Source organism: Comamonas sp. UBA7528, assembly GCF_002479375.1.
Taxonomy (GTDB): Bacteria; Pseudomonadota; Gammaproteobacteria; order Burkholderiales; family Burkholderiaceae_C; genus Comamonas.
In genome coordinates, this window is the sequence record NZ_DLMU01000014.1 from 209,006 (window position 1) to 321,207 (window position 112,202).

Consider the following 112,202-nt stretch of genomic DNA (forward strand, 5'->3'; position numbering starts at 1 on the left):
CCCCCCCCGCCGCACCTCAGCCCGTGCACGCCAGCGCGGGCTTTCCTTCAGAGCGCGGGTGTTTAGGGGACGCCGCCGTCGCGGCTTTCGCGATTGGCGGACAATGAGCCCCCTGTCTTTCTGGACATACCAGACCCTGTGCAAGACGACGCCCCCTGGATCGCCCCTGCCGGACGGCATGGGTCCGGCGCTACGATCCGGCTTTACCCCGCCCCGCCGCCGATGGCATGACGCCGCGCAAGCGTGCCGCGTGGCAGCCGCCCGGTGCATGAAAAAGCACTGGCCGGCGGCCTGTATTCCCGATAGATTTCGCTGGCAGGCGCCGCCTGCCTTGTTCACCGATTTAACGACCAGATTCCTAGGTGCTACCCGGCCTTTTAGCTTTGCAGCAGCGTCTGCAACATACTTTTTCTGAACCCGCCTTGCTGCAACGTGCGCTGACGCACCGAAGCTTCTCCGCGGACAACAACGAACGCCTGGAGTTCCTGGGGGACTCCGTGCTCAGCCTGGCCGTCTCCACTCTGCTGTACCAAAGGCTGCAGTCGCTGCCCGAAGGCGATCTCTCCCGTGTGCGGGCCAACCTGGTCAAGGAAGGCACGCTGCACCAGATCGCACTCAAGCTGGAGCTGCCCGGCCTGCTGCGCCTGGGCGAGGGCGAAGCCAAATCGGGCGGCAAGCAGCGCCCCTCCATCCTGGCCGATGCCGTGGAAGCGCTGATCGGTGCCGTCTATCTGGACGCCGACTACCGCACGGCCGAACGCCTGGTGCACCACCTCTATGAGGGGGTGGACATCAACCCGCACATGCGTGCGGTGCAAAAAGACCCCAAGACCGCACTGCAGGAATGGCTGCAGGGCCGTCGCATGAAGCTGCCGCAGTACAAAGTGGCAGAGATCACCGGGGCCGCGCATTTGCAAACCTTCGAGGTGGCCTGCGAAATCGCAGAACTCCACCTCCATGCCAACGGCACAGGCGCTTCGCGCCGTGCTGCGGAGCAGGCAGCAGCCGCTGCCTTGCTCGATCAACTGAAAGCGAAACATCCATGACCGACGCTGCCAAGAAAAAACCAGCAGGCAAAACCAGCCCCGATCGCGCCAAGAGCCAGATCGACATCAACGATCCCAGCCTGGACTACATCAGCGCCATGCTGTCCGGGGCCAAGCCCGGGGCAGCCGCCACGCCCATCCGCACCGACGAGGACAGCGCCGCCGAGCCCGTGCGGGAAGTGCCGGTGGAAGAGCAGCGCTGCGGCCTGATCGCCATCGTTGGCAAGCCCAACGTGGGCAAGTCCACGCTGATGAACGCGCTGGTGGGACAGAAGATCTCCATCACCTCGCGCAAGGCACAGACCACGCGCCACCGCATCACTGGCATCCACACCAAGGACGATACGCAGTTCGTCTTTGTGGACACCCCGGGCTTCCAGACCAAGCACTCCACCGCGCTGAACAAATCGCTGAACAAGACGGTGATGGGCGCCATCGGTGATGTGGACCTGATTCTGTTCGTGGTCGAAGCCGGCAGCTTCACCCTGGCCGACGCCAAGGTGCTGAGCCTGTTCAAGCCCGGCATCCCCACACTGCTGATCGCCAACAAGCTGGATGCCGTGGGCCGCCGCCACGAAATCGCTCCCTGGCTGCAAAGCATGCAGGAGCGTCACCCCTTCGCCGAGTTCGTGCCCATGTCGGCCAAGAACAAGAAGGACATCGAGCGCATGTACGGCATCTGCGCCAAATACCTGCCGCAGCAGCCCTGGTTCTACAGCCAGAACGAGCTGACCGATCGCAGCGAGAAGTTCCTGGCCGCCGAAACCGTGCGTGAAAAGCTGTTCCGCTTCACCGGCGACGAGCTGCCCTACACCTCGACGGTGGTCATCGACAAGTTCGAGGAAGAGCCCAGCAAGACCCACAAGCGCTTCATGCGCGTGGCCGCCACCATCGTGGTGGAGCGCGACGGCCACAAGGCCATGGTGATCGGCCAGGGCGGTGAACGTCTCAAGCGCATCAGCACCGAAGCGCGCCAGGAACTGGAAAAGCAGTTCGACGCCAAGGTGTTCCTGGAAGTCTGGGTCAAGGTGAAGTCCGGCTGGGCGGACGACGAGGCCCGCGTCAAATCCTTCGGTTACGAGTGAGCGCCGGGTGCCGCAAGAGGCCTTCGCTGCGCCGTGCCAAGGGCTTGCGCCCGGCATCGACCGCTGCGCAGGCCGCTCTGCGACACTGTGAGGCTCTGTGACAGCCTTTCTTTTCAAGGCCCCTCGGGGCCTTTTGTCTTCACCGCACCATGGCCACCAAAAGGGTTAGCGAAGAGCCCGCCTTCATCCTGCACCAGTACGACTGGAGCGAATCCAGCCTGATCCTGGAATGCTTTACCCGCCACCGTGGGCGGGTGGCGCTGGTGGCCAAGGGCGTCAAACGCCACACCTCCAATTTCCGGCCGGTGCTGCTGGCGTTGCAGCCGCTGCGGCTGAACTGGACGCTGTCGGGCGACGGAGCGGCCGACATCCATGTGCTCAAGGGGGCGGAATGGGCCGGCGGCCATGTGCTGCCCATGGGCGACGGGCTGATGACCGGCATGTACCTGAACGAGCTGCTGCTGCGTCTGCTGGCCCGCGAGGACCCGTATGCGCTGCTGTTCGATGCCTATGCCGCGCTCGTGCGCCTGCTGGCTGCGGCCTCGGCGCCGCGCCGCAATGCCGGGGAGGGCGACGCCGCCGTGGAGCCCGCACTGCGCGCTTTTGAGCTGCTGCTGCTGCGCGAACTGGGGCTGCTGCCCGCGCTGGACAGCGAAACCCTTACGTTGCAAGCGCTGCAGCCCGAATCCCGGTATGCCCTGGCCGCCGAATCCGGCCTGCAGGCCACCAGCAGCCCGCGTGGCAGCCTGAACGGGGCGCAGTGGCTGGCGCTGGATACCGCGTTGCAACAGAAAGACCCGCTGGCCGCCCTGGCCCGCTGCTGCGAAGCCGTGGCCGCGCCGCTCAAGCCGCAGCTGCGGGCGCTGTTGCAATACCATTGCGGCAACCCCCCGCTGCGCACCCGCCAGCTGATGTTGGATCTTCAATCGCTATGACCGCTTCTCCCGTTTCGTCCGGTGCCGTGCGCACCGCGCTGTCCGTCAACGTCAACAAGGTCGCGCTGGTGCGCAACACGCGCCACCTCGGCATTCCCAGCGTCACGCGTGCGGCGCAGCTGTGTCTGGAAGCCGGTGCCCAGGGCATCACCATCCACCCGCGGCCGGACGAGCGGCATATTCGCGGCACGGATGTGTATGAACTGGCCGAGCTGATGCAGGCCTGGCCGCGGGCGGAGTTCAATATCGAAGGCAATCCCACGCAGAACCTGATGGACTTCATTCGGCAGGTGCGCCCCCATCAGGCCACCTTCGTGCCGGACAGCGAGGACCAGTTCACCAGCGACCATGGCTGGACCTTTCCGCAGGATGCCGAGCGCCTGCGTCCGCTGATTGCCGAATGCAAGGCCCTGGGGGTGCGTGTGAGCCTGTTCATGGACCCGGTGCCTGAGCAGATGGCCGCCGCCAAGGCCGTGGGCGCGGACCGCGTGGAGCTGTACACCGAACCCTATGCCGCCTCCTGGGGCACGCCCCAGCATGCCGAGCAGTTGCGCATCTACGCCGCCGCCGCCCAGGCTGCGCTGGATGTGGGCCTGGGCATCAACGCCGGGCACGATCTGAACCGCGACAACCTGCCGGCCTTTGTGGCCCAGGTGCCGGGGGTGGCCGAGGTGTCGATCGGCCATGCACTGATCGCCGATGCCCTGGAGCTGGGCTATGCCGAGACCGTACGCAGCTACCAGCGCGCCATCGATGCCGGCATGGCGGACCGGGCGTGAAGACGAGGGGCCACGCCGCCGCGCTGGCGGCCTGCGTGGCGGCCCCGGTGGCGAGGCATTGACTGTGCGGAGGGTTCTTTGATGATCTACGGCATTGGTACCGATATCTGTGACATCCGCCGCATCCGCGCCAGCCTGGAGCGGCACGGCGAGCGCTTTGCGCGCAAGGTGCTGAGCGACGCCGAAATCGCGACCTGGAAAAAGCGCAGCGAGCGCTGGCCGGACCGCGGCGTGCGTTACGTGGCCACGCGTTTTTCGGCCAAGGAGGCGTTCAGCAAGGCCATCGGCCTGGGCATGGTCATGCCCATGACCTGGCGCAGCTGCGAGATTGCCAACCTGCCCAGCGGCCAGCCCACGGTGGTACTGCATGGCGCGCTCAAGGCCTGGTGCGAGGCCCGGGGCCTGCAGGCCCACATCTCCATGTCCGACGAATCGGAATACGCCACCAGCTACTGTGTGGTCGAAAAAAAGCCCTGAATGGATGGCCGCCTGTGCACTGCAGCAGCGCGGGCCGTGACCAGCACCGAAGTCTCTGACACCTTCACCCGTTTCCAAGGTATCTCTATGCGCTTGCACGCTCCTTTGATCATCGACATCGCTGGCACCTCGCTCTCCGACGCGGACCGCGCCCGCCTTGCCCACCCGCTGGTGGGCGGCATCATTCTGTTCAAGCGCAACTGGGAAGACCGGGCGGCCCTGGTGCAGCTGTGTGCCGACATCAAGGCCGTGCAGCCGGACCTGCTGATCTGTGTGGACCATGAAGGCGGCCGCGTGCAGCGCTTTCGCACCGATGGATTCACCCACATTCCGCCCATGCGCGCCCTGGGTGCAATGTGGATGGATGACGGCAAGGGCAGCAAGCACCGCGAAGGCAGCGGCGCCATGCGGGCCCTGAATGCCGCCACGGCGGCCGGCTATGTGCTGGGCAGCGAGCTGCGTGCCTGCGGTGTGGATTTCAGCTTCACCCCCGTGCTGGACCTGGACTATGGCGAAAGCTCGGTCATCGGGGACCGCAGCTTCCACCGGGACCCGCGTGTGGTGTCGGCCCTGGCCAGGAGCCTGATGCACGGCCTGCTGCAGGCCGGTATGGGCAACTGCGGCAAACACTTCCCCGGTCACGGCTTTGTGAAGGCGGATTCGCATGTCGATATCCCCGTGGACCCGCGCAGCCTGAAAGCCATTCTGGACGAAGACGCTGCGCCGTACCCATGGCTTTCCAGCGTGCTGACGGCCGTGATGCCCGCCCATGTGATCTATCCCAAGGTGGACAAGCGTCCGGCGGGTTTCAGCGAAAAATGGCTCAAAGACATTCTGCGCAGCCGCCTGCGCTATGACGGCGCGATCTTCAGCGACGACCTGAGCATGGAAGGTGCCCGGCGCCTGCACGGGAGCAGCGGCCCGCTGATCAGCTACACCGAAGCTGCGCTGTCCGCGCTGCAGGCGGGCTGCGACATGGTGCTGCTGTGCAACCAGAGCCTGGGCTTTGGCGAGCACGTGGACCAGTTGCTGGATGGCATGGATGCCGCGCTGCGCAATGGCCGCTGGGTGCCGGATGGGGATTCCGAATCGCGCCGCGTGTCGCTGCTGCCGGACACCGAGCCCCAGGCCTGGGACGATTTGATGCGCCAGCCTGCCTATCTGCAGGCGCTGGACCAGCTGCCCTGAGCACCCGCCCCGGCAGGGGCCCTGCATCCGCTGATCCGCTGCAAACCCCGGTTTGCAGCGGATTTTTTTATGTCTGCGATGCCGCCATCGTCCCGGCCAAACGGGACCGCCAGCCGCCATGCCACCCAGGGGCGGCAGGCGTGTTTACAGGCGTGCGCGGGGCCGTGATCGACCGCGTGGCCGAGGAAGAAGACGTAAGCACAAGTCTTTGGTCTTATATCTAATGGAAAACCCCAGTATTTTTCTCCAATAAAAAACCACTGGTGGTTTGCAGTTGTGCGCGGCCTCTGAAACAAATGCTTGCCAGCGCTACTAGTATCGGAGCATTAAAACAACATGATCTCGCTCAAGAAGTGGGGGATCTGTGTGCGCGCGCACTTTCGAAAGTGCATTTTTTGTGATGTAGATCTAACTTCTGCATGGCAAGAAAACCACGTTCGATGCAACGAAACACCATCCACACACTGGCGTGTGGAGTGGTGTCGACACGATGTAGGAATAGAAAAATGTCTAACTTTTCCCCACCCAGCCGCCGATCTTTCCTGATGGCATCCGGTGCCGGTGTGGCACTGACGGGCGTCGCCATGACGTTCCATGCCAACTCCAAGGAAGCCCCTGTACAGCTGGACAAGTACCAGCCCGAGTACTTCAACGCAGAGGAGTGGGCCTTTGTGCTGGCTGCCACCGCACGCCTGATCCCCTCGGAAGGTGACGGCCCAGGTGCCATCGAAGCCCATGTGCCGGTGTTCATCGACCGCCAGCTGAAGGGCTACTACGGCAATGCCGACATCTGGTACATGGAAGGCCCGCACGACCCGGCCGCCACGCCCGACCGCGGCTGGCAATCGCCGCTGACGCCTGCGCAGCTGTACCGCCAGGCCATCCCTGCCTTCAACGCAGCGTGCCAGGAACGCTTTGGCAAGGAATTCAAAAGCCTGACGGTCGAGCAGCAGAACGAAGCCCTGACCGCACTGCAAAAGGGTGAGATCAAGCTGGCTCCCGAGCTGAGCTTCTTCTTCGCCACCCTGCTGGCCAACACCAAGGAAGGCTACTTCGCCGACCCCATGCACGGCGGCAACCATGGCATGCAGGCCTGGAAGTACATCGGTTTCCCCGGCGCGCGTGCCAGCTACGCGGAATGGGTGGATCAGCACAACAAGAAGTACCCACTGGGACCGGTATCCATCAAGGGCGAAAGGGCTTAAACCATGGCACGCATTGAAAAGAAAAAAGACGTGGTCATCGTTGGCCTGGGCTGGACCGGCTCCATCGCCGGGATGGAACTGGCCGCCGAAGGGCTGGAGATCGTGGCGCTGGAGCGCGGCGGCGACCAGAACACGGTGCCCGAGTTCAAGTACCCCAACCAGATCGATGAACTCACCTACGGCGTGCGCCTGAAGAACATGCAGCACCCCCGTCAGCAGACGGTGACGGTGCGCCGCGACGACAACGAAGTCGCCTTGCCTTACCGCGCGATGGGCTCCTTCCTGCCCGCCAACGGCGTGGGTGGTGCCGGCACGCACTGGAACGGTCTGCTGTGGCGTCCGCAGGCGGAAGAAATCAAGCTGCGCACCTATGTGAAGGAGCGCTGGGGCGAGTCCATCATTCCAGAAGGCATGAACCTGATGGACTATCCCGTCAGCTATGACGAGCTGGAACCCTTCTTCACCCAGTTTGACGAAGTGGCCGGTGTCTCTGGCAAGGCCGGCAACATCAAGGGGCAGATCCAGGCCGGCGGCAACCCGTTCGAGGGCTGGCGCTCCAAAGACTACCCCATGCCTGCGCTGCCATCGACCTACGATGCCAGCAAGTTCGAAGCCTGCGCCAAGAGCATGGGCCTGCACCCGTTCCCGGCACCTGCCGGCATCGCGTCCACGGCCTATGTGAACCCATACGGCATGCAGATGGCGCCTTGCAACTTCTGCGGCTTCTGCGAGCGTTTCGGCTGCTACCAGTACTCCAAGTCGTCGCCCCAGACGGCCGTGCTGGATGCCCTCAAGCGCAAGCCCAATTTCGAATACCGCACCCACTCCGAAGTGCTGCGCGTGGAAAGCTCGGCCGACGGCAAGACTGCCACCGGCGTGACGTACTTCGATGCGGTCAAGCAGGAAGAAGTGTTCCAGCCTGCGGACCTGGTGATCCTGTCGTCCTACCAGCTGAACAATGTGCATCTGCTGCTGGTTTCCGGCATCGGCAAGCCTTACGACCCCAAGACCAACACCGGTGTGACGGGCAAGAACTACGCCTACCAGATGAATGGTGGCGTGACCCTGTTCTTCAAGGACGAAAGCTTCAACCCCTTCATCGGTCATGGCTCCAACGGCATGTGCATCGATGACTACGGCATCAACCAGAACGACTTCGGCAAGCTGGGCTTCATCGGTGGCGCCTACTGGCGCGTCGGCACCATGAACGGTCAGCCGATCCGCTCCATGCCGCTGCCCAAGGGCACGCCGGGCTGGGGTGCGGGCTGGAAGAAGGGCATTGGCGAGTGGTACGGCCACTCCATGTCGATCGGCACGCACGGTTCGCACATGTCCTACCGCAACAACCACCTGGACCTGGATCCCACCTACAAGGATCCGCATGGCCGTCCGTTGATGCGCATGACCTTCAACTGGCAGGACAACGACATCAAGATGACCCAGTACCAGAAGGTCAAGGCCGAGGAGGTGGGCAACGCCTTGAAGCCGGATCTGATCCAGTCGGGCTTCAAGAGCATTGGCGCCAAGTTCGACGTGCGTCCTTACCAGACCACGCACAACACCGGCGGCCACGTGATGTCCGAAAAGCCCACCGAAGGGGTGGTCAACCGCTACTGCCAGGCCTGGGACAAGCACAACGTGTTCGTCTTCGGTGCCGGCAACTTTGTGCAGAACACCCAGTACAACCCCACCGGCATGGTCGGCGGCCTGGCCTACTGGACGCTGCATGCCATCCGTACCATGTACCTGAAGAACCCGCGTCCGTTGGTCTGAGGAAGTGTCATCCATGAAAAAAATCCTCAGCATTCTGATTGCACTGATCGTCCTGGGTATCGTCGCTGCGCTGGCCCTGGCCTACGCACCGTTCAAGCCCACTCCGGCCAACGAAACCCTGGCTGCCGACTGGAAGGCCGAGCCCGGCCGTGGTGAATATGTCATGCGTGCAGGCGACTGCATGGCCTGCCACACCGCCAATGGCGGCGAGTCCATGGCCGGTGGCCGTGGCATCGAAAGCCCGCTGGGCACCATCTGGTCGTCCAACATCACGCCCGACAAGGAAACCGGTATCGGTAACTGGACACTGGACCAGTTCCGCGCCGCCATGGTCGATGGCGTCGGTGGCCACGGCCAGCAGCTGTACCCGGCCATGCCGTACGAGAACTACCGTTTCATGGCGGAAAGCGATCTGCGCGCGCTGTACGACTACATCCAGACCGAAGTGAAGCCCGTGAAGAACGAAGTGCAGGCCACCAGCCTGACCTTCCCGTTCAACATGCGCTTTGGCCTGCGTGCCTGGAACTGGCTGGCCCTGTCGGGTGAAGCCAAGTTCAAGCCCATGGCCGGTGACGAGCAGCAGATCCGCGGCCAGTACCTGGTCGAAGGTGCAGGCCACTGCGCTGCCTGCCACAGCCCGCGCACGACCTTCATGGCCCAGGACGGCACACGCCTGAGCGATGCCAGCTTCCTGACTGGCGGCATGGTGGATGAGTGGACGGCGCCTGCACTGCGCGGCAAGGATGCCCGCGTGCAGAGGTGGACGGCCGAAGAGATCGCTGCCTATCTGGCAACGGGCCGCAATGCACACGCGGTGGCCAATGGCGAGATGGCGCTGGTGGTCGAGCACTCGATGCAGTACATGACCGATGCCGACCTGAACGCCATGGCGGTGTTCCTGAAGAGCATGGACGGCCAGCCGGTGGAAGCCGTGCCTGCCAAGGTGGCCGCTGCCGGTCCCCGCAGCATGCCCGCACTGCCTGCTGACGAAGCCGGCAAGGCCACGGCGACGCTGCTGACGTCTGCATCGCCGGACATGCCGGTGGGCGCCCGTCTGTATCTCGACAACTGCGCAGCCTGCCACTTTGTGAGCGGCAAGGGTGCGCCCGAGATCTTCCCCGAGCTGCAAGGCAATGCCATGGTGCTGGGCAAGGACGCCAACCCGTTCGTGTCGGTGATCCTGAACGGTACGTCGGTGCCTTCGACCAGCCGCCGCCCCATGCACCTGGCCATGCAAGGCTATGCTGATCGCCTGACCGACGAAGAAGTGGCCCAGCTGGCCAGCTTCATCCGCAACGGCTGGGGCAACAAGGCGTCCAACGTCAGCGCGAGCGACGTCAGCAAGGTGCGCAAGCACACCCAGGCTGCGGCTGCCCCCGAACGCGCCCAGTAAGCCGCAAGGCGCGCACCCCGGCCCTTCACGGACCGGGCATGCCTCCCATCGAACCCAGCCGGACAGAGCGTCCGGCTGGGTTTTTTTATGCCGCAAGCGCCTGCTGGCGTGGGATGATTCCGTTTTGCACCGCTGCGTTGTTATGAAGGCGCCCGGTGCGGTACAGAACAAGGAGTCTTTTCATGCGCGTTGGTGTGTTGACCGGTGGGGGCGATTGCCCGGGCCTGAATGCAGTGATCCGCTCGGTCACCAAGTCCCTGATCAACCATGGCCAGTGCGAGGTGCTGGGCATTGCCGACGGCTTTGAAGGCCTAATGGGCGAGGTGCCGCGCGTCAAGCCCCTGAGCTGGGATGAAGTCTCGGGCATTCTGCACATCGGCGGTACCATTCTGGGCACCAGCAACAGCGCCAACCCGCTGCGCGACGAAGCCACGCTGGCGCAGGTGGGGCGCAACGTCCAGACGCTGGGCCTGGACGTGGTGGTGGCCATCGGCGGCGACGGCACCATGAGCCTGGCCCACGGTCTGTCGCGCGTGGGCCTGCAGTGCGTGGGGGTGCCCAAGACCATCGACAACGATATTGCCCGCTGCGAACGCAGCTTCGGCTTTGACACGGCCGTGGCCACGGTGACCGAAAGCCTGCGCCGCATCGAAAGCACGGCCAACAGCCACCACCGCGTGATGATTGTGGAGACCATGGGGCGCCATGCCGGCTGGCTGGCGCTGGAATCCGGCATTGCCGGCGCTGCCGACGTCATCCTGCTGCCCGAGATCGACTACGACCTGCAAAGCATCATCCATGTCTGCCAGGAGCGCGAGCAACGCCAGCGCTACACCATCATCTGCATCGGCGAAGGTGCCAAGGAAAGCGGGCACAGCCTGACGGTGCGCGAACACATTGCCCACAGCCCCGACCCGGTGCGCCTGGGCGGCGTGGGCCATGTGCTGCGCGAACGCCTGCAGCCGCACCTCCAGAGCGAGGTGCGCACCACGGTGCTGGGCCATGTGCAGCGCGGTGGCGATCCCACCCCGTTCGACCGGGTGCTGGCCACCCAGTTCGGCCACCACGCCGCCCAGCTGGTGCTGCTGGGGCAGTTCGGCCGCATGGTCACGCTGGAGCACGGGGCGATTGGCAGCGTGGCGATTTCCGAGGTCGCCAATACCCAGCGCAAGGTGCCGCTGGACCATGGGCTGCTGCGCATGGCCCGGGATATCGGCATCTGCCTGGGCGAGCACTGCTGAGCGTCCGCCCGGTGCGCCGCCGCGCCGGGCTGATGCAGGCTTTTACACCGTGCGCAGCGGGCAGGGCGGCCAAAACGCGCTAAGGTGCGGGGCTGCTGAATTTGCAAGAAACACAAGCCATGGACCGACATCAAGAAGCCGTGATGCAACTGCTCACGGCCAACGGCGAAACCTTTGTGGCCCACCACTACGATGTGGCCGCTGGCTGGCAAAGCCCGGCCTTTGTGGCGCTGCGTCCCACCAAGCGCCAGCTGTATGTGGTGGAGGTCTCGGCCTCCGGATTCCCGCTGGGGCTGGTCAACAAGCTCAACGAACGCGTGGCCAAGTGGTACGCCCCGCTGCTGGAGCAGTTGCAGGGCCTGGGCGTGACCGATGCCGAATGGAGCATCAACACCCTTGTATTTGTGCGCAGCGACCAGATCGCCTGGCTGCAGGAACGTGTGCAGGACCTGGCCGGCGTGCATGTGCTGAGCCTGGAGCAGGCCAGCGCCAACTGGAACTGGGGCGATGCGGTGTGGTCCGGCGACTATGACTTTGCCAGTGGCGAAGTGCCCCAGCGCGGCAGCGGCAAAGCCGCGCTGACGCACTGAACCTTGCGCTGACGATACGCCCCCCATCACCTGGTGTTTCGCCGTTGCGGCGCACCCGGACAAGCATTTCCATCGAGAGCATGAGTACCCTTCCTACCGGCTTTGCCGAACAACTGCGCCAGTCCTGCATCGGTGACTGGACCGCCTGCGTACAGCACCGTTTTGTCGACGAGATCTTTGCCGGCACGCTGGACGATGCCGTGCTGCGCCGCTATCTGGTGCAGGACTACCAGTTCATCAATCGCTTTGTGGCCTTGCTGGGCGCCGCCATTGCCAGCGCCGACCGGTTTGCGCCGCGTGTCACGCTGTCGCAGTTTGCGGCCATGATCACCAGCGACGAGAACACCTATTTCCTGCGCAGCTTCGACGCGCTGGGAGTGCCCGAGCCCGAGCGTCTGGCGCCGTCGCTCACGCCCCAGACCCAGGCGTTCCAGCAACTGATGCATGAAGCGGCGCAGAGCCTGAACTACGCCAACTGCATCGCTGTGCTGGCCGTGGCCGAAGGCCTGTACCTGGACTGGGCAGACCAGCCCGCCAAGCAGCAGCTGCCGCTGCCCGTGCGCTTCGAGCATGCGGAGTGGATCACCTTGCACGCCAATGACTTCTTCCGCGGCTTCGTGGCCTGGCTGCGCAGTGAACTGGACCGTGTCGGTCCGGCGCTGAGCGATGCGGCCCGTGCCGAGGCCGCTGGCTACTTTCAGCGTGCCGTGCAGCTGGAGCGGCAATTCTTCGACCATGTGTATGCCTAGGCCCGGGGTCGCGGCGTCCACCCCATCGCCTGCGGACATGGGGCGCATGCACAAGCCCTGCGGCCCACTGCAGCAGCCTGCATGGAGAATGGATGTGCATTTCCCCAGGAGCACTTTCCCATGCAGATGAACGATATCCCCTTTGGCACCACCGACTGGTCGCAGGTGGAACCCACGGCCCATCCGGGCGAACAGGGCACGGCCTGGTGGCGCACCCGCCAGTTTGGGGCGCTGCGCGTGCGCATGGTGGAGTACACGCCGGGTTACCTGGCCGACCACTGGTGCAGCAAGGGCCATATCCTGCTGTGCCTGGAGGGGGAGTTGCACACTGAACTGGACGATGGCCGCCACGTGGTGCTGCGTCCGGGCATGAGCTACCAGGTCGCCGACCAGGCGGAAGCCCACCGTTCTTCCGCGCCCACCGGTGCCAAGCTGTTCATCGTGGACTGAGTGGCGAGAGGCTGGCGGGGCACAACCCGTTCGGCGGCGAGGGCCAGCCGCCAGCCACTATGATTCCGCCTGTGCGGCGGAGCCTTCCGCCATGTAAAACGATAGCGGGCTACGCCCGCTGGCTGGACGGAAAGCGCTTATGACCACCCTCGGAACCCCTCTCACCCCCCACGCCACCAAAGTCATGCTGCTGGGCAGCGGCGAGCTGGGCAAGGAAGTGCTGATTGCCTTGCAGCGCCTGGGCGTGGAGACCATTGCGGTCGACCGCTATGAGCACGCCCCCGGCCAGCAAGTGGCCCACCATGCGCGCACCATCACCATGAGCGATCCGGCGCAACTCAAGGCCTTGATCGAGGCCGAAAAGCCCGATCTGGTCGTGCCCGAGATCGAAGCCATTGCCACCCCCATGCTGGAAGAGCTGGAAGCCGCTGGCGTGGTCACCGTCATCCCCACGGCGCGCGCCACGCGCCTGACCATGGACCGCGAAGGCATCCGCCGCCTGGCGGCCGAAACCCTGGGCCTGCCCACCAGCCCCTACCGCTTCTGCGATTCCCAGGACGAGCTGCAGGCCGCTATCGAGGGCAGCGACGGCCAGCCCGCGATCGGTTACCCCTGCGTGGTCAAGCCGGTGATGAGCAGCTCGGGCAAGGGCCAGAGCAAGATCGACGGCCCCGCCGATGTGCAGAAAGCCTGGGACTACGCCATGGCCGGTGGCCGCGTGGCCAAGGGCCGTGTGATCGTCGAAGGCTTCATCGATTTCGACTACGAAATCACCCAGCTGACGGTGCGCGCCAAGGGCGCGGATGGCCAGGTCGAGACCCATTTCTGCGATCCGGTGGGCCATATCCAGCAGGCGGGCGACTACGTGGAAAGCTGGCAGCCCCATCCCATGTCCGCCACGGCCCAGGCGAAGTCGCAGCAGATTGCCAAGGCCGTGACCGACAACCTGGGCGGCCTGGGCCTGTTCGGCGTGGAACTGTTCGTCAAGGGCGAGCAGGTGTGGTTCAGCGAAGTCTCGCCGCGCCCGCACGATACGGGGCTGGTCACGCTGGCTACCCAGTGGCAGAGCGAGTTCGAGCTGCATGCCCGTGCCATCCTGGGCCTGCCGGTGGACACCAGCCTGCGCAACCCCGGTGCCAGCGCCGTGATCTACGGCGGCCAGGATGCCCAGGGCCTGGTGTTCGACGGCGTGGACGAAGCGCTGGCGATTCCCGGCACCGATCTGCGCCTGTTCGGCAAGCCTGAAAGCTTTGTGAAGCGCCGCATGGGCGTGGCCCTGGCGCGCGCTGCCGATGTGGAGCAGGCCCGTGTGACGGCCAAGCTGGCCGCCAGCAAGGTCAAGCCGCGCAAGCCCTGAGCGGCCTTGACGGCGGCCGCTTCGGCGCAGGAGAGCAGCGCTGAAGTACCCCACAAAAAAAGCCACGGCACCGCAAGGCACCGTGGCTTTTTTGACGCCGGCCGCCTTCAGCGGCGCTGGCTGGCCAGGCGCCGCACGATGGCGACCAGCTGGTCGATTTCCTCGAAGGTGTTGTAGAAGGCCAGCGACGGGCGCACCGCGGTTTCCACGCCGAAGCGGCGCAGAATCGGCTGGGCGCAGTGGTGGCCGGTGCGCACGGCGATGCCTTCGGCATTCAGCGCCTTGCCCACCTCGTCGGTCGTATAGCCTTCCAGCGTGAACGACAGCACGCTGGCCTTGCCGGGCACGGTGCCGATCAGGCGCAGGCCGGCAATCGTGGCCAGCTGCTGCATGCCGTAGTCCACCAGCGCGTGTTCGTAGCGGCTGATGTTCTCGATGCCGATGCGCTCCACATACTCCAGCGCCGCTCCCAGGCCCACGGCGTCGGCAATGTTGCCGGTACCCGCCTCGAAGGTGTTGGGCAGCGGCTGGAACACGGTCTTCTCGAAGCTCACGTCTGCAATCATGTTGCCGCCGCCCTGCCAGGGCGGCATGGCCTCCAGCACGGCGCGGCGACCCCAGAGTGCACCGATGCCGGTGGGGGCAAAGATCTTGTGGCCCGAGAAGACAAAGAAGTCGGCCCCGATGTCCTGCACATTGACCGGCGTGTGGGCGATGGACTGGGCGCCATCCACCAGCGTGGTGATGCCGCGTGCCCGGGCGCGGGCCACCACTTCCTTGACCGGCACTACGGTGCCCAGCACATTGGACACATGGCCGATGGCGACGATCTTGGTGCGGTCGTTCAGCAGCTTTTCGTATTCGTCGAGGCGGATCTGGCCCTGGTCATCGACCGGAATCACGCGCAGCCTGGCGCCCTTGGCCTGTGCCAGTTGCTGCCAGGGCACGATGTTGGCGTGGTGCTCCAGGTGGCTGACGATGATTTCATCGTCGGCCCCCACGTTCTGCCCGCCCCAGGCCTTGGCCACCAGGTTGATGGCTTCGGTCGTGCCGCGCACGAAGATGACTTCGTTCACATCGGGGGCATGGATGAAGCGGCGCACCACTTCACGGGCGTGTTCGTAGGCGTCCGTGGCGCGGGCCGCCAGCGTGTGGGCGGCGCGGTGGATGTTGGAGTTCTCGTGCGCGTAGAAGTGCGCAATGCGCTCGATTACCTGGCGCGGCTTGTGGGTGGTGGCGGCGTTGTCCAGCCAGACCAGCGGCTTGCCGTTGATGCGCTCGGCCAGGATGGGAAAGTCACGGCGTACCGCCTGCACATCGAAGCCGGGGTGGCGGTCGGCCTGCGACTGCGGCGTGCTGGCAGCCTGCCCGTGGGGATGGGGCTTGGCCGGGGTGACGAAGCCGCCGGGCAGGGCGACCGCATCGACAAAGTAGAACTGCGGGGCTGCGGCATCGGTGCTGCCGGGCAGCGTGGCCGCTGGCGCGGCGGACGTTGCCAGGAGGCCGGAGGGGATGCCGGGAACGAACGGCGTGCCCGGTGCCGTGCCCTGGCTGCCCAGTGCGGTCACGGCCTGCTGGCTCAGTGCATCCAGCCCGGGATGGGAGGGGTGCGTTGGCGCAACTGCCGCAGCGCCTCCTGCTGCAGGCCGCTGCGTGGCGGCGTCTGCGGCCGCGGCCTGGGGCACACCATCGGTGGCGCCGGCCAGGCGGGGTTCGTAGGCGGGCAGGGCGGTGAATGCCTGGTCGGGCACGCCGTTGCCGGCGGCCGCATGCGGACGTGCCGTCGCGGCGCGGTGGCCCAGGGCCAGCACGGTGCCGGGGTTGCTGGGCAGCACATTGGCCCCCGGGATCTGTCCTTGCGGGAAGGGCGTTCCGGGCACATTGGGCGCCAGGCCCGCCGGGCTGGCCAGGGGGGAGCCGCCTGGGGCCCAGGTGTTGGGGGGCTGGGCCCCCTGGGGGGCGGCGCTGCCGGGCAGGCTGCGGAACAAGGCCGTCGCCAGCTGCGCCAGCGCGCCGGTGTCCAGCGGCGCAGCCGGGGTGGAAGGAATCGGGGGCGCCAGCGGGGCGGCTTGTGCGGCGGCCGGGGTGGGCGCTTGCGCGGTGGTGGTGCTCAAAACCGCATCTCCTGTGGTGCGCGATGTCGAAAAGGGGCTGCTTGTGCTCTGGGGATGTGCGCTGCGTGGGGATGGTCAACCCCCCGACGCAGCGCAAAGCGGGACTTACTTGTAGGTGTCCAGCACCGAGTAGTCGTGGTACTTGTTGATTTCCACGTCGTCCAGCACGGCCACGGCGTCGGGAGTGAGTACGGCCAGCGAGCAGTACAGCGAGATCAGGTAGCTGGCGATGGCGTGGTTGTTGATGCCCATGAAGCGCACCGACAGGCCCGGGCTTTGTTCGCCGGGCAGGCCGGGCTGGAACAGGCCCACCACGCCCTGGCGGCGGTCGCCCACGCGCAGCAGCAGGATCTTGCTCTTGCCATCGGCCACCGGCACCTTGTCCGAAGGGATCAGCGGCACGCCGCGCCAGGTGATGAACTGGCTGCCGAACAGGCTGACAGTGGGCGGAGGCGTGCCACGGCGCGTGGCTTCACGGCCGAAGGCGGCAATGGTCAGCGGGTGGGCCAGGAAGAAGGCGGGTTCCTTCCAGACCTTGGTCAGCAGCTCGTCCAGGTCATCGGGGGTGGGCGCACCGGTCAGCGGGAAGATGCGCTGTTCGTCGCTCACCTGGGACAGCAGGCCGTAGTCGGGGTTGTTGATCAGCTCGCTTTCCTGGTTTTCCTTGATGGTCTCGATCGTCAGGCGCAGCTGTTCCTTGATCTGGTCGTGCGGGCTGCTGTAGAGGTCGGAGATGCGGGTGTGCACATCCAGCACGGTGGAGACCGCGTTCAGGAAGTATTCGCGCGGCTTGGCGTCGTAGTCCACATAGGTGCGCGGCAGCTGGTTCTCGTGCTGCTTGGCGGTGCAGGTGACCTTGATATCTTCCGGGTTCTGGACCTGGTTGACGCGGTAGATGCCGGCCTCCACCGGCACCCATTGCAGCAGATGGGTCAGCCAGCGCGGCGTGATCGTGGCCAGCTGCGGTGCGGTCTTGGTGGCATTGGCAAGCTGGCGGGCTGCGTTGTCGCCCAGGGCGGTGGTACCGCCGACGGTTGCTGTCATGGAAAAAGGCTCCTGGTGGAATCGGTGGTGGGAAATGCGGGAAAACAGTCTTCGCCAGTGTTCAATGCCGCCGATCGGGCTTCAACCGGCTATCGCCGCCAAGCGCGTTGCCAGGTGCTGGCGCTGGCTTTCACGCTGCTGGCGTATGCGTTCGGCATGCGCCAGCAGGTCGGCCGTGCCCAGGTGCAGGGCCTGGGCCAGTTTGTGCAGCGTGATCAGGGAGGGCGCCACCTGGCCGCGCTCGATCTCGCCCACGTAGGAGCGGTTCAGATCGGACTGTGCGGCCAGGTGCTCCTGCGACCAGCCGCGCCCTTCGCGCAGCTGGCGCACGGCCAGCCCGAAGTCCTGGACAAAGTGTTGCGCGGGCATGTTCAGGCGGCCACGCGGGCGGTGCGTTCCGGGGCCGGGGCAGACAGCACCGGGGGCGTGGCAGGCGGCACCGCCGCAGCCACGGGCAGCTCCGCCGGTTGCTCGGCCTGGCGCAGGCTGGCCTGGCTGACATGGGTGCCGGCGGGCACGTCGTCGGTGATCCAGACATTGCCGCCGATGACCGCACCTTTGCCGATGGTCACCCGCCCCAGGATAGTGGCGCCGGCGTAGATCACCACGTCGTCCTCCACGATGGGGTGGCGCGCCCAGCCTTTTTGCAGATGCCCCTGGGCATCCTTGGGGAAGCGCTTGGCGCCCAGCGTCACGGCCTGGTAGATGCGTACGTTCTGGCCGATGACGGCGGTCTCGCCAATCACGACACCGGTGCCGTGGTCGATGAAGAAGCCGGGGCCGATCTGTGCGCCGGGGTGGATGTCGATGCCCGTCTGCCCATGGGCCAGCTCGGCCATGATGCGGGCCAGCAGCGGCAGCTCCAGCCGGTAGAAGGCGTGGGCGATGCGGTGGTGGATCAGTGCCAGCACGCCGGGGTAGCTCAGCACCACCTCGTCCACGCTGCGCGCAGCGGGGTCGCCATGGAAGGCGGCCAGCACATCGATGTCCAGCAGCTGGCGCAACAGCGGCAACTGCTGGGCAACGGCCTGGACTGCGCGCAGGGCCTGGGCTGCCTGGCCGGAGGGATCCGGCACGCTCACTCCCGCACTGCGGTGGCGGTAGTGCAGCTCGATCTGGGCCTGGGTCTGCAGCAGCTGCAGCGCCGTGTTCAGGGTGTGGCCTACATAGAAGTCTTCGCTGGCGTGGCGCAGGTCGGACGGTCCCAGGCGCTGCGGGTAGAGCACGCCTTTGAGGCCTTCCACGGCCTGGGCAATGGCGTCCCGCGATGGAAATTCACGGTGGCCGGATTCCGTGCGGTTCTGCTGTTCGCGCCAATGGTCGCGGACCTGGCGCAGCTGCGTGACGATGGGGGCAATGTCGAAAGAGCTCATGGTGGCAATCGCAATCCGGTAAAGAGGGAGGGGTCAGTCCTGCACCCAGGGCAGGCCGTAAAAGCGCCAGCCATTGAAGTGGCCGCGTTGCTGCTGTGTGTCGTGGTCGCCTTCAAAGCCTTCGCTGACATTGAAGACATGGGGCAGGCCAGCCTTGGCGGCTTCCTGGGCGGCCAGTGCGGAGCGTTTGCCGCTGCGACACAACAGCAGCACGGGCAGCGGTTGTGGCTGTTTGGCGTGCAGCGCGGCCAGTTCGCGGGCAAAGCGGGGGTTGCGTGTCAGCGCCGTGCCGCTGGCCCAGGGCACATGGGCACTGCCCGGCACCTGGCCGACAAATTTGCGTTCTTCGGCGCTGCGCACGTCCACCAGCAGGGCCAGGCCTTGCTGCACCAGCTGCCAGGCTTGGAGCGGGGCCACGCTGCCGGCATAGGCCAGGCCTTGTTCCTGGGCCTGTACCAGGGCCTGCTGCAACACGGCAGGCAGCTGCGGGCGCTGGGCGGCGGCGGTGGTGGTGGTCTCGGCGGCGGTAGCGGTGTAAGTCATGGCGTGGTCTTTCGGTGCAATCCATCGCAGGAAGATGGCGATAGACAGCATCTTGCGAGCCGCCGGCGTGCCATCCAACGAACAAAAATGGATGTGCTTGTGCGCAAAACGATGAAGCGACACAGCGAGGCCGGCCTCCGGAGGTGGCCGACGGGCAGGCTGCACGCGGCTGTCATCAAACCGTCGCATGGGGCGCGTAGCCTGTGTGGCAGATGCCACAACCGGCAAAGCAAGAAGGTGTGCGATGAATTGGGACAACCGTGAAGAGCTGGTGCGCCGTATCGAGAGCGACCTGCTGGACAGCCTGGACGAAGAGCTGGAGCTGGAAATCGAAGACCGTACCGGGGTGCTCGGCGCCGTACCGGGCGCGGCCGAAGTTGCACCGGAAAGCCATGCCCAGCGCGTGGCGTATTTCAAGGAGCTGTTCCGGCTGCAGGCCGAGCTGGTCAAGCTGCAGGACTGGGTGGCGTCCACCAAACAGAAGGCCGTGATCCTGTTCGAAGGGCGGGATGCCGCTGGCAAGGGCGGCGTGATCAAGCGCATCACCCAGCGCCTGAATCCGCGCGTGTGCCGCGTGGTGGCGCTGCCTGCCCCGAACGACCGCGAACGCACGCAGTGGTACTTTCAGCGCTATGCCGCCCACCTGCCGGCCGCCGGGGAGATGGTGCTTTTTGACCGCAGCTGGTACAACCGCGCCGGGGTGGAGCGGGTGATGGGCTTTTGCTCGGACGAGGAGTACGACGAGTTCTTCCGCTCCGTGCCCGAGTTCGAGCGCATGCTGGCGCGCTCCGGCATCCGCGTGATCAAGTACTGGTTCTCCATCACCGACGAAGAGCAGCACCTGCGCTTTCTGGGGCGCATCCACGACCCGCTCAAGCAGTGGAAGCTCTCGCCCATGGACCTGGAGTCCCGCCGCCGCTGGGAGGACTACACCCGTGCCAAGGAAGTGATGATGGAACACACCCACATCCCCGAAGCCCCGTGGTGGGTGGTGCCGGCTGACAACAAGAAGCAGGCGCGGCTGAACTGCATACGGCATTTGCTGTCGCAGTTCCCCTATAGCGAGGTGCCCCGCCCCGAAGTGGAGCTGCCCGCGCGGGTGCGCCATGCGGACTACCTGCGCAGCCCGGTGCCGGAAAGCATGATCGTGCCCCAGCTGTACTGAGCGCTGACCGTACCGCGCCGCAGGGCCGTCAGGCGATCAGGCCATCGGGTCCGCGTTCCCCTGCGGATCAAAAAAAGCCCTGGTGCAGTGCAGCAGGGCTTTTTTGTTTGAAGGGCGTGGTGCTTACGGGAAGGTCGCGCTCTTGGGGGCGGGGGCGGGCTCCGAAGCGCCAGGGGCCGGCGGGGCCGGGTGCTGCAGCTTTTCGGGTGGCAGCTCGGTGCCGGCGCGCCAGCGGCGCACCACGCGCTGGAAGATCAGTGCATTCGGAATCTGCAGCAGTGTGCCGGCCACCGGGGCGGTGGCGTCTTCCAGCGTGGTGTAGAGCAGGTTGATGTCCACCACCTTGCCCAGGGCGCCGGGCTTTTCGGCCGTGTCCAGCAGCTCGATGTGATCGCCCACGCGAAACGGCCCCACGGTGAAGATCAGGAAGGCGCAGAACAGGTTGGACAGCACGCTCCACGCGGCAAAGAACGCCACGGCGCCCACGGTCGCAAAGCCGGTGAAGGCGGTCCACAGCACGCTGGCAGACACCCCCAGGCGCTCCAGCACCAGCAGCAGCGCGCTGATGATGATCAGCCAGCGCACCACGGTGTGGATGGGCATCAGCAGCTCGTGCGGGAACTGGTAGTGGTCGCTGGCGCGCACGATCAGCCGTTTGAGCAGGCGGTGCAGCAGCCAGGCGACCACGATGATCAGCACCATCTGGAGCAGGGGAACCACGACATCCAGCCAGTCCGTCACCCAGGCGGGCAAATGGGTCTGGAGGCTCTTCATGCGTTGCAGCAGGGTCACGGGAACAAAACTTTCTATCCAAAAAAACAGGGCACCGCCGTGGTGCCCTGGTCGGTGTGGCGCAGGCCGGGTTCAGCCCCGGCGTTGCTCAATGGTATCCATCTGCATCTCGAAACTGAAAAACCGGTCGCGGCCCTGGGCTTTGGCCGCGTACAGGGCTTCGTCGGCGCGCATCACCATGCTCTCGGCGCTGGTGCCTTCGTCGGGAATGCAGGTGGTGATGCCGCCGGACAGCGACAGCACGGCGCCGCTGGGCGAGTCCGGGTGGGGGATGGCGCGGCTGCGCAGCATGCTGCCCAGCGCACGGGCAAACGTCATGGCGCCGGAGCGCGGCGTGTTGGGCAGGATCATCGCAAACTCCTCCCCACCGTAGCGCGAGGCCACGTCGCGCGGGCGCACGCAGACCTCCTTGAGCAGCCGGCCCACGGCGCGCAGGCAGTCATCGCCCTGCACATGGCCTGCGGCGTCGTTGAAGCGCTTGAAATGGTCCAGGTCGCACAGCATCAGTGTCAGCGGTTGCTGCTCGCGGCGGGCGGCATCGATCTCGGAGTGCAGGATGCGGTCAAAGCCGCGGCGGTTGACCAGCCCGGTCAGGGCGTCGACCTCCACCATCTCGTTGAGGCGCTGGTTGGCCAGGTGCAGCTCGGCCGACAGGCTGACCAGGCGGCGGCGCATGTCCAGCAGGCGCCGCATGGCACGCAGCTTGGCGATCAGCACAATGGGCTTGACGGGCTTGATCAGGTAGTCGTCGCCACCGGATTCAATGCCGCGCCAGATGTCCAGGTCATTGTCCAGGCCTGACAGGAAAATGATGGGCGTCCAGTCGCCCACTTCGGCCTCGCGCAGCTGCTGGGCGACCCAGTAGCCGTCGTGCGTGGGCAGGCGGATGTCCAGCAGCACCAGGTCCGGGCGGCGCATCTTGAACATCTGCACGGCAGACGGTGCGTCCACGGCTTCCATCACCTCGGTGACGCCTGCGTGGCGCAGTTCGGTGATCAGGGAATGGCGCACCGAGGCCTGATCGTCCACCACCAGCACGGTGAAGCTGTTGGACAAGGGGGCCGAAGCGTCCGGATGGGGCGCTGCGGCATTCAATGCAGGGGATGCATGCATTCGGCAGTCCTGTCTCTCCAAAAAAGCGGCGCCACCACGCACAAAGGGCCGCGATGTGCGGCCCAGTGTAGTGGTTGGTTACGAAGGCAGCCATCGCGGGCCGCCGAACGTGGTTTTATCCGGCGTTCTGTTCGCGGCGCAGGGCAGGGAACAGAATGATGTCACGAATGCTGGCGCTGTCTGTGAGCAGCATCATGAAACGGTCAATCCCGATGCCGCAGCCGCCGGTGGGGGGCATGCCGTATTCCAGGGCGCGCACAAAGTCGTGGTCGAAGTACATGGCTTCGTCGTCACCGCCGTCCTTGGCATCCACCTGGGCGTTGAAGCGGGCGGCCTGGTCTTCGGCGTCGTTCAGCTCGGAGAAGCCGTTGCCGAATTCACGGCCGGTGATGTAGAGCTCGAAGCGCTCGGTCACCTCGGGGCGGTCGTCGTTGGCACGGGCCAGCGGCGAGATCTCGGTGGGGTGCTCCATGATGAAGGTGGGGTTCCACAGCTTTTCTTCGACCACTTCTTCGAAGTACAGCACCTGCAGGCTGGCCAGGGAGCGGGTGGACAGCTTGTCCTTGTCTTCCTTCATGCCCAGCTTCTTCAGGGCATTGGTCAGCCACTCGCGGTTGCCCACGTTCTCGCCGGCATCGGTGTACTTGACGATGGCTTCCGGGATTGTCAGGCGCTCGAACGGCGCGGCCAGGTCCACCGGCTTGCCGCCGTAGGTCAGCTGCAGCGTGCCCACGGCCTTGGTGGCGGTGTCGCGCACCAGGGCTTCGGTGTAGTCCATGATGTCGCGGTAGTTCCAGTAGGCCGCGTAGAACTCCATCATGGTGAACTCGGGGTTGTGGCGCACCGAGATGCCTTCGTTGCGGAAGTTGCGGTTGATCTCGAACACGCGCTCGAAACCACCGACCACCAGGCGCTTGAGGTAGAGCTCCGGCGCAATGCGCAGGTACATCTCCTGGTCGAGCGCGTTGTGGTGGGTGATGAACGGCTTGGCATTGGCACCACCGGGGATGGGGTGCAGCATGGGGGTTTCGACTTCCAGGAAGCCGTTTTGCACCATGAAGTCGCGCATGCCGGAGACGGCCTTGCTGCGGGCCACAAAACGCTTGCGGGCGTCTTCGTCCATCATCAGGTCGACGTAGCGCTGGCGGTACTTCTGTTCCTGGTCGGCCATGCCATGGAACTTGTCGGGCATGGGGCGCAGGCTCTTGGTCAGCAGGCGGATGCGGGTGGCCTTGATCGACAGTTCGCCGGTCTTGGTCTTCATCAGCACGCCTTCGGCACCGATGATGTCGCCCAGGTCCCACTTCTTGAAGTCGGCATAGACTTCTTCGCCCACGGCATCACGGGTCACATAGATCTGGATGCGGCCGGTGGCGTCCTGGATGGTGGCAAAGCTGGCCTTGCCCATCACACGCTTGAGCATCATGCGGCCGCCCACGCTGACGGTGGTGGCAGCGGCGTCCAGGGCTTCGGCTTCCTGGCCGGCATGCGCCGCAATCAGGTCGGCAGCGCGGTCGGCAGGCTTGAAGTCATTGGGGAATGCCACACCACCCTGGGCCTTGACCTGCTCGCGCAGGGCCTTGAGTTTTTCGCGGCGTTCGGCGATGAGCTTGTTTTCGTCCTGGGGTGTGGCAACTTCTGCCGCAGCGGTGTGGGTGGTGTCAGACATGGAGGTGCGCAGCCCGCAGGCCGTTGTTGCAAATACCAAAACCCTGCATTCTAGTTTTTTTGCCTCTGAATGTGGGTAAGTGCGGTAATGGCGCACCGCCAGGGCGGCTGCGGCGAGCTGGCGCGCGGTGGGCCGGGGCAACGACCGGTGAGCCCAGGGGGCTGGAAGAGGACGGCCCGCGGACCGCGGGCGCGGGAATGGACAGAGGGGGGGGGCGGACGGCGCTGCCGCTCAGAAGGCGATGCCAGTGCGCTCCAGCACATCGCCGACCAGCTCCAGCCGCACCAGCGGGCTCTCCAGCTCCAGCAGTTGCTGCTTGAGCGCGAGCGGAATGGGCAGCAGCTCGCACCAGCGGTTGGCGACCCAGCCGCAGTCGTCCAGTTGCAGGTCGGTGGGCAGGTCCACGGACGGGCCCTGCACCCGGTCTTCCTGGGCCAACTGGCGCTGGTGCAGCTTGTGCAGCACCTGGGACAGGGCCTGGCTGATGCTGCGCAGGTCCTCGGGGACGGCACAGCGCAGGTCCATGGCAATCAGGGAGACGTCGGCCACCCACAGACCGTGGGGCAGCTGGTGGGCACGGTCCAAGCGCATGCGGGCATGGCCCTGGCACAGGATGTGCAGCAGACCGGGCTGAACGCTGTCGAGTTGCTGGATCTGGGCCAGCGTGCCCACCGGGTGGAAGGATTCGGTGGGCTGCATCGGGCGGCGCACCTCTTCGCCACCGGTCAGGGCCACCACGCCAAATGGAGTGCCCGCCTGGTGGCACTTGCGCACCATATCCAGGTACCGCACCTCGAACACCCGCAAAGGCAACTGCCCGCCAGGAAACAGCACGGTGTTCAGCGGAAACAACGGCAGCGAGGTCAAGGTCAGCGGGTTTGGCATGGGCAGCAGCTTTCCATCGCTATCATCATCCCATGCGGCCCCGGAAGCGGGGCTGGTTGTCTCAACTTGTTTCCGCTGTTGCAGCATTCACTGTTTTGCGATTGCCGTCGCACCCCACCACTGGAGCGCTGACCCGTCCATGATCGAGCAAATCCTGTCTTTCCTTCTTGAAGTGGCCGCCGGCCTGATTTCGGGCGCCTGTCTGCTGCGCCTGTACATGCAGGTCCAGCGCGTGCCGTTTTCCAACCCCGTGGGGCAGCTGGTGTTTGCCTTGTCCGACTGGCTGGTGATGCCGCTGCGCAAGGTCATCAAGCCCACCGGCAAGTACGACATGTCCAGTCTGATCGGCGCCATCCTGATCCAGCTGGTGCACTATCTGCTGCTGTGGGGCCTGGCGGGCGCAGCGGGCTCGCTGGTGATGGTGCCGCTGCTGGCGCTGTTCGGCCTGGCGCGCATGGTGCTGACCGGGCTGATCGGTCTACTGATCGTCTACGCCATCCTGTCCTGGGTGTCGCCGCATTCGCCCATCTATGGCGTGATCGCCCGCCTGTGCCAACCCGTGCTGCGTCCCTTGCAGCGCATCATCCCGCTGGTGGGCGGGGTGGACCTGTCACCGCTGGCGGCGCTGATCGTGCTGCAGGTGCTGCTGATGGTGCTGGCCCACCTGCAGTTCAGCGTGCTGGGCAGCGTGGCGGCAGGCATGGCCATGATGTAGGCAATGCCCCGTGGCCAGGTGGAACATGCCCTGGCCTGCGGTGCAGACACAAAAAAAGCGGTCCGAGGACCGCTTTTTTTATGGCCTGGTGCCGGAGGGGCTGGGCTTACTCGGCGCCTTGCACCACGGCATCGGCCGGCAGGCGTTGCAGCATGGCCAGCGAGGTGGCCACGGTCTGGCGCAGTTCGCGGCGGTCCACGATCATGTCCACGGCACCCTTTTCCTTCAGGAACTCGGCACGCTGGAAGCCTTCGGGCAGCTTCACGCGCACGGTGGTTTCGATCACGCGGGGGCCGGCAAAGCCGATCAGGGCCTTGGGCTCGGCCATCACGACGTCGCCCACGAAGGCGAAGCCGGCAGACACGCCGCCCATGGTCGGGTCGGTCAGCACGCTGATGTAGGGCAGGCCCTTCTTGGCCAGGCGGGTCAGTGCGGCATTGGTCTTGGCCATCTGCATCAGGGACAGCAGGCCTTCCTGCATGCGTGCGCCACCGGTGGCGGTGAAGCACACAAAAGGCACTTTCTGCTCGATGGCCGTCTCGACACCGCGCACAAAGCGCTCGCCCACCACGGAGCCCATGGAGCCGCCCATGAAGTCGAACTCGAAGCAGGCCACGACCAGCTCGATGCCCTTCACCGCACCGCCCATGACGATCAGTGCATCGGTCTCACCCGTGTTTTCCAAGGCTTCTTTCAGGCGCTGGGGGTATTTGCGGCTGTCCTGGAACTTCAGCGCGTCGACGGGAATGACTTCCTGACCGATCTCATAGCGGCCTTCGGCGTCCAGAAAATGGTTCAGGCGCGCACGGGCACCGATGCGGTGGTGGTGACCGCAGGTCGGGCAGACGTTCTGGTTCTTTTCCAGATCGGCCTTGTACAACACGGATTCGCAGCTGGGGCACTTGATCCACAGGCCTTCGGGAATCTGCGTTTGGCGTTCCGAGGGGGTCGTTTGCTGGATTTTGGCAGGCAGGAGTTTTTCGAGCCAGGACATGGTGTCTTCCTTCTATCAGGCAGGATCACCGCATCCTCCCGGAGGGGATGCGGTGACGGTGCCGCATTATGCGTCCATCGCCTTGCGCACGCCGCGCAGGAAATCAATGGTCAGGGGAATGATTTTTTCGTGTGGCTGGTCTTCGAGCAGCTGAATGATCTTGCTGCCGATGATGACCGCGTCCGAAAACTGGGAAATGGTCTGGGCGGTCTGGGCATCGCGGATGCCAAAGCCGACGCCGACCGGGATGTGCACGTGCTGGCGGATGACGGACAGCATCTGCTGCACGCTGTCGGTGTCCAGCGCGCCGGAGCCGGTCACGCCCTTGAGCGACACGTAATACACATAGCCGCTGGCAATGCGTGCCACCTGCTGCATGCGTTCCACGGTGCTGGTGGGGGCCAGCAGGAAGATCTGGTCCATGCCGCGCGCCTGCAGCTTGGCGGCAAATTCCTCGGATTCCTCGGGTGGATAGTCCACCACCAGCACGCCGTCCACGCCGGCGGCGGCCGCATCGTTGATGAAGGCGTCCTGGCCGTGGACCTGGTCGTAGCGCTCCACCGGGTTGGCATAGCCCATCAGCACCACCGGGGTGGTGCTGTCTTTCTGGCGGAACTCGGCCACATAGGCCAGCACCTGGGCCAGGCCCACACCATTGGCAATGGCGCGGTCACCGGCTTTCTGGATCACCGGGCCATCGGCCATGGGGTCCGAAAACGGCACACCCAGCTCGATGATGTCGGCACCGGCGTCCACCATGCCGTGCATCAGCGACGGGGTGATGGCCGCAAAGGGATAGCCGGCAGTGATGAAGGGGATCAGCGCCTGGCGGCCTTCGGATTTCAGTTTTTCGAATGTGGTGGCGGTGCGGCTCATGCTGCAGGCCCTCCCTTGACAGTGTGGCCGCGCATGCTGGGGCGGTCGTAGTAGTCGCCGCCGGTCAGGTCGGCCACGGTGCCGATGTCCTTGTCACCCCGGCCGGACAGGCTGACCAGAATGGACTGGTCGGCGCGCATGGTCTTGGCCAGCTTCATGGCATAGGCCACGGCGTGGCTGGACTCCAGCGCGGGGATGATGCCTTCGGTGCGGCACAGGTAGTGGAAAGCTTCCAGTGCTTCCTGGTCGGTGATGCCCACGTACTGGGCGCGGCCCAGTTCCTGCAGCCAGGCGTGTTCGGGACCGACACCGGGGTAGTCCAGGCCGGCGCTGATGCTGTGCGTCTCGGTGATCTGGCCGTTTTCGTTCTGCAGGATGAAGGTGCGGTTGCCGTGCAGCACGCCGGAGCTGCCTTTTTGCAGCGAGGCGGAGTGCTTGCCGCTCTCCAGGCCTTCACCAGCCGCTTCGACCCCGATCAGCTTGGTCGTCTCGAAGGGGATGTAGGGGTAGAAGATGCCCATGGCATTGGAGCCGCCGCCCACGCAGGCGACCACGACGTCCGGTTGCTCGGCCGCAATGTGCTGCTGCTTCAGCAGCTCGGGCATCTGCGTCAGGCATTCGGTGCCGATCACGCTCTGGAAGTCGCGCACCATGGCCGGGTAGGGGGCGGGGCCGGCCACCGTGCCGATGATGTAGAAGGTGTTGTCCACATTGGCCACCCAGTCGCGCATGGCTTCGTTCAGCGCGTCCTTGAGGGTCTTGGAGCCGGACTCCACGGGCACCACGGTAGCGCCCAGCAGCTTCATGCGGTAGACATTGGGGCTTTGGCGCTTCACGTCCTCGGCACCCATATAGACCACGCATTCCAGGCCATAGCGGGCGCAGATGGTGGCCGTGGCCACGCCGTGCTGGCCGGCACCGGTTTCGGCAATGATGCGCGGCTTGCCCATGCGCTTGGCGAGCATGGCCTGGCCGATCACATTGTTGATCTTGTGGGCGCCGGTATGGTTGAGGTCTTCGCGCTTCAGATAGATCTGGGCGCCGCCCATTTCCTGCGACATGCGGGCCGCATGGTAGACCGGCGAGGGACGGCCGACGAAGTGGGCCAGCTCGTAGCGGAATTCGGCCAGGAAGTCCGGGTCGTTCTGGTACTGGGCGTAGGCCTGGCTCAGCTCTTCGAGGGCGTGGGTCAGCGTTTCGCTGGCAAAGCTGCCGCCGTAGGGGCCGAAGTGGCCGCGTGCATCGGGGTAGGAGTATTCAAACATCGGTGAAAGAGGCAAGTTGGGCGTCGGCGGCGCGCACGGCCGCAACGAAGCGTTGGATTTTTCCGGCGTCCTTGATGCCCTTCAGAGGCTTTCCATCAGGCCCTGTGGCCTCAACGCCGGAACTGACATCAACCGCCAGCGAGAGACCCCGCGGGCGTACTTGCAAGATGCCATCGGTCACGTTTGCAGGCGTGAGTCCACCAGACAAAACGAGGTGAGAGGCGACGTTTGGTGGAAGCAGTGACCAATTGAATGTTTGCCCGCCGCCGCCGTAGCCCTCCACGTGGGCGTCCAGCAAAATGGCCTGGGCCTGGGAATATCGTTGGGCATATTCTACGAGGTCGAGCCCCAGAGTGTCCCCGGTGAGGGGAATGCGCGCTGCACGCAGAAAGGGCCGGCGCCCGGCGTCGGTGGCGGCCAGGCAGTCCGCCGGCGACTCATCCCCATGAAACTGCACGGTGGCGCCTGGTATCTGGGTGCATGCAGCTATCACATTGGGAGCGGTCTCGTTCACGAACAGCAGCACAGGCGTGACAAAAGGCGGCAGGCGCCGGGCCAGCTCGGCCGCGCGCGCCACCGTCACCGCCCGGGTGCTGGGGGCGTAGAGCACAAAGCCGATGGCGTCCGCACCGGCTTGCACGGCGGCGTCCACATCGGCTTCACGGGTCAGGCCGCAGATCTTGATGCGGGTGCGGGGGGTAGATACAGACATGGCAAATCCCAGGCGTAGCAGCCGTCAAAAGCGCGCGGCTGCTCAGGGCAGCCAGGCAAACGGAGGCGTGTCGATCGGCAGGCCCCAGCGTGCATCGTAGATGGGACCGAGAAAATACAGTCCGTCGGGCGAAAACGTGGGTGCGGCCACCTCGCGCGAGCGGGCGTCCAGCACCTGCTGCATCCACTCTACCGGCTTGGTGCCCTGGCCCACATACAGCAGGCAGCCCATGATGTTGCGGATCATGTGGTGCAAGAAGGCATTGCCTTCGAATTCGAAGTGCCAGTAACCGCAGTCCATCTGCCCGTCGCGCATGGGCGCCTGTCCGGCCTGGCGGTAGTGGATGTCGATGCGGTGCAGGGTCTTGACCGGGGTCTTGGCCTGGCAACCGGCCGCACGAAAGGACGAAAAATCATGCTCGCCCAGCAGCAGCGCGGCCGCTGCCCGCATGCGCTCGGCGTCCAGCGGCTGAAAGATCCAGCCCACCCGGCCATGGTCTACGCTGGGGCGCACGGGCGACTGCAGCAGCACATAGGCATAGCGGCGGGCCATGGCGCAGGCGCGGGAATGGAAGCCATCCAGGCCCTCCGGGACCTCGGCAGCCCACTGCACGGCGATGTCCTTGGGCAGAAAGGTGTTGGTGCCGCGCACCCAGGAGTTGGGCGCACGCTGCAGCGCGGTGTCGAAATGCACCACCTGCATCAGGCCGTGCACACCGGCATCGGTGCGGCCCGCGCAGATGGTGGACACCTCCTGAGCAGTGAAGCGGCCCAGGGCCGCTTCGAGGTGGTCCTGCACGGTGTTGCCGGACGGTTGACTTTGCCAGCCGTTGTAGGCCTGGCCGTTGTAGGAGACCCCGAGTGCTATGCGCATGGCCGGCCCTCAGGCCCGGCGCCATGCGCCGGAGAAAAACACAGAAACAGCATCAATCGATTTCGGCAAGCAGGTTTTGGGCACGTTCCTTGAGGTCGCCGGAAGCTTCGGCAATCACTTCCTCGACCAGGGTGCGTGCGCCTTCGCTGTCGCCGATGGCGTGGAATTCGCGGGCCAGGTCCAGCTTGGTGGACAGGGGGTCATCGGCCACTGCAGGGGCGGCGGCAGTGTCCGGGGCCGGGGCGTCGCCCAGGTCCAGGTCCAGATCACCCAGGTTCAGCCCCAGGTCGATGTCGGCGGCAGAGACTGCGGCAGGGGTGGGCACGGTGGCGGGTTCGTCGTCCAGCGTGAAGTCCAGCGCTTCCAGCTCCGGTGGTTTCTGGAGCTCGGGGGTGGCGGCAGCGAGCGGCTCCATCACCTCCGCAGGGGCTGCCGGTTCTTCCGGTGTGTCCCAGTCGGGTTCCTGCGCCGCCAAGTCCGGCTCGGCCACGGGCGCCGCAGCAGCGGCTGCTTCGGCGGGGGACGCGGCACCGGGCAGGTCCAAGTTCAGATCCAAGTCGGGCGGCAGGTGCTGGCCCAGTGCCGAGCCAGCGGCTTGCGCCGCGGCCGCGGAGACCGCCGCCGCAGGCATGGCATGGCTCTTGGCCAGGGCGTCGGCAAAGGCACTGGTGCTGGGGGCGGTGGGCGCGGGGGCATCCTGGTACAAAGGATTGCCGGCGTCCACGGATTGGCCCAGTTCCACGATGCGGTCCCAGCTGGGGCCGACGCCGTGGGTGAGCGGCTGCACGGCCAGGGCCGTGGCCTCCAGGGCCTTGGCATCCTGGCGCTTGGCATGGATTTCCGCCAGCTTCATGTGCACACCCAGGTGTTCCGGCTGGGTGCGCAGCGCTTCCAGCAGGATTTCCTCGGCCTGGACATCGCGGCCATAGGCCAGATAGACCTCGGCTTCGGCCACCGGGTCGACCGTGTCGTCGCTGTCCAGCTGGCTGGGCACCTCATCCCGGGCGGTGCTGTCGGCTGCGGCGTCCTGGAGGGTGTCGACCTGCTGGCCGCCACTGTCGGCAAAGAAGGCATCGGGTGGCACGGGGCTGTCGGAAGCCGTGTCGGCTTCGGCATCCTGTGGGGCACGGCGGCGCTGTGCGATGCGCCAGCCCAGCAGGCCCAGCAGCAAGGCCAGTACGCCGCCTGCGGCGGGCAGTACCCACGGGTTGCCGCCGGTCAGCGCGTCCAGCGCACCGGGAGCAGGAGCGGGCGCTGGTGCCGGAGCGGCTGCAGCGGTGGGCTGGGGCGTTGCCGCAGCGGCAGCCGTTTCTGCAGCGGCGGGCGCAGTGCTGTCAGGCGCCCTACCTTCGGGGGGGGGCGCCGAGGCTTCGGCGGACGGGGTCTCGGCCGCGGCGGGTGACGGCGTGGTTGCGCTGGCGTCGGCTGTCGCAGCAGCGGCCACCGGGGCCTCCACGGGCAGCGTCACGCCGGGTGTGGCAGCGGCCGCAGGGGTGGCTGCGGCGCTGGCGGCGCCCGCGGGGGCTGCTGGCGCGGAAGCCGAAGCCACTTTCTGCAGCTCGGACAGATTGCGTTGCAGTTCGCCCACGCGATCGGCCTGGGCGCTGGCCTGCTTGTCCTTGGCCAGCTTTTCCTCGGCCGCGTGCTGGTTCAGCGCGCCCTTGCTCAGCGTCAGCTTGTCGGCAGCGGCTGCTGCGGCACTGTTGTCCTGCACCTGGGCCTGCACCTGGCCGGAAGAGGCGCGCTCGGCGGCGGCCACCTTGGCTTCCTGGGCCTTGCCGGCGAGGCGGCGGCGGAATTCGTTGAAGTCACGGCTCTGGGCCGCCACGATCTGGCGGGCTTCCTGGGCCGTGGTGGCGGCCGCCTGGTCCTTGCTGGGCATCTGCACCACGCTGCCGGCACGCAGGCGGTTGACGTTGCCGTTGACGAAGGCATTCGGGTTGGCGCGCAGCATGGCCACCAGCATCTGGTCCAGCGAGACGCCGGCGGGGCGCTGGGCATTGGCCAGTTGCCCGGCGGTGTCACCGGCCCGCACGGTCACACTGCCGTTGCCGGCAGCAGCCTTGGCGGGTGTGGATGCGGGCGCGGGCGCTGCAGCCACGGGGGCTGCACCATCGCTGCTGACGGTCCGTCCGGTGACGGACGCCGGTGCTGGGGCTGGGCGGCTGGCGCTGATCTGGGGGGCGGTGGTGGGCGCAGGCGTGGACGCTGCTGCCTGTGGAGGGGGGACAGGATCCAGCAGCAGGGTGTAGCTGCGCACCAGATGGCCCGCGGCCCAGTTGGCGTCGATCACCAGGTCGATGAAGGGATCGCTCACCGGGCTGCGGCTGCTGAGCTTGAGCTTGGCCGTGCCGTCAGGCTGGCGCACCACTTCCACCTGCACCTGGCGGGCGGAATTCGAGTATTCCATGCCATGGGCCTTGAACACATCCGGGTTGGCGATGCGGGCCTGCAGGGCATCCAGCTCGGCGGCCGTGGCCTGGGGCACGTCAATTTCGGCGCGCAGCGGTTCGCCGAGTGCGGACTGCACCGCGATGCGACCCAGGGTCAGAGCCGAAGCGTCGGTGGGGGTCAGTGCGGCAGAGGCAAAGGCCGCAGCGGCAAGGGCTGAGAGTTTCCAACGATGCATTGTGCGTGTGGTGTGGTTATGCCGCCGGGCGGCAGTCGTTGATCGCAAAGGGCTCCCGTGGATCCATCCAGTTGGGGCCCACCTGGGCAGCAACGTTGCCGGCAGCGGACCCCAAGGGCCAGGCCCAGATTATGACCAAGGCACGGCATCGCCTCACATCGGTGGGTCTTGTCGGCCTCCTCGGTGGGGATGCATCCAGGGCGTAGGCACCGGGGGACATGACACAGACGCTTTGCCATGGCCAGCCGACACAGTGTGCGGCAGCGCAGCGCGCGATGCATGCAGGCGCCACGGACCGTTGTTTCCGTGACACATGCCGCCAGGCCTTCCGTCGGTGAGCCCGGTGCAGCAGGTGCTATGAAAAATGGAGCAGAAACAAAAAAAGGGGCCTCAGGCCCCTTTGGTGTCCGTGCCCGGCGGGCCTCAGGCCGCCAGCAGGATGCGCAGCATGCGGCGCAGCGGCTCGGCAGCGCCCCACAGCAGCTGGTCGCCGATCACGAAGGCCGACAGGTACTCCGGGCCCATGTTCAGCTTGCGCACGCGGCCCACGGCCACTTCCAGGCCGCCGGTGGTGGCGGCGGGGGTCAGTTCCTTGACGGTCAGCGCGCGTTCATTGGCAACGAATTTCACCCAGGGGTTGCCGGCCTTGATGAGGGCTTCGATCTCCTCCAGGGGCAGGTCCTTCTTCAGCTTCAGGGTCAGCGCCAGACTGTGGCAGCGCATGGCGCCGATGCGCACGCACAGGCCATCGACCGGGATGGTGGCGTCGGTGCCGAGGATCTTGTTGACTTCGGCCTGGCCCTTCCACTCTTCCTTGGACTGGCCGTTGGGCAGCTGGGCATCGATCCAGGGGATCAGGCCGCCAGCCAGCGGGGCGCCGAAGAATTCGGTGGGCACGTCTTCGCGGATGGTCGCAGCCACCTTGCGGTCGATGTCCAGGATGGCGGAAGCCGGGGTGGCCAGCTCATCGGCCACGGCAGCGTGCACCACGCCCATGCCCTTGAGCAGTTCGCGCATGTGGTTGGCGCCGCCGCCCGAGGCTGCCTGGTAGGTCATGGACGACACCCATTCCACCAGGCCGGCCTTGAACAGACCGCCCAGGCCCATCAGCAGGATGGAGTTGGTGCAGTTTCCGCCGATCCAGTTCTTGCCGCCGGCCGCCAGTTTGGTCTTGATCAGGTCGTCGTTGACGGGGTCCAGCACGATGACGGCGTTGTCTTCCATGCGCAGCGAGGAGGCGGCATCGATCCAGTGGCCGTTCCAGCCGGCAGCGCGGATCTGGGGGAAGACTTCCTTGGTGTAGTCACCGCCCTGGCAGGTGATGATGATGTCGCACTTGGACAGCTCGGCGATGTCGTTGGCATCCTTGAGCTGGGTGTGCACCATGGCCATCGCAGGGGCCTTGCCGCCGGCATTGGAGGTGGAGAAGAACACTGGCTCGATCAGCGCGAAGTCGCCTTCGGCCTGCATGCGGTCCATCAGCACGGAGCCGACCATGCCGCGCCAGCCGACCAGACCTACCAATTGCTTGCTCATTTGAAATTGCCCTTTCAGTGGTGAAAACAGTGTGTGCAGACTGTCGTCGCCCGGCTCGTCGGGGCCGGATGAAGGGCGCAAGACGAACCGGGCTGGGTCAGCCTGTAATCGTCTTAATGGTGGTGGAGGTGTGTGCGCGCGCAGCCACGCCAGCCAGGGCGGCAGAGGCGATGTTCAGCGAGACGGTGAAGCGGTGGGCGCACATGAGAGTTGCCATTCTAGCCAAGGCACGGCCTTTGGCGACGGCGAAAGTGGAGAATGGATTCGTCGAAATGACGAAAACGGCTACTTATTTTTGACGAATTGCAGTTGATGTTCACGGCCTGTGGTGGTGCCATCCCTGAAAAGGCCTTTCCATCCACCCGCATGGCAGGGGTGGAAAGAAAGGCCTGGAGGCCCGCAGCGGTTGGCAGGCGCACGGGCTGCTATCAGGCTTGCAGTGCGGCGACCACGGCATCGCCCATCTCGCGGGTCGACACCTTGGTGGTGCCTTCGCTGTAGATGTCGGGCGTGCGCAGACCGTCGGCCAGCACCTTCTGCACGGCGGCTTCGATCTTCTGGGCCGCATCTTCCAGGCCCAGGCTGAAGCGCAGCAGCATGGCGGCGCTCAGGATGGTGGCCAGCGGGTTGGCAATGCCCTTGCCAGCGATGTCGGGGGCCGAGCCGTGGCTGGGCTCGTACAGGCCCTGCTTCTTGTCGTTCAGGCTGGCCGAAGGCAGCATGCCGATGGAGCCGGTCAGCATCGAGGCTTCGTCGGACAGGATGTCGCCGAACATATTGCCGGTCACCACCACGTCAAAGCGCTTGGGTTCCTTGACCAGCTGCATGGCGGCGTTGTCCACGTACATATGGTCCAGTGCCACATCGGGGTACTGCTGACCCACTTCGGTGACCACATCCTTCCAGAACTGGAAGGTTTCCAGCACATTGGCCTTGTCCACGCTGGTGACCTTCTTGCCGCGCTTGCGGGCAGCCTGGAACGCCACATGGGCGATGCGCTCGATCTCGGGCTTGGAGTAGCGCATGGTGTCGAACGCTTCCTCGGCGCCGGGGAAGTGGCCGTCGGTGGCCACGCGGCGGCCGCGCGGCTGGCCGAAGTAGATGTCGCCGGTCAGCTCGCGGATGATCAGAATGTCCAGACCAGCCACCAGCTCGGGCTTCAGGCTCGAGGCGTGGGTCAGTTCCTTGTAGCAGATGGCCGGACGGAAGTTGGCAAACAGGCCCATGTGCTTGCGCAGGCCCAGAATGGCCTGCTCGGGGCGCAGGTGGCGCTCCAGCGTGTCGTACTTCCAGTCGCCCACGGCGCCGAACAGCACGGCGTCGGATTCCATGGCCAGCTTCAGCGTGGCTTCGGGCAGAGGGTGGCCGTGGGCTGCGTAGGCGGCACCACCGACGGGGGCGGATTGCAGCTCCAGGTCCAGGTCCAGCGCGTTCAGTACCTTGACGGCTTCGGCAACGATTTCGGGGCCAATGCCGTCACCCGGCAGTACGGCGATCTTATGGGTCATATCTCTTCCTGATGGTGTGGCTGCGCACGCCGGGGCTCCCTGCGTGCGCGCCTGTTTTTTAATTGTGGTGGACGGAAACGGGCTCAGCCCTGCACCAGACGGTGGGACAGCCAGGGCTTTTGCGCCAGGCGCTCGGCTTCGAAAGCCTTGATCTTGTCGGCGTGGCGCAGGGTCAGACCGATGTCGTCAAAGCCATTGAGCAGGCAGTACCTGCGGAAGGCGATCACGTCGAACGGGATTTCCTCACCCTGGGGGCGCACGATGACCTGGCGCTCCAGATCGATCGTCAGCTCGTAGCCGGGGAAGGCCGCCACTTCATTGAACAGCAGGTCAATGGTGGCCGCCGGCAGCACGATGGGCAGCAGACCGTTCTTGAAGCAGTTGTTGAAGAAGATGTCGGCAAAGCTGGGGGCCAGGATGGCGCGGAAGCCGTACTGGTCCAGCGCCCAAGGGGCGTGCTCGCGGCTGGAGCCGCAGCCGAAGTTGGCGCGAGCCAGCAGGACGCTGGAGCCCTTGTAGCGCGGCTGGTTCAGCACGAAGTCGGGGTTGGGCTTGCGGGCCGATTCGGGGACGCCGGGCTGGCCGGGCTGGTCCAGGTAGCGCCATTCGTCAAAGGCGTTCACGCCAAAGCCGGTCTTCTTGATCGACTTGAGGAACTGCTTGGGGATGATGGCGTCGGTGTCGACGTTCTCGCGGTCCATGGGGGCCACCAGGCCCTTGTGCACGGTGAATTTTTGCATGGCGGTATCGGTGTGTCGGAGGTCAGCGCGCCGCGCGCTCGATGGCGTTGCCGGCTTTCTGCACGTCCTGGCCAAGGCCCTGGACGGTGTTGCAGGCGCCCAGGGTGAAGGCCAGGCCAATCAGAAGGATCGAGATAGAAGGCTTCATGGTGTGGCTCGCGGGGTCAGTGAAATCAGGCGAACTTGCGGATGTCGACAAAGTGGCCGTGGATGGCGGCTGCCGCAGCCATGGCCGGGCTGACCAGGTGGGTGCGGCCCCCGGCGCCCTGGCGGCCTTCGAAGTTGCGGTTGGACGTCGAGGCGCAGCGTTCACCGGGCTCCAGGCGGTCGGCATTCATCGCCAGGCACATGGAGCAACCGGGTTCACGCCATTCAAAGCCGGCGGCCTTAAAGATCTGGTCCAGACCTTCGCGTTCGGCCTGTTCCTTGACCAGACCCGAGCCGGGCACGACCATGGCCAGCTTGATGTTCTTGGCCACTTTTTGGCCCAGCTTCTTCACCACGGCAGCCGCTTCGCGCATGTCTTCGATGCGGCTGTTGGTGCAGGAGCCGATGAACACCTTGTCGACAAAGATGTCGTTCAGCGGCTTGCCGGGTTCCAGGTTCATATAGGTCAGCGCGCGTTCGATGGCGCCGCGCTTGTTGGCATCCTTTTCCTTGTCGGGATCGGGCACGCGGGCGTCGATGCCCAGCACCATTTCGGGCGAGGTGCCCCAGGTCACCTGCGGCACGATGTCGGGGCCATGCAGTTCCACCACGCAGTCGAACTTGGCGTCGGCGTCGGAGTGCAGCGTCTTCCAGTAGGTCACGGCGGCATCCCATTCGGCGCCGGTGGGCGCCAGAGGACGGCCTTTCACATAGGCAATGGTCTTGTCGTCCACCGCCACCAGACCGGCGCGTGCGCCGCCTTCGATGGCCATGTTGCAGACGGTCATGCGGCCTTCCACGCTCAGGTCGCGGATGGCTTCGCCGGCAAACTCAATGGTGTAGCCCGTGCCGCCGGCGGTGCCGATCTTGCCGATGATGGCCAGCACGATGTCCTTGGCGGTGATGCCGGGAGCGACCTTGCCAATGACCTGCACCAGCATGTTCTTGGCCTTCTTGGCCAGCAGGGTCTGGGTGGCCATCACGTGCTCGACCTCGGAGGTGCCGATGCCGTGGGCCAGCGCGCCGAATGCGCCGTGGGTAGAGGTGTGGCTGTCGCCGCAGACCACGGTCATGCCGGGCAGGGTGGCGCCTTGCTCGGGGCCCATCACGTGAACGATGCCCTGGCCCTTGTCCATGAAGGGGAAGAAGGCGGCAGCGCCGAATTCGGCGATGTTGCTGTTCAGGGTGACGATCTGCTCTTTGCTGATCGGGTCTTCGATGCCGTCGTAGCCCCGTTCCCAGCCCGTGGTCGGGGTGTTGTGGTCGGCCGTGGCCACCACCGAGCTGGTGCGCCACAGCGGACGACCGGCCACGCGCAGACCTTCGAAGGCCTGGGGGCTGGTCACTTCGTGGACCAGGTGGCGGTCGATGTAGAGGATGGAGGTGCCGTCTTCTTCGGTATGAATGACGTGCTCGTCAAAAATCTTGTCGTAGAGGGTGCGTCCCATGGTGTTCTCGTGGTCGTTGGGTTTTTTGAAATCGGTGGATTCTAGGGAGTTGCCTGCAAGGCCTGTGGCACTTGCGGGGCGGACCGGCTCAGGTGTTCCACCAGCAGGCGCGCCGTCACCGGCAAGGTGTCGAAGTCGCGGGCGACCAGGCTGAGCATGCGCTGCGCCCAGGCATCGGTCAGGGGCACGGCGCGCAGCTGGCCCACGCCGTGCATCAGCTCGAAGGCGCGGTCCGGAATCAGGCCCACGCCCAGGCCGTTGTCGATCATGCGGCACATGGCGTCCAGGCTGGTCACCTGGATGCGCTGGTGCAGCGGATGGCCCGCACGGGCCGCCGCGCCGCGCATGGCCAGGCTGATGGAGCTGCCGCCGTGCAGGCCGACCACGTCCCAGTCCAGCACCTCGTCAAAGGCCACGTTTTCACGTTCGGCCAAGGGGTGGTGGTCGGGGCAGACCAGCACCAGGCGGTCGTTGCGGTAGGGGCGGCTCTGCAATCCGCTATCGCTGCCGGAGGCCAGCGAGCAGATGCCGATGTCGGCCGTGCCTTCGGCCACGGCGCTGATCACGTCGGGGCTCAGGTGTTCCTGCAGATCGATCTTGATCTGGCTGTGTTCCTTGGCAAAAGCACCCAGGTCTTCCGGCAGGAACTGCACGATGGCCGAGATGTTGGCGTGCATGCGCACATGGCCGCGCACGCCTTCGGCGTATTCGCTGAGCTCGCCCTGCATGCGTTCCAGCCCGTACAGCACGTTGCGGGCATGGTGCAGCAGGCTTTCGCCGGCGGGGGTGAGGGTGACGCCACGGCTGTGGCGGTAGAGCAGGGCGGTGTCGACCGCGGCTTCCAGGTCGGACAGGCGTTTGCTGACGGCGGAGGCGGCGATGTATTCGCGCTCGGCCGCGCGGCCGATGCTGCCCAGCTCACAGACTGCGACAAACAGCTGCAGCGATGTCAGGTCGATGCGTCGCGCAAAACTGCGCTCGGAATTTCTCATGGTGGGGGGAGAGTCGTTTTATCTTCTCGTTTGGAGAAGTGTTGGGGATTTTCCATGGTAAATCACCGCTCAGTCATCGTCAAATGCGATGTCTTGCGTGACCGGCGGTGCAGGCCGCCTTCGCGGTTGGCGCGGGCTGGATACCGCGCAGGCGTGCGTCCGATGCTGCCGGTGCGTGGATGGCAGCGGGTTGCGCGGCTTTTCCCTGTGAAATCAAGGCGGTAGGCGCAGGAGGGTGCGGTATGGGCGCGTGCGCAAGGCGGGGGCGCACCGTCGTACCGGGGCAGAAGTGTCAGCAGACGGCGCCCATGCAGCGCCACATAGCGCGTCGAGAGAGCGGTCGAAGAGGTGTCCGGGAAATGGGCGTGTGGCGTGCATACCACCGGGGGCGCGTTGGTGCCAGTGTCGCCGCCGGGGAATCGCTTAGAGGCATAAAAAAACGCAGCCCGAAGGCTGCGTTTTCCATGGTGCGCGCGTTGCGCCGCAATCGCGCAATGTGGCGCAATCAGCTGAAGAAGCTCTTGAGCTTGTCGGTCCAGCTGCTGCCGCTGGGCGAATGGCGTGAGCCGCCTTTCTTGAGCGAGTCTTCCAGCTCGCGCAGCAGCTTGCGCTGGTGCTCGGTCAGCTTGACGGGAGTTTCCACCACGATGTGGCAGTACAGATCGCCGGGGTAGCTGGAGCGCACGCCCTTGATGCCCTTGCCGCGCAGACGGAACTGCTTGCCGGCCTGGGTGCCTTCGGGGATGTCGATCGCGGCCTTGCCTTGCAGCGTGGGCACCTCGATTTCGCCACCCAGGGCCGCGGTGATGAAGCTCACCGGCACCTGGCAGTGCAGATCGTCACCGTCGCGCTCGAAGATGTCGTGCTTCTTGATGCGGATTTCGATGTACAGATCGCCTGCCGGGCCGCCATTGGTGCCGGGCTCGCCATTGCCGACGCTGCGGATACGCATGCCGTCGTCGATGCCGGCGGGAATCTTGACTTCCAGCGTCTTCTGCTTCTTGAGCTTCCCCTGGCCGTGGCAGCTGGTGCAGGGCTCGGGAATGATCTTGCCCGTGCCGCGGCAGTGCGGGCAGGTCTGCTGCACGCTGAAGAAGCCCTGGCGCATCTGCACCGAGCCCTGGCCACCGCAGGTGGTACAGGTCTTGGGCTGGGTGCCGGGCTTGGCGCCGCTGCCGTGGCAGGTGTCGCAGCTCTCCCAGCTGGGGATGCGGATCTGGGCATCCTTGCCCTTGGCCGCTTCTTCCAGCGTGATTTCCATGCCGTAGCTCAGGTCGTTGCCACGGTAGACCTGGCGTCCGCCGCGACCCTGGCCGCCACGGCTCTGGCCGAACATGTCGCCAAAGATGTCGCCAAACGCTTCGGCGAAACCGCCAAAGCCTTCCGCACCGCCGCCCATGCCGCGGTTGGGGTCCACGCCGGCGTGGCCGTACTGGTCGTAGGCTGCGCGCTTCTGGCCGTCGGAAAGCATCTCGTAGGCCTCTTTGACCTCCTTGAACTTTTCTTCGGCTTCCTTGGCCTGGTCTCCCTGGTTGCGGTCAGGGTGGAATTTCATGGCCAGCTTGCGGTAGGCCTTCTTGATTTCGTCGTCCGAGGCGGTCTTGGCAACGCCCAGAACCTCGTAATAGTCGCGTTTGGACATGAGTGGTGGGGTCCTTCAGAACAGGAACGCCGCGCAAGCCCTGAAGCCAGGGTCCGGCGCGGCGGCAGGCGGGCCGTGCGGCCGCTCTACTGCATCAAATTACTTTTTGACTTCCTTGACTTCGGCGTCAACGATGTCGTCGTCGCTGGCATTCGCGGAAGCCTGCTGTGCGCCGGCAGCCGATTCGCCGCCGGTGGCGCCTGCGGCACCGGCCGCTGCGGCTTGGGCCGCCTGGGCGTCAGCGTACATCTTCTCGCCCAGCTTCTGGCTGGCGGTCATCAGGGCGTTGGTCTTGTCGTCGATCGCGGCCTTGTCGTCACCCTTGAGGGCTTCTTCCAGGTCCTTGATGGCGGCTTCGATCTTGTCCTTTTCGCCGGCATCCAGTGCGTCGCCATGCTCGGTCAGGCTCTTCTTGACGCTGTGGATGGTGGCTTCACCCTGGTTGCGGGCCTGGATGATTTCCAGCTTCTTCTTGTCTTCGGCTGCGTTCAGTTCCGCATCCTTGACCATCTGCTGGATCTCGTCTTCGGACAGACCGGAGTTGGCCTTGATGGTGATCTTGTTTTCCTTGCCGGACGCCTTGTCCTTGGCCGAGACGTTCAAGATGCCGTTGGCGTCGATGTCGAACGCCACTTCGATCTGGGGAACACCACGGGCTGCGGGCGGGATGCCTTCCAGGTTGAATTCACCCAGCAGCTTGTTGCCCGAGGCCATCTCGCGCTCGCCTTGGTAGACCTTGATGGTCACGGCCGGCTGGTTGTCGTCGGCGGTGGAGAAGGTCTGGGCGAACTTGGTCGGGATGGTGGTGTTCTTGGTGATCATCTTGGTCATGACACCGCCCAGGGTTTCGATACCCAGGGACAGGGGGGTCACGTCCAGCAGTAGCACGTCGGAACGCTCGCCGCCCAGCACCTGGCCTTGCACGGCAGCGCCCACGGCCACGGCTTCGTCAGGGTTCACGTCCTTGCGGGGATCCTTGCCGAAGAATTCCTTGACCTTTTCCTGCACCTTGGGCATGCGGCTCATGCCGCCGACCAGGATGATGTCGTCGATGTCGGACACGGCAATGCCTGCATCCTTGATGGCGGTGCGGCAAGGGGCGATGGTGCGCTCGATCAGCTCTTCCACCAGGCTTTCCAGCTTGGCGCGGGTCAGCTTGATGTTCAGGTGCTTGGGACCCGAAGCGTCCGCAGTGATGTAGGGCAGGTTGATGTCGGTGGCGGCCGAGCTGGACAGCTCGATCTTGGCCTTTTCGGCAGCTTCCTTCAGGCGCTGCAGGGCCAGCACGTCCTTGGACAGGTCCACGCCCTGTTCCTTCTTGAACTCGCCGATGATGTAGTCGATGATGCGCTGGTCGAAGTCTTCGCCGCCCAGGAAGGTGTCGCCGTTGGTCGACAGCACTTCGAACTGCTTTTCGCCGTCCACGTCGGCGATTTCGATGATAGACACGTCGAACGTGCCGCCGCCCAGGTCATACACGGCGATCTTGCGGTCGCCCTTGCCGGTCTTGTCCAGGCCGAAGGCCAGGGCTGCGGCAGTGGGTTCGTTGATGATGCGCTTGACTTCCAGGCCGGCGATGCGGCCAGCGTCCTTGGTGGCCTGGCGTTGTGCGTCGTTGAAGTAGGCCGGCACGGTGATCACGGCTTCGGTCACGGCTTCGCCCAGGTAGTCCTCGGCGGTCTTCTTCATCTTGCGCAGCACTTCTGCGGAGATCTGGGGCGGGGCCAGCTTCTGGTCGCGCACTTGCACCCAGGCGTCGCCGTTGTCGGCCTTGACGATTTCAAAAGGCATCAGGTTGATGTCCTTTTGCACTTCCTTCTCGTCGAACTTGCGGCCGATCAGGCGCTTGGCGGCGTAGATCGTGTTCTTGGGGTTGGTGACGGCCTGGCGCTTGGCCGAAGCACCTACCAGGATTTCGCCGTCTTCTTGGTAGGCGATGATGGACGGCGTGGTGCGGGCACCTTCGCTGTTTTCGATGACCTTGGTGGTGTTGCCTTCCATGATGGCAACGCAGCTGTTGGTCGTGCCCAGGTCAATACCGATGATTTTTCCCATTTTTGAGGCTCCGAATTGGTGAAATATTTGATGGACTGGTTGGTAGCTAGGGATGTAATCCCGGTCTTCAAGCCAGTAGGGTCTTTTTTTGCTTACTTGGGGGCGGCCACGGTGACCAGGGCCGGGCGCAGCACGCGATCGGCAATCAGGTAGCCTTTTTGCAGCACGCCCACAATGGTGTTGGCTTCCTGCTCGGCAGGCACCATGGAGATGGCCTGGTGCTGGTGCGGGTCGAACTTGGCACCGGCTTCCGGATTGATGGTGACAACCTTGTTGCGCTCCAGGGCGTGGACCAGCTGGCGCAGGGTGGCGTCCGAGCCCTCGCGCAGTTGCTCGGGCGTGGCGTTCTGGATGGCCAGGGCCGCGTCCAGGCTGTCGATCACGGGCAGCAGGCTTTCGGCAAAGCTTTCGATGCCGAACTTGCGGGCCTTGGCGACTTCCTCTTCGGCGCGGCGGCGGGCGTTCTCGGCCTCGGCCTTGGCGCGCAGGAACTGGTCAGCCAGTTCTGCACTCTTGGCTTTCAGCTCGGCCAGCTCCGCCTGCAGACGGTCCATTTCGCCGGCGGCATGGGCGGCCAGCGCGGCCTCCATTTCCTCAGGGGAAGCGTCGGCCGGTAAGGTGTTGGTATTCTGATCGGACATGGGTGCAGTGGTCAGTGAATGGTGAAGATACCTTCTACCGTGGGGGCGGTGTGCCGGATTTCAAGGGAAAGTTCCCTGAAAAACCAATGTCCCCATTGCAGCAGACGGTTTTTTGCCAGCCGCCACTGTACAGGGAAAACGCCTAAGTCTATAATTGCACGCTTTGCCTTGCCACACCGCTTCAGGACGCAGCGGGGGGCCTAACCCAAAAGGGAGTTTTCATGCGTCATTACGAAATCATTTTGTTGATCCACCCGGATCAAAGCGAACAAGTTCCAGCCATGCTGGAGCGCTACAAGGGCATGATTGCCGCCGGCGGCGGTAAGGTGCACCGTGAAGAAGACTGGGGCCGTCGTCAGCTGGCCTACATGATCAACAAGCTCGCCAAGGCCCACTACCTGTGCCTGAACATCGAAGCCGACCAGGCTGTGATGGCTGAGCTGGAGCATGCCTTCAAGTTCAACGACGCCGTGCTGCGTCACCTGACGGTTCAAAAGAAGAACGCCGATACGGCTCCTTCTTCGATGATGAAGACCGTCGAGCGTGAAGAAGCCCGCAAGGCCAGCCAAGCTGAACAAGCCTAAGCTGCCCGGTAGTCACTGATCCCTTGGGAGTGGAAAACCACGTTGCCTTGACCGCCTGTATCGCCGAGGTTCAGCCCCTGCGCTACACGCCCGCCGGATTGCCCGCTTTGGACATGCGCCTCGAACACGAGTCGCAGCAACAAGAAGCCGGCAATGCCCGCAAGGTTCAGGCGATGGTGAAGGCGGTGGCCTTCGGTGCGCTGGCAGAGCGTCTCGCCCGCCAGGCACTGGGAAGCAGCTGGAAGTTCCAGGGCTTTCTGGCCACGCCGCGCAACAGCAAGACTGTGGTGCTTCACATCCAAGACATTCAACAAAATTAATTTTCAAGAGGTCCAGCAATGGCCACGTTCAAGAAATTCAACAAAGACAAGCGCCCCAAGCGCAACAACCAGTCGCTGCTGTTCAAGCGCAAGCGCTTCTGCCGCTTCACCGTGGCTGGTGTGGTCGAAATCGACTACAAGGATGTCGACACCCTGCGTGACTTCATCGCCGAAAACGGCAAGATCATCCCCGCACGCCTGACCGGCACGCGCGCCATCTACCAACGTCAGCTGAACACTGCCATCAAGCGCGCCCGCTTCCTGGCTATGCTGCCGTACAGCGACCAGCACAAGATCTAAGGAGCACGAACCATGCAAATCATTCTGCTCGACAAGGTTGTGAACCTGGGTAATCTGGGTGAAATCGTCAAGGTCAAGGACGGTTACGCACGTAACTTCCTGATCCCCGCTGGCCGCGCTCGTCGCGCTACCGAAGCAGCCAAGGCTGAATTCGAAGCCAAGCGCGCTGAACTGGAAAAGGCTGCTGCTGAAAAGCTGGCTGCTGCCCAGGCTTCCGGCGAAAAGCTGAACGGCACGACCGTGAAGCTGTCGCAAAAGGCCGGCGTGGATGGCCGTCTGTTTGGTTCCGTGACCAACGCCGACATCGCTGAAGCCCTGAAGGCCCAAGGCTTTGACGTGGTCAAGTCCCAAGTGCGCATGCCCAACGGTCCCATCAAGACCGTGTCTGCTTCCACCGTGGAAGTGGCTCTGCACACCGACGTGGTCGTGGAAGTGAGCGTGGAAGTGGCCGGCGACCACGCCTAAGCTTTCGCGGATCTTTTCGATCTGTCACCAAAAGCCGCCTTTGGGCGGCTTTTGTGTTTTCTGCGGCCCAGCCGGGTCGCCTGGAAACTTCCTGCACCAAGGCCGGCGATGCCGGGCCTGTTGTGCGCAGGCAGCGCCTGATTCCGGGGCTGCTGCGGTGTGCCACGCTGCTGCGCCTAGGGCGAGCAGTGTGGTACGCATGACCCTTGTCACCCGCCTGCGCGGGATGACTCTCCGTGACGCGGCGCCACCATGGCGCTACGATCAAGGGCTTGATTGTTTGGGAACCCCATGTCTTCTGTGATGCCCCCTCTGGATACCGATGATGTTTTTGGCGCCCCTGCCGGTTCGGGCGTGCCGGACCAGCAGGTGGCGCAGCTGCGGGTGCCACCGCATTCGCTGGAGTCCGAATCCTCGGTGCTGGGCGGCCTGCTGCTGGACAACAACGCCTGGGACCGCGTGGGTGACCTGCTCAAGGACAATGACTTCTACCGCCACGAGCACCAGCTGATCTTCGAAGCCATCGGCAAGATGATCAACGCCTCCAAGCCGGCGGACGTGATCACGGTGTACGAGCACCTGCAGGGCATGGGCAAGGCCGAGGAAATCGGCGGTCTGCTGTATCTGAACCAGCTGGCCCAGTATGTGCCCAGTGCCACCAACATCCGCCGCTATGCGGAAATCGTGCGCGAGCGCGCCATCCTGCGCAAGCTGGTGACGGCCAGCGACGAGATTGCCACCAATGCCTTCAACCCCCAGGGCAAGCCCGTGGAACGGGTGCTGGATGAGGCCGAGCAGAAGATCTTTGCCATTGGCGAAGAAGGCTCGCGCATGAAGCAGGGTTTCCAGTCGCTGGACACCTTGGTGGTGAACCTGCTGGACCAGGTGCAGGAGATGGCCGACAACCCCATGGACGTGACCGGCGTGCCCACGGGCTTCGCCGATCTGGACCGTATGACATCGGGCCTGCAGGCCGGCGACATGGTGGTGCTGGCGGCGCGTCCTTCCATGGGCAAGACCTCGTTCGCGGTGAACATCGCCGAGCATGTGGCACTGAACGAAGGCCTGCCGGTCGCCATCTTCTCCATGGAAATGGGGGCCGCCCAGCTGGCGGTGCGTATCGTGGGCTCCATCGGCAAGGTCAACCAGGGCAATCTGCGTACCGGCAAGCTGACCGATGAAGAGTGGCCGCGCCTGACCGAAGCCATCGAACGCCTGCGCACGGTGAGCCTGCACATTGATGAAACCCCGGGTCTGACCCCGTCCGAGCTGCGTGCCAACGCCCGCCGCCTGGCGCGCCAGTGCGGCAAGCTGGGCCTGATCGTGGTGGACTACTTGCAGCTGATGAGCGGCTCCGGAGCGGGCAGTGCCGACAACCGCGCCACCGAGCTGGGGGAAATCTCCCGGGGCCTGAAGATGCTGGCCAAGGAGTTGCAATGTCCGGTGATTGCACTGTCGCAGCTGAACCGTTCGGTGGAGCAGCGCACCGACAAGCGTCCTATGATGTCCGACCTGCGTGAATCGGGCGCCATCGAGCAGGACGCGGACATCATCATGTTCATCTACCGTGACGACTACTACAACAAGGACAGCAAGGAGCCGAACATTGCCGAGGTCATCATCGGCAAGCAGCGTAACGGTCCCACGGGCACGGTGAAACTCTTCTTCCAGAAGAACCAGACCCGCTTCGAAAATCTGGCCATGGACTACAGCACCAGCAGCGACTACTGAGGCTGCGCGCTGCGGCCTGGGGGCGCAGCCGTCCGTACCCGGACCCTGTCCATGAAAAAAGGCCTTGCCGGTGGGCAAGGCCTTTTTGTTGCGGTCGGTGCAGGAGTGTTTGCCCCTGCTTCTATGAATAATACCGACAGACTGCCTGCGGGAGGTATTTATAGATGTGGGGCGGCTGGCTTCTGCCTTGGCCGTTTTGTGCGCAGCCCTAGCTGCGCAGCACCTGGACCAGCAGGCCGATCACCACCACGCCGAGCACGCCGCAGGCCCAGGCCAGGCGGGTGGCGCCGGTGCGCAGCAGGCCCACGGTCTGCACGATCTGGGACTGCTGCTCGGCCATCTGCTGGATCAGCTGGGCGGAGGCGTGCTGGGCCTGCTCCAGCTGGGCCACGCGGGCTTCTAGCTGGGCCACATGCTGCAGTGCCAACTCGGCCGCATTCTGCGCGGGCAGGGCGATGCCGGCCGGTGCACTGGGTGCCACAACGGCATCACCGCCGCCTTCGGCCGGCGACTTGTTCAGCAGCCCCTTGGCCGCCTTGAGCACATGGGGCGCTGCCTGGATGACATCGCCCCAGGGCACCAGCTTCAGCGCGGAAACCCAACCGATGGCCATGGCTTACAGCACCTCGCTGGCAAAGTCCGCCAGGCGCGAGCGTTCGCCGCGCGCCAGCTGGATGTGGCCGCTGTGCGGCCAGCCCTTGAAGCGGTCCACAGCAAACGTCAGGCCGGACGAGCCTTCCGTCAGGTATGGCGTGTCGATCTGTGCCAGATTGCCCATGCAGATGATCTTGGTGCCGGGGCCGGCACGGGTGATCAGGGTCTTCATCTGCTTGGGCGTCAGGTTCTGCGCCTCGTCGATGATGACGTACTTGTTCAGGAAGGTGCGGCCACGCATGAAGTTCATGCTCTTGATCTTGATGCGGCTGCGGATCAGCTCGTTGGTGGCCGCGCGGCCCCATTCGCCGGGGTTGCCGCCGTCGCCCTTGGCCAGGAACTCCAGGTTGTCGTCCAGAGCGCCCATCCAGGGGCCCATCTTCTCTTCCTCGGTGCCGGGCAGGAAGCCGATGTCCTCGCCCACGCTCACCGTGGCGCGGGTCATGATGATCTCGGTGTAGCGGCGCTCGTCCAGCACCTGCGTAAGGCCGGCGGCCAGGGCCATCAGCGTCTTGCCGGTGCCGGCGGTGCCGGTGAGGGTCACAAAGTCCACCTCGGGGTCCATCAGCAGGTTCATCGCGAAGTTCTGCTCACGGTTGCGGGTGTTCACGCCCCAGACGGCGTGCTTGCTGCTGCCGTAGTCCTTGAGCGTCTCCAGCACGGCCGTCTTGTCGCGGATCTCGACCACGCGCGCATACAGGCTGGGTGCGCCCGGGGCTTCGTAGTAGACGAACTGGTTGATCATCAGTTGCTGCGCAAAGCTGCCGGTGATGCGGTAGAAGCTGCGGCCGCTTTCCTGCCAGCTCTCCACCTGCTTGCCACCCTTGTCCCAGAAATCGGCGGGCAGGGCCAGGGCGCCGGAGTACAGCAGATCGCCGTCGTCCAGGGCCTTGTCGTTCTGGTAATCCTCGGCCGGCAGGCCCAGGGCGCGCGCCTTGACGCGCATATTGATGTCCTTGGACACCAGCACCACTTCCTGCTGGCCTTTTTTGTGGCTGCGCAGGGCTTCGACCACGCCCAGGATCTGGTTGTCGGCCTTGCCCTGCGGCAGGCTGGTGGGCAGCTGGTAGTCCAGCGCCACGGTCTGGAAGTACAGGTGGCCGGTGCTGCCCTTGTTGCCGGTGGCATCCAGGCGCAGGCCGCTGCCCAGGTCGGCGTTTTCCTGTGCTGCGACCAAGGCATCCAGGGTGCGGCTGACCTGGCGGCCATTGCGGGCGACTTCGGTCATGCCCTTTTTGTGGGCGTCCAGCTCTTCCAGCACCACCATGGGCAGGAAGATGTCGTGTTCCTGGAAGCGGAACAGGCTGCTGGGGTCGTGCAACAGCACATTGGTGTCCAGCACAAACAGCGTGCTCTGGCCCACGCGCTGCTTCTTGCTGGTGCGGGCGGGGGTGTCGGTCGTGGCGCTCGCTGCGGTGCTGGTCGCTGCCTTGCGCGTACCGCGCCTGGCCTCCGGGGCTGCGGCCGGTTCGGCGGTTGCCCGGACGGGGCTGGAGGGGGCTGCAGGCTTGGATGCGGGGGCGGCCGGCGCGCTGGGTGCCGGGCTCAGCAGGGCGGCGCGCTGGCGGGCCAGGCTTTGGGCGGCTGCAGCGGTCGCGTTGCTGACCTGGGGATTGTGGTTCTGAGGGCTGGCCTTGGCGCTGGTCTTGCGCGCCCGGGCGGGTGCGACAGGGGCTGCCTGGATAGGCGCGGCCGGTTGGATGGCGTCGTCATCGGCCACTTCTGCGAGGGCGGCTGCCGCACGCTTTGTGGTGCGCAGCGGCGCATCAAAGGCTTCCTTGGCGAGCCGGGAGGCGCGGCGAGTCGGTGCGGGAGGCAGGGGCATGGTGTTCAGGCCTTGTTCTCAGGGCTAGAAAAGCACAAAGCCGCCGGATCGCTGACCCAAGCGGCTTTGGTAGGGAGGAAAGAAATGCAGGGCACACAGCTCAAACGCATGGGCCCATTATGCACATCTGGCGGCCCAGATCAGGCCGCCGGAATGCCAGTGGATCAAGCGGCCTTTTTGATGGCAGCTTTGAGGCCCTTGACGGCCTTGAGGACTTCGTCCACGTGGCCGGGGACCTTCAGGCCGCGCCACTCCTGCACCAGCAGACCGTCGGGGCCGACCAGGAAGGTGGAGCGCTCGATGCCCTTGACCTTTTTGCCGTACATGATCTTGTTTTTGACCACGCCGAACATGTGGCACATTTTTTCTTCGGTATCGGCGATCAGCTCGAACGGCAACTCGAGCTTTTCCTTGAAGTCGTCATGGGACTTCATGTTGTCGCGCGACACACCAAAGACAGCGGCGCCGGCCTTTTCGAAATCCTTGTACTTATCGCGGAACTGCATTGCTTCCGTGGTACAACCGGGCGTATTGTCCTTCGGGTAGAAATACAGGATCAGAATCTGGCCCGTATGGGAAGTGTTGGATACCTTGATCCCACCGGTTGCGTTGGCTTCAAATTCAGGAAGGGGTTTGTTGACAACGATCGCCATGCGCTTCTATCTCTCGGATGTGGACGTTAAAAAGCCGAGGGTGTGGGTGTGCTGCTTGAACTCTGTAAGCCCCCGACCGCAACCTGCGATTTTACCCTGATTCCCTTCAAAAAGGGAATCCACTCAGGAGCCTACTCCACGAGTAGGGCTGCGAGCACCGGCCGGCCTTCTTGTGACAAAACGTTATAGGTGCGGCAGGCGGCCGGCGTGCCCATGGTTTCCACGCCAATGCGCTTGGCCGTCAGCGGAGCCAGCCAGGCGGGCGGTACAAAACGCAGCTTGGCGCCGCTGCCAAAGATCACCACTTCCACCGGCTGTTCGGCCAGCAGCGCAAAGTGCTCGGCCGTCAGATCTTCAAAGCGGGTGCAGTTCCAGGCCTGCAGCAGGCCGTTGGAGCCCACCAGCATGCTGCTGGTGAACTGCACCTGGTCTACGGCCAGCCAGCCGCTGCCGTGGCCGGTGAGTGTCAGGGTGTCGGATTTGTCGGGCTGGAATTTCATGGGTCGGGGCTCCTTCTGCGTTCAAGATGCCACACCGTCCCAACGGGCGCAGCCACATTCCGCACCCGCATGGGGCATACGCGCGGAACTGTGGTCAAATTATAGGTTTCACCGAGGCGCGGGCGCGCCTTGGCGCCAACCAGCCCTTCGGAATCCTCCCCATGAAGACCGTCCAGAAATCTGCCAAGTTAGCCAACGTCTGCTATGACATCCGCGGGCCGATCATGGACGCGGCGAAGAAGATGGAGGAAGACGGCCAGAAGATCATCAAGCTCAACATCGGCAATCTGGCGGTGTTCGGCTTCGATGCGCCGGAAGAGGTCCAGCAGGACATGATCCGCAACCTGCCCAATTCGGCCGGCTATTCGGACAGCAAAGGCATCTTCGCCGCCCGCAAGGCCGTGATGCACGAAACCCAGCGCCAGGGCATCAAGGGTGTCACGCTGGATGACATCTACCTGGGCAACGGCGCCTCCGAGCTGATCAGCATGGCCACCAATGCCTTGCTGGACAACGGCGACGAGATGCTGCTGCCGGCCCCCGACTATCCGCTGTGGACCGCTGCGACCAGCCTGTCGGGCGGTACGCCGGTGCACTACATGTGCGACGAGGGCAATGGCTGGATGCCCGACATGGCTGACATCCGCGCCAAGATCACGCCGCGCACCAAGGGCATCGTGGTCATCAACCCCAACAACCCCACGGGCGCGCTGTACTCCAAGGAGTTGCTGCTCGAGATCGTGGCGCTGGCCCGCGAGCACGGCCTGGTGATCTTTGCTGACGAGGTCTACGACAAGGTGCTGTACGACGATGCCGTGCACACCCCCCTGGCCGCCTTGTCCACCGATGTGTTGACGCTGACCTTCAACTCCCTGTCCAAGGCCTACCGCAGCTGCGGCTACCGCGCAGGCTGGATGGTGGTCTCGGGCGACAAGAAGCCCGCCAAGGACTACATCGAAGGCCTGAACATGCTCTCCAACATGCGCTTGTGCGCCAACGTGCCAGGCCAGTGGGCCGTGCAGACGGCGCTGGGCGGTCACCAGAGCATCGACGCACTGGTGCAGGAGGGCGGCCGCCTGCGTGTGCAGCGCGATCTGGCCTGGGAGCTGATCAATGCGATTCCGGGTGTGAGCTGTGTCAAACCCCAGGGCGCGCTGTACATGTTCCCGCGCCTGGACCCGGCGGTCTACCCCATCCAGGACGACCAGGAGTTCTTCCTCGAAGCGCTGCAGGAAACCAAGGTCATGCTGGTGCAGGGCACAGGCTTCAACTGGCCCCATCCCGACCATTTCCGCATCGTCTTTTTGCCGCACGACGCCGACCTGCGCGAAGCCATCAACCGCCTGGCCGCCTTCCTGGCGAAGTACCGCCAGCGCCATGGCACCGACAAGCTCGCGCTGGTCAAGCCGGGCAAGCCCAGCAAGGCCGCGGCATAAAACCTTTTTATAGCTGTATGCGTAGTTCCAGTAAGCGCTGCAGTCCCTTTTGACTGGTAATCGTTAGACCTTATGAAACCGATCCAAGTAGGCCTGTTGGGCATTGGCACCGTGGGCAGCGGCACTTTCAACGTGCTGCAGCGCAACCAGGAAGAGATCCGCCGCCGCGCGGGTCGTGGCATTGAAATTGCCATGGTGGCCGACTTGGATACCACACGCGCCAAGGCGGTGGTGGGCGATGCTGCCAAGGTGGTGGCCGATGCGCGCGAAGTCATCGCCAACCCCGACATCGACGTGGTGGTGGAGCTGATCGGCGGCTACGGCATTGCCAAGGCCCTGGTGCTGGAAGCGATTGCGGCCGGCAAGCATGTGGTCACTGCCAACAAGGCGTTGCTGGCCGTGCACGGCACGGAAATCTTCAAGGCCGCAGCCGAAAAGGGCGTGATGGTGGCCTATGAAGCGGCCGTGGCCGGTGGCATTCCCATCATCAAGGCGCTGCGCGAAGGCCTGACCGCCAACTCCATCCAGTGGGTGGCGGGCATCATCAATGGCACGACCAACTTCATCCTGTCCGAAATGCGTGACAAGGGCCTGGACTTCGACGTGGTGCTGAAGGAAGCACAACGCCTGGGCTACGCCGAAGCTGACCCCACCTTCGACATCGAAGGTGTGGACGCGGCCCACAAGGCCACCCTGATGAGTGCGATTGCCTTCGGCATCCCCGTGCAGTTCGACAAGGCCTATGTGGAAGGCATCACCAAGCTGTCTTCGGCCGACATCAAGTACGCCGAGCAACTGGGCTACCGCATCAAGCTGCTGGGCATCACCAAGCGCACGGACAAGGGCATCGAGCTGCGCGTGCACCCCAGCCTGATCCCGGCCAAGCGCCTGATCGCCAACGTGGAAGGCCCCATGAACGCCGTGGTGGTGAACGGCGATGCCGTCGGCACCACGCTGTACTACGGCAAGGGCGCAGGCTCCGAGCCCACGGCTTCCGCCGTGGTGGCCGATCTCGTGGACATCGCCCGCATGGACGGTTCCGACCCCGCCCACCGCGTGCCGGCCCTGGCCTTCCAGAGCAGCACGCTGGCCGCCGCCGGCAGCGAACTGCCGGTGCTGCCCATGGCCGACGTGGTCACCAGCTACTACCTGCGCATCCGCGTGGCCGACGAAGCCGGAGTCCTCGCCAAGATCACCACGCTGCTGGCCAATGCCGGCATCAGCATCGACGCCGTGCTGCAGCGCGAAGCCGATGAAGTGGGCGGCGAAGGTTCGACCCAGACCGATCTGATCATCCTGACGCACGACACGCGCGAAGGCGATATGGACAAGGCGCTGGCCGAAATCCAGGGCCTGCCCACCGTGCTGGCCCCGATCACCCGCATCCGCAAGGAAGAGTTGAACTGATTCACCCCGTGAGCGGCTGTGCCGCCGCCCCCGCGCTGGCTATGCCGCAGGGGGCTGGCGCTTTCGCTGCGGGGCGCCCCGGCCCGGTGCTCCTGGGCCGGGTCCAGCCTGTTTTCCGGTGGTGCACGGCGCTACCGACCTCTGACAAGGAAGCACCATGCTTTATCTGTCCACCCGCGGTCACGCCGACCGCAAACGCTTTTGCGACATCCTGCTGGAAGGCCTGGCTCCCGATGGCGGCCTGTACCTGCCGGTGCAGTACCCCCAGATCGACGATGCCAAGCTGACCCAGCTGCGCACCACGCTGGCCACCCAGGGCTATGCCGCGCTGGCGTTCGAGATTCTGTCGCTGTACATCGACGACATTCCGGCCGACGATCTGCGTGCCCTGTGCGCCAGGACCTATACCAAGGAAGTCTTCGGTACCGACGCCATCGTGCCGGTGCGCCTGCTGGACGGTGTGCTGCACATCGAAGCCCTGTCCAACGGCCCCACGCTGGCCTTCAAGGACATGGCCATGCAACTGCTGGGCAATCTGTTCGAGTACGAACTGGCCCGCCGCGGTGAAGAGCTGAACATTCTGGGCGCCACCAGCGGCGACACCGGCAGCGCGGCCGAATACGCCATGCGCGGCAAGCAGGGCGTGCGCGTCTTCATGACCAGCCCCCATGGCCGCATGAGCCCCTTCCAGCAGGCGCAGATGTTCAGCCTGCAGGATGCCAACATCCACAACATCGCCATCGAAGGCGTGTTCGATGACTGCCAGGACATCGTCAAGGCGGTCTCCAACGACCACGCGTTCAAGGCCAAATACAAGATCGGCACCGTGAACTCCATCAACTGGGCACGTCTGCTGGCCCAGGTGGTGTACTACTTCGCGGGCTATCTGCAAGCCACGCGCAGCAACAGCGAGCAGGTGAGCTTCACGGTGCCCAGCGGCAACTTCGGCAATATCTGCGCCGGCCATGTGGCCCGCCAGATGGGCCTGCCGATCGCCAAGCTGGTGGTGGCCACGAACGAGAACGACGTGCTGGATGAGTTCTTCCGCACCGGCGTCTACCAGGTGCGTGGCGCGGCCAACACCTACGAAACGTCCAGCCCTTCCATGGACATCTCCAAGGCCAGCAACTTCGAGCGCTTTGTGTTCGACCTGGTCGGCCGGGATGGCGCGCGTACCAAACAGCTGTTCGCCGAGGGCGTGGCCAAGGCGGGCAAGTTCGACCTGAGCGCGGATGCGGCCTTCAAGGACCTCAAGGCCACATATGGCTTCGAGAGCGGCAAGAGCTCCCATGCCGACCGTCTGGCCACCATCAAGGACACCTTCGAGCGTTTTGGTCAGATGATCGACACCCACACCGCCGACGGCGTGAAGGTGGCGCGTGAACACCTGGGTGCCGAGCCCATGATCGTGCTGGAAACCGCCTTGCCCATCAAGTTTGCGGAAACCATCGAAGAAGCGCTGGGCCGCCTGCCTGACCGTCCTGCCAAGTTCGACGGCATCGAAGAGCTGCCCAAGCGGGTGGTGGTGATGGCTGCCGATGTCGATCAGGTCAAGGCTTTTATCACCGAACACTGCAAGTAACAGCGTGCAGCGTTAAGCTTGAAAAGCACCTGGAGCCTGGCTGCAGGTGCTTTTTCCTTTTGGATTCAGGATGCGATCCAGCGCAAGCCCATATTGCGCAGGTAGCTATCAAAACCGATACTCACCACCATGAAGGCCCTTGGCTTTGTCGCCTACTCCGGCGCCGGCAAGACCACGCTGCTGGAACGCATCATTGCCGAGCTGCGCGCGCGTGGGCAGACCGTGTCCAGCGTCAAGCATGCCCACCATGATGTGGACATCGATATCCCTGGCAAGGACAGCTGGCGCCACCGCCAGGCGGGTGCCCAGGAGGTGCTGCTGGTCTGCGACCGGCGCATGGCCCTGGTGCGCGAATTCGGCGAGACACGGGACCTGGATGTGCACGCCATGCTGGCCGAGCTGGACCCGCGCGTGGACTGGGTGCTGGTGGAAGGCTTCAAGCAGGGCGACCTGCCCAAGATCGAGCTGTGGCGCCAACCAGAGCCGGACAGCAAAGCGCGTGCGCTGCGCTTTCCGCAGGACCCGCAGGTGCTGGCGCTGGCCACGGACGACCCGGCCGCCTTGCCCCAGCAACCACCAGCCAGAGTGGCGCTGCTGGACCTGAATCAGCCCACGGCCATCGTGGATTGGATGCTGGCGCATGCCGGCCGTTTGGAATACCGGGCTGCGGCCCAAGAAAGCACTGCATGCAGTCCCCGACTTTGACCTCCCTCGACGATGCACTGGCCGCCGTGCTGGCCCAGGCCCAGCGCCTGGACGGCCCGGAATCGGTCGATCTGTTCAGTGCCGACGGCCGGGTGCTGTGGTCGGATTGCGTATCCGCCCTGCAGGTGCCGCCGCAGGACAACTCGGCCATGGATGGCTACGCCGTGCGCCTGGCCGATGTGCCTGCGCCCGGGACGGTGCTGCCGGTGAGCCAGCGCATTCCCGCCGGCCAGGTGGGCACCGATCTGCTGTCCGGTACGGCCGCACGCATCTTCACCGGGGCCCCCGTGCCGCCGGGAGCGGACTGCGTGCTGATGCAGGAAGACTGCGAAGCCCTGGAGCAGGCCGATGGCAGTGTCAGCGTGCGCATCCAGGCCGTGCCCAAGCCGGGTCAGCACATTCGCCGTGCGGGTGAAGACATTGCGCTGGGCGGCACCATCCTGGCCGCAGGTACGCGGCTGACGCCACCGGCCCTGGGTCTGGCCGCCAGCATCGGTCTGGCCCGGCTGCCCGTGGCCCGCAGACCGCGCGTGGCCCTGTTCTCCACCGGCGATGAACTGGTGCTGCCTGGGACCGTGGCGCCCCAGGACATGCCGCCCGGCAGCATCTACAACAGCAACCGCTACTTTCTGCGCGCGCTGCTGCAGCGCCTGGGCTGCGAGGTGGTGGACGGCGGCATCCTGCCGGACGACCGGGCCCAGACCGTGCATGCGCTGCGCAGTGCCGCCCAGGATTGCGACCTGATCCTGACCAGCGCCGGGGTCTCCGTGGGCGAGGAAGACCATGTGAAGCCGGCCGTGGAGCAACTGGGTGCACTGGGCCTGTGGAAAATCGCCATGAAGCCCGGCAAGCCGTTTGCCTATGGCCAGGTCGGTCGGGCCGATGGCGGGTTCGCCCACTTCATGGGACTGCCGGGCAATCCGGTCTCCAGTTTCATGACCTTTCTGGTACTGGTGCGGCCGTTTGTGCTGCGCCTGCAGGGCATGCAGGAGGTGGCACCGCGTGCGGTAGAGGCCGTGGCCCATTTCGATCTGCCCAAGGCCGACAAGCGCCGCGAATTCCTGCGCGTGCGGCACGACGGCCAGGGCGGGCTGGAGATCTTCCGCAACCAAGGCTCGGGCGTGCTGACCAGCGCCGTCTGGGGCGATGGCGTGGTGGACAACCCGCCGCAGACCACGATTGCACGCGGTGACCGCGTGCGCTTCATTCCGTTTGCGGAATGGTTCTGAGGACAATTCCATGAATATCACCGTGCGCTACTTTGCCTCCATCCGCGAAGCCATGGGCAGCGGCAGCGAAGCGCTGGACACCACAGCCGCCACCGTGGGCGCGCTGCGCGACGAACTGATGGCGCGCAGCCCAGCCGCCGCCCTGGCACTGGCCCACGGCAAGGCCGTGCGCATGGCCTTGAACCAGGACATGTGCAGCGCCGATGCGCCATTGAAAGCCGGCGATGAAGTGGCTTTCTTCCCGCCGGTGACCGGCGGCTGAGAGGCGGAACATGAGCGAGACCCCCAAGGACGTGGACGCCGCCATCAGCGCCCGCACGCGGCTGGCCCTGAGCGAAGCCAAGGCTCGCGGCGTGCAGCTGGGCAAGGCCGGTGCGGACAACATCCGCGCCACGGTGGAAAAGCGCAAAAGTGCGGCCGATGCCTTTGCCCGGCAGCATGCCGCCCTGTTTGCCGAGCTGGTGGCCCAGGGCCTGACCCACCGCAAGATGGCCGAGGTGCTGAACGAGCGCGGCATTGCCGCCGCCAAGGGCGGCCCCTGGACCCATGGGCAGGTGCAGCGCATTCTGAATCGCTATGCCGATGGGGCGGCGGCGGAGTCCAGCGCGACCTGATGCTCGCGGGGAGGGCTGCGGGAGCCGCTGCCTGCTGCTGCTGCTTTCGTGGCGGGGCTCTACAATCTGCGTTCCAGGTGCCAAGGGGGCGCCTGCCCGCACAAGAGGCTCTCACCCCTGTTTTGACGCATTGCATGTTCTGACAGACATGGTTGCCGTACGGGCCCAGCGCGGGGGGCTGTGCATGCAACCTGGAGCCCTGTCATGACCATTTCCCTTCTGCTTTCCTCCCAGGCGCGGCGCGCGCGGGTGCAGGATTACAAGCAAACCTTTCCCCCTTTGGGCATTTATGCCGTGCGCTGCGAGGCCGCAGGTTTGCTGCGTCTGGGCGCCAGCCGCCATGTGGATGGCACGCTCAACCGCCTGCGGTTTGAGCTGGCCCATGGCAGCCCGCGCGATGCCGCCTTGGCCCAGGCCTGGGCCCGCCATGGCGCCGAAGCGTTTTCCTTTGCGGTGCTGGAACGAGTGACAGAGCGTGCCGCCCCGGACTTTGATTACGAGGCCGAGCTGCAGACCTTGCTGGCGCTGTGGCAGGCCGAGCTGCAGGCGGCACCGTTCGCCCCCGGAGGCCAGCCATGAGCGCCGGTGCGCTGCACTTCGGTGCCACATTGCACCGTGCCCAGTCCGTGCTGCAGCAGCGTCTGGACGAACGCCTGGGCGACTGGCACGGGCTGAGCCTGGACGGCTACCATCTGCTGCAGGCCTTGGAGGCGCCTCCAGGCCTGACCTTGCCGGCCTTGGCCCGAGCGCTGCTGCAACCTGCTGCGGCCACGCTGCGCCAGGTGCTGCCCATGGAGAAAACCGGCCTGCTGGAACGTGCGGATGGCATGGTGCGGCTGCGCCCGGCGGGCCGCCAGCTGCTGGTGGAGGCGCGGCAGACGGTGGAGGCGACCTATGCCCGGGCCTTGCAGGCCCCGGGCGTGGAAGCCGACCGTTTCGCGGCCTGCCTGCCGCTGCTGGAGCAACTGTCCCTTTCGGTGCGGGGTATGCGATGACGGCCCCGGGAACCATGCCGTGTGCGCTGACCGGTCAGGCCCTGGTGGACGAACTCAAAGTGCGTGCCCGTGTGCGGCTGAACCGGGCGCGCCGCGAAGGTCGGGCCGGCGCGGACCGCTTGCGCGATGCCCTGCACGAGGTGGCCCGCGGGGAGGGCTTTGCCGACTGGGAGCATGCGCGCCGCGTGCTGTCCGGCCTGGCCTTGCCCGGTGATGACATGGGCAGCTTCTGGCACGCGCCGCGTACGGGGATACTGCTGAACCTCTGGTTCAGCACCTACGCACAGGCACAGGCCGTGCTGCAGCAGCAGGGCGAAGGCTTTTTGCTGCCTTACCGGCGCCAGTGCTTCATCGTGCAGGCACCTTTCATCGAGGCATTGGGTGTGAGTCCGACCGATCCCGGTTGGGCTGCAGCCGGGCATGATCTGGTGGCCGCCTATGGCACGCCGGCCTGGCGGGCGTTGGCGTGGCAGCGTCTGTGGGCTCCCATGGGGGAGGGCTGAGCCGCTCCAGGGCAGCCTTTGGCTGTCCCCGGGCCGCTGCCGCCGGCCCGTGCCGGGTAGCTCAGGCGGCGGCCGCCGGTGGAGGCAGCTGCGGGGTGCGCCACTCCAGCAGCTCGGCCAGGCGCTGGACCACCCAGCCGGCCTCTGCGCTGCTGACCACCGAGCCCGCATCGCTCAGACCGGCATGAAAGCCCAGCAGCACGCCTTCCTCGCTGGAATTGCCGCTGTAGTACAGCGTCTGCGCCTGCTCCACCAGGTGGCAGGCCAGGTCTTCGCACAGCTCGTAGCGGGCCACCACCTCGGCGATGGGCGTTCTGAGCACGCCGGCGCGGCTTCGGAACAGTGCGGCGAAGCTCTCGGGCGGCTGGATTTGGCTGGTGTCGTCCATGGCGGTCTGAATCCAGGGCTCAATCGGGCTCGAACAGGCGCTCAAAACGCACCAGATCCTCGGCCAGCTCGCAGGTGACCAGCTGGCCCTGCTTGCCGTCGCTCTTGCGCTGGGCCGAAAACAGCGTGGCCTTGCCGCGGAAGCTGTAGTCGGGCAGGTGGATCAGTGTGTACATGTGCGGCACAAAGCTCTGGTGCTCGAAGATGATGCGGTGCTCATTGCGCGGCGAGGGGTAGAGCATGTACTCCAGCGTGTGGATGGTTTCGGTGGCCATACGGATCAACTCAATGAGGGCAACGGAGCAGCGCCCCGGGGCGGCAATGCTACCGCGTGCCGCTGGGGCATGCAGCCGGGGTGGAATTGGGGCGGGGGCTGCTGCGACAATCGGGGCCATGTCCTCTGCCCGCACCGCACCCCTGACCGCGCATCCGCCTGCTGCGCGCGTGGTCATCCAGACCCAGGATTTCGACCTGGGCACCGAAGTCGCCGCCCTGCGGGCGGGCGACGCTGGCGTGGGGGCGGTCTGCAGCTTCGTGGGCACGGTGCGCGACCGCAATGCAGGCGACGCCGTCTCGGCCATGGAGCTGGAGCACTACCCGGGCATGACCGAGAAAAGCATCGAAGCCATCATCGACCGTGCAGTGGCGCGCTTCGGTGTCCATGCGGCCAAGGTCATCCACCGTGTCGGGCCGCTCGCGCCCATGGACCAGATCGTGCTGGTGGCCGTCACCTCGGCCCACCGGGGCATGGCTTTTCAGGCCTGCGAATTCATCATGGACTACCTCAAGTCCGAAGCGCCGTTCTGGAAGAAAGAGCAGACCGCCGACGGCGCCCGCTGGGTGGATGCACGGGTCAGCGACGAGCAGGCATTGGCCCGCTGGGCCTGATGGCCGAACCGGCAGCCGGGGTGTCTGCCTGCAGTATGCGCGCCATGCTCCCGGGTCGATAGCTGTGGCAGTCCATGCTGCCTGGTTCTGGCACATAAAAATGCGTCAAACCCAGGGTGCAGGCATGCAGGCAGCTCCCGCATCGGGAGCGGTGTGCGCGGCACGGGCTATCTCATTGGATGGGTTTGACTGGGTGGCGGGCCGGCAGACCGCTCTTTTGGCTGACAGACAATGGCGCACAGGCCCGGCACAGTGCAGTCCGGTGGGGGTGGACGCTGGTGCGGCGAACTTGATCCAGGTCAAATGCTTGCCGGGCCATGCGGGACAGGCGCCTTGAAGGCGGCTGAAATGTCCCCACGTGGAATGCAGTTCAATTCATTGCTGTTGAGAAAGCTTTGCAACCATGCGTATCGACAAGCTCACCACCAAATTCCAAGAAGCCCTGGCCGATGCCCAAACCCTGGCGCTCGGCAACGACCACAACCGTATCGACCCTCTGCACTTGCTGGCGGCCATGCTGCGCCAGCAGGATGGCCCCAAGGCGCTGCTCGAGCGTTCCGGCGCCAAAGTCGGCGCCATGCAGACGGCCGTGGAAAACGCCATCAAGGCGTTGCCCACCGGCGACAGCGGTGCGGAAGTGCAACCCAATTCCGACCTGATCAAGCTGCTGCAGGCCACGGAGAAAGAATCCATCAAGCGCGGTGATCAGTTCATCGCCAGCGAACTGTTCCTGCTGGCGCTGGCCGACAGCGATGTGCAGGCGGCCAAGCTGGCCAAGGAAAACGGCCTGTCGCGCCGGAGCATGGAAACCGCCATCGAGGCCGTGCGCGGCGGACAGAAGGTGGACAGCCCCGAAGCCGAAGGCCAGCGCGAAGCGCTGAAGAAATACACCCTGGACCTGACCGAGCGCGCCCGCCTGGGCAAGCTGGATCCGGTGATCGGCCGCGACGACGAGATCCGCCGTGCCATACAGGTGCTGCAGCGCCGCAGCAAGAACAACCCGGTGCTGATCGGCGAGCCTGGCGTGGGCAAGACCGCCATCGTGGAAGGCCTGGCACAGCGCATCGTCGAAGGCGAAGTGCCCGAGACGCTGAAAGAAAAACGCGTGTTGGTGCTGGACATGGCCGGTCTGCTGGCCGGTGCCAAGTACCGCGGCGAGTTTGAAGAGCGCCTGAAATCCGTGCTGAATGAAGTGGCCAAGGAAGAGGGGCGCATCATTCTGTTCATCGACGAAATCCACACCATGGTGGGTGCCGGCAAGGCCGAAGGCGCGATGGACGCCGGCAACATGCTCAAGCCCGCACTGGCGCGTGGCGAGCTGCACTGCATCGGCGCCACCACGCTGGACGAATACCGCAAGTACATCGAAAAGGACGCTGCGCTGGAGCGCCGCTTCCAGAAGGTGCTGGTGGAAGAACCCTCGGTGGAAGACACCATCGCCATCCTGCGCGGTCTGCAGGTGCGCTATGAGGCCCACCATGGTGTGGACATCACCGACCCCGCGATCGTAGCGGCGGCCGAGCTGAGCAACCGCTACATCACCGACCGTTTCCTGCCCGACAAGGCCATCGACCTGATCGACGAGGCTGCGGCCAAGATCAAGATCGAGATCGACTCCAAACCCGAGGAGATGGACAAGCTCGAGCGCCGCATGATCCAGCTCAAGATCGAGCGCGAGGCCATGAAAAAGGAAAAGGATGAGGCTTCGCAAAAGCGCCTGGCCCTGATCGAGGAAGAGCTCGAGAGCCTGGAGCGCGAGTACGCCGATCTGGAAGAAGTCTGGAAGAGCGAAAAGGCCAGCGCCCAGGGTTCCGAGCAGTTGCGCAAGGAAGTGGACCAGATCCGCATCCAGATCGACGAGCTCAAGCGCAAGGGCGACTTCAACAAGGTGGCCGAGCTTCAATACGGCAAGCTCCCCGAGCTGGAGAAGAAGCTCAAGGAAGTCCAGGCCAGCGAGGCCGATGGCGGTGCCGGCGCTGCGCCCAAGCACCGTCTGCTGCGCACCCAGGTCGGTGCGGAAGAGATTGCCGAAGTCGTCAGCCGCGCCACCGGCATCCCGGTGGCCAAAATGATGCAGGGCGAAAAAGACAAACTGTTGCACATGGAAGCCAAGCTGCACGAGCGCGTGGTGGGCCAGGACGAGGCGATCTCGGCCGTGTCCAATGCCATCCGCCGTTCCCGCTCGGGCCTGTCGGACCCGAACCGGCCGCTGGGCAGCTTCCTGTTCCTGGGCCCCACCGGTGTCGGCAAGACCGAGCTGTGCAAGGCGCTGGCAGGTTTCCTGTTTGACAGCCAGGACCACCTGATTCGCATCGACATGAGCGAATTCATGGAAAAGCACAGCGTGGCACGTCTGATCGGCGCGCCCCCTGGCTATGTGGGCTATGAGGAAGGCGGCTACCTGACGGAAGCCGTGCGCCGCAAACCCTATAGCGTGGTGCTGCTCGATGAGGTGGAGAAAGCCCACCCCGACGTGTTCAACGTGCTGCTGCAGGTGCTGGACGACGGTCGTCTCACGGACGGCCAGGGACGCACGGTGGACTTCAAGAACACGGTGATCGTGATGACCAGCAACATCGGTTCAATGCTGATCCAGAGCATGGTTGGCCAGGACGCCGAGGACATCAAGGAAGCGGTGTGGGGGGAACTTAAAACCAATTTCCGACCCGAATTCCTGAACCGCATCGACGAAACCGTGGTCTTCCACGGACTGGATGCCAGGAACATCGAAGCCATTGCCCGGATCCAGCTGCGCCTGCTCGAAGGCCGTCTGGAGAAGATGGAACTGCAAATGCAGGTCTCGGAGCAGGCTTTGGCGGAACTGGCTAAAGTGGGCTTTGACCCGGTCTTCGGTGCCCGTCCGCTCAAGCGGGCCATCCAGCAGCGCATCGAGAACCCGCTGTCCAAGCTGCTGCTCGAGGGCAAGTTTCCGCCCAAGAGCGTCATCGAAGTGGCGGTGGACCCGGTGCAGGCGCCCGGCGTGTTCCAGTTCACGCAAGCTGTCCCCATGGGCAGCTGAGCTGAAGCCCGCCGGCACACATGAAAGGTGATGTTTTGAACGATTTCGTACACACGGCGGTCCGCTGGGTTGTCCGCATCTTCCTCCTTGCGGCAGGTGCGGTGTTCTTTCTGTGTCTGCTTGCCGTCGCCAGCCTGCTGGCGCTGGTCTGGGGCGCCCGCGCGCTGTGGGCCAGGCTCACCGGTCGCCCGGTGATGCCCTGGGTCATGCCCACGATGCGCCCTGGTGCCTCCTGGGGCATGTACCGCAGCAGCGGCTGGGCCAGCACCATGGCCGGTGCGGCCGGCGGCGCAGCCCATGATGCCGCTGACAGCACCGACGGTGCCGACAGCAAGCGCAGTGGCGTGCTGGCCAGTGCGGCACGCGACATCACCGATGTGCAGCCGCGCGAAGTGCGCTGATATCCTGTAGCTTCCACCAGTGCCATGGCGCTGGTGGGCTTTGGCAACAGAGAGGGCCAGCATGGCTGGCCGCGACAGGGACTCCCACCGGCAAGCGGTGGTTTCACAGGATGCACGGCCACGCATGAACCCAGTTTCCCCCCTGCAACAGGCTTTCGACCTGCAATACTTGGCCAGTCGCCAGCACCTGGAAGTGCCGGCCATGTTGCGCAAGGAGCGTTTGCTGCGCGTGCAGCGCATGCTGGACGAGCATGGCCCCGTGCTCACCGCAGCCGTGCAGGCCGACTTTGGCATCCGTTCGCCGCAGCTGACCGAGTTTGCCGACCTGCTGGTGCTGCGATCCCAGCTCAAGCAGGCACTGCGCCGGCTGGAGCGCTGGATGCGCCCGCGCCATGTCTGGACACCGCTGCACCTGCTCCCGGCGCGTGCGCGCATCGAGCGCCAGCCGCTGGGCGTGGTGGGCATCATTTCCCCCTGGAACTACCCCTTGCAGCTGTCGCTGGGCCCGGCCATCACCGCGCTGGCTGCGGGCAACCGCGTGATGCTCAAACCCAGTGAACTGGCGCCGCATACTGCGGCCCAGCTGGCGGCGGCGGTGGAGCAGTACTTTGCCCCGGACGAGTTCTGCGTGGTCCAGGGCGACAGCTATCTGTCCAGCCAGTTTGCCGGCCTGCATTTCGACCATTTGATGTTCACCGGCTCCACCGCAGTGGGCCGGCGCGTTGCCCAGGCCGCGGCCGTGCACCTGACGCCGACGACCCTGGAGCTGGGAGGCAAGTCGCCCTGCATCCTGGGGTCCGACTGCGACATGGCACAGGCGGCGCTGCGCGTGGCCCATGGCAAGCTGCTCAATGCCGGCCAGACCTGCATTGCGCCCGACTACGTGCTGCTGCCCCGGGGACAGGAGGCGGCTTTCGAGCAGGCCTACCGCCAGGCGGTGGCGCAGCTGTTCCCGCGCATCGTGGGCAACCCGGATTACGCCTCCATCATCCACCAGCGCCACCTGGTGCGGCTGCGCAATCTGCTGCAGCAGGCCCAGAGCCTGGGGGCGCAGGTGCAGGTGATCGACCCTGCACAGGGGCGGCAGGCGGCGGCCCCCGGCTGGGGGGATGCCGCGCAGCGCCAGATGCTGCCCACCCTGGTGTGGAATGTGCAGCCCACGATGACGCTGATGCAGGAGGAGATCTTCGGTCCCATCCTGCCGGTGGTGCCCTATGACCGGCTGGACGATGCCATTGCCGCCATCAATGCCGGACCGCGCCCGCTGGCGCTGTACTGGTTCGGCAAGGACGAGAAGGCGCGGGACACCGTGCTGCGCCGCACGGTGAGCGGCGGTGTCACGGTGAATGACACCCTGCTGCATGTGGCCCATGACAACCTGCCTTTTGGCGGCGTGGGAGACAGCGGCTGGGGCGCCTACCATGGCGAGCAGGGATTCCTGCGCTTTTCGCACCAGAAGCCGGTGTGCCTGCAAGGGCGCTGGTCGGCCGTGCAGTGGCTGTACCCGCCCTATGGTGCACGCTTCGACAAGATCATGGCCTTGCTGCGCCGCTGGGTGTGAGCCCCGCGCCCTCGCAGTGGTGCGGGGTGCCTTGCCCTTTCGCTGACCCGGTGCGCCAGACCGCCTGCACAGGGCTTGGCCTGCGCTTGCTTCCAAGGGTTCGCACCGTGATCCGGCGACCCGAAGACCCATGGCAGGCAAGCGGGCTGTGGGTCTGAAACAGGCGCTATCACATCCGCTATACCACGGCAAGAAGGGCTCTACAGCCGTACTGGTGCAAATGGCTACAACATTAGGGCGTGCGTCTGCGGAGCGTTTCACAGACAATTGCGACCTTTCGTTTTTCAACTGCTGTTTTCGTTTCGCTTTCCATGTCCAGTTACCAGGTCCGTCCCGCTACGCTTCGCGATGCGAAGGCCATCGCACAGATCCACACTTCGTCCGCCCAGGAGGTTTACCGAGGTATCGTGCCAGACGACCAATTGAAGGCCATGTCGTCGGTAGAGAAGCGCCAAGCCTATTGGCGCGAAGCCATTGAATATTGTGAGCCCCAGGTGCAGGTTGCCATTGATGGCGACAAGATCGTGGGCTTTGTCGGTTTTGACCGCTCCCGTGACGAGAAGTCGCGCCAGACCACCGGTGAGATCTGGGCCATCTATGCGGCCCCGACCCATTGGGACCAAGGCGTGGGTGTGGCCCTGTGGGATGCCGCCCGTGACGGTCTGGTCGAAGAAGGCTGCACCAACGTCACCTGCTGGGTGCCGCTGCGCAATGAACGCGCTCTGCGCTTTCATGAGTCCGCCGGCTTCAAGCGCGAGATGACCACGGCCAAGACCGCCGTCGTCGGTGGCGTCAAGATCGAGGAAGTGCGCCTCAAGCGCCCCTTGAACTAAATTTTCGTTTGCGGGCTGTTCAGCCCAGAAAGTGCACCCCATGCTGCAATGGCAACACCAGGGCAAGGATTTCCAGGCAGCATGGCACAGCGAAAGCGGTGCCCCGGCACCGCGCCGGCTGCAAGTGGTGGACGACAGTCTGCCCGCTGACACCGCCTACCGCCTGGCCTGTGAAGGCACGTCCTTGCTGTGGCAGGGCGACTTCCAGAACGCCCGCCACCTGCTGGACGCGCTCAAGCGCCGTCTGGACAAGCCGGTGCGTGCCGAGTCTGCCAAGGCCCGGCACCAGCGGCGCCAGGCCGGAGCCCAGGCCGATGCGCCCACCTTTCCCCATGCCTTTCACCTGTATCGCCAGTCCCAGGCCCAGCGCGCCCGCGTGCTGAACAGCCTGCTGGTAGTGGTGCAGCCCGACTACGTCATCTCGCTGCGCCGTGCGCCCGATTGGCGGCTGGCGTTCAACGAAGCCTGGGGGGCGGCTGCTGTCCTCAAGGGCCCCCGCGTGGTGGCCTTGCGTGAATTGCTGGGGGTGGTCGCCGCGCACGAGTGGCGCAAGAAAGGCGTGCCCATGCCTTTGCTGGGGGACGATGTCCGTGTGCATGCGCACTACGGAGTGTTCTCTCCGGTGCGGGGCGAGTATCTGGATCTAGTGGCCGAAGCTCCGTTGCCGGAAGCCGGCGAAGCCCTGGCTTTTGACATTGGCGTAGGAACCGGCGTGCTGTCGGCGCTGCTGCTGCAGCGTGGCGTGCAGCGCGTGGTCGCCACCGATCTGTCGCCCCGGGCCATCTCCTGTGCGAAAGACAACTTCCGCCGCATGGGGCTGAGCGACCAGGTGGATTTGCAGACCTGCGACTTGTTCCCCGAGGGGCAAGCCGGTCTGATTGTCTGCAACCCGCCGTGGCTGCCGGGCAAGGCTACGACCACGCTGGAGCAGTCGGTCTACGACCCCGACAGCCGCATGCTGCGCGGTTTTCTGCAAGGCCTGCGCGCCCATCTGGCACCGCAGGGCGAAGGCTGGCTGATCCTGTCCGATCTGGCCGAACATCTGGGCCTGCGCAGCCGCGCACAACTCGAAACCTGGATTGCCGAGGCCGGCCTCGCCGTCGCCGGCAAGCTGGACACCCGCCCCCACCATGGCAAGGTCCAGGATGCCCACGATGCGCTGCACAGCGCCCGGGCCCAGGAAGTCACCTCGCTGTGGCGTCTGGTGGCTAAGTAAGGCCGCAGCGCTGCCTGTGCGGATGCACGGCGGCGCACCCGTCTGTACCTCTCCCGTCGCTGTAGGGGGCCGAGAGCCGGTATTCCGGCACCTGGTCGCTAGGCAAGCTGGAGCGACGGCGGCAGCCCCAGGCATGTGGCGCCTTCGTCCGCACTTTCCATCCCCTCCATGCCTTCTGCCATCGGCGGCGGCGCCAGCAGCACCGCCAGCTGGGTGCGCAGGCAGTGGATACGGCGTGCGCCCCCCTGGCGCACCAGGGTCTGCATCCAGCGTTCGCAGGCCAGGCGCAGGCTGGGCAGATCGGGGGCTTGCAGCAGCAACTGGCGCAGCTGTGGCGCCAGATCGCATTCCTGCTCGTGCAGCAGGCGCTCGCACAGTTCCAGCAACTGGGCCCGCAAGCGGGCCAGGCGCACGGGGGCGCTCAGCACCGGGCCGTCGGGGGCGGGCTGGGTTTCGGTCAGGTAGCCGGCGGCCAGCAGCTCCTGCACCAGGGCCGCGCCCTGGCCGTGGAACAGGGCTTCCAGCACCGGGCGGGGCGTGCCTTCGGCCATCAGCAGCACCGAGCGCTGGCGCAGCGTGAACGCGGCCCGGCCGGCCAGTGCCTGGGCCGCCAGCGGGGTGCGCAGTACCAGACAAGTTGGGCAGTGGGGCATGGCGCGATTGCAGCACCGCCGCATGACAAAGCCATGAACCCTGCAGCCACCAGGGAGGTTGGGGACAATAGCGGGATCCGAGCGGCTGTGTTTTTCAGAAAACATAGCAATCTGCACCCCTGTGCGTAGCTCAATATGCCGATTTGACTTGATTTTTTGACCAGGTTGCAGACCCGCCTGGGTGACCCCATGAAACTGTTGCTGGCCCCGATGGAAGGGCTGCTGGACTTTGTGCTGCGCGATGTGCTGACCCAGGTGGGCGGCGTGGACCGCTGTGTGTCGGAATTCATCCGCGTCAGCGGTTCGCTGCTGCCCGACCGGGTGTTCCTGGGCTATATGCCCGAGCTGCTCAACGGCAGCCGCACGCTGGCGGGCGTACCGGTGCGGGCGCAGCTGCTGGGTTCGGATCCGGTCAGCATGGCCGAAAACGCGGCCAATCTGTGCCGCCTGAACCCCGAGGGCATTGACCTGAATTTCGGTTGCCCGGCCAAGACCGTGAACCGCCATGGGGGCGGTGCCTCCATGCTGCAGGACCCGGAAGCCATTGCCCGGCTGGTGGCCGCCGTGCGCCATGCCGTGCCGGCGGCACTGCCGGTGTCGGCGAAGATGCGCCTGGGCTTCCATGACCGGGGGCTGATGCGCGAGTGCGCCCAGGCCATGGCCGAGAGCGGGGCCTGCGAGATCGTGGTCCATGCCCGTACCAAGCTGGACGGCTACCGCCCGCCGGCCTACTGGGAGCTGATTCCGCAGATCCAGCAGGCAGTGCAGGTGCCGGTGATTGCCAACGGCGAGATCTGGACCGTGCAGGACGCGCTGCGCTGCCGCGAACAATCGGGCTGCAGCGATCTGATGCTGGGGCGTGGCAGCGTGGCCGACCCCGGGCTGGCCTGGGCGCTGCGCGCCGCCGTGGCCGGCGGTGTGGCCCAGGCCGATGCCGTTCCCTCCGCGCAGCCGCCCGTTGTGTCCTGGGCGCAGATGCTTCCGCGCCTGCAGCGCTTCTGGGATCTGGTGTGCCGTGACCTGAACCCCGGCCAGCGCGCCGGTCGCCTGAAGCAGTGGCTGAACCTGATGCGCCGCCGCTACCCCGAGGCCGAAGAGGCCTTCCAGACCGTGCGCGTCATGACCAACCAGCAGGTGGTGGGCGACTGGATCCGCGCGCAGCATGCGCGCCACGGGGTGGACTGGGCCCTCAGCGACCCTGCCAGCCTGCCGCACGTCGTCGACCGGTAAGAGGGCTGCAGGCAGCTCCACTTGCACCGCTGCGGCCCGTGGGGGCGTGGCTTACAGCAGGTGGTCCGGGGCCAGCGGGCCAATCAGGCGGATCAGCATGCGCAGCGGCAGACTGGCATCGGGCTCGCTGGTCTGGTCGCCCCAGTCGCTGCCGCTGGGTGCACGCCACAGCAGGCGCTTGCCGTCCTCCAGGGTGACATGCCAGGCCGATTCGTCCAGGCTTTCCTCGATGTTGCGCGCGGCCTCGGCCGACAGCTTGCGTGAGGCCACCAGCAACGCGATTTCGGTGTTCTGCAGCTGGGAACGCATGTCCAGGTTCATCGAGCCCACCACGGTCAATTGCCCGTCCATCACCATCAGCTTGGTGTGCAGCATGGCGCGTGACTGACCGCTGGAGCCGCTGATCTGCCCGGCCGAGCTGCGCAGCGTGCTGCGGCTGCCGGGCTGGACGCTGCGCAGCTCATAAAGCTGCACGCCCATGTCCAGCAATTCCTGGCGGTGGCGGGCATAGCCGGCATGGGCCAGCGGGGCATCGTTGGAGGCCAGCGAATTGGTCAGGATGCGCACCTGCACGCCGCGCTGCACGGCACGGCGGAAAGCTGCCTTCATGTCCGCTCCGGGGACGAAATAGGGCGAGACAATCAGCAACTGGCTGCGCGCCCTGTCCACCAGGGCCAGCAGACCGTCGACCACGCTGTCCTGGGCATCGACTGGGGCCAGCACCCGCCCCAGGGCCTTCTGGTTGGCGGTGGGTGCACGGGGGAGGGCGGGGCGTGTGCCGCTGGCGGCCGAAGGCAGGCCTGCCAGCAGGGAGCTGTCATCCCCGTCCTCAGGCGGCGCGGTGCTGTCTTCGTCCGGGGGCGGCACACTTTCATCGGGCAGGGCCACTTTGGTGGGCCGATCGGCCAGCACCACGCCGGGAGCCCAGATCCAGGCCATGGTGGCCAGATCCATGGGCGGCAGCCGCAGCAACTGCTGCTGGGTGAAGGCCTGGGCTTCGTCGACCGGGCTGGGCGGGGTGGTGCGGTGCTGCTGCCGGGCGTGTTGCGCGGGACTGAGCATGGCATCGAGCTCGGCCAGGCTCAGCAGCGATTCCACCGGGTAGGCACGGGAATCGTTCCAGTAGGTATCAAAGCTGCGCGAGAGCAGACGGACCACGGCACCGCCGGCCATGATGTCCAGGTCGATGAAGTTGTCGCTGTCCAGTCCGTCAAAGTAGGCATCACCCAGGTTGCGCCCGCCGGCAATGCCCACCATGTTGTCGGCCAGGAACAGCTTGTTGTGCATGCGTTGCTGGGCACGGCTGAAATCGGTCAGCGTGCTCAGGGCGCGCAGCGGCGGCGAGCTGCGTGCGCCCATCACGGGGTTGAACATGCGCATTTCCACGCCAGGGACAAAGGCCATGCGCATGACCTGGGCGTCCTTGCCGGCGCTGTGGAAATCGTCCAGCAGCATGCGCACACGCACGCCGCGGGCGGCGGCACGGGCCACTTCCTCCAGCAGCCGGGCGGTACTGGCGTCGGCATGGATGGCGTAGTACTGGATGTCCAGCGTCTTCTGTGCCGCCTGCACCAGGGCCAGTCGGCTGGTGTAGGCGGCTTCGGCACCGCCCAGCAGCGCAAAAGCCGAATGGTAGGGGGTGCCGGCCTGCTGGCGCTGCCGGGCCAGCAACTGGCCCAGGGCGGTGGATTGCGGCTGTGCCAGCGCGGAGGAAGGGGTGCGCTGTACCTGCTGGGGCAGCTGGGCGCAGCCCGTCAGCCACAGGACAGCCAGGCACAGCAGCAGGGCGCAGGCCCTGTGGTGCCAGGACAGGAGGGGCCGGCGCATGCCAGAGCCGGGCAGAGCAGTCCAAACGGTCATGCCCCAGATTACCAGTTCTGCAGGCCGGCAGGCTGTCGGACGCGGGACGAATCACGGTGGCCCATGTGCATGCCAGGCGCATGAAAAGCCGCACCCTGGAGGATGCGGCGTGCCCGAGCCTGCGGTGCTTAGTCCTGCGGGAAGATGCGCACGGCGCGCACCACGGTGGGGATGCGGCGCAGATTGCGCAGCGCGCTGTCCAGCTGGTCCAGGTTGTGGACCGAGATGATGAAGCGCAGGTCGGTGGTCTCCATCGCCGCTTCGTCGTCCATGTCCACATGGCGGATGTCCACGTTCAGCGCGGACAGCTCGCCCGCCACCCGGGCCAGCACCCCCTTGCTGTTCTTGATGGTGACGACGATGCCGCTCTCGAACAGATGCTGCTGGCTTTCCTCACCCCATTCCACGGCAATGAAGCGTTCGGCATCCTTGGCCTGCAGGCGCTTGGCATTGGCGCAGCCGGCATGGTGCACCACCAGGCCGTCGCCATGGCCCAGGTAGCCCACGATGGGGTCGCCGGGCACCGGACGGCAGCAGGGCGCATAGCGTATGGACGCGGTGCTGGGGCTGTCCAGCACCACCGTACCCTGGCTGAGCTTGTCCTCCTTGGCGGTGAAGCGCGACTGGGTCAGCAGCAGCGCATCGGGGCGCTGGCCATGGTTGGAGAGCTGGGCCAGGATGTGCGAGGCGACCAGGCTGGAGATGCGCCGGCCCATGCCGATGTCGGCCATCAGCTCCGCCCGGCTGCGGCTGCCGGTCTTGCGCAGCACCTCGTCCCACAGCGCCTGGTTGGCTTCGGAGCCATCGGGCGTGGTGGCAATGCCGGCCTGGCGCAGCGACTGGTTCAGCAGCTTTTCGCCCAGTTCCACCGATTCGGACTGGGCGGTGTTCTTCAGGTGGTGGCGGATCTTGGAGCGGGCGCGCCCGGTCTTGACAAAGCCCAGCCAAGCCGGGTTGGGCGTGGCATCGTCCGAGGTGATGACTTCCACCACGTCGCCGCTCTTGAGTTCGGTGCGCAGTGCCACGTATTCGCCGTTGACCAGGGCCGCCGTCACATGGTTGCCGATGTTGCTGTGGATGGCATAGGCAAAGTCGACCACGGTGGCGCCGCGTGGCATGGCCAGGATCTTGCTCTTCGGCGTGAACACATAGATGGAGTCGGGGAACAGGTCCACCTTGACGTGGTCCCAGAACTCGGTGGCATCGCTGTTCTCGTTCTGGATGTCCAGCAGCGACTGCAGCCACTTGGTGTTCAGGTGGGCATCCTCGCCGGCCTGGGCCTTGTACAGCCAGTGCGCAGCCACACCGGCCTCGGCCACGATGTGCATCTGCTCGGTGCGGATCTGGAATTCCACGCTCACGCCCGAGGGGCCGACCAGCGTGGTGTGCAGTGACTGGTAGCCATTGTTCTTGGCAATCGCGATATGGTCCTTGAATTTGCTGGGAACCGGCTTGTAGAGCTGGTGCAGCACGCCCAGCGCGGTGTAGCAGTCGATGACCGTGGGCACGACGATGCGAAAACCATAGATGTCCGTGACCTGCGCAAACGTCAGGTTATGGCGGATCATCTTCTGGTAGAGCGAATACAGCGTACTTTCGCGTCCCATCAGCCGGGCATGGATGCCCATGCGCGCAAAGGCGCTGTCGATTTCGCCCTGGACCCGCTGGACCAGATCACGGCGGCGGGCGCGGGATTTGGCAATCGCCTTGTCCAGCGTGTCATAGCGCCAGGGATGCAGGTGGCGAAAGGCCAGGTCCTGCAGCTCGCGGTAGGTCTGGTTCAGCCCCAGCCGGTGGGCGATGGGGGCGTAGATTTCCAGCGTTTCCGACGAGATGCGGCCCCACTTGCTGCGCGGCATGTCGCCCATGGTGCGCATATTGTGGGTACGGTCGGCCAGCTTGATCAGGATCACGCGCACATCGCGCGCCATCGCCAGCAGCATCTTGCGGAAGGACTCGGCCTGGTTCTCTTCGCGGGTGTTGAACTGCAGCTTGTCCAGCTTGGTCAGCCCATCGACCAGTTCCGCCACCGCTTCGCCAAAGCGCTCGGTGAGATCGTCCTTGGTGATGCCGCAGTCTTCCATGGAGTCGTGCAGCAGCGCAGCCATCAGGGCGGGCGCATCGAGCTTCCAGTTGGCGCAGATGCCGGTGACGGCAATCGGGTGGGTGATGTAGGGGTCGCCGCTGCTGCGCCACTGGCCGGTGTGGGCCATGTCGGCATACCGCCAAGCCTCGGTGACCTGGGCGATGCTGGCCGGGTCCAGGTACTGCAACTGGCTCAGCAACTGGTCGAAATGGGCAGCCGAGACCTCCGCAGCAGTGCGCTTGCCGCCGTCCGGGAGTGCGGAGCGGGCAATGGCAGGATCAGTAGCATCAGACGTAGGTAGGGCCGCGTTCATGTCTCAAATGTATCGCGGTCGGAGTATTCCGCGGATAGAAATAAAAAAGCACCGGGATACGGTGCTTCTATTGTCTAGCGGAAATGCTGCAGTGCCAAATCAACCCGGCACTTTCTTCAGCATCTCGAGGCCGACCTTGCCTTCTGCGATTTCACGCAGAGCGGTCACGCCGGGCTTGTTCTGGCACTCCACCTTGGGGGTGTGGCCTTGGCTGAGCATGCGGGCGCGGTAGGTCGCGGCCAGCACGAGCTGGAAGCGGTTGGGGATCTGCTCCAGGCAGTCTTCAACGGTGATGCGTGCCATCGGGGTTCTCCAAGGAATTCAATTCAGGAAAGATTGAGCGACTCGAAGACGTCGGACCGCAGGCGAAGCTGGGAGGCGTATTTGAGGCGCTGTGAGTGGATGATCGCTTTCAGGTCAAAAAGCGCACTCTCGAACAATTCGTTGATTATAACGAAGTCGAACTTTCCGACCTGGGCCATCTCCTCTTCGGCATTTTTCATGCGCAGTTCGATGACTTCGGGAGCGTCCTCGCCCCGGTTTTCCAGGCGCGAGCGCAGCTCTTCCCAGCTGGGGGGCAGGATGAAGATCAGTATCGCCTGCGGAAAGGCGGTGCGCACCTGCAGTGCGCCCTGGTAGTCGATCTCCAGCAGCACGTCTTCGCCCTTGGCCAGACGGTCCTGGATGCCTTTCTTGGACGTGCCGTAGCGCTTGCCGTGGACATTGGCCCATTCGACAAAAGCGTCGTTGCCGACCATGGAGTCGAATTCGGCGTCGGAGGCGAAGTAGTACTCGCGACCGTGTTTTTCCTGGCCGCGAGGTGCGCGGGTGGTGTGCGACACCGAGGGATAGACCCGCGCATCGAAGGAGCGCAGGGCCTTGACGAGGCTGGATTTGCCGGCGCCACTGGGCGCTGCGACGACGAAGAGGTTTCCGGGAGTTTCCATAGTTCTATGGGTGCCTGGGGAAGGCTTGCAAAAAGGGCGCTTGCGCGCCCTGGTGGTGTGGTGTGGTCACTCGATGTTCTGGACCTGCTCGCGCATCTGCTCGATCAGGACCTTCATGTCCACGCTGATGCGGGTCAGCTCCAGCGCGGCGGATTTGGAGCCCAGGGTGTTGGCTTCGCGGTGCATTTCCTGGATCAGGAAGTCCAGGCGCTTGCCGATCTCGCCACCCTTCTTGATCAGGCGGTCGACTTCGTCCAGGTGGGAGCTCAGGCGGGTGATTTCCTCGGCCACATCGATGCGGATCGCAAACGCCGTGGCTTCGCTCAGGGCGCGGTCCTGGGCGGCTTCCGGCGTGACCTGGCCTTCGGTCAGGCCCATGGCTTCCTGCCAGCGCTCCAGGAAACGCTGGCGCTGCTGCTCGACCAGCTGAGGCACCAGCGGGCCGGCCTGTCCGGCCAGGACACGCAGTTGCTTGGTGCGGTCCACCAGCATCTGGGCCAGGCGCTTGCCTTCGCGTTCACGGGCGGCAATCAGCTCGCCCACGGCCTGCTCGGCCAGCGCGGGGGCAATTTCGGACCAGTCCACGGCGCTGCTCTGGCCCTGGCCGCACAGGCGCAGGGCATCGGCCACGGACAGGCCCTTGGCGTCGGGCAGCCAGGCCTGGACCTGGTCCTGCAGCGACACCATGCGCTGCAGCAGCGCGGGCGAAGGCTGGGGCAGGGAGGCGGCGGCATCCTGGTCAATGGCGGCACGCACCTCGACCTTGCCGCGTTTCAGACGGGCGGTCAGCAGGGTGCGCAGCGCGGGCTCCTGGGCGCGCAGCTCGTCAGGCAGGCGGAAGGTCAGGTCCAGGAAACGGCTGTTGACCGAGCGGATTTCCAGCCCCAGCCGTACGTTGCGCGAAGACGCCTCACCGGCCTCGGCACTGCTGCCGTGCTGGGCGCTGGCGTAACCGGTCATGCTGTAAACTGCCATTGGACTTTCGATGGTTGCTTGCGAATTCGCTGATTATCCGGCTTCCGCCCTGACCTTGAGGTTTACCAGCACAAAATGTCGACTGCACGGCCCAAACCGGCCCCTCTGCCGCCTGACTCCATCATCGGGGAATACCGCGTGCTTGGCCGCTTGGCGGCCGGGGGCTTCGGGGTCGTCTACCTGGCGGTCGACGCCATGGGTCAGCAAGTGGCGATCAAAGAATACATCCCCGCCGCCCTCAGCACCCGCGCGCCCGGCGCGCTGGTGCCCCAGGTGGATCCGCGCCACACCGCGCTCTACCGTCTGGGCCTGAAAAGCTTCTTCGAGGAGGGCCGGGCGCTGGCGCAGATCTCCCACCCCTCGGTGGTGAACGTGCTCAACTTCTTTCGCGAAAACGACACGGTCTACATGGTGATGAACCACCTCAAGGGGGCCACCTTGCAGGACTTCGTCATCACCGCCCGGACCCGCAGGCAGGGCAAGGTGCTGCGCGAATCCACCATCCGTTCGCTGTTCGACGAGGTGCTGCATGGCCTGCGCGCTGTGCACCAGCACCGCATGCTGCACCTCGATATCAAGCCGGCCAACCTCTTCATCACCGACGACGACCGGGCGGTGATGATCGACTTCGGTGCCGCGCGCGAGGCGCTCAACAAGGAAGCGCCGTTTGTGCGGCCCATGTACACCCCGGGCTTTGCTGCGCCCGAGATGTACCTGCGGGATGCCCGCCTGGGCCCCTGGACGGATCTCTACGGGGTGGGGGCCTGCATCTACGCCTGCATGACCGGACTGCCACCCAGCGATGTGCTGCAGCGCCAGAAGAAGGACCGCCTGCCCATGGCGCTGGGCCGGCTGCGCGGCATTTATTCCGACAACCTGCTGGACGTGGTGCGCTGGTGCATGGCCATGGACCCGCTGGCTAGGCCGCAGTCGGTGTTTGCGCTGCACAAGGCGCTGAGCCACGGTGCGTGCCGCCGCTACACGCCCTTGTCGATGGCCGAAAAAGTGCGGCTGCAGCTGGAAGCGCTGCTGACCGACCCGCCGCGTCCCACCGCCACCCGCTATCGCCCCACGCGGGCACTGGCGCCATGAAGTTCGCGGTCTTCCAGCTCAGCCGCCAGGGAGGGCGCGCTGTCAACGAAGACCGCATGGGCTACAGCTACACCCGGGAAGCCGGGCTGTTCCTGCTGGCCGACGGCATGGGCGGTCACGCCGACGGCGAGGTGGCAGCGCAGATGGCGCTGCAGTCCATTGCCGCCCGCTTCCTGCGTGAGGCCACGCCCGCGCTGGCCGATGTGAAGGGGTTTCTGGAAGCCTCGCTGCTGTCCGCCCACCACCAGATCCTGCGCTATGCGCGAACGCGCTACCAGTCCGACACCCCCCGCACCACGCTGGTGGCGGCCGTGGTGCAGCAGGGCCAGGTCTGCTGGGTGCATTGCGGCGATTCGCGCCTGTACTGGGTGCGCGCGGGCCGGCTGCTCCTGCGCACGCGCGACCATTCCTTTGCCGAAATGGCCCGCAGAGGCGCCCTGCTGCCCGGCGATGCGGTGCAGAACCGCAACGTGTTGTTCACCTGCCTGGGCGCCAGCCAGCGCCCGGTGTTCGATCTGGAGGGGCCGCACCCTCTGCAGCCGGGCGACCGGCTGCTGCTGTGCTCCGACGGTTTGTGGGATGCGCTGCCCGATGCCGCACTGCTGCGCGGCCTGTGCGCCGCGCCGCTGGATGCCGCGGTGCCCGCGCTGGTGGTTGCCGCACTGCAGGCCGCCGGGGCCCACAGTGACAATGTGACGGCCCTGGCCGTGGAATGGCAGCCGGACATGGATCTGCCCGGTGGCGTGGGGGCCCCGGCCGGGGGCTTCGGCCTGCGCGCCCCCAACGTGCCTGGCGGCTAGGGCCGGAATCCATGCAGCCCCTCGCCATGCGCAGGGCTGCGCCCAGGGGATGCAGACTCCCCGATCAGTCTGCAAGGCCTTGCGGCTTGGGCGACACTCGGCGGAATGGCCGCCCAAGCCGGGTGGCTGCTGTATCAAAAACAATAGCTGTTTACGCCCTTTTTGCCTGCGTAAAAGCCCCATCTGACCATGAAAATCGTTCTCGCCTCCAACAACCGCGGCAAGCTGGCCGAGTTGCAATCCATGTTCGCTCCCCTGGGTGTGGAGCTGATCTGCCAAGGCGATCTGTTTGAAGGCGAAGCGCCCGAGCCGTTTGGCACCTTTGTTGAAAACTCGCTGTCCAAAGCCCGTTTCGCGGCCGAGAAGACCGGTTTGCCCGCGATTGCCGACGATGCCGGCCTGTGTGTGGACGCGTTCGGCGGCCTGCCGGGTGTGGATACGGCCTACTATTGCACCCAGTTCGGCATGGAAAAAAGCGATGCCAACAATGTGACGGCGCTGCTGAACAACCTTGAAGGCCAGCCCAACCGCCGCGCCGCCATGGTCAGCACCCTGGTGGGGGTGCGTTCGCCCAAGGATCCGGAGCCGCTGATTGCCGTGGGCCGCGTGCGTGTGGAGATCGCCACCGAGCGCCGCGGCAGCAACGGCTTTGGTTTTGACCCGGTGCTGGTCATTCCCGAACTGGGCAAGACCTTTGCCGAAATGGATCCTGCCGTCAAGAATGACCACAGCCACCGTGGCCGCAGCACGCGCGCGATGATGGAACTGTTGCGCCAGAGCTGGCTGGCCGCCTGAGGTACCACGCACGCACTGGCATCGCCTGTGCCGCGCTGCGGCGCGGCTGCACGGGCACGGTGCTGGCGCCTGCACAGCGCCTGCTGGGTGCTTGCTGGTACACGGTCACAGGCTGGAGCATGGTGCACTGCTGAGAGTTTTATGAATATTCCCATCCATCCCGCTGTATCGCAGGACACACAGGCCGCTTTGGGCCAGGCTCCCAAGGATGTGCAGCATTACATGCGCGCCGGCACGCTGGGCCTGCCGGCGCTGCCGCCGCTGTCGCTGTACATCCACCTGCCCTGGTGCCTCAAGAAATGCCCGTACTGCGACTTCAACTCGCATGAACACCGCGAAGGCGGTGGCGTGCGTGACATCCCCGAGCAGCGCTATATCGATGCGCTGATGGCCGACCTGGAAGCCAGCCTGCCGCTGATCTGGGGCCGCACCGTGCACAGCGTGTTCATTGGCGGCGGCACGCCCAGCCTGTTCAGCCCGGAGTCCATCGACCAGCTGATCAGCGGCCTGCGTGCGCGCCTGCGCATGGAGCCGGACTGTGAAATCACCATGGAAGCCAACCCCGGCACCTTCGAGAAAGACCGCTTCCGGGCCTTTCGCCATGCCGGCATCAACCGCCTGTCGATCGGGGTGCAGAGTTTCGATGACCGCTTCCTGAGCGCCATCGGCCGTGTGCACAGCGGCGACCAGGCGCGCGCGGCGGTGGAGGAGGCGGCCGGCGCCTTCGAGACCTTCAACCTGGACATCATGTATGCGTTGCCCGGCCAGACCGAGCTGGATCTGGTGCGCGATCTGGAAGCGGCAATGTCCTTCAAGCCGCCGCACATCTCCATCTACCACCTGACCATCGAGCCCAACACCTACTTCGCCAAGTACCCGCCGCAGGTGCCCGAGGACGATGCCGCCTACGACATGCTGGACCGCATTACCGCCATGACCGGTGCAGCGGGCATGCAGCGTTACGAAATCTCCGCCTATGCGCGCGACGGCCACCAGTGTTTCCACAACACCAACTACTGGCAGTTCGGCGACTACCTGGGAATTGGCGCGGGCGCGCACGGCAAGCTCAGCTTTGCCCACCGCATCGTGCGCCAGGTGAAGATCCGGGACCCGCAGCGCTATATGGACGCCGCGCTGGCCGGCCATGCACTGGCCAGCGACACCGATGTGCGGCGCAAAGACCTGCCGTTCGAGTACATGCTCAACGCCCTGCGCCTGCGCAGCGGCTTTGCCGTGCAGGACTATCTGGACCGCACCGGTCTGCCCATCAGCACCATCCGCAGCGCACTGGACGAGGCCGAGCGCAAAGGCCTGATCACCCAGTCCCTGGGCCGTGTGACACCCACCGAGCGCGGGTTCGACTTCCTGAGCGACCTCCAGGAGCTGTTCCTGGCGCCAGAGTGAAGGGCAGCCCTGCAGGCTTCTGGCCTGCGGGCTGGCACCGCAGAAGGTTCGTCGGCTTTGGGCGAAGGCGCTGTTGCAGCATCCGCCGTGCAGCACGGGGCGTGGCATACCCGCCGCGGGAGCCGACGGCGGCCGCAAAAAAACTGGCCAGGAGGTCGGTGTGCGCGGCAACGACCGTGCGGTCCGGGGCGGTCAGCCCTTACTTGGAGGCCTTGCGCGCATCGTCCACGGCTTCTTTCACATCGCCCACTTTTTTCTGGGCGGCACCTTCCACCTGCTTGGCCAGCCCCTTGGCCTGTTGCTCGGGGCTGTCGATCAGCTCGCCGGCTTTTTGCTGTACCTTGCCTGCAGCTTCCTTCAGCGCACCTTTGACTTGGTCGGTATTCATACGGGGATTCCTCTCGTGAACATGCGGTCAGGTGGCGACGGACGGCTTCCGTGCCTGAGGCTACCTTAGGTCACAGGGGGAAACCCGAGGGCCGGTCTGTGTCGCAGCGGGCCGTGGGGCTGCGCCTACGGCTGTAGGCCGGTCGGCAGCGGGAACAGGCGGGAGGTCCTGTCAGACAGGCATGTGATCTGATCGGCTGTGCGCCTCAGCCGCAACTGGCGGTGGTGAAACGACCGGTGGCATCCACCAGCAGGTTCAGGCGTTCGGCATTGAATTCCAGCGTGGTGGCTTGACCGGGGCGCAGCACACGGGCCATCAGTGCGCCGGAGCGGCGGCGCGCTTCTTCCACATGCTGCACGGTGTTGGTCTTGCCCACGGCCCATTGGGCAGCGGCGGCATCACAGCGTTGCAGCGGCTGGGCCGGCGCGCCCGGGTTGCCGTGACCGGGGCCGCCTGAGCCCATGCCTGCGCAACCGGCCAATGCGGCCACCAGCGGAATACCCATCCAAAGCACAGTACGCATACATCAACCTCTCTCAAAACAATAGCATGCACCATACCAGCAGCCCCCGGGAGGCGGAAGGCTACACATGCAAGTAATTGTCACGAAAGGCGACTGTGTGTCCACGTCCGTCGGTGCTTGCATGGCAAAGCGGAATCAGTCGGGCAGGTGGCGGAAGACCTGGGCTTCCAGCTTCATGCCCTGGATCTTGCTGGCTGCGGCTTCGGCCTGTGCGCGGCTGTCGAACGGGCCCACGCGGATGCGGGTGACTTCGCCCTGGCGTGATTCCAGCAACTGGGTGAAGACCGGCTGGCCGGCTTCACGCAAACGGCGGGTCACGCGCTGGGCGTTGTCCGCCTGGGCGTAGAGGCCGCTGTTCAGGTAGTACTTGCGGGGTTGCAACACGGTCTTGCCGGCGGCGGCGTGCTTGCTGTCGGGCTTTTCTGCCTTGTCCGCTTTGTCCACTTTGCTGGGCGCCTTGTCGGTCTTGCTGCCGGCCTTGTCCTTGGTGCGCTCGTTCGGGGGGACGGGGCTGCCGTGGTCGGCCTTGTCCGTGGAGGCGGCCTTGGCGGAACCCGGTGCTTCGGGGGGCGGCGCCGGTTTTGCGCTCTCGGGCAATGCCGCCGGTGCTGGCGCTGCGGAAGCAGTCACGGCCGCAACGGTGGAGGCCGCCAGGGCCGAGGTGGCAACCGCAGCAGCGGGAGCGCCGGGTGTGGTGGCGCCGGTCTGGCCGGGCTGCTCCAGCGGCGACAGCGCAGCGGGGCTGTCGGGCGCAGCGGGCGCGGCCTCTGCCGCGGCAGGGGGCGCCGGAGTCGTGTCAGCGGTCGGGGTGGGAGCCAGTGCCGCCAGGGCGCGGGCCGTGTCCTGCTGGGTGGGGCCGGTGTGGACAGGGCCCGTCGGCGTGGACAGGGTGCTCAGCCCCCAGACCAGGCCGGCCACCAGCAGTGCGCTCAGCGCATGGCCGGTGGTCGCCCATTGCAAACGGGTCGGGGTGGGGGCCTGGGTCTCCAGCAGGGCCATGGCTTCGCCCAGGGTGCGCGACCGGGTCAATGCCTGCATGGTGCGCTCGCGCACCGCGCGGTGGTAGAGGGCATTGCCTCCCAGACCGGGCAGCAGTACGGCCAGCAGCACCAGCAGCAGGGCCAGTGCGAGGGCCGCAGGGCGGGGCAGCAACTGGTTCAGGCCCAGCGTCCACCACAGCGCCACCACCGCCAGCAGCACGCCGGCGTACACGGCGGCATAGCGCCAAAGGCCGCGCAAGGCCATCCAGCCCAGGGTGCAGCAGCCCGCGGCCCAGTTCCAGCTGGGCAGAGGTTTGCCGAGTGCGTCAAAGCGTTCGAACTGTCGCTGATAGTAGGCCGTCTGCAGCGGGCCGATGGCCGCCTGGTAGAGGCGTGGCATCAGCGGGTTGTCGGCAGACAGGACTGGGGGTGCGTGGTGCTCCGAAGACATGCGTCGAATTGTGTCATGCAGGAACCGTTTCCCACGCATCTCTGGTGCAGCGTGGCATGGCAGCATCGCTCGCGGGGCCGCTCCAGTCCGAAAAAGGGGATGGGGCAGGACGGAGCAGAGGCGAAAAAAGTGCAGGACAAGACGACACGTTTGCAAACAAATGTTGCGCAGACCGGTGGCAACGCAGCGCCGTCCCGCAGGCGGCCAGCCACCACGCGGGCGGCCTGTGCGGCGCCGATCCAGTGTGGGCGCGGGTTGGCGCCCAATGTATCCAAGTTGCTATTTATTGCGGAGCGCCTGATGCAGGCAAGGCATACGGCCATGGCACCACGGCTATTTGCTGCATGGCAGCATGCGACGCGCCTACACTGGCGCCTTTCGCATGCGGGCCGGGCTTTTGCGCGGTGCGCCGTGGCAGGCCGTGGGGCCTGGAATTTTGTACCGTCAGACCGTTTTCATGCAGCAGCAAGCAACAGGGTACGCATGGCAGTTCTTCCGCGCAGGCGGGGTAGAGCAGGTGGCCATCCGTACCGGCCAAGATATCGCGAACATCGCTTCGCTGGACCAGAAACTGTGGGTGGCCCTGGCCTGCCCTACCCGGGGGATCGAGTTCGACCCCGCCACCCTGGACTTGATCGACAAGGACCACGATGGCCGCATCCGCGCGCCCGAACTGATCGAAGCCTGCCAGTGGGCCGTGGCCCAGGTGCGCCACCCCGATGTATTGACCAGCGGCAGCGACGTGCTGCAGCTGAGCAACCTGGACACCGACAGCGCATCCGGCGCAGCCCTGCACGCCGAGGCCCTGCGCATCCTGCGCCTGCTGGGACGCGAAGGCGCCTCCACCGTGACCCTGGCCGACGTGCGGGAACGCCTGACCATGCTCAACGCGCTGGCCTTCAATGGCGACGGGCTGCTGAATCCGGTCAAGCTGCCCGAGAACGATGCCCGCAAGGCCCTGGTGCAGCGCATCATGGACCTGTATGGCAGCGCCATGGGGGTGGACGGCGAACCCGGCATGGGCCGGGCCCAGCTGGATGCCTTCTTTGCCGATGTGCGTGCCATCCACGCCTGGCACGCCCAGGCCGGGCAGCACCACTGCGTGCTGGCGTCGCAGGCGCAGGCGGTGGCTGCCGCACAGGCACTGACGGCCATCCAGGCCAAGGTGGAAGACTTCTTCGCTCGCAGCCAGCTGGCCGCCTTCGATGCCCGGGCCCTGGCACCGCTCAGCCCCAGCGTGGAAGGCTATGCCCTGCTGGGGGCGCAGCAGCTGTCACTGGCGTCCCAGGCCATTGCCGATCTGCCGCTGGCCCCCATCAGCGCCGACTGTGTGCTGCCGCTGGCCGAGGGCGTGAACCCCGCCTGGGCCGACGCGCTGCACGCGCTGCGCACCCATGCGGTGGTGCCGGTGCTGGGCGGCGATGTGCAGGCGCTGACGGCAGCCCAGTGGACTGCGCTGAAGACCCAGCTGGCGCCGTGCCAGGCCTGGCTGGCAGCGTTTCCGGCCTCCCCGCTGGGCGCCATGGACGCAGCAGAGGCTCAGGCCTTGCTGGACAGCGGCGAGGAAGCCGCGCTGCAGGCCCTGATTGCTCACGATACCGAAGAAAAAAGCCATGGCGAACAGGCCACGGCACTGGAAAAGCTGATCCGCCTGCAGCGCGACCTGCTGCGCCTGCTGAACAACTTTGTCTCGTTCGCCGACTTCTACAACCGGGGAGAAGCGGCCGCTTTCCAGGCCGGCACGCTGTTCCTGGATGGCCGCAGCTGCGACCTGACGGTGGATGTGGCCGATCCGGGCGCCCATGCCACGCTGGCCGGGCTGGCCAAAGTCTATCTGGCCTACTGCGAATGCCGCCGGGGCACGGAAAAACGCCACATCGTGGCCGCGTTCACGGCCGGGGACGTGGACTATCTGATGGTGGGCCGCAACGGCGTGTTCTATGACCGCACCGGCCAGGACTGGGATGCCACCATCACCAAGATCATCGAGAACCCCACCAGCATCGGCCAGGCTTTCTTCTCGCCGTACAAGAAGTTTCTGCGCATGGTCGAAGAACAGGTCGCCAAGCGCGCTGCCGCCAAGCAGGAGACCGTGACCTCGGGGATGGACAGCACGGCGGGCAAGCTGGTCGACATGGCCAAGCCGCCAGCGGCAGCCGCCGTGCCAGCGGCCACCGCGCGCAAGACCGATGTCGGCACCGTGGCGGCCATCGGCGTGGCGCTGGGCTCCATCAGCGCTGTCATGGTGGGCATCTTCGGCAAATTCATCGAACTGGGCCCGTGGATTCCCGTGGCACTGCTGGGTATCATCCTGGCGATTTCCGGCCCCAGCATGCTGATTGCCTGGCTCAAGCTGCGCCAGCGCAGCCTGGGACCGATCCTGGACGCCAGCGGCTGGGCCATCAATGGCCGCATGAACATCAACCTGCGCCTGGGAGGCATGCTGTCGCAGACCGCCAAGCGCCCGGCTTCCGCCACGCTGCGCGTGGGCGACCCCTATGCCGACGGCCACAGGGGGCGTTGGGCCGCTGGTGGTGCGCTGGTGGTGGTACTGGTGCTGGCGCTGTGCTGGCGTATGCAGTGGCTGGATGCGGTGCTGCCGGCCGACTGGCAGCACGGCGCTCCGGCCGCGATCGCCCAGGGGTCTGTGGCGAATGCAGCGGATGCGACGAACGCGGGGGATACGGTCCGCGACCAGTGACCACGTCCCCGGGCCCCCGCAACGTGACCCAGCCCCTTCGTGCGCAGCGAAGGGGCTTTTTTGTGGCCGCATGGGCCGGGGGAGTGCTGCGCCAGACCACGGCTGGGTGATCCGGCAGCGTGGGGTGCCCAGGACGCGATCTTCAGCGGGGAAAAGAGGGGTTAGCGGTGCGCAACTGCCTGGGCGTAGAGGTGCAAAAAGGCCTCCACCCCCCGGTCGGCACAGGCATCCAGCTCGGCGGTGGCGGGCAGCGGCAGGTGCTGGAACAGGAAGCGCTCCAGCAGCTCGGCCTCCAGCAAGGCCAGCAGATGGCGCGTGGCCAGCTCGGCCGGGGCGCTGCGCAATGCGCCGCGGTCCATGGCCTGCTGCAGAAAGCCGCTGATCAGGGCATGGCCCCGGCGCGGGCCCTGGTCGTAGCAGCGGGCCCCCACCTGGGAGCGCTCGCCCTCGGCCACCAGCAGGCGGCGCACGGCCGTGACCTCGGGGGCATAGAGCAGTGCCAGAAAGCGCCGGCCAAAGGTGCGAAAGGCGGCCGGCAGGTCCTGGCTGTCGGCCTGCAGGGCCAGCATGGTGTTCTGAAAGTCGGCCTCCGAGGCCTGGAACATCACTTCCACAAACAGCGCTTCCTTGGACGGGAAGTAGTTGTAGATGGTGGCTTTGGAGCCACCCAGCCGGGCGCAGATCTCGGACATGGAGGTGCGCTCGAAGCCCAGTTCGCCAAAGGTGGCAGCAGCCACATCCAGGATGGCTTGCCGCTTTTCTTCCGTTTTCGTCCGCATGTGCGCGCAATGTCCTTGGGTTGGTGTGTTGTCTTTCAGTGTAGCGCTTGGATGGGAGGTGGTTCAGAATCTATACTGTACCGTACAGTTCATTAATAAAGTATTCCATGAGAACATGCAAAGCTTGTGTGCCCGGGGCAGCCCGTCCCGTGCGCACCGCCTGGCTGGCACTGGGCCTGCCGGTGCTGCTGACCGCCTGCGCCCAGCTGCCGGACTGGCAGGGCAAGGCGGTGCTGCAACAGCCCGTCCCGCAGACGCTGCAGGCGGCGGCCGGTGCCCCGCAGGTGGCCTGGCCCCAAGACCAGTGGTGGCTGCGTTACGGCGACAGCCAGCTGAGCAGCCTGATCGCCGAAGCACTGGAGCACGCGCCGGACATGGCCGCCGCTGCCGCCCGCGTGCGCCAGGCCCAGGCCCTGCTGGGCGTGAGCGAAGCGGCCACGGCACCACAGCTGTCGGCCAACGCCAGTGCCAGCGGTGACAAGTTCAGCTACCACTACCTGACCCCTTCTTCCATGGTGCCGCGCGGTCTGAACGATGTCGGTCGCGCCACGCTGGACCTGGGCTGGTCGCTGGACCTGTGGGGTCGACACCGTGCCGCCATGGCCGCCGCCTTGGGTGAGCTGCAGGCGCGCCAGGCCGATGCCGCCCAGGCCCGTCTGGTGCTGGCCAGCAGCGTGGCGGCGGCCTACGCCGATCTGGTGCGCGTGACCGTGACCGAGCAGACGCTGGCGCAATCGCTGCAGGTGCGTACCACCACGGCCCGGCTGTTTGCCGAGCGTTTTGCCCATGGTCTGGAAAACCAGGGCGGTGTGCACAGTGCCAACGCAAGGCAGGCGGCGGCACGTGCCGAGTGGCTGCAGGCCCAGGAGCAAGTGGCCCTGCAGCGCCACCGCATTGCCGCCCTGATGGGGGCCGCACCCGACCGGGGTGCCGCCATCACCATTCCCGCGGCCACCTTGCAGCAGCCCTGGCAGCAGCAGTGGGCGCTGCCGGACCAACTGCCGGCCAGCCTGCTGGGCCGCCGCCCCGATGTGGTGGCGGCGCGCCTGCAAGCCCAGGCTCTGGAAGCGCGCGTGGCATCCAAGCAGGCCGAGTTCTATCCGGACGTGAACCTGAGTGCCTTCATCGGGGTGCAGTCCCTGGGCCTGGACATGCTGGCCAAGGGCGGCTCCAGCGTGGCCAGCGTGGGCCCGGCCATCAGCCTGCCCATCTTCAACGGCGGGCGTCTGCGGTCCGAGCTGGGCGCCGCGCGTGCCCAGTACGACGAGGCGGTGGCCCTGTACCAGAACACGCTCACCCACGCGCTGCAGGAAGTGGCGGACAACGCCGTGAGCCAGCGGGCGCTGCAGCAACAGCTGCAGGCCATGGAGCAGGCCGTGCACGCCGCCACCGAAGCCCACCGCGTGGCGCGAAACCGCTACGAAGGAGGGTTGGCCACGCACCTGGATGTGCTGTCGGCCGAAGACCAGTTGCTGACCAGCGTGCGCCAGCTGGTGGATGTGCAGGCCCGTGCGCTGTCGCTGGACATTGCACTGCACCGCGCGCTGGGGGGCGGCTGGCAGGAAGCCCCGTCGCCAGGGACTGCACAGTCCTCTGCAGCCCCGGTCACCCCCCGCATTCCCCGGGCGTGATGTGCGCCTGCGGCACCCGAATTTCCTGAATTTCCTGAATTGATTCTGCGAGAGCTTTTATGACTGACAACGCTTCTTCCGTGAGCGCGAATCCCGTGGTGCGCGAGCAGCGCCGCAACAAACTGCTGGCCGGTCTGGCCGGTGCGGTCGTGGTCGCCAGCGTGGCGGGCGGTGGCTACTGGTGGCTGCATGCGTCCCACTTCGTCTCCACCGACAATGCCTATGCGGCGGTGGAGGTGGCCCAGGTCACTCCGTCCGTGGGTGGCACCGTGCTGGAGGTGCTGGTGAAGGACACCCAGGCCGTGCAGCAGGGAGAGGTGCTGGTGCGCATCGACCCGACGGATGCCCGCCTGGCGCTGGCCCAGGCCGAAGCCGAACTGGCGCGCGCCGTGCGCCGCGTCAAAGGCTATGTGGCCAATGACGGCGGCCTGAAGGCCCAGGTGGCCGCCCGCGAGGCGGACCAGAAGAGCGCCGCCGCCCAGCTGACGGCGGCCCAGGCCGATATGGCCCGCGCCACCATCGATCTGCAGCGCCGTGAAGCCCTGGCCCACAGCGGCTCGGTCTCGGGCGACGAGCTGACCAATGCCCAGAACGCCTTTGCCGCTGCCAAGGCCCGCCTGGCATCGGCAAAGGCGGCGCAAGCCCAGGCCGAAGCCAACCGCGAAGCTGCCGTCGGCGCCAAGCAGGTGAATGCCACGCTGATCGAAGGCACGACCGCCGAGACCAACCCCGAGGTGTTGCTGGCGCTGGCCCGCCGCGACCAGGCCCAGGTGGACCTGGACCGTACCACGGTGCGGGCGCCGGTGACCGGTGTGGTCGCCAAGCGCAGCGTGCAACTGGGCCAGCGCGTGGCCGCGGGCGCGCCGCTGATGTCGGTGGTGCCGGTGCAGCAGATGTATGTGGATGCCAACTTCAAGGAAGGCCAGCTGGGCAAGGTGCGCGTGGGCCAGAGCGTGGCGCTGCAGGCCGACCTGTACGGCAGCCAGGTGGTTTATCACGGCACCGTGGCCGGCTTGAGCGGCGGATCGGGGGCGGCGTTTGCCGCCATTCCGGCCCAGAACGCCACCGGCAACTGGATCAAGGTGGTGCAGCGCCTGCCTGTGCGCGTACAGCTGGATCCGGCCGAGCTGGCCGCCCACCCGCTGCGTGTGGGCCTGTCCATGAACGTGACGGTGGACACCCGCAGTGGCGGTGACCCGGCAGCCCGCGTGGCGTCCACCACGGCCGCGCAGTGAGCTGCCGATGGCTGAAGCAAACTCTGCGCCGCTGACCATCGGCGGCAAGCCGCTCACCGGCGGCATGCTGTGGCTGGCGGCCCTGGTGCTGGCTGCCGCCAACTTTGTGGCTGTGCTGGACATGACGATCGCCAACGTCTCGGTGCCCAGCATTGCCGGCAACCTGGGCGCCACCACCAGCCAGGGGACCTGGGTGATCACCAGCTACGCCGTGGCCGAGGCTATCAGCGTGCCCCTGACCGGCTGGCTGGCAGCGCGCTTTGGCGCGGTGCGCGTGTTCTCCGTGGCCATGGGCCTGTTCGGCCTGGCTTCGCTGCTGTGTGGCCTGGCCAATTCGCTGGGCTTTCTGGTGTTCGCGCGCATCCTGCAAGGCTTTGCCGGCGGCCCGCTGATGCCGCTGTCGCAGACGCTGCTGCTGCGCATCTTTCCGCCGCGCATGGCGCCGGCCGCCATCGGCCTGTGGTCCATGACCACCTTGATTGCACCGGTGCTGGGACCGATTGTGGGCGGCTGGATCTGCGACAACTACAGCTGGCACTGGATCTTTCTGATCAACATCCCCGTGGCCATTGGCTGTGCGTTTGCGGCCTGGAACCTGCTGCGGCGCTACGAGCTGGCGCTGCGCCGCAACCCGATCGACACCGTGGGCCTGGGCCTGCTGATCGTCTGGGTGGGCGCATTGCAGCTGATGCTGGACGAAGGCAAGAACCTGGACTGGTTTGCCTCGCCCACCATCGTGGTGCTGGCCGTGGTGGCGGCGGTGGGCTTTGCGGCCTTTCTGATCTGGGAGCTGCATGAAGAGCATCCCATCGTGGACCTGCGCGTGTTCCGCCACCGGGGCTTCACCATGAGTGTGCTGACCATCAGCCTGACGTTTGCGGCCTTTTTTGCCGCGAATGTGTTGACCCCGCTGTGGCTGCAGAGCTTCATGGGCTACACGGCGACGGATTCAGGCATGGTCACGGCGTGGACCGGTCTGTTTGCGCTGTGTGTGGCGCCCATGGCGGCCGGCCTCTCGGCCAAGGTGGACCCGCGCCGGCTGATCTTTGCCGGCGTGCTGTGGCTGGGCCTGATGACCTTCTGGCGCACGGTGGCCACCACCGACATGGGCTACTGGGACATTGCGCTGCCCCTGATGTTCATGGGCTTTGGTCTGCCGTTCTTCTTCATCCCCACCACCGGACTGGCGCTGGCCAGCGTGGAGGCTCAGGAGATGGACAACGCCGCCGGGCTGATGAACTTTCTGCGCACGCTCTCGGGCGCCGCTGCCGTGTCGCTGGTGAACACCGCCTGGGAAGATGGCACGACGCGCCAGCACGCCGAGCTGGTCGGGCTGACCGACCGCAGCGGCGAGGTGCTGCAGGGGCTCAAGGCTTCGGGCATGTCGCCCGATGCGGCCCTGGCAGCGCTGGACCAGCTGCTGACCAGCCAGAGCGTGATGCTGGCCACCAACCAGATCATGTTCACCATCGCCATCTGCTTTGTGGTGGGCGCCTGTGTGATCTGGCTGGCCCCCAAGCCCACACGGGTGGTGGAGCCGGGGGCCGGCGGGCATTGAGCCGCGTGTCCCGGCCCGTGTCCCCCTGCACGCCGCAACGGGCCAGGGGGCACGGGTGTCGAATGCGGAGGCAAGGAAAGCGCCCGGCGTGGCCGCAGGCTGGCGGCAACCGCCGGGGCGTGCCAACGATCGGGGGCTGCCTTGGTCGGCGCCTAGCCGCGCGTGCGCAAGGCCTTCTCGATCTTGTTGCGCGGCACGGTGGGCTTGGGCACCTTGAACGGGAACCAGCTGCGCACATCCTCTTCCACGCCAATACCGTGCATGAAGTTGTAGATGGCTTTCTTCAGTACCGCGCCCAGGGCATCGTGGTCCACGCCGGTGGGGTCGATGAAGGCGATGTCGTTCTTGGCAAACGTCACCTCGGGCAGCGGCACCAGCTGTACGCCATATTCCGCCGGATTCAGGCCCACGGGCGAGTGCACCGTGCAGGCAAAGCGGTGGAAGAAACCACTCTGGATGCAGCCGTTCTCGAACAGCTGGCGCACATATTCCAGCGCATCCACCGTGTCCTGGACGGTCTGCATGGGGAAGCCGTACATCAGGTAGGCGTGCACCAGAATCCCGGCCTCGCTGAAAGCCTTGGTCACGCGCGCCACCTGCTCCACGGAGACGCCTTTTTTCATCAGGTCCAGCAGCCGGTCGGACGCTACTTCCAGACCGCCCGAGACCGCAATGCAGCCGCTGTCGGCCAGCAATTGCGTCAGCTCGGGGCTGAAGGTTTTCTCGAAGCGGATATTGCCCCACCAACTGATGTCGCTGCCGCGCTCGATCAGCTCGGTGGCCAGGGCCTTGAGCGCCTTGGGCGGCGCCGCTTCGTCCACAAAGTGAAAGCCGGTCTGCCCGGTCTCGGCCACGATGGCCTCGATGCGGTTCGCCAGCTCCACGGCACTGGCGCCTTCGTAGCGGCCGATGTAGTCCAGGCTCACATCGCAGAAGCTGCACTTCTTCCAGTAGCAGCCATGGGCAATGGTCAGCTTGTTCCAGCGCCCGTCGCTCCACAGCCGGTGCATGGGGTTGAGCATGTCCAGCAGCGACAGGTAGTCGTGGATGGGCAGGCCGTCCCAGGTGGGCGTACCCACTTCGGCGAAAGCGATGTCGGCTTCCATCATGTTGATGTACTGCACGGCCCCGGCATCGTTGCGCACATAGGTGCGCACCAGGCGCGAGCGGCCGCGCTCGCCGCGCAGGTGTTCCAGCAGGGCCAGCAGCGGGCGCTCGCCCGCATCCAGCGTGACAAAGTCGAAGTGGTCGAACACACGCGGCTCGGTCAGTTCGCGCAGCTCTGTGTTCACAAAACCGCCGCCCAGCACCGTGGTGATGTGGGGGAACTCGGCCTTGATGGTCTGGGCAATGCGAAACGCCGCGTACACCGAGCCGGGAAAGGGCACGGACAGCAGCACCACCGTGGGCCGCTGGCGCCAGATGGCCTTGCGCGTCAGCTCGGCCAGGGTCTCGTCCACCAGCGTCAGCGGTGCGGCCAGCGCTTCGGCCAGCGGCTCGAAGGTGGGCTGGCTGCCGGCCAGCGATTCGGCATAGCGCACGAATTCGAACCGCTCGTCGGCCGCGTCGCGCAGCACATCGGCCAGGTCGTTCAGGTACAGCGTGGCCAGGTGCTTGGCGCGGTCGGCCTGGCCCAGGGCGCCAAAGGCCCAGCCCAGCGGGTCGCCGCTGCCGTCATCGAGGTAATGCTCCAGCGCCGCAAAGCGCGGCCCTTCGGGCAGCCAGCCGCGGCCGACGATGCGGTGGCTGAGCGTGCTGTCCTTGCCCTGCAGATAGGCAATCACCTTGTTGATGGTGGCCAGGTACTGGTCGCGCTGGCCCATGAAGCTTTGCACGGCGGGGCTGAAGGCGCGGTCGGGGTCGGCGTCGTACCGGGCCTGTACCAGATCGATCACCTGCTGCAGCCCCTCCCTGGACAGCAGCTGCAGCACCAGGGCCAGTGCCAGGTCTTCCTGCACCGCATCCACGCCGCGCGAACGCAGAAAGCCCGTCAGGTAGGCGGTGGACGGGTAGGGCGTGTTGAGCTGCGTCATCGGCGGGATGAGCGACAGCACACGGACAGGAACGGGCGTGGTCATGGGGCAGAAACGGGCAAGAAAGAGGGCTGGGCAGTGCCCGGGCCAAGCTTGCATTGTCCCAGCATGGGGCCGGGGCTGCAGGGGCGGGGGCTTGGCGCCGTGGCCGGCGGCGACGGTTGCCATCGCCACACGCGGGATCAGCGAGGTGGATGGGGCACACCACGCGGCGGCATGCTGCTCCTAAAATGCAAGTTGCCTGTGCGCATGGTGCGCCGGCCTGACCTGCCTGTGCAGCACTGCCCGGCCGGAGCCCCTGGCCTCCGACCCGCGCGCGACAGGGCTGCACACCGCCGGTGGGGCGGCTTTTATTTGTGAAAGAGGGTGGACGCCGATGTCCTCCTTGCCCGGGGGCGCGGCCCCCGTTTCGGCCGGTACTGCCGGTATGGCTTCGCGTTCGGCCTTGCTGGGCATTGCCCTCACGCTGTCGGCCTGTGCGCTGTTCGCTCTGCTGGACAGTGCCACCAAATATGCGGGCCTGCTGTTGCCCATGCTGCTGGTGCTGTGGCTGCGCTTTCTGGCCCAGGCGCTGGTGACCACGGCCCTGGTGCTGCCCCGGCACGGTCTGGCGGCGCTGCGCACGGCACACCCCAGGTTTCAGGCCAGTCGTGCGCTGTTTGGCATTTCCACGTCGATCTGTGCCTTCTTCTGCATCCAGAGCATGCCGCTGGGCAACTTCACGGCCATCTGGTCGGCCTGCCCCTTGCTGGTGGTGGTGGCCTCGGCCTGGCTGTACCAGGAGAAGGTCAGTCCCGTGCGCTGGCTGCTGCTGGCAGCGGGCCTGGCCTGCGTGATCGTCATCGTGCGGCCGGAACGCAGCGACCAGGCCCTGGGCTGGCAGGCATTGCTGCCGGTGGGCTTGCTGGTCAGCGGCTCCGGCTACCTGCTGCTGGGCAGCCGTCTGGCGCGCCTGGATGCACCGCACACCACGCAGCTGTATTCCACCTGGCTGCCCATGCTGCTGACCACTCCGTTTCTGCCCTGGTTCTGGCAGGCGGTGGAAGGCTGGCAGCTGTGGCTGGCGGTGGCGGCCATGGGGCTGTGCAGCGGCGTGGGGCACTTGATGCTGCTGCAGGCCTATACGCATGCCACGCCGTCGGTGATCTCGCCCTTTCTGTACAGCCAGATCGGTTTTGCCATGGGCGTGGGCTGGTTGCTGTTTGGCCAGGTGCCCGATGCGCAGTCGCTGCTGGGCATGGCCGGCGTGGTGCTGTGCGGCATCTGCAGCATGTGGTTGAGTGTGCGCGGGCGGGCGTGAGTCGCCCGTCTGCGCATGTGGCTGTCCTGTGGGCAGCTGCACAGGAACAGCGGGCGCAGTAAGGTGCGCCCTGTAAGGAATGAGAGAGCAGCGAGTGCGTCAAGACGATTTTTCCCCTTCCCATCCTCCCCGCAGCACAGCGGCCCCCGTGGTGGCCGATGGCCTGCCGTTGCCGCAGCGGCACATCGCCATGGCCGTGATCCTGCTGGGCCTGGTGCTGTGCGTGATGGACAGCACGATGATGAACATGGCCTTGCCCCAGGTGGCGCGCCAGTGGCAGGTGGATCCGGCGCAGACGCTGTGGGTGGTGAATGCCAACCAGATCGCTTCCCTGGTGCTGCTGTTGCCGCTGGCCGCGCTGGGCGACCGCATGGGCTATCGCCGCGTCTACCTGTGGGGCATGGTGATCTTTGGCCTGGCCAGCGTGGGCGCGCTGCTGGCGCCTTCGCTGCCCTGGCTGATCGTGGCGCGTGCGCTGCAGGGCCTGGGAGCGGCCGGGGTGTTGAGTGTCAACGCCTCGCTGGTGCGGCTGATCTACCCGCGCGCCCAGCTGGGCAAGGGCATGGCGCTCAACTCCTTGACGGTGGCCTTGTCGTTTGTGGCCGGGCCGGCCGTGGCGGCGGCGGTGATTTCGCTGGGGGACTGGCGCTGGCTGTTTGCCCTGCACCTGCCGCTGGCCCTGGCCATCAGCTGGCTGGGCACGCGTGCGCTGCCGCAACCGGTGCCGCAGGCCGCCGCGCAACAGCAACCGCTGTCTTGGCTGGACGGCGTGCTGAACATCGTGATGTTTGCCAGCCTGTTCCTGGGCGTGGACCGGCTCAGCCACCTGCAGCCCGGCGGCAGCCTGTGGCCGGCGGCACTGTGGCTGGGACTGGGTGTGGGTGTGGGTGCCTGGTATCTGCGACGCCAGCGCCGCTTGAGTGCGCCGATGTTTCCGCTGGATCTGCTGCGCATTCCGGTGTTTGCGCTGTCCATGTGTGCCTCCATCACGGCGTTCTGCGCCCAGACCATGGCATTTCTGGCCCTGCCGTTCCTGTTGATCGAGGCGCGTGGTCTGCCCACGGGACAGGCCGGGCTGCTGATCAGCGCCTGGCCGCTGGCCCTGGCCATCTCTGCACCGTGGGTGGGGCGGATGATTGGCCGCTGGCCGGCGGGTCGCCTGGGCGCCGTGGGCATGGCGCTGTTTGCCCTGGGACTGTGGGCGCTGGCGCTGCTGCCGCAGGATGCGTCGAACTGGAACGTGGTGTGGCGCATGGCGCTGTGCGGCATGGGCTTTGCCTTTTTCCAGTCGCCGAACAATTTCACCATCGTCACATCGGCGCCCCTGCACCGCAGCGGCGCGGCCAGCGGCATGCTGGGCGCCGCCCGCCATGTAGGCCAGGGCCTGGGCGCGGTGCTGCTGGCGGCGGCTTTCCTGGTGTGGAACCGTGAGCCCGGCCAGGCCGAACAGTACGCGCTGCTGCTGTCCGGTTGCTGTGCCGTGGTGGCCGGCTGCTTCAGTGTGCTGCGCAAGGCACCGACCAAGGCGTGAGCACCCGGAGGGCCGCTGGTGGCCGTGCAAGGTCCGGCAGCATCCGGACCGGGTATTGCAAAGAATTTGTCGTGAATTTTCTGGAGCGTTAAAAAATGCTGCTAGAATTGCAGCTTCTCTAGGGGAGTCGCCAAGCTGGTTAAGGCACCGGATTTTGATTCCGGCATGCGAAGGTTCGAATCCTTCTTCCCCTGCCAAGATCTGCAAACCCCGACTGCTCAAGCGGTCGGGGTTTTGCTTTTTCTGCCTGGCAATCGGTTGCCGTTTCTGCGCGTCCTGTTTGCACCGTCTTGCAGAATCGACGGCACCGACAGCAACGCCCCTGCAGGGCAAGGGCGTTGCTGCGCAGGGATGCCGGTGCGGACGCCGTCAGTGGCCGTGTGCGGCGTTCGGGTCCGAGACGCCGGAGTACACGCCGGGTTCCGCCTGGCCGGTCACTTCCAGGATGCCAACCAGGCCCTTGCCGGTGCGTGACAGCGCATGGTCCACCAGCAGGTAGTTGCCTGGCACCTGCGGGGTCAGCTCCACGATCGCGGCGCCACCCGGAGGAACCACCGTGGTCTGCACGTTGTGCTTGATGGCGGTGAGCGAGGCTTCGTCATACACCTTGTCGAACACTTCTCCGATGACGTGGAAGGACGAGATCTTGTTGGGGCCGCCCACGCCAAAGTAGATGCGCACGTTCTCGCCCACCTTGGCCTTGAGCTTGTGCTCCTTGGTCAGCGCTCCCACAGCGCCGTTGAACACGTAGTACTGCGGCAGTTCGGCGGCCATCTTGTCGAAGTCCACCTCCTGGTGGGTTTTGGACCCGATGGGGCGGGTGGTGTACATCTCACCCTGCATCACATAGAACTCCTTGTCCACCTGGGGCAGTCCGCCTTCGGGCTCCACCAGGATCATGCCGTACATGCCCGCCATGATGTGGTGGGGCACCAGCGGCGTGGCGCAGTGGTACACGTACAGGCCCGGGTTCAGCGCCTTGAAGGTGATGGTCTTTTCCTGGCCGGGCGGCACCTGGGTGTGTTCGCCGCCGCCCAGGCCGCCGTTGACGGCATGCAGGTCGATGGAGTGGATCATCTTGCTGCTCTTGGCGTTGGCCAGCGTCAGCTCCATGGTGTCGCCTTGCTTCATGCGCAGCATGGGGCCGGGCACCTGCTTGTCGAACGTCCAGTAGGTGAAGGTGGTGCCGTCATCCAGCTTGCCCACCAGCTCCACGGTCTCGATGCGTTTCTGGTGCTTCTGCGGGCCTGCGGCCTTGACGGCGGGCGGCACGGCACTGGGGTCAGCGGCAATGCTGATGGCACCGGCCAGGGCCGGCGCCATCGTGGCGGCAGGGGTGTACAGGGCTTCGGGACCGGAGGTGTTCTTCTGCACGGCCTTTTCGGCTTCGACCGTGGTGCCCTTGACCTCCAGCTTGCCTTCCATGCCGATCTGGCGGTGGCCGGGGATGGTGCAGTAGTAGCTGAAGGTGCCGGCCTTCGTCACCTGGAAGCGCAGCGTGGTCGGGCCCGTGTCGGCATTCACCTTCTTGGAAACCACATCCAGGCCTTCGACGGCCAGATCATGCTCGGCACCTTCACCGCTCTTGAGCACGATCTCTACCGTGTCGCCCACTTCGGCCACGATGGTGGGGTTCACCTGGCCCTTGGCATTCACATAGACCATCTTGCCGTCGACGATGTTGGTCGTCAGTGCCACTTTGCGCACCTGGGCGGTGGCGGCTTTCTTGGCGGCTGCGGCGGTGGGTGCCGCCTGTGCACTGCCGAGGCTGGGGGCCAGATTCAGTGCCAAGGCAATGGCGAAAGCAACGGGGGTCAGGCAACGTGTCGAGGTCATACGCTTCTCCTTGTAATCCCGGCAATCGGACTGCGGTGCCCAGAAATTTGGGCGTCGCATCTGCTGCCGTTGAAGGGAATTCTTCGGAGATTCGGAGGGCGTCGATTTGCGTTGGATCAAGCGTCAAATGGCGTGGCGCAGGCCAACCACACAAACCGCGTAGGGCCAATAAAAGGAGTGCAATCAGCCTTTTATGCCCAGACGACGGGCCAGTTTGTGCAGATTGCTGCTATCGATCTGCAAGCTCTTGGCGGCGGCACTCCACACACCCTGGTGCTGTCCCAGCGCCTGTTCGATCGCGCTGCGCTGCACATGGTCCACCTGCTCGCGCAGGGAGCTGAAGGTGCTGGTCACCTGGCCTGCCGCACCGCCCGGCAGGGCAGCACCGGGAGCGAGTGCCGGCGCAGACAATGGCGCGGCCTCCAGGTCCAGCGAGGCCGCATCCAGGCTGACGATCTCGGTGCGGCGAGCCCCGTAGCTGACGGCCTTGAGTGCGGCGCGGCTGATGACATGCTCCAGCTCGCGCACATTCCCTGGCCATACATAGCGGCGCATGGCAAGCTGGGCATCGCTGGTCAGGCGCAGGCTGCGCAGGCCCAGGCGGCTGCGGTTGAGCTCCAGGAAACGTCCGGCCAGCAGCAGCACATCATCGCCACGTTCGCGCAGCGGCGGCACATGCAAGGGATAGACCGACAGGCGATGGAACAGATCGGCGCGAAAGCCGCCGTCGCGCACCTGTTCGTTCAGGGCGCGGTTGGTGGCGGCAATGATGCGCACATCCACCTTGCGCGGCTGGTCGGCACCCAGGCGCTGGATCTCTCCGTTCTGCAAGGCGCGCAGCAGCTTGGCCTGCACCGGCAGCGTGAGTTCGCCCACTTCGTCCAGAAACAAGGTGCCCTGGTCCGCGCTTTCGAACCGTCCGGCTCGGGCGGCCACCGCCCCGGAGAACGCCCCGCGGGCATGGCCGAACAGCTCGCTCTCGGCCAGGGTGTCGGGCAAGGCAGCGCAGTTGACATGCACCATGGGCTGCTGGCGGCGGCGTGACAGCTGGTGCAGCCGGCGTGCAAACAGCTCCTTGCCTACACCGGTTTCACCCAGCAGCAGCACGGGCATATCGGTTTCGGCCACCACGGCCAGCTCCTGTTGCAGTTGCAGGAGGGCAGGGCTTTGGCCCACGATTTCCTGCAGTGCCGCAGGCGTGGCATCGGAGGGCTGGGCGCTGCGCGACAGGCGCAGTGCCCGCACCTCGGACTCCAGATGCGCCATGCGCACCGTGGCTTCGATCAGCGGCACCCGTGCCTGCAGGCGCTCCTGGGCCTGGGCGTCAAACGTGCCGACGTCCAGGGCATCCAGCGTGATCACGCCCCAGTGCCAGCCTTCGATGGAAATGCCCAGCCCCATGCAGTCGTGCACGGGCAGCGCCTGGCCGGCGCGTTCATTGAGCAGACCGTCATAGGGATCGGGCAGGTGGCTGTCGTGGTGAAAGCGTGTGAGTTCGCCACTGCGGGACAGGATGGTGGCCAGGCGCGGGTGCTGGCTCACGGTGAAGCGTCGGCCCAGGGCTTCCTGCACCAGGCCTGCTGCGGCCACCGGGCGCAGGCATTCGCCTTCCAGCCGCAGCAAGGCCACCGCGCCGCAGTGAAATTCGGCTTGCAGGCTTTCGACCAGCCGTTGCAGGCGCACGGCCTGCGGCAATTCGGTGGAAAGATCGGAAAGAACCAGGGAGTCGAGCATGGTGAAAACGACCTGACAGGGTATTTGTGACCGGGTGGGTTGAGGTAAATCCTACCCATGAATCCGCTAACTGATTGATTTTCAAGGAGGTGAAAGCGGGCATGGTTTGCGCTAGCGCAAAGGCATCACCTGTTACCCCAAAGGTTTGCCATGTCTCTCATCGACCAGTCCGTCGGCAGCATTGCCAAAAAAATTCCCGGTGCCACCGCGGTGTTCCACAAATACGACCTGGATTTCTGCTGCGGCGGCAAGCACAGCCTGGCCCAGGCGGCGCAAGCCAAGCAGGTGGATCCTGCTGCCGTCGAAGCCGAGCTGATGCGCTTGCCGGCCGTGGCGGCACAAGCCGATGCGGAATCGGCAGCGGTGGCGGCGTGCGATGCCGGCCACGGCGATGTACTGATCCAGCACATCCTGCAGCGCTACCATGAAGTGCACCGCCAGCAACTGCCGGAGCTGATCCGCCTGGCCCACCGCGTGGAGCAGGTGCACGGGGACCGCGACGATTGCCCGGTCGGCCTGGCAGACCATCTGGAAGCCATGTTCCAGGCGCTGCAAAGCCATATGCTGAAGGAAGAAAGAATCCTGTTCCCGCTGCTGCTCGCCCAGCGCAATGCCCAGGCCCGGATGCCGATCGCGGTGATGCGCCATGAGCACGACCAGCATGGCGGCGAATTGCAGAAACTGCTGGATCTGACCGACAACATCACGCCGCCGCGTGCCGCCTGCACCACCTGGCGTGCGCTGTACGGCGGGCTGCGCGAGTTCAAGGAAGACCTGATGCAGCACATCCACCTGGAAAACAATGTGCTGTTCCTGCACACGGAGCAGGCAGTGGCTGCGGTGTGACCGCCGCTGCCGTCTTGAGACAGCCCCCGAAGTGGGCGTGCTCAGCCCATGAAAAAGCGCCTTGGGGCCGCTTTTTCGTGGATGTGGGGGAGGCCATGTCTGCCAGCCAGGGGACGGGCCACATGCATCAGGCGATGCGGTAGATGGACGAGCCTGGCAGTTGAAGGGGCGTGAACAAGGCGCAGACCTGCGGGTCGTGCCCAGGAATGATGTGGTCCGGGCCGTCCGCCAGTTGCCGGATCAGCGCGTACCCGGCCAGCATGCTGTCCAGGCTGTGGATGGCGGGAAACGGGTTCTGTTTCTCCAGGTTTTCGTAGTAATGCGCGGCGTCGGAGGCCAGAACCACCCAGCCCCTGGCCGTCATCACGCGCACCACCTGCAGGCCGTCGGTGTGACCGCCGACACGGTGAAACTCGATGCCGGGTGCAAACCGGTGCATGCCATCAATCAGGCGGACATCGCCCGCGTACAGGCGCTTGAGCACCACGGAAATATCGTCCAGTGCGAAGAAGTGGTTCTGCTTCGCATCGCACATGCACCTGCCCGTGGCGTAGGCCATCTCGCGCTGCTGCAGCCAGATGCGGGCGTTGCGGAACTGGTTCACATTGCCGGCATGGTCGTAGTGCAAATGGGTGATGGCGACATCGCGGATGTCGTCGGCCGCAATGCCCAGTGCGCCGAGCGCCTGGACCGGCTCCTGCAGGAATGCACGCTGGCGGGCGAGGGCGGAGACCTGGCTGAAGCCGGTGTCGACCAGCAGCAACTGGTCGCCCCCTCGCACCAGCCAGACAAAGAAGTCCAGGGGCATCAAGGCATCCGGGTCACCGTCGACGGGGTGCAGAAAATTGCTCTGCCGCACCCGCGCGACGCTGGCGTACCTGATGGCGAGGACCTCATAACGGGGCAGATCGTCTGGCCGCATCCTGCTTGCCGCTTACTTCTTCACCAGAGGGCATTTGCTCTGGTCCAGGCTTTCGAACGCTTCCTTGCCCGGCACGGTTTCCTGCACGCTGTAGTAGTCCCAGGGCTTCTTGGATTCCGACGGTGTCTTCACCTTCACCAGCAGCATGTCGTGCACCATCTTGCCATCGTCGCGCAGCGTGCCGTTCTTGGCAAAGGCGTCCTGGATGCGCATGCTTTTCATGGCCTTGATGACGTCGGTGACATCGTCGCTTCTGGCCTGCTCGACCGCCTTCAGGTAGGTGCGGACCGCCGAATACTGGCCTGCCTGCAGCGCGGTGGGCATGCGCTTCATCTTCTTCATGAACTTGTCGGCGAACTTGCGCGATTCGTCGTCATAGTCCCAGTAGAAGGATTCGGCAAACATCATATTGCCCGCGTTCTTGAGCCCCAGGCCATGCACGTCCATGATGCTCATCAGCATGGCCACCGTCGCCTGGCCGCCGGTCCCCAGGCCGAATTCACGGCCCTGCTTGATGGCGTTCTGCAGGTCCAGGCCTGCCGTGGCAATGGCCACCGCATTGGCCTTGCTGCCGTTGGCCTTGACGATGTAGGAGGCAAAGTCGTTGCCGGGGAAGGGGTAGCGTGACGAGCCCACGACGCTGCCGCCCGCCGCTTCGATGAACTTCCTGCCATCGTTTTCCAGCGAGTGCCCGAACGCGTAGTCGGCCGTCACGTAGTACCAGGTCTTGAAGCCCTTCTTCACCAGCGATTTGGTGCCCACATTGGCCAAGGCATACGAGTCGTAGACCCAGTGCACATTGTTGGGCGTGCAGTCCTCGTTGCTGATGCGCTGTGCGCCAGCCCCGGTGACGATGGACATGCGCCCCTTTTCCTGGGCGATCTTCATTGCGGCCAGGGCCACGGCGCTGTTGCCCAGTTCGGTCACCGCGTCCACCTTGTCTCGGTCCAGCCATTCACGGGTCTTGGTCGAGGCGATGTCGGCCTTGTTTTGGTGGTCGGCGGTCACGATCTCGATGGGCATGCCCAGCACCTTGCCACCGAATTCCTCGACCGCAATCTCGGTGGCAACGATCGAGCCTTTGCCGACGTTGTCCATGAACGGGCCGTTGATGTCGGTGAGCACGCCGATCTTGACCACACCGTCCGAGATCTTCGCGCCTCCGGCTTGCGCGTAGGCTGCGCCGTTGAGCAGTGCGATGGCGGAAAAAGCGAGGGCCGATGGGGGAATGAACTTCATGGTGTGTCTCCTGCGTGATCTGGCTTGGCGGTGCGGGGCTTCAGGGTTGAATCTGCCGGAGCACCGGCATCAGGTGCGCGATGAAATCGGCGGGGGCCTCGCTCATCGGGAAATGGCCGAGGCCGGGCATGATCGACAGCTGCGCCCCGGCGATGCTCTGGGCAAGGGCCTGGGAGTCATCAGGCGTGCAGGAATAGTCGTACTCGCCTGTCAGCAGATAGAGCGGGCATTGCGCCGTGTCGATGCGGCCCGCCAGCGCGCGTAGATCACCTTCGGCCTTGTAGAAGTGGAGATCGCCCTTGAACACCCCGGGTCCGCTTTGCATGTAGTGCCACAGGGTTTCCCAGCGATCCACCTCCTTGGCGTGCGGGCCGATCAGGCCGGACACAATGCCGGCACAGACTTCGCCGCCGTGCACATCCGGGCGGTGCAGCCATTCCAGGTTGTAGTAGGGCGCGACATGGGCACCCGATTGCAGGCCGATCAGGGCCTTGAACCGCTCCGGATGCTGCAGCGCCAGGTGCAGCACCACACGGCCGCCGATGGAGCACCCCATGGCGACGGGGCGGCGGATGTCCAGCGCATCCATCACGCCGAGGATGGAGTCCACATAGAGCTGTGAGGTGAGCTGGTACTCGTGCAGCTCCCAACCCTCGGGGGGCGAAGACTTGCCGTGGTAGGGCAGATCGAAACAGATCACTTGAAAGCGCTCGGTGATCTCCGGGCAATTCATCAGGCCGCGGTACTGGCGCGAGTCGCTGCCAGCGGTGTGCAGGCACAGCAAGGGTTGGCCCTGGCCCGCCGTTTCCACGTAGATGCGGTTGTCGCGGTCCTGGATGGTGACGTGGACGTAGCCGCCCGAGATGGGTTCCATGTGTTGGCGGTTCATTGCACGACCCCTCCGAGTGACTTGACCACATCCTTGAAGTACAGGAGATTGCTCATGAACGGATGCTGGTCGCCTTCCAGCCGCAGGTGCTTGAACTTGATCATCGCCATCAAATCGTGAAAGCCCGGTGTGGGCGTGCTGGCGAAGTACCTGCGCCAGGCCTGCGCCTCGGCCGCCAGCCGGAACGTCCAGCGGGGCATCACGAACGGGCCGCTCTGGATGCTTTCTATGCGTCCCTCGTGGATGTGGACCAGCCATTCCTTCTCGCCGCTTTGCAGCAGAAACGTCACATGGACGAATCTGCCGCGGTGGACGAGCCAGTCATTCAGGTGAACAGGGGTGGTGCTCATGGTTAGCCTTTCGTGTGGGCAATCACGCGGTACATCACGGGGTAGTAGTGGTCGGCGAAGCCCGCGTCGATGGATTTCTGCAGCTGCTGCGCGGTCAGCGCGGTGATGGCGTTGTCCAGCTGCACGGTGCTGGACAGCTCCAGTGCCAGCTTCAGGTCCTTGAGGGCATAGGCCGTGGAGAACATCTTTTCCGGGAAGACATCCTGGGCCAGGTAGTTGGCCCCGGTGAGCTTGAGGGCAAACGAGGCCGCCGACCCCAGACCCAGCGCATGGGCGAGCAGGTCCTTGTACACGCCCGACTGCTCGGCCATGGCAAAGGCTTGGGCCAGGGTGTGCACGGTGTTGAGCAGCACCATGTTGTTGAGGATCTTCACGACCTGCCCGGCGCCGGTCGGGCCGCAGTGCAGCACGTCGCTGCCCATGCAGTCGAGGTAGGGTTGTATGGCGGCAAACTGCGATTCGCTGGCGCCCACGGTGATCAGCAAGGTGCCGTTGTTGGCGGCTTCGCGACTGCGGGCCACGGGCGCATCCACCAGGTCGATGCCGGCGTTCCCCAGGGTGGTCGCCAGCTGGCGCGTGCGCTCCACATCGCTGGTGCTCATGTCGACAATGGTTTGCAGGGCACGGGCGTTGGCCACCAGCCCGTCCGGGCCGTTGCAGACCGCCTCGACATGCTGGATGGCCGGCAGCGAAAGGAACACGATGCTGGCGGTTTCGGCGATCTGCTGCACGCTGCTGGCAATCACGCCGTCGCCGGCCAGCGCACGCACGTTGTCGGTGTTGAGGTCGGTAGCCAGCACCGTGCAGCCGGACTTCTGCGCCAGATTGCGGCACATGCCCATGCCCATCACGCCCACGCCGATGAAACCGAGGATGGGTTTGCCGCTCATGCCAGACCTCCCTGGCGCACGCACTTGACCTTGAGGAACTCACGCAGCCCCTCGATGCCGCCTTCGGAGCCCAGACCGCTGTCCTTGTAGCCCCCGAACGGGGTCTCGGGCAGCGAGGCCTGCAGTTCGTTGATGCAGACCACGCCGCTTTCGATCTCGTTGGCAAACCGGTGTGCCAGCTGCATATCGTTGGTGAAGGCATAGGCCGCCAGACCAAAAGGCAGGCTGTTGGCCTCGTGCAATGCCTCGTCCGCATCCTGTACGGGAATCAGCAGCGCAACGGGACCGAAGGGTTCGATGCGCGAGACATCGGATTGCTTGTCGCGCACGGCCAGTACCGTGGGCGCGTAGAAGAAGCCCGGCTGGTCCAGGCTCTTGCCGCCGGCCAGCAGCGTGGCCCCCGACTGCACGGCGTTCGCCACCAGCTGGGCAATGGCGCTGCGGCGGCGCTGGTTCTTGAGCGGCCCCATCTGCGCCTTGGCATCAAAGGGATCGAGCACCTGCAGTTTCTGGACATGCTCCACAAACCTGGTACAGAACGCGTCGTAGATGCTGGCGTGGATCAGAAAGCGCGTGGGCGAGGTACAGACCTGGCCCGCATTGCGGTACTTGGTGGCCACCGTGGCGGCCGCCACCTTGTCGATGTCCACATCGCTCCAGACGATCACCGGGGCGTGGCCGCCCAGCTCCAGCGTGGCCTTCTTCATCTGCGCGGCGGCCTTTGCCCCCAGTTGCCTGCCCACTTCGGTGCCGCCGGTGAAGGTGATCATGGCGATGTCGGGGGCGCTGCAGAGCTGGTCCGCAATCTGCGCCGGGTTGCCGAACACCATGTTGACCAGCCCCGCAGGGGTGCCGGCGCGCTGGCAGGCGTGGGCGATCAGCAGCGCCACGCCGGCAGTCTCTTCCGAGGGTTTGATGACGATGGCGCAGCCTGCCGCCAGGGCGGCGCTGATCTTGCGCGACGGTGTGATCGCGGGCGCGTTCCAGCCCGAAAAGCCGCCGACCACCCCCACCGGCTCTAGCTGCGCAATCTGCTGAATGCCGGGGGCGCGCGCGGGAATCACGCGGCCATACAGACGGCGGGCTTCTTCGGCGGCCCACTCGAACATTTCGGCAGCGACATCGACTTCCTTCTGTGCTTCGCTGTAGGGCTTGCCGAGTTCGCTGGTGATCTGTGTGGCGAACCGGTCGCGGTCTGCACGCATCTCCATCGCGATCTTGCGCAGCAGGTCGGAGCGCTGGACTGCGCCGCTTTTCTTCCACACGGCCTGGGCCTTGCGGGCGCTGTCGATGGCGCGCGCCACATCGTCGGACGAGGCCATGGCGTAGCTGCCAATCACTTGGCCGGTCGAGGGCGAAACCACCTCGAAGAGGTTGGTCGACGCGCCTGCGACGAAGCTTCCCTGGATGAACTGTGAATATTGCATGTGTCGGTTCTCGCAGCCCATCAATCGAGCGTGATATGGGATGTCTTGATCACGCCCGCCCAGTGCGCCGATTGCTTCTGGATGAAGTCCTTGAACTGCGCAGGCGTCCCGGTGAGCGGGTACTGGTCCAAGGTCAGCAGCCTGGCCTTGACCTCCGGGCTGGACATGATCTCGTTGACGGCGCTGTTGAGCTTGGTGACGACATCGGCGGGCAGCCCTGCCGGGCCCATCAGGCCGTTCCAGGGTTCTGCGGCGAAGCCGGGCAGCTTGGTCTGACCGATCACCGGCGTGCCCTTGAGGCCTTTTTCCGGCGCCGAACTGGCCGAGGCCAGAATGCGCAGCTTGCCGGCCTGCACCTGCGGAATGGCCACCACGCCGGCCAAGAAGGCCAGGTCCACACGGCCGGCCGCCAGGTCGATCACGGCAGCGGAATCGCCCTTGTAGGGCACGTGCAGCGCATTGATGCCGGTGTCGCTCTTGAACCATTCGCCTGCCAGATGGTTGATGGCGCCGTTGCCGGCCGATGCGTAGGTCAGTTGATTGCCCTTCTGGCGCGCGAAACCGACCAGATCGTCATAGGTCTTGAACTTGGAATCTGGCGGAACCGTCAGGTAGTAGGGGTAGCTGGCCACCAGGCCGATGGGAGTGAAGTCCTTGATGGGGTCGAACTGCACGCCTTTTTGCACGTACGGGATGATGGACAGCGTGCTGCTGCTGCCGATCATCAGCGTGTAGCCGTCGGGGGCCGCCTTCTTCACCTGGTTGGCGGCCACGGCGCCGCTGGCACCTGCCTTGTTGTCGATGATGAAGCTCTGGCCGAACTTCTGCGTGAGCCTTTCGGCCAGGATGCGGGCCACGATGTCGGTGGGCCCGCCCGCAGAGAAGCCGACCGTGATGGTGACCGGCTTTTCCGGGTAGCCCGCCGCCGATGCGAGGGTGGAGAAAGCAAGGCCTGTGGCCGTTGCCGTAGCGAGCACGGTGCGTCGGGTGAAATTCATTTTTTGTCTCCTGAATGCTGTCGTTGTTGTTGTCGCTGCCGTGGTTGCGGTCGGGTCCGTTCAGAGCCGGATCTTCTCCACCCCGTTGACCTCGGCCCAGTAGTCGGTCAGGCAGGAGGTGTCCTGTCCGGCCTTGCCTGCGGCCAGCGCCATGCGGAACACGTTCTTGGCGGTATCGCAGACGGGCAGGGCCACCTGCGTGGAAGCCCCGGCACTGGAGGCGAGCGAGATGTCCTTGTAGCCCAGCGCCAGATCAAAGCCCGGGCTCAGGTCCCCGGCCAGCACCTTCTTGGGCCACTTTTCCTTCAGCTGCCCATTGCTGGCGGTGGTGTTGACCAGTACGTCGAAGGTCTTGGCGGTATCGAGTCCGAGCGACCGGGCCAGCACCAGGGCTTCGGAGTTGATCTGGCAGTAGCACAGAACCATCATGTTGTTGATGATCTTGGTGCGCGTGCCGCTGCCGGCATGGCCGCAGTGGTGGATGGTGGTGCCCATCTGGTAGAGCACCGGCTCCACGGTGGGCAGGTGCTGGGCATCGATGCCCAGCATGAACAGCGACTCGCCGCGGTCGGCATGCATGGCAAGGCGGCCCACGGGGGCGTCACCGAAGGCAAAGCCGGCCTGGGTGAAGGCGTCGTTCAGCAGGTCGACCGTGTCCACATCGATGGTGCTCATGTCGATGTAGATGGCGCCGGGCTGGAGGTTCTGGAGGACGCCGTTCTCGCCCAGCGCCACCTGCTTGACCTGCTTGGGCCCGGGCAGCATGGTGAAGACGATATCCGCGCTGCGGCACAGGCTGGCCACATCGGGGGCCACGACCGCACCTTCCGCCCCCAGTTGTTGCGCAGCGTCGGCGTTGATATCGAACACCGTCACGCGTTGCTGGTGCTTCAGCAGGGAACGGGCGAGCGAGCATCCCATCCGGCCAAGGCCGATGAATCCAATGTCCATTGTTTTTGTCTCCTGGTTGTTTGGTAAAAATTTATCGGTCTGGCGCTGTTAAAAGGAAGAGAAATCATCTTGGTGATATGAGTTTTTGGTATTTCTAGGAAGAGGCTGGTGTCTCCCTGGAAACAGCGTTGAAGGCACCAAGCCGTTGTTCCCTGAAGGGCTGTCCACCGTATGGCATGGCCGCGCCCGCATGCCACCGTCAACACGCTGTGTTCTGGCGCTTGTGCGGGGCGAGAAGTGGTCGGGCGGACATCCCGCTGCTGCCTGGCGCTGTAGGTGTTGGATGTGGGGCAATGCAGGGAGGGGCTCTCGCAGGCGCTGCCGTGCAGGGGCGCCATATGCCAGGCACCCGCAGCCCATGGGGGGTGACTGCCCGCCGTTTTGCCTGCGGCGGGCAGGACGCACTGGCCGGTCACCGCAGTTCGGTACAACGGGCCGTGGTGCGCCGGGATACCGGCCATGGGGGGAACCCCTGCGGATGGGGTTCGTTGATGGAGACCCGTGGGCTGCCGGTCAGGACGCGGCCATCAGCGACGGGCGCCACGGGCCGAGAGATTGAGCAGGAGCTGCAGATTGGTGCATCTTGCGAGACGGATGCAGCAATTTGGCAGATCAGGCGGCTTGCACACCGCGCAGCGCCAGTGTCTGAAGCAAGCCCTGCCGCTGTACCTCAAACGCCCGGGCTTGCGCCAGCAGCCACTGCTCGATGGCATCCAGCACCCGCGATGGCTGGCGCGTGCGCACGAACATATAGGATGCCTGCGCGGGCACGCGGCACCCGAACAAGGGCACCAGCCGGCCTGCCGCCAGATCGTCCATGACCAGGGCGGTGCGGCCCAGCGCCACCCCCTGCCCGGCGCAGGCCGCACTTTGCGCCAGCATCGCCAGGTTGTAGGTGCGGCCCAAGGTCCAGTCGGGGGGCGGCAGCGCCATGTGCGCAAACCAATGCGCCCATTCGGCGTGGGTGCTGGCGCCTTCCCAGGGGCTGAAATCGTGCAGCAACATATTCCCCGTCAGGCCCTGGGGCGTTGCCAGTGCCGGGTGTGCGGCCAGGAAGGCCGGGCTGGCCACAGGAACCAGCCATTCGCTCAGCAGTTTGCAGGCGTGCAGATCGGGATAGTTCCCAAGGTCAAAGCGCAGCGCCGCGTCCACGCCGTCGCGCAGCATGCGCCCGCGGTCCAGTGCGTGGAACTCGGCCTGTACGCGCAGATCGATCTGCGGGTGTTTTTGGAAGAAGGTACCCAGCCGGGGCGTGAGCCAGGCCATCGCAAAAGAGGGCGCACAGCTCATCGTCACCGGTTGCCCCTCGCTCTCCTGTCGCAGATCGGCCAGCGTGTTTTCAATGGATTGCAGCGATTCGCGCAGCACCCGGCCCAGCAAGAGCCCCTCGGGCGTCAGCGTCAGCCCGCGCGGTGAGCGCAGCAGCAGCGGGCGCCCCAGCCATTGCTCCAGCTGCTTGACCTGCTGGCTGACGGCGCCCTGGCTCACGCACAGGTCTTCGGCGGCGCGGGTGAAGCTGCCATGTCGTGCTGCCGCGTCAAAGCAGCGCAGCCAGGACAGCAGCGACGGTGAGAGCAGGCGTGTGGAGGTGCTCATTATTAGTATCGTTGAGGTTGCCCTGACTATAAGTGACTTGCATCCGGTCTGTGGCGAGCCAAGAATGGGCGCCTCCCTGTGAAAGACTGCCACGCGATGCCCACTTCCGACCCAACCCTGATGCGCCTGAAACAATCTCTCCCCTTGCTGTGGCTCAACCCGGCGCGCACTACTGCGGTGGCCGCGCAGGAAGTCGGTCAGGCCCTCGCCGCCACAGGATCCTATAGCCCGGCAGAGCGCCAATACATTAGTCTGGCTGATATTGAAGCTGCCCGGTCGCGCTTCAAGCGCTTTGCGCCGCTGCTGGCCAAGTTGTTTCCCGAGCTGGCCGCGTCGGGCGGTGTGATCGAGTCCGCACTGTCCCCCGCACCCGCCGTGGCGTCGCTGGTGGGCGTGGGCGCCGGGCAGGGGCGTGTTCTGATCAAGCAGGACCATGCATTGCCTGTCGCCGGGTCGATCAAGGCACGCGGCGGGCTGCACGAAGTGCTGGAATTTGCCGAGCGTGTGGCCACTGCCAACGGCCTGCTGCCCAGCCAGCCCGGCGCGGCCGACTATGTCGCACTCCTGAGCGAGCGCGCACGTGAGGTGTTCGCCCGCCACAGCGTGGCCGTGGGCTCCACCGGCAACCTGGGATTGAGCATTGGCGTGATCGCATCGGCCCTGGGCTTCAAGGCCAGCGTGCACATGTCGGCGGATGCCAAGGCCTGGAAGAAGGACCGCTTGCGCCAGCGGGGTGTCGAGGTCGTCGAACACGCCGGCGACTACGCCCAGGCCGTGGCCCAGGGTCGCGCACAGGCCGCAACCGATCCCCTGGCACATTTTGTCGACGACGAGCGCTCGCTCTCGCTGTTCCTGGGCTATGCGGCCGCCGTCTTCGGTGTGCGCCGCCAGCTGGCGGAGCAGGGCATTGTGGTGGACGCCCAGCACCCGCTGTTCGTGTACCTGCCGTGCGGTGTGGGCGGGGCTCCGGCGGGCATTGCCTTCGGTGTCCGACAGATTCTGGGCCCCCATGCGCATTGCTTCTTTGCCGAGCCGGTGCAGTCGCCCTGTGTGCTGGTGCAGATGATGGACGGAGCGGACGGCCCGCAAGGCCCACACCCCACGGTGTATGACTACGGGCTGCACAACCGGACCGAGGCCGATGGCCTGGCCGTGCCGCAGGCCTCGCGCCTGGCCAGCGCCGCCATGCGCGAGGTGCTGGGCGGTATCTACACGGTCGAGGATGCGCAGCTCATGCGCTTTGTCTACCAGCTTGAACAGGCCGAAGGCCTGCGCGTGGAGCCTTCGGCGACCGCCGGTATGGCCGGTCCGTCGATGCTGTTGGGCACGCCCGAAGGGCAACGCTATCTGCAGGAGAGTGGGCTGCAGGCGCATCTGGCACAGTCCACACATGTGGTCTGGACCACGGGGGGGCTGTTCGTTCCGCCCGCGCAGTACCAGCAGTTCTGGGAGACCGGGCGCGATCTGCTGGCCCAGCAGCCATAAGGACGCTGCGCTGCGTCCTGCTGCGTGCACCTCCCTGCCATTTTTTGCCCGTTTCCATTGCCATCGCCATCGCTGACATGTCCATTTTCACTGTGCCTCCTGCAGCCGCCATCGGCGCACCGATTTCCGATATCGACACGCCGGCGTTGCTGCTGGACCTCGACGCCTTCGAGCGCAACCTCGACAATCTGCAGGCCTGTGCCAATGCCGCAGGCATGGCCTTGCGCCCGCATGGCAAGGCACACAAATGCCCGGTCGTGGCCCTGGCCCAGATCGCACGTGGTGCGGTCGGCATCTGCTGCCAGAAAGTGTCCGAGGCGATTCCCTTCATTGAAGCCGGGGTGCGCGACATCCACATCAGCAACGAAATCGCTACGCCCGGCAAGGCGCGCCTGCTGGCGCAGCTGGCCTGCCATGCACGCATGAGCGTGTGCGTGGACGATCTGCAGCAGGTCGAATGGCTGGCGGCTGCAGCGCAAGAAGCCGGGGCCGAACTGACCGTGCTGGTTGAGATCGACATCGGCCATGGCCGCTGCGGTGTGGCGGATCTGGATCTGATGGCCCGTATCGCGGGCCGTATCCAGTCACTGCCCCGGCTGTCTTTCGGTGGCTTGCAGGCCTACCACGGTACGGTGCAGCATGTCCGCCTGCCGGGGGAACGCCAACAGATCATAGATGCTGCGAACGCGCGCATCCGCCAGGCCAGGGCGCGGCTGGAAAGCGAGGGACTGCCCTGCGCGGTCGTGACCGGCGGAGGCACCGGGAGTGCCGACATCGACTTTGCCAGCGGCGTCTATACCGAGCTGCAGGCCGGCAGCTACGCCTTCATGGATGTGGACTACAGCCACAACCAGCCATCCGGAGCGGGCGTGCCTTCCTTTGCGCACAGCCTGTTTCTGGCGACCCGCGTGATGAGCCGTGCCGCAGGCACGCATGCCGTGCTGGATGCAGGCTTGAAATCCATGAGCCTGGAAAGCGGTCTGCCCCAGGTGTGGAATGCGGCCCAGGCCCGGCCCGATGCCGTGCTGGCCTGTACCGGTGTCAGTGACGAGCACTGTACGGTGGGGTTGGCAGCGGACGCGGCCAGCACGGCAGGAACCACTGCCTTGCCAGCGTTGCCGGCTCTGGGGGAACTGGTGCTGCTGGTGCCGGGGCACGTGGACCCCACGATCAACCTGCACGACAGCCTGATTGGCTACCGGCATGGCGTGGTCGAATCTATCTGGCCCGTTGCGGCGCGCGGTCTGAGCCGCTGAACCTTCTGCCGACAGGGTGCTCCTGCAGCATGCTCTTTTGACGAGCCTGCCGGCTCCCCGTGAGCGGGCCGGCACCATCTGCGGCGGGCCGCGCCTGGTGTTCAGCCAAAGCGCGATGGATCGTAGGGCGCAGGGTCTACATACGGGGTCTGGCCGCACATGCGTTCGGCCAGAAGCCGGGCGGATGCCGGGCCCAGGGTGAAACCCTGGTGGCCATGGCCAAAATGGAACCACAGGCCGCGGTGGCGCGGTGCCGGGCCGATGACGGGCAGCATGTCCGCAGAACACGGGCGGGCACCCAGCCAGGGCTGTGCTTCGACCGGCTGGCCCAGGCCCAGAAGCCGCTCGGCGGCACGTTCGGCCGCGTGCAGCTGCACCGGTGTCGCCGGTGCGCCGGCACGGGCAAATTCGGCCCCGGTGGTCAGGCGCAGGCCGCGTTGCATCGGCGCCAGCACCACACCATGGTCAGTGTCGAGCACGGGCCGGCGCAGCGTTCCTCCACCCTGGTAATGGCGGTGGTATCCCCGCTTGGTGAACAGTGGCAGCCGGTAGCCCAGTCGGCGGGTGTGCGCTTCGGCCCACGGCCCGAGCGCCAGGACGGCTGCCTCGGCCTCCAGCGCACCGTCACGGGTCTGAACGCGCCAGCCCAGTCCCGTCTGCTGCAGGCTGTCGGCATCGCCTTCGACGATGCGGCCACCGTGCTGCACGAACAGCGCGGCATAGTGTTCGACCAGCGCTCCCGGGTCGGAAATGGTCCAGGGGTCACGCCAATGGATGGCGCCTGCCGGCGTCTCGCGCAGGCCAGGCTCCAGCTGGCCCAGGGCGGCTCCGTCCAGCGCAGCCCAGTCCAGCCCGTGGGCTTGCGCAACCTGGGCTGCGTTGCGCAGCGCCGTGTCCAGCAAGGCGGGCTGCCGGTACAGCTGCAGCCAGCCTTCCTTGCGCACCAGGTGCTGCGCGCCCGCGGCGTCAAT

Annotated in this window: 104 protein-coding genes, 1 tRNA gene and 1 pseudogene (1 of these 106 cut by a window edge); 52 read left to right on the forward strand and 54 right to left on the reverse strand. The window is 65.6% G+C overall.

What is annotated here, in order from left to right:
* Positions 1-362: 362 nt before the first annotated feature.
* The 14 genes from rnc (at position 363) to purT (ending at position 14,268) form a co-directional block, all read left to right on the forward strand.
* Positions 363-1,046, forward strand: a complete 684-nt coding sequence (gene rnc, locus B3349_RS16630) for a ribonuclease III (RefSeq protein WP_291590402.1) — start codon at positions 363-365, stop codon at positions 1,044-1,046.
* Positions 1,043-2,131, forward strand: coding sequence for a GTPase Era (era, locus tag B3349_RS16635; protein ID WP_291590403.1), 1,089 nt, complete (start codon positions 1,043-1,045; stop codon positions 2,129-2,131). The genes rnc and era overlap by 4 nt, the downstream gene beginning before the upstream one ends.
* Before the next feature lie 149 nt (positions 2,132-2,280).
* Positions 2,281-3,066 (forward strand): DNA repair protein RecO, encoded by a 786-nt coding sequence (recO, locus tag B3349_RS16640; RefSeq protein ID WP_291590404.1) that lies wholly within the window; start codon positions 2,281-2,283, stop codon positions 3,064-3,066.
* Positions 3,063-3,845, forward strand: a complete 783-nt coding sequence (locus B3349_RS16645; RefSeq protein ID WP_291590408.1) for a pyridoxine 5'-phosphate synthase — start codon at positions 3,063-3,065, stop codon at positions 3,843-3,845. Before recO ends, B3349_RS16645 begins: the two co-directional genes overlap by 4 nt.
* An 81-nt stretch (positions 3,846-3,926) precedes the next feature.
* On the forward strand, positions 3,927-4,322 hold the full coding sequence (gene acpS, locus B3349_RS16650) for a holo-ACP synthase (protein ID WP_066537103.1): 396 nt from the start codon (positions 3,927-3,929) through the stop codon (positions 4,320-4,322).
* Between the two features lie 87 nt (positions 4,323-4,409).
* On the forward strand, positions 4,410-5,510 hold the full coding sequence (gene nagZ, locus B3349_RS16655; RefSeq protein WP_291590413.1) for a beta-N-acetylhexosaminidase: 1,101 nt from the start codon (positions 4,410-4,412) through the stop codon (positions 5,508-5,510).
* A gap of 506 nt (positions 5,511-6,016) precedes the next feature.
* Positions 6,017-6,715, forward strand: coding sequence for a gluconate 2-dehydrogenase subunit 3 family protein (locus B3349_RS16660; protein ID WP_291590414.1), 699 nt, complete (start codon positions 6,017-6,019; stop codon positions 6,713-6,715).
* 3 nt (positions 6,716-6,718) lie between these two features.
* Positions 6,719-8,488, forward strand: a complete 1,770-nt coding sequence (locus B3349_RS16665) for a GMC family oxidoreductase (protein WP_280013439.1) — start codon at positions 6,719-6,721, stop codon at positions 8,486-8,488.
* Between the two features lie 13 nt (positions 8,489-8,501).
* Entirely contained in the window at positions 8,502-9,881 is a 1,380-nt protein-coding gene (locus B3349_RS16670) for a c-type cytochrome (RefSeq protein WP_291590415.1), read from the forward strand.
* A gap of 182 nt (positions 9,882-10,063) precedes the next feature.
* Complete coding sequence (locus B3349_RS16675; protein ID WP_291590417.1) at positions 10,064-11,122, forward strand: 6-phosphofructokinase; 1,059 nt, start codon at positions 10,064-10,066, stop codon at positions 11,120-11,122.
* A 119-nt stretch (positions 11,123-11,241) separates the two neighbouring features.
* On the forward strand, positions 11,242-11,712 hold the full coding sequence (locus tag B3349_RS16680; RefSeq protein WP_291590418.1) for a hypothetical protein: 471 nt from the start codon (positions 11,242-11,244) through the stop codon (positions 11,710-11,712).
* Between the two features lie 80 nt (positions 11,713-11,792).
* On the forward strand, positions 11,793-12,461 hold the full coding sequence (locus B3349_RS16685) for a TenA family protein (protein ID WP_291590419.1): 669 nt from the start codon (positions 11,793-11,795) through the stop codon (positions 12,459-12,461).
* Between the two features lie 120 nt (positions 12,462-12,581).
* A complete protein-coding gene (locus B3349_RS16690) occupies positions 12,582-12,911 on the forward strand; it encodes a DHCW motif cupin fold protein (RefSeq protein WP_066537081.1) in 330 nt (109 codons plus the stop codon).
* Between the two features lie 139 nt (positions 12,912-13,050).
* Positions 13,051-14,268 (forward strand): formate-dependent phosphoribosylglycinamide formyltransferase, encoded by a 1,218-nt coding sequence (gene purT, locus B3349_RS16695; RefSeq protein ID WP_291590420.1) that lies wholly within the window; start codon positions 13,051-13,053, stop codon positions 14,266-14,268.
* Between the two features lie 107 nt (positions 14,269-14,375).
* Here purT and B3349_RS16700 read toward each other — a convergent pair whose 3' ends face one another.
* The 5 genes from B3349_RS16700 to B3349_RS16720 form a co-directional block, all read right to left on the reverse strand.
* Entirely contained in the window at positions 14,376-16,382 is a 2,007-nt protein-coding gene (locus B3349_RS16700; RefSeq protein ID WP_414646926.1) for a family 2A encapsulin nanocompartment cargo protein cysteine desulfurase, read from the reverse strand.
* Between the two features lie 105 nt (positions 16,383-16,487).
* Positions 16,488-17,426, reverse strand: a complete 939-nt coding sequence (locus B3349_RS16705) for a family 2A encapsulin nanocompartment shell protein (RefSeq protein ID WP_066537077.1) — start codon at positions 17,424-17,426, stop codon at positions 16,488-16,490.
* 81 nt (positions 17,427-17,507) lie between these two features.
* Positions 17,508-17,795, reverse strand: coding sequence for a helix-turn-helix domain-containing protein (locus B3349_RS16710; RefSeq protein ID WP_291590421.1), 288 nt, complete (start codon positions 17,793-17,795; stop codon positions 17,508-17,510).
* Between the two features lie 2 nt (positions 17,796-17,797).
* Positions 17,798-18,799, reverse strand: coding sequence for a serine O-acetyltransferase EpsC (gene epsC / locus B3349_RS16715; RefSeq protein ID WP_291590423.1), 1,002 nt, complete (start codon positions 18,797-18,799; stop codon positions 17,798-17,800).
* A gap of 33 nt (positions 18,800-18,832) precedes the next feature.
* Positions 18,833-19,342, reverse strand: coding sequence for a rhodanese-like domain-containing protein (locus B3349_RS16720; RefSeq protein WP_291590424.1), 510 nt, complete (start codon positions 19,340-19,342; stop codon positions 18,833-18,835).
* A 244-nt stretch (positions 19,343-19,586) separates the two neighbouring features.
* On the opposite strand from B3349_RS16720, the gene ppk2 reads away from it, so the two are divergent.
* Positions 19,587-20,507 carry a polyphosphate kinase 2 gene (gene ppk2, locus B3349_RS16725; RefSeq protein WP_291590426.1) on the forward strand — a complete coding sequence of 307 codons (921 nt, stop codon included), beginning with the start codon at positions 19,587-19,589 and terminating at the stop codon, positions 20,505-20,507.
* A 123-nt stretch (positions 20,508-20,630) separates the two neighbouring features.
* Here ppk2 and B3349_RS16730 read toward each other — a convergent pair whose 3' ends face one another.
* The 4 genes from B3349_RS16730 to B3349_RS16745 all read right to left on the reverse strand — a co-directional run bounded on the left by B3349_RS16730 (position 20,631) and on the right by B3349_RS16745 (position 24,966).
* Positions 20,631-21,281, reverse strand: a complete 651-nt coding sequence (locus B3349_RS16730) for a mechanosensitive ion channel family protein (protein WP_066537419.1) — start codon at positions 21,279-21,281, stop codon at positions 20,631-20,633.
* A 90-nt stretch (positions 21,282-21,371) separates the two neighbouring features.
* Positions 21,372-22,412 (reverse strand): diguanylate cyclase domain-containing protein, encoded by a 1,041-nt coding sequence (locus tag B3349_RS16735; RefSeq protein ID WP_291590427.1) that lies wholly within the window; start codon positions 22,410-22,412, stop codon positions 21,372-21,374.
* A 115-nt stretch (positions 22,413-22,527) separates the two neighbouring features.
* Positions 22,528-24,081, reverse strand: a complete 1,554-nt coding sequence (lysS, locus tag B3349_RS16740; protein ID WP_291590428.1) for a lysine--tRNA ligase — start codon at positions 24,079-24,081, stop codon at positions 22,528-22,530.
* 231 nt (positions 24,082-24,312) lie between these two features.
* Positions 24,313-24,966, reverse strand: a complete 654-nt coding sequence (locus B3349_RS16745; RefSeq protein WP_291590429.1) for an LON peptidase substrate-binding domain-containing protein — start codon at positions 24,964-24,966, stop codon at positions 24,313-24,315.
* 139 nt (positions 24,967-25,105) lie between these two features.
* Here B3349_RS16745 and B3349_RS16750 point away from each other — a divergent pair, with 139 nt between their 5' ends.
* Positions 25,106-25,681 carry a YggT family protein gene (locus tag B3349_RS16750; protein WP_066537058.1) on the forward strand — a complete coding sequence of 192 codons (576 nt, stop codon included), beginning with the start codon at positions 25,106-25,108 and terminating at the stop codon, positions 25,679-25,681.
* 106 nt (positions 25,682-25,787) lie between these two features.
* Here the strand turns inward: B3349_RS16750 and accD are convergent, their stop codons facing one another.
* The 15 genes from accD to grpE form a co-directional block, all read right to left on the reverse strand.
* Positions 25,788-26,675, reverse strand: coding sequence for an acetyl-CoA carboxylase, carboxyltransferase subunit beta (gene accD / locus B3349_RS16755; RefSeq protein WP_291590430.1), 888 nt, complete (start codon positions 26,673-26,675; stop codon positions 25,788-25,790).
* Between the two features lie 66 nt (positions 26,676-26,741).
* Positions 26,742-27,551, reverse strand: a complete 810-nt coding sequence (gene trpA, locus B3349_RS16760) for a tryptophan synthase subunit alpha (protein WP_291590433.1) — start codon at positions 27,549-27,551, stop codon at positions 26,742-26,744.
* The gene (trpB, locus tag B3349_RS16765; RefSeq protein WP_291590436.1) at positions 27,548-28,816 is read right to left on the reverse strand and encodes a tryptophan synthase subunit beta; all 1,269 of its coding nucleotides are present in this window, start codon (positions 28,814-28,816) and stop codon (positions 27,548-27,550) included. Before trpB ends, trpA begins: the two co-directional genes overlap by 4 nt.
* Complete coding sequence (locus tag B3349_RS16770) at positions 28,809-29,528, reverse strand: phosphoribosylanthranilate isomerase (protein ID WP_291590441.1); 720 nt, start codon at positions 29,526-29,528, stop codon at positions 28,809-28,811. The genes trpB and B3349_RS16770 overlap by 8 nt, the downstream gene beginning before the upstream one ends.
* A gap of 42 nt (positions 29,529-29,570) precedes the next feature.
* Positions 29,571-30,401 carry a tRNA pseudouridine(38-40) synthase TruA gene (truA, locus tag B3349_RS16775; protein ID WP_291590447.1) on the reverse strand — a complete coding sequence of 277 codons (831 nt, stop codon included), beginning with the start codon at positions 30,399-30,401 and terminating at the stop codon, positions 29,571-29,573.
* A gap of 52 nt (positions 30,402-30,453) precedes the next feature.
* Positions 30,454-33,030, reverse strand: a complete 2,577-nt coding sequence (locus tag B3349_RS16780) for a motility hub landmark protein FimV (RefSeq protein WP_291590451.1) — start codon at positions 33,028-33,030, stop codon at positions 30,454-30,456.
* Between the two features lie 423 nt (positions 33,031-33,453).
* Positions 33,454-34,566: an aspartate-semialdehyde dehydrogenase gene (asd, locus tag B3349_RS16785; protein WP_291590452.1), complete on the reverse strand. Its 1,113-nt coding sequence runs from the start codon at positions 34,564-34,566 to the stop codon at positions 33,454-33,456.
* A 428-nt stretch (positions 34,567-34,994) separates the two neighbouring features.
* Complete coding sequence (leuB, locus tag B3349_RS16790; protein WP_066537024.1) at positions 34,995-36,074, reverse strand: 3-isopropylmalate dehydrogenase; 1,080 nt, start codon at positions 36,072-36,074, stop codon at positions 34,995-34,997.
* A gap of 83 nt (positions 36,075-36,157) precedes the next feature.
* On the reverse strand, positions 36,158-36,814 hold the full coding sequence (gene leuD / locus B3349_RS16795) for a 3-isopropylmalate dehydratase small subunit (protein ID WP_066537023.1): 657 nt from the start codon (positions 36,812-36,814) through the stop codon (positions 36,158-36,160).
* Between the two features lie 22 nt (positions 36,815-36,836).
* Positions 36,837-36,962 (reverse strand): entericidin A/B family lipoprotein, encoded by a 126-nt coding sequence (locus B3349_RS16800; protein ID WP_291590461.1) that lies wholly within the window; start codon positions 36,960-36,962, stop codon positions 36,837-36,839.
* Between the two features lie 25 nt (positions 36,963-36,987).
* Complete coding sequence (gene leuC / locus B3349_RS16805) at positions 36,988-38,409, reverse strand: 3-isopropylmalate dehydratase large subunit (RefSeq protein ID WP_291590462.1); 1,422 nt, start codon at positions 38,407-38,409, stop codon at positions 36,988-36,990.
* Positions 38,410-38,450: 41 nt separating this feature from the next.
* Positions 38,451-39,401 (reverse strand): LysR family transcriptional regulator, encoded by a 951-nt coding sequence (locus B3349_RS16810; RefSeq protein WP_291590463.1) that lies wholly within the window; start codon positions 39,399-39,401, stop codon positions 38,451-38,453.
* Positions 39,402-39,906: 505 nt separating this feature from the next.
* A complete protein-coding gene (gene dnaJ, locus B3349_RS16815) occupies positions 39,907-41,043 on the reverse strand; it encodes a molecular chaperone DnaJ (protein ID WP_066537006.1) in 1,137 nt (378 codons plus the stop codon).
* A gap of 99 nt (positions 41,044-41,142) precedes the next feature.
* On the reverse strand, positions 41,143-43,098 hold the full coding sequence (dnaK, locus tag B3349_RS16820) for a molecular chaperone DnaK (protein ID WP_291590464.1): 1,956 nt from the start codon (positions 43,096-43,098) through the stop codon (positions 41,143-41,145).
* 92 nt (positions 43,099-43,190) lie between these two features.
* On the reverse strand, positions 43,191-43,739 hold the full coding sequence (grpE, locus tag B3349_RS16825) for a nucleotide exchange factor GrpE (protein ID WP_218333606.1): 549 nt from the start codon (positions 43,737-43,739) through the stop codon (positions 43,191-43,193).
* A 221-nt stretch (positions 43,740-43,960) separates the two neighbouring features.
* Here grpE and rpsF point away from each other — a divergent pair, with 221 nt between their 5' ends.
* The 5 genes from rpsF (at position 43,961) to dnaB (ending at position 47,139) form a co-directional block, all read left to right on the forward strand.
* Positions 43,961-44,323, forward strand: a complete 363-nt coding sequence (rpsF, locus tag B3349_RS16830; protein ID WP_066537003.1) for a 30S ribosomal protein S6 — start codon at positions 43,961-43,963, stop codon at positions 44,321-44,323.
* A gap of 29 nt (positions 44,324-44,352) precedes the next feature.
* On the forward strand, positions 44,353-44,643 hold the full coding sequence (priB, locus tag B3349_RS16835; protein WP_066537001.1) for a primosomal replication protein N: 291 nt from the start codon (positions 44,353-44,355) through the stop codon (positions 44,641-44,643).
* A gap of 18 nt (positions 44,644-44,661) precedes the next feature.
* A complete protein-coding gene (gene rpsR, locus B3349_RS16840) occupies positions 44,662-44,943 on the forward strand; it encodes a 30S ribosomal protein S18 (protein WP_066536999.1) in 282 nt (93 codons plus the stop codon).
* A gap of 12 nt (positions 44,944-44,955) precedes the next feature.
* Positions 44,956-45,408, forward strand: a complete 453-nt coding sequence (rplI, locus tag B3349_RS16845; RefSeq protein ID WP_066536997.1) for a 50S ribosomal protein L9 — start codon at positions 44,956-44,958, stop codon at positions 45,406-45,408.
* A 291-nt stretch (positions 45,409-45,699) separates the two neighbouring features.
* A complete protein-coding gene (dnaB, locus tag B3349_RS16850) occupies positions 45,700-47,139 on the forward strand; it encodes a replicative DNA helicase (RefSeq protein WP_291590468.1) in 1,440 nt (479 codons plus the stop codon).
* A gap of 208 nt (positions 47,140-47,347) precedes the next feature.
* Here the strand turns inward: dnaB and B3349_RS16855 are convergent, their stop codons facing one another.
* The 4 genes from B3349_RS16855 to B3349_RS16870 form a co-directional block, all read right to left on the reverse strand.
* On the reverse strand, positions 47,348-47,752 hold the full coding sequence (locus B3349_RS16855) for a hypothetical protein (protein ID WP_291590470.1): 405 nt from the start codon (positions 47,750-47,752) through the stop codon (positions 47,348-47,350).
* A gap of 3 nt (positions 47,753-47,755) precedes the next feature.
* Positions 47,756-49,618, reverse strand: coding sequence for a PhoH family protein (locus tag B3349_RS16860; RefSeq protein WP_291590473.1), 1,863 nt, complete (start codon positions 49,616-49,618; stop codon positions 47,756-47,758).
* Positions 49,619-49,782: 164 nt separating this feature from the next.
* Positions 49,783-50,271, reverse strand: a complete 489-nt coding sequence (locus B3349_RS16865; RefSeq protein WP_066536993.1) for a peroxiredoxin — start codon at positions 50,269-50,271, stop codon at positions 49,783-49,785.
* A gap of 131 nt (positions 50,272-50,402) precedes the next feature.
* Positions 50,403-50,771, reverse strand: a complete 369-nt coding sequence (locus B3349_RS16870) for an Mth938-like domain-containing protein (protein ID WP_066536991.1) — start codon at positions 50,769-50,771, stop codon at positions 50,403-50,405.
* A gap of 161 nt (positions 50,772-50,932) precedes the next feature.
* Between B3349_RS16870 and B3349_RS16875 the strand changes: the two genes are divergently transcribed.
* The 10 genes from B3349_RS16875 (at position 50,933) to B3349_RS16920 (ending at position 59,242) form a co-directional block, all read left to right on the forward strand.
* Complete coding sequence (locus tag B3349_RS16875) at positions 50,933-52,207, forward strand: pyridoxal phosphate-dependent aminotransferase (protein WP_291590474.1); 1,275 nt, start codon at positions 50,933-50,935, stop codon at positions 52,205-52,207.
* A 72-nt stretch (positions 52,208-52,279) separates the two neighbouring features.
* Entirely contained in the window at positions 52,280-53,614 is a 1,335-nt protein-coding gene (locus tag B3349_RS16880; RefSeq protein WP_291590475.1) for a homoserine dehydrogenase, read from the forward strand.
* A 157-nt stretch (positions 53,615-53,771) separates the two neighbouring features.
* A complete protein-coding gene (thrC, locus tag B3349_RS16885) occupies positions 53,772-55,196 on the forward strand; it encodes a threonine synthase (protein ID WP_291590476.1) in 1,425 nt (474 codons plus the stop codon).
* 129 nt (positions 55,197-55,325) lie between these two features.
* Positions 55,326-55,901, forward strand: coding sequence for a molybdopterin-guanine dinucleotide biosynthesis protein B (gene mobB / locus B3349_RS16890; RefSeq protein WP_291590478.1), 576 nt, complete (start codon positions 55,326-55,328; stop codon positions 55,899-55,901).
* Positions 55,883-57,130 carry a molybdopterin molybdotransferase MoeA gene (locus B3349_RS16895; RefSeq protein ID WP_291590480.1) on the forward strand — a complete coding sequence of 416 codons (1,248 nt, stop codon included), beginning with the start codon at positions 55,883-55,885 and terminating at the stop codon, positions 57,128-57,130. Before mobB ends, B3349_RS16895 begins: the two co-directional genes overlap by 19 nt.
* A gap of 10 nt (positions 57,131-57,140) precedes the next feature.
* The gene (gene moaD / locus B3349_RS16900; protein WP_291590482.1) at positions 57,141-57,392 is read left to right on the forward strand and encodes a molybdopterin converting factor subunit 1; all 252 of its coding nucleotides are present in this window, start codon (positions 57,141-57,143) and stop codon (positions 57,390-57,392) included.
* 10 nt (positions 57,393-57,402) lie between these two features.
* A complete protein-coding gene (locus B3349_RS16905) occupies positions 57,403-57,744 on the forward strand; it encodes a recombinase family protein (RefSeq protein WP_291590483.1) in 342 nt (113 codons plus the stop codon).
* Positions 57,745-57,948: 204 nt separating this feature from the next.
* Positions 57,949-58,323 (forward strand): GIY-YIG nuclease family protein, encoded by a 375-nt coding sequence (locus tag B3349_RS16910; RefSeq protein WP_291590484.1) that lies wholly within the window; start codon positions 57,949-57,951, stop codon positions 58,321-58,323.
* A complete protein-coding gene (locus B3349_RS16915; protein WP_291590486.1) occupies positions 58,320-58,739 on the forward strand; it encodes a MarR family winged helix-turn-helix transcriptional regulator in 420 nt (139 codons plus the stop codon). The genes B3349_RS16910 and B3349_RS16915 overlap by 4 nt, the downstream gene beginning before the upstream one ends.
* On the forward strand, positions 58,736-59,242 hold the full coding sequence (locus B3349_RS16920) for a hypothetical protein (protein ID WP_291590488.1): 507 nt from the start codon (positions 58,736-58,738) through the stop codon (positions 59,240-59,242). The genes B3349_RS16915 and B3349_RS16920 overlap by 4 nt, the downstream gene beginning before the upstream one ends.
* Before the next feature lie 61 nt (positions 59,243-59,303).
* Here the strand turns inward: B3349_RS16920 and B3349_RS16925 are convergent, their stop codons facing one another.
* Both B3349_RS16925 and B3349_RS16930 read right to left on the reverse strand, forming a co-directional pair.
* Positions 59,304-59,630: a hypothetical protein gene (locus B3349_RS16925; RefSeq protein ID WP_291590489.1), complete on the reverse strand. Its 327-nt coding sequence runs from the start codon at positions 59,628-59,630 to the stop codon at positions 59,304-59,306.
* 19 nt (positions 59,631-59,649) lie between these two features.
* Positions 59,650-59,904: a hypothetical protein gene (locus B3349_RS16930; RefSeq protein ID WP_291590490.1), complete on the reverse strand. Its 255-nt coding sequence runs from the start codon at positions 59,902-59,904 to the stop codon at positions 59,650-59,652.
* Positions 59,905-60,022: 118 nt separating this feature from the next.
* Here B3349_RS16930 and moaE point away from each other — a divergent pair, with 118 nt between their 5' ends.
* From moaE to B3349_RS16960, 6 genes are all read left to right on the forward strand, one after another.
* Positions 60,023-60,517, forward strand: coding sequence for a molybdopterin synthase catalytic subunit MoaE (gene moaE, locus B3349_RS16935; protein ID WP_291590491.1), 495 nt, complete (start codon positions 60,023-60,025; stop codon positions 60,515-60,517).
* A 403-nt stretch (positions 60,518-60,920) separates the two neighbouring features.
* On the forward strand, positions 60,921-63,536 hold the full coding sequence (gene clpB, locus B3349_RS16940; protein ID WP_291590493.1) for an ATP-dependent chaperone ClpB: 2,616 nt from the start codon (positions 60,921-60,923) through the stop codon (positions 63,534-63,536).
* Between the two features lie 35 nt (positions 63,537-63,571).
* Entirely contained in the window at positions 63,572-63,937 is a 366-nt protein-coding gene (locus tag B3349_RS16945) for a hypothetical protein (protein ID WP_291590494.1), read from the forward strand.
* A gap of 124 nt (positions 63,938-64,061) precedes the next feature.
* Positions 64,062-65,498, forward strand: coding sequence for a coniferyl aldehyde dehydrogenase (locus tag B3349_RS16950; RefSeq protein ID WP_291590495.1), 1,437 nt, complete (start codon positions 64,062-64,064; stop codon positions 65,496-65,498).
* A 311-nt stretch (positions 65,499-65,809) separates the two neighbouring features.
* On the forward strand, positions 65,810-66,331 hold the full coding sequence (locus tag B3349_RS16955) for a GNAT family N-acetyltransferase (protein ID WP_291590496.1): 522 nt from the start codon (positions 65,810-65,812) through the stop codon (positions 66,329-66,331).
* Between the two features lie 40 nt (positions 66,332-66,371).
* Positions 66,372-67,547 (forward strand): methyltransferase, encoded by a 1,176-nt coding sequence (locus tag B3349_RS16960; RefSeq protein ID WP_291590498.1) that lies wholly within the window; start codon positions 66,372-66,374, stop codon positions 67,545-67,547.
* Between the two features lie 98 nt (positions 67,548-67,645).
* On the opposite strand, the gene B3349_RS16965 is transcribed toward B3349_RS16960, so the two are convergent.
* Positions 67,646-68,200, reverse strand: coding sequence for a hypothetical protein (locus B3349_RS16965; protein ID WP_291590499.1), 555 nt, complete (start codon positions 68,198-68,200; stop codon positions 67,646-67,648).
* Positions 68,201-68,389: 189 nt separating this feature from the next.
* On the opposite strand from B3349_RS16965, the gene B3349_RS16970 reads away from it, so the two are divergent.
* The gene (locus B3349_RS16970) at positions 68,390-69,430 is read left to right on the forward strand and encodes a tRNA dihydrouridine synthase (RefSeq protein ID WP_291590501.1); all 1,041 of its coding nucleotides are present in this window, start codon (positions 68,390-68,392) and stop codon (positions 69,428-69,430) included.
* Positions 69,431-69,481: 51 nt separating this feature from the next.
* On the opposite strand, the gene B3349_RS16975 is transcribed toward B3349_RS16970, so the two are convergent.
* The 5 genes from B3349_RS16975 to B3349_RS16995 form a co-directional block, all read right to left on the reverse strand.
* Positions 69,482-71,257, reverse strand: a complete 1,776-nt coding sequence (locus B3349_RS16975) for a phospholipase D family protein (protein WP_291590502.1) — start codon at positions 71,255-71,257, stop codon at positions 69,482-69,484.
* A 161-nt stretch (positions 71,258-71,418) separates the two neighbouring features.
* Entirely contained in the window at positions 71,419-73,689 is a 2,271-nt protein-coding gene (locus B3349_RS16980; protein WP_066536946.1) for a RelA/SpoT family protein, read from the reverse strand.
* Positions 73,690-73,788: 99 nt separating this feature from the next.
* The gene (rpoZ, locus tag B3349_RS16985; RefSeq protein WP_042417268.1) at positions 73,789-73,992 is read right to left on the reverse strand and encodes a DNA-directed RNA polymerase subunit omega; all 204 of its coding nucleotides are present in this window, start codon (positions 73,990-73,992) and stop codon (positions 73,789-73,791) included.
* Between the two features lie 23 nt (positions 73,993-74,015).
* Positions 74,016-74,636: a guanylate kinase gene (gmk, locus tag B3349_RS16990; protein ID WP_066536937.1), complete on the reverse strand. Its 621-nt coding sequence runs from the start codon at positions 74,634-74,636 to the stop codon at positions 74,016-74,018.
* Positions 74,637-74,702: 66 nt separating this feature from the next.
* The gene (locus tag B3349_RS16995; RefSeq protein WP_291590887.1) at positions 74,703-75,596 is read right to left on the reverse strand and encodes a YicC/YloC family endoribonuclease; all 894 of its coding nucleotides are present in this window, start codon (positions 75,594-75,596) and stop codon (positions 74,703-74,705) included.
* Between the two features lie 90 nt (positions 75,597-75,686).
* Here B3349_RS16995 and B3349_RS17000 point away from each other — a divergent pair, with 90 nt between their 5' ends.
* From B3349_RS17000 to hemW, 4 genes are all read left to right on the forward strand, one after another.
* Positions 75,687-76,703 carry a serine/threonine protein kinase gene (locus B3349_RS17000; RefSeq protein ID WP_291590507.1) on the forward strand — a complete coding sequence of 339 codons (1,017 nt, stop codon included), beginning with the start codon at positions 75,687-75,689 and terminating at the stop codon, positions 76,701-76,703.
* Positions 76,700-77,503: a PP2C family protein-serine/threonine phosphatase gene (locus tag B3349_RS17005; protein ID WP_291590509.1), complete on the forward strand. Its 804-nt coding sequence runs from the start codon at positions 76,700-76,702 to the stop codon at positions 77,501-77,503. Before B3349_RS17000 ends, B3349_RS17005 begins: the two co-directional genes overlap by 4 nt.
* Before the next feature lie 189 nt (positions 77,504-77,692).
* A complete protein-coding gene (gene rdgB / locus B3349_RS17010) occupies positions 77,693-78,298 on the forward strand; it encodes an RdgB/HAM1 family non-canonical purine NTP pyrophosphatase (protein WP_291590511.1) in 606 nt (201 codons plus the stop codon).
* Between the two features lie 141 nt (positions 78,299-78,439).
* Positions 78,440-79,702: a radical SAM family heme chaperone HemW gene (hemW, locus tag B3349_RS17015; protein WP_291590512.1), complete on the forward strand. Its 1,263-nt coding sequence runs from the start codon at positions 78,440-78,442 to the stop codon at positions 79,700-79,702.
* A gap of 199 nt (positions 79,703-79,901) precedes the next feature.
* Here the strand turns inward: hemW and B3349_RS17020 are convergent, their stop codons facing one another.
* From B3349_RS17020 to B3349_RS17030, 3 genes are all read right to left on the reverse strand, one after another.
* Positions 79,902-80,090 (reverse strand): CsbD family protein, encoded by a 189-nt coding sequence (locus B3349_RS17020; protein WP_218333619.1) that lies wholly within the window; start codon positions 80,088-80,090, stop codon positions 79,902-79,904.
* Positions 80,091-80,295: 205 nt separating this feature from the next.
* Entirely contained in the window at positions 80,296-80,613 is a 318-nt protein-coding gene (locus tag B3349_RS17025) for an I78 family peptidase inhibitor (RefSeq protein WP_414646927.1), read from the reverse strand.
* Between the two features lie 135 nt (positions 80,614-80,748).
* The gene (locus B3349_RS17030; protein WP_291590517.1) at positions 80,749-82,044 is read right to left on the reverse strand and encodes an SPOR domain-containing protein; all 1,296 of its coding nucleotides are present in this window, start codon (positions 82,042-82,044) and stop codon (positions 80,749-80,751) included.
* Positions 82,045-82,501: 457 nt separating this feature from the next.
* Here B3349_RS17030 and B3349_RS17035 point away from each other — a divergent pair, with 457 nt between their 5' ends.
* Positions 82,502-84,745: a hypothetical protein gene (locus tag B3349_RS17035; protein ID WP_291590518.1), complete on the forward strand. Its 2,244-nt coding sequence runs from the start codon at positions 82,502-82,504 to the stop codon at positions 84,743-84,745.
* A 161-nt stretch (positions 84,746-84,906) separates the two neighbouring features.
* Here B3349_RS17035 and B3349_RS17040 read toward each other — a convergent pair whose 3' ends face one another.
* Positions 84,907-85,524, reverse strand: a complete 618-nt coding sequence (locus B3349_RS17040) for a TetR/AcrR family transcriptional regulator (protein WP_291590520.1) — start codon at positions 85,522-85,524, stop codon at positions 84,907-84,909.
* Between the two features lie 107 nt (positions 85,525-85,631).
* Between B3349_RS17040 and B3349_RS17045 the strand changes: the two genes are divergently transcribed.
* From B3349_RS17045 to B3349_RS17055, 3 genes are read left to right on the forward strand one after another with little or no spacing between them, the layout of a single operon-like run.
* The gene (locus B3349_RS17045; protein WP_414646928.1) at positions 85,632-87,155 is read left to right on the forward strand and encodes an efflux transporter outer membrane subunit; all 1,524 of its coding nucleotides are present in this window, start codon (positions 85,632-85,634) and stop codon (positions 87,153-87,155) included.
* Positions 87,156-87,214: 59 nt separating this feature from the next.
* Complete coding sequence (locus B3349_RS17050; RefSeq protein WP_291590522.1) at positions 87,215-88,390, forward strand: HlyD family secretion protein; 1,176 nt, start codon at positions 87,215-87,217, stop codon at positions 88,388-88,390.
* 7 nt (positions 88,391-88,397) lie between these two features.
* On the forward strand, positions 88,398-89,948 hold the full coding sequence (locus tag B3349_RS17055; RefSeq protein ID WP_291590523.1) for a DHA2 family efflux MFS transporter permease subunit: 1,551 nt from the start codon (positions 88,398-88,400) through the stop codon (positions 89,946-89,948).
* 152 nt (positions 89,949-90,100) lie between these two features.
* On the opposite strand, the gene B3349_RS17060 is transcribed toward B3349_RS17055, so the two are convergent.
* On the reverse strand, positions 90,101-91,981 hold the full coding sequence (locus B3349_RS17060; RefSeq protein ID WP_414646935.1) for a B12-binding domain-containing radical SAM protein: 1,881 nt from the start codon (positions 91,979-91,981) through the stop codon (positions 90,101-90,103).
* 376 nt (positions 91,982-92,357) lie between these two features.
* On the opposite strand from B3349_RS17060, the gene B3349_RS17065 reads away from it, so the two are divergent.
* The 3 genes from B3349_RS17065 to B3349_RS17075 all read left to right on the forward strand — a co-directional run bounded on the left by B3349_RS17065 (position 92,358) and on the right by B3349_RS17075 (position 95,009).
* The gene (locus tag B3349_RS17065) at positions 92,358-93,281 is read left to right on the forward strand and encodes a DMT family transporter (RefSeq protein WP_291590527.1); all 924 of its coding nucleotides are present in this window, start codon (positions 92,358-92,360) and stop codon (positions 93,279-93,281) included.
* A 190-nt stretch (positions 93,282-93,471) separates the two neighbouring features.
* Positions 93,472-94,812, forward strand: coding sequence for an MFS transporter (locus B3349_RS17070; protein WP_291590890.1), 1,341 nt, complete (start codon positions 93,472-93,474; stop codon positions 94,810-94,812).
* Between the two features lie 120 nt (positions 94,813-94,932).
* Positions 94,933-95,009: transfer RNA gene (locus B3349_RS17075), tRNA-Gln, on the forward strand.
* Positions 95,010-95,181: 172 nt separating this feature from the next.
* On the opposite strand, the gene nirK is transcribed toward B3349_RS17075, so the two are convergent.
* Positions 95,182-96,648, reverse strand: a complete 1,467-nt coding sequence (gene nirK / locus B3349_RS17080; protein ID WP_291590528.1) for a copper-containing nitrite reductase — start codon at positions 96,646-96,648, stop codon at positions 95,182-95,184.
* A 183-nt stretch (positions 96,649-96,831) separates the two neighbouring features.
* On the reverse strand, positions 96,832-98,382 hold the full coding sequence (gene norR, locus B3349_RS17085; protein WP_291590529.1) for a nitric oxide reductase transcriptional regulator NorR: 1,551 nt from the start codon (positions 98,380-98,382) through the stop codon (positions 96,832-96,834).
* Between the two features lie 150 nt (positions 98,383-98,532).
* Between norR and ytfE the strand changes: the two genes are divergently transcribed.
* On the forward strand, positions 98,533-99,228 hold the full coding sequence (gene ytfE / locus B3349_RS17090) for an iron-sulfur cluster repair protein YtfE (protein ID WP_291590534.1): 696 nt from the start codon (positions 98,533-98,535) through the stop codon (positions 99,226-99,228).
* Positions 99,229-99,355: 127 nt separating this feature from the next.
* Here ytfE and B3349_RS17095 read toward each other — a convergent pair whose 3' ends face one another.
* The 10 genes and pseudogenes from B3349_RS17095 to B3349_RS17140 all read right to left on the reverse strand — a co-directional run bounded on the left by B3349_RS17095 (position 99,356) and on the right by B3349_RS17140 (position 108,490).
* Positions 99,356-100,150: an N-acyl homoserine lactonase family protein gene (locus B3349_RS17095; protein ID WP_291590536.1), complete on the reverse strand. Its 795-nt coding sequence runs from the start codon at positions 100,148-100,150 to the stop codon at positions 99,356-99,358.
* 12 nt (positions 100,151-100,162) lie between these two features.
* On the reverse strand, positions 100,163-101,389 hold the full coding sequence (locus B3349_RS17100; protein WP_291590539.1) for an ABC transporter substrate-binding protein: 1,227 nt from the start codon (positions 101,387-101,389) through the stop codon (positions 100,163-100,165).
* A gap of 40 nt (positions 101,390-101,429) precedes the next feature.
* Positions 101,430-102,278: an alpha/beta fold hydrolase gene (locus B3349_RS17105; protein ID WP_291590540.1), complete on the reverse strand. Its 849-nt coding sequence runs from the start codon at positions 102,276-102,278 to the stop codon at positions 101,430-101,432.
* Positions 102,275-102,628, reverse strand: a complete 354-nt coding sequence (locus B3349_RS17110; RefSeq protein WP_291590543.1) for a hypothetical protein — start codon at positions 102,626-102,628, stop codon at positions 102,275-102,277. Before B3349_RS17110 ends, B3349_RS17105 begins: the two co-directional genes overlap by 4 nt.
* A gap of 2 nt (positions 102,629-102,630) precedes the next feature.
* Complete coding sequence (locus B3349_RS17115; protein ID WP_291590544.1) at positions 102,631-103,518, reverse strand: NAD(P)-dependent oxidoreductase; 888 nt, start codon at positions 103,516-103,518, stop codon at positions 102,631-102,633.
* Positions 103,515-104,945, reverse strand: coding sequence for an NAD-dependent succinate-semialdehyde dehydrogenase (locus B3349_RS17120; RefSeq protein ID WP_291590545.1), 1,431 nt, complete (start codon positions 104,943-104,945; stop codon positions 103,515-103,517). Before B3349_RS17120 ends, B3349_RS17115 begins: the two co-directional genes overlap by 4 nt.
* Positions 104,946-104,965: 20 nt before the next feature.
* A complete protein-coding gene (locus B3349_RS17125) occupies positions 104,966-105,943 on the reverse strand; it encodes a Bug family tripartite tricarboxylate transporter substrate binding protein (protein ID WP_291590547.1) in 978 nt (325 codons plus the stop codon).
* 60 nt (positions 105,944-106,003) lie between these two features.
* Positions 106,004-106,438, reverse strand: coding sequence for an NAD(P)-dependent oxidoreductase (locus tag B3349_RS17130; RefSeq protein WP_255503385.1), 435 nt, complete (start codon positions 106,436-106,438; stop codon positions 106,004-106,006).
* A pseudogene (locus B3349_RS17135) lies at positions 106,424-106,900 on the reverse strand (NAD(P)-dependent oxidoreductase); the annotation flags it as partial. The gene B3349_RS17130 and the pseudogene B3349_RS17135, both read right to left, overlap by 15 nt.
* 606 nt (positions 106,901-107,506) lie before the next feature.
* Entirely contained in the window at positions 107,507-108,490 is a 984-nt protein-coding gene (locus tag B3349_RS17140) for a LysR family transcriptional regulator (protein WP_291590550.1), read from the reverse strand.
* Positions 108,491-108,586: 96 nt separating this feature from the next.
* Between B3349_RS17140 and dsdA the strand changes: the two genes are divergently transcribed.
* Positions 108,587-109,975, forward strand: a complete 1,389-nt coding sequence (gene dsdA, locus B3349_RS17145; RefSeq protein ID WP_291590552.1) for a D-serine ammonia-lyase — start codon at positions 108,587-108,589, stop codon at positions 109,973-109,975.
* Positions 109,976-110,052: 77 nt separating this feature from the next.
* A complete protein-coding gene (locus B3349_RS17150; protein WP_291590554.1) occupies positions 110,053-111,231 on the forward strand; it encodes a DSD1 family PLP-dependent enzyme in 1,179 nt (392 codons plus the stop codon).
* Positions 111,232-111,332: 101 nt separating this feature from the next.
* Here B3349_RS17150 and B3349_RS17155 read toward each other — a convergent pair whose 3' ends face one another.
* Positions 111,333-112,202, reverse strand: partial view of an NAD(P)/FAD-dependent oxidoreductase gene (locus B3349_RS17155; RefSeq protein WP_291590556.1) — the 3' portion only. It continues 369 nt past the right edge of the window; 870 of the gene's 1,239 nt are visible here — the last part of the coding sequence; its start codon lies beyond the right edge, outside the window; the stop codon is at positions 111,333-111,335.

Coding starts and splice junctions, on each gene's coding strand:
- era (WP_291590403.1), top strand. CDS start 1,043: ATGACCGACGCTGCCAAGAAAAAACCAGCAGGCAAAACCAGCCCCGAT.
- recO (WP_291590404.1), top strand. CDS start 2,281: ATGGCCACCAAAAGGGTTAGCGAAGAGCCCGCCTTCATCCTGCACCAG.
- B3349_RS16645 (WP_291590408.1), top strand. CDS start 3,063: ATGACCGCTTCTCCCGTTTCGTCCGGTGCCGTGCGCACCGCGCTGTCC.
- acpS (WP_066537103.1), top strand. CDS start 3,927: ATGATCTACGGCATTGGTACCGATATCTGTGACATCCGCCGCATCCGC.
- nagZ (WP_291590413.1), top strand. CDS start 4,410: ATGCGCTTGCACGCTCCTTTGATCATCGACATCGCTGGCACCTCGCTC.
- B3349_RS16660 (WP_291590414.1), top strand. CDS start 6,017: ATGTCTAACTTTTCCCCACCCAGCCGCCGATCTTTCCTGATGGCATCC.
- B3349_RS16665 (WP_280013439.1), top strand. CDS start 6,719: ATGGCACGCATTGAAAAGAAAAAAGACGTGGTCATCGTTGGCCTGGGC.
- B3349_RS16670 (WP_291590415.1), top strand. CDS start 8,502: ATGAAAAAAATCCTCAGCATTCTGATTGCACTGATCGTCCTGGGTATC.
- B3349_RS16675 (WP_291590417.1), top strand. CDS start 10,064: ATGCGCGTTGGTGTGTTGACCGGTGGGGGCGATTGCCCGGGCCTGAAT.
- B3349_RS16680 (WP_291590418.1), top strand. CDS start 11,242: ATGGACCGACATCAAGAAGCCGTGATGCAACTGCTCACGGCCAACGGC.
- B3349_RS16685 (WP_291590419.1), top strand. CDS start 11,793: ATGAGTACCCTTCCTACCGGCTTTGCCGAACAACTGCGCCAGTCCTGC.
- B3349_RS16690 (WP_066537081.1), top strand. CDS start 12,582: ATGCAGATGAACGATATCCCCTTTGGCACCACCGACTGGTCGCAGGTG.
- purT (WP_291590420.1), top strand. CDS start 13,051: ATGACCACCCTCGGAACCCCTCTCACCCCCCACGCCACCAAAGTCATG.
- B3349_RS16705 (WP_066537077.1), bottom strand. CDS start 17,426: ATGACAGCAACCGTCGGCGGTACCACCGCCCTGGGCGACAACGCAGCC.
- B3349_RS16710 (WP_291590421.1), bottom strand. CDS start 17,795: ATGCCCGCGCAACACTTTGTCCAGGACTTCGGGCTGGCCGTGCGCCAG.
- epsC (WP_291590423.1), bottom strand. CDS start 18,799: ATGAGCTCTTTCGACATTGCCCCCATCGTCACGCAGCTGCGCCAGGTC.
- B3349_RS16720 (WP_291590424.1), bottom strand. CDS start 19,342: ATGACTTACACCGCTACCGCCGCCGAGACCACCACCACCGCCGCCGCC.
- ppk2 (WP_291590426.1), top strand. CDS start 19,587: ATGAATTGGGACAACCGTGAAGAGCTGGTGCGCCGTATCGAGAGCGAC.
- B3349_RS16730 (WP_066537419.1), bottom strand. CDS start 21,281: ATGAAGAGCCTCCAGACCCATTTGCCCGCCTGGGTGACGGACTGGCTG.
- B3349_RS16735 (WP_291590427.1), bottom strand. CDS start 22,412: ATGCATGCATCCCCTGCATTGAATGCCGCAGCGCCCCATCCGGACGCT.
- lysS (WP_291590428.1), bottom strand. CDS start 24,081: ATGTCTGACACCACCCACACCGCTGCGGCAGAAGTTGCCACACCCCAG.
- B3349_RS16745 (WP_291590429.1), bottom strand. CDS start 24,966: ATGCCAAACCCGCTGACCTTGACCTCGCTGCCGTTGTTTCCGCTGAAC.
- B3349_RS16750 (WP_066537058.1), top strand. CDS start 25,106: ATGATCGAGCAAATCCTGTCTTTCCTTCTTGAAGTGGCCGCCGGCCTG.
- accD (WP_291590430.1), bottom strand. CDS start 26,675: ATGTCCTGGCTCGAAAAACTCCTGCCTGCCAAAATCCAGCAAACGACC.
- trpA (WP_291590433.1), bottom strand. CDS start 27,551: ATGAGCCGCACCGCCACCACATTCGAAAAACTGAAATCCGAAGGCCGC.
- trpB (WP_291590436.1), bottom strand. CDS start 28,816: ATGTTTGAATACTCCTACCCCGATGCACGCGGCCACTTCGGCCCCTAC.
- B3349_RS16770 (WP_291590441.1), bottom strand. CDS start 29,528: ATGTCTGTATCTACCCCCCGCACCCGCATCAAGATCTGCGGCCTGACC.
- truA (WP_291590447.1), bottom strand. CDS start 30,401: ATGCGCATAGCACTCGGGGTCTCCTACAACGGCCAGGCCTACAACGGC.
- B3349_RS16780 (WP_291590451.1), bottom strand. CDS start 33,030: ATGCATCGTTGGAAACTCTCAGCCCTTGCCGCTGCGGCCTTTGCCTCT.
- asd (WP_291590452.1), bottom strand. CDS start 34,566: ATGAGCAAGCAATTGGTAGGTCTGGTCGGCTGGCGCGGCATGGTCGGC.
- leuB (WP_066537024.1), bottom strand. CDS start 36,074: ATGACCCATAAGATCGCCGTACTGCCGGGTGACGGCATTGGCCCCGAA.
- leuD (WP_066537023.1), bottom strand. CDS start 36,814: ATGCAAAAATTCACCGTGCACAAGGGCCTGGTGGCCCCCATGGACCGC.
- B3349_RS16800 (WP_291590461.1), bottom strand. CDS start 36,962: ATGAAGCCTTCTATCTCGATCCTTCTGATTGGCCTGGCCTTCACCCTG.
- leuC (WP_291590462.1), bottom strand. CDS start 38,409: ATGGGACGCACCCTCTACGACAAGATTTTTGACGAGCACGTCATTCAT.
- B3349_RS16810 (WP_291590463.1), bottom strand. CDS start 39,401: ATGAGAAATTCCGAGCGCAGTTTTGCGCGACGCATCGACCTGACATCG.
- dnaJ (WP_066537006.1), bottom strand. CDS start 41,043: ATGTCCAAACGCGACTATTACGAGGTTCTGGGCGTTGCCAAGACCGCC.
- dnaK (WP_291590464.1), bottom strand. CDS start 43,098: ATGGGAAAAATCATCGGTATTGACCTGGGCACGACCAACAGCTGCGTT.
- grpE (WP_218333606.1), bottom strand. CDS start 43,739: ATGTCCGATCAGAATACCAACACCTTACCGGCCGACGCTTCCCCTGAG.
- rpsF (WP_066537003.1), top strand. CDS start 43,961: ATGCGTCATTACGAAATCATTTTGTTGATCCACCCGGATCAAAGCGAA.
- rpsR (WP_066536999.1), top strand. CDS start 44,662: ATGGCCACGTTCAAGAAATTCAACAAAGACAAGCGCCCCAAGCGCAAC.
- rplI (WP_066536997.1), top strand. CDS start 44,956: ATGCAAATCATTCTGCTCGACAAGGTTGTGAACCTGGGTAATCTGGGT.
- dnaB (WP_291590468.1), top strand. CDS start 45,700: ATGTCTTCTGTGATGCCCCCTCTGGATACCGATGATGTTTTTGGCGCC.
- B3349_RS16855 (WP_291590470.1), bottom strand. CDS start 47,752: ATGGCCATCGGTTGGGTTTCCGCGCTGAAGCTGGTGCCCTGGGGCGAT.
- B3349_RS16860 (WP_291590473.1), bottom strand. CDS start 49,618: ATGCCCCTGCCTCCCGCACCGACTCGCCGCGCCTCCCGGCTCGCCAAG.
- B3349_RS16865 (WP_066536993.1), bottom strand. CDS start 50,271: ATGGCGATCGTTGTCAACAAACCCCTTCCTGAATTTGAAGCCAACGCA.
- B3349_RS16870 (WP_066536991.1), bottom strand. CDS start 50,771: ATGAAATTCCAGCCCGACAAATCCGACACCCTGACACTCACCGGCCAC.
- B3349_RS16875 (WP_291590474.1), top strand. CDS start 50,933: ATGAAGACCGTCCAGAAATCTGCCAAGTTAGCCAACGTCTGCTATGAC.
- B3349_RS16880 (WP_291590475.1), top strand. CDS start 52,280: ATGAAACCGATCCAAGTAGGCCTGTTGGGCATTGGCACCGTGGGCAGC.
- thrC (WP_291590476.1), top strand. CDS start 53,772: ATGCTTTATCTGTCCACCCGCGGTCACGCCGACCGCAAACGCTTTTGC.
- mobB (WP_291590478.1), top strand. CDS start 55,326: ATGAAGGCCCTTGGCTTTGTCGCCTACTCCGGCGCCGGCAAGACCACG.
- B3349_RS16895 (WP_291590480.1), top strand. CDS start 55,883: ATGCAGTCCCCGACTTTGACCTCCCTCGACGATGCACTGGCCGCCGTG.
- moaD (WP_291590482.1), top strand. CDS start 57,141: ATGAATATCACCGTGCGCTACTTTGCCTCCATCCGCGAAGCCATGGGC.
- B3349_RS16905 (WP_291590483.1), top strand. CDS start 57,403: ATGAGCGAGACCCCCAAGGACGTGGACGCCGCCATCAGCGCCCGCACG.
- B3349_RS16910 (WP_291590484.1), top strand. CDS start 57,949: ATGACCATTTCCCTTCTGCTTTCCTCCCAGGCGCGGCGCGCGCGGGTG.
- B3349_RS16915 (WP_291590486.1), top strand. CDS start 58,320: ATGAGCGCCGGTGCGCTGCACTTCGGTGCCACATTGCACCGTGCCCAG.
- B3349_RS16920 (WP_291590488.1), top strand. CDS start 58,736: ATGACGGCCCCGGGAACCATGCCGTGTGCGCTGACCGGTCAGGCCCTG.
- B3349_RS16925 (WP_291590489.1), bottom strand. CDS start 59,630: ATGGACGACACCAGCCAAATCCAGCCGCCCGAGAGCTTCGCCGCACTG.
- B3349_RS16930 (WP_291590490.1), bottom strand. CDS start 59,904: ATGGCCACCGAAACCATCCACACGCTGGAGTACATGCTCTACCCCTCG.
- moaE (WP_291590491.1), top strand. CDS start 60,023: ATGTCCTCTGCCCGCACCGCACCCCTGACCGCGCATCCGCCTGCTGCG.
- clpB (WP_291590493.1), top strand. CDS start 60,921: ATGCGTATCGACAAGCTCACCACCAAATTCCAAGAAGCCCTGGCCGAT.
- B3349_RS16950 (WP_291590495.1), top strand. CDS start 64,062: ATGAACCCAGTTTCCCCCCTGCAACAGGCTTTCGACCTGCAATACTTG.
- B3349_RS16955 (WP_291590496.1), top strand. CDS start 65,810: ATGTCCAGTTACCAGGTCCGTCCCGCTACGCTTCGCGATGCGAAGGCC.
- B3349_RS16960 (WP_291590498.1), top strand. CDS start 66,372: ATGCTGCAATGGCAACACCAGGGCAAGGATTTCCAGGCAGCATGGCAC.
- B3349_RS16965 (WP_291590499.1), bottom strand. CDS start 68,200: ATGCCCCACTGCCCAACTTGTCTGGTACTGCGCACCCCGCTGGCGGCC.
- B3349_RS16970 (WP_291590501.1), top strand. CDS start 68,390: ATGAAACTGTTGCTGGCCCCGATGGAAGGGCTGCTGGACTTTGTGCTG.
- B3349_RS16975 (WP_291590502.1), bottom strand. CDS start 71,257: ATGCGCCGGCCCCTCCTGTCCTGGCACCACAGGGCCTGCGCCCTGCTG.
- B3349_RS16980 (WP_066536946.1), bottom strand. CDS start 73,689: ATGAACGCGGCCCTACCTACGTCTGATGCTACTGATCCTGCCATTGCC.
- rpoZ (WP_042417268.1), bottom strand. CDS start 73,992: ATGGCACGCATCACCGTTGAAGACTGCCTGGAGCAGATCCCCAACCGC.
- gmk (WP_066536937.1), bottom strand. CDS start 74,636: ATGGAAACTCCCGGAAACCTCTTCGTCGTCGCAGCGCCCAGTGGCGCC.
- B3349_RS16995 (WP_291590887.1), bottom strand. CDS start 75,596: ATGACCGGTTACGCCAGCGCCCAGCACGGCAGCAGTGCCGAGGCCGGT.
- B3349_RS17000 (WP_291590507.1), top strand. CDS start 75,687: ATGTCGACTGCACGGCCCAAACCGGCCCCTCTGCCGCCTGACTCCATC.
- B3349_RS17005 (WP_291590509.1), top strand. CDS start 76,700: ATGAAGTTCGCGGTCTTCCAGCTCAGCCGCCAGGGAGGGCGCGCTGTC.
- rdgB (WP_291590511.1), top strand. CDS start 77,693: ATGAAAATCGTTCTCGCCTCCAACAACCGCGGCAAGCTGGCCGAGTTG.
- hemW (WP_291590512.1), top strand. CDS start 78,440: ATGAATATTCCCATCCATCCCGCTGTATCGCAGGACACACAGGCCGCT.
- B3349_RS17020 (WP_218333619.1), bottom strand. CDS start 80,090: ATGAATACCGACCAAGTCAAAGGTGCGCTGAAGGAAGCTGCAGGCAAG.
- B3349_RS17025 (WP_414646927.1), bottom strand. CDS start 80,613: ATGCGTACTGTGCTTTGGATGGGTATTCCGCTGGTGGCCGCATTGGCC.
- B3349_RS17030 (WP_291590517.1), bottom strand. CDS start 82,044: ATGTCTTCGGAGCACCACGCACCCCCAGTCCTGTCTGCCGACAACCCG.
- B3349_RS17035 (WP_291590518.1), top strand. CDS start 82,502: ATGCAGCAGCAAGCAACAGGGTACGCATGGCAGTTCTTCCGCGCAGGC.
- B3349_RS17040 (WP_291590520.1), bottom strand. CDS start 85,524: ATGCGGACGAAAACGGAAGAAAAGCGGCAAGCCATCCTGGATGTGGCT.
- B3349_RS17045 (WP_414646928.1), top strand. CDS start 85,632: ATGAGAACATGCAAAGCTTGTGTGCCCGGGGCAGCCCGTCCCGTGCGC.
- B3349_RS17050 (WP_291590522.1), top strand. CDS start 87,215: ATGACTGACAACGCTTCTTCCGTGAGCGCGAATCCCGTGGTGCGCGAG.
- B3349_RS17055 (WP_291590523.1), top strand. CDS start 88,398: ATGGCTGAAGCAAACTCTGCGCCGCTGACCATCGGCGGCAAGCCGCTC.
- B3349_RS17060 (WP_414646935.1), bottom strand. CDS start 91,981: ATGACGCAGCTCAACACGCCCTACCCGTCCACCGCCTACCTGACGGGC.
- B3349_RS17065 (WP_291590527.1), top strand. CDS start 92,358: ATGTCCTCCTTGCCCGGGGGCGCGGCCCCCGTTTCGGCCGGTACTGCC.
- B3349_RS17070 (WP_291590890.1), top strand. CDS start 93,472: ATGGCCGTGATCCTGCTGGGCCTGGTGCTGTGCGTGATGGACAGCACG.
- nirK (WP_291590528.1), bottom strand. CDS start 96,648: ATGACCTCGACACGTTGCCTGACCCCCGTTGCTTTCGCCATTGCCTTG.
- norR (WP_291590529.1), bottom strand. CDS start 98,382: ATGCTCGACTCCCTGGTTCTTTCCGATCTTTCCACCGAATTGCCGCAG.
- ytfE (WP_291590534.1), top strand. CDS start 98,533: ATGTCTCTCATCGACCAGTCCGTCGGCAGCATTGCCAAAAAAATTCCC.
- B3349_RS17095 (WP_291590536.1), bottom strand. CDS start 100,150: ATGCGGCCAGACGATCTGCCCCGTTATGAGGTCCTCGCCATCAGGTAC.
- B3349_RS17100 (WP_291590539.1), bottom strand. CDS start 101,389: ATGAAGTTCATTCCCCCATCGGCCCTCGCTTTTTCCGCCATCGCACTG.
- B3349_RS17105 (WP_291590540.1), bottom strand. CDS start 102,278: ATGAACCGCCAACACATGGAACCCATCTCGGGCGGCTACGTCCACGTC.
- B3349_RS17110 (WP_291590543.1), bottom strand. CDS start 102,628: ATGAGCACCACCCCTGTTCACCTGAATGACTGGCTCGTCCACCGCGGC.
- B3349_RS17115 (WP_291590544.1), bottom strand. CDS start 103,518: ATGAGCGGCAAACCCATCCTCGGTTTCATCGGCGTGGGCGTGATGGGC.
- B3349_RS17120 (WP_291590545.1), bottom strand. CDS start 104,945: ATGCAATATTCACAGTTCATCCAGGGAAGCTTCGTCGCAGGCGCGTCG.
- B3349_RS17125 (WP_291590547.1), bottom strand. CDS start 105,943: ATGAATTTCACCCGACGCACCGTGCTCGCTACGGCAACGGCCACAGGC.
- B3349_RS17130 (WP_255503385.1), bottom strand. CDS start 106,438: ATGGGCACCACCATCCACCACTGCGGCCATGCCGGCAGCGGCACGCGC.
- B3349_RS17140 (WP_291590550.1), bottom strand. CDS start 108,490: ATGAGCACCTCCACACGCCTGCTCTCACCGTCGCTGCTGTCCTGGCTG.
- dsdA (WP_291590552.1), top strand. CDS start 108,587: ATGCCCACTTCCGACCCAACCCTGATGCGCCTGAAACAATCTCTCCCC.
- B3349_RS17150 (WP_291590554.1), top strand. CDS start 110,053: ATGTCCATTTTCACTGTGCCTCCTGCAGCCGCCATCGGCGCACCGATT.